Source organism: Paenibacillus psychroresistens, from assembly GCF_009728935.1.
GTDB classification, from domain to species: domain Bacteria; phylum Bacillota; class Bacilli; order Paenibacillales; family NBRC-103111; genus Paenibacillus_AC; species Paenibacillus_AC psychroresistens.
Genome location: NZ_CP034235.1, coordinates 3,206,384 through 3,321,726, shown reverse-complemented (window position 1 = coordinate 3,321,726; position 115,343 = coordinate 3,206,384). Strand labels below are relative to the sequence as shown.

The window sequence follows — 115,343 nt, the reverse complement described above, 5'->3', positions numbered from 1 at the left end:
TTCTGTGTAACTGCGATATAATTCCTCCAACTCTTCATGGTGAGTAGCATAATAGCCGCTTACAAATTCGTTTAAATGCTTATTTACGTCTATAGAGCCCGCATTCCATAATTCCCGAATAATGTCAAGGAAATAGACATGTGGTCTAATATTTCCGCAGTTAATCAACAAATAATCATCAGCCCCGGCAGCGAATGCCGCCTCGATCTCCTGTTTCAGAAATTCCGATGAACCTGGGTACATCGTCAAATGATTAGAGGCTTGCAAATCATGGAACGTCACGTGATAATACAGACCATCTTTGCCACTATCATCGGCTGAAGGAAGCGACATTACGCGAAGATTCTGATTATTATGTCTTCGAGAAACCATTTTTCCATAACCGTTATCGGCCCATATTTTGATCACATCTTCTGGCAACTCCACATAGCCGCCTTTGTACAATTCAGCAATCTCACCATATAAAGCTACGCAATAAACTGGATTCTGGACAGCACTTCCAATCATGTCGTACTGCTTTTGGATGACCTTACTAATGATCGCACCACGCTTTTCTGACGTGTCGAACGAAGGATCGTTATACCAAAAAGGCGCGTCTCCTTGGCCTCTGAAGGAAAGTACCCATAGTACCTTCATATCCTTTTGCTCTTCAATTGCTTCCGCCCACAAACTTTCAAACAGCTCTGGAACCTCCTGGTAGCTGGCGTTCCTACCTGGGAATGCACGTAGAAACATTTCTGCGCCTAATGGCTCGGCATGATGATGCGTCACCCATAGCCCCATTTCTGCGGCAAGCTTATAGTGGATGCCATCTCTCGGCAAGTCTGTACCTGGAATGACCATATTGCCACCGCAGCGCAGCAGCGCTTCAAAAACTGGCTCCCAAACCTCCCTAGAAGGTGGATAGGATTCTTTCCATCCTATTAGGCACACTTCGTCGTTAACAAACCAGCCACGGTAAAGAACCTTCGGTATTTGGGAATCATAATTTTGCAATGGAATTACGATTTCGGAGTGCTTTGCAATGGCTTGATCTGCCCAAAACCAGAATGGTTGAACGCCTAATAATTTCTTGCTAAATTCTAAAATTCCATAAACAAGCCCCAAGTCATCATGACCTATGATCTCCATACGTGGAACCTTTCCGATCTCGTGGAAACGAAAGCCAAACGCTTCAGATCGTTTCGGAATGTCGTCCTTTTCTACTGCAATTCGCAAGCATAGATCCACTTCTTCATCCGTTCTTGTTACTAGTTTTGGCTTAGCTCCCAATACTGTTTCAAAGTCTCTAACCAGAATCCTCAAAGCATGTTCAACGGACGAAAACTGTATTTCAGGTATTTGTATGTATACCTGCCCTTTTAGAACCAGTTGTTCATTTGCATGAATCTTCATTCTCTTGTCAACAACCTTTCACTTAGTGCTATTATTTCCCCTCAACATATAGACACCCCCATAAACAGCATGGGGGTTACTCAAACCATATATTTCTTCTTCATATCCTTGTAAGCAGCTCTGTGTTCATCATTTACAGTTGACCGCGAATCTTTAAATATTCTTGAACGCCTGCATCATATATTTCACTGAAATCTTCCGGCTTAGCTATAATATCCTTCAAGATGCCATGAGTGAAGCTTTCCACTTAAACATATCTCATAGAAGAGATTCACTAATCCTAATCGGTTGCATAAGTCCGTATGGGACAAGCCGATAATCCGCTGTAGCATCAGCTGTAGGCGGGTGGAATGACCACCAATCTAACCAGTTTTGTTCCACATTCTTCTGATGGAGTGGACCTAGCATATTACGAGGGCTTCCAACAACCTCAATATCTAATCGATTATCGCCCTTAACTAGCCATGGACTGAGATCGACATGGCCTGCAGCTCGCCATGGTATTGCCTTTGCTTGAATACCATTTACCTTAAGATTAATCGTAACTGCTTTATATTCACCCATCTCTAGCTTATACTTCTTATTCTCCATATCTTCAATTGGAATTTCAAAATGATAGATCATGCTTCCGCAATAATGAGGATAACCTTGTACACCCCAATCACCATAATGTAATCCATTCGGTTCTTCGATTAACTGTCGTTCCGAATTTATAGCAAAATCACCAATTAAGAAGCCATCTTCAATCTCCATATCATGTGTATAGGCACAAGAAACGATGAGTTCATTATTGCCAATTCTCACCCCTGGAAGCTCCACCGTTCCCATCGAACGATCGAGAAACCAGCCTTGTGGACTTGCTTGAACTAACTCACCATTCAAATGAATTTCAAAACGTTCAACTTGTTCGAATACAAAGCGGATAAGCTCCTTTGGAATTGCAGCAACCTCAAAGCTAAATCGTAGTTTTACAGCTGTGCCATTGTTTTTATGAGGCTCATTCACCCAAAAATAACGCTGCAAAATCCCGTTTGCGTATACTTGACGCATATCGAGCAAGGATCGGAATTGTGCCTGCGCTTGCCAGACTTCCATATCATCGGACCATTGATCCTCATCAATGGCATATTGGCATCGGTCCAATACAAGTACATTAGGTGCATTGCGGGTATAGGAATGAATGAATTCCATTTCAGTTACACAAATCGGTGCTTCCGTTTCAGCTTTACTTGTAATGGAATCATTAGCTCCAAGAACTAGTGGATGACGCGAGTGGTCAATTACATATAATTTAGAATCGGTTGGGCCATAACTCTCCACGAATGAAAGATGTCCTTCTTCAACAGTTACGGTCAATTCTTCCACTTTACCCGATAATAAATCCCAAGCTTCAACGCTCCCATAGCCAGTAAGTCGAATATCGACATCATGCAGCTGGTCACGGTCATTATTTACGATGAAAACAACGGAACTGTCTGTGAGCTCCCGACGCATATAAAGGAAACGTTGATCTTCTTTGTTACTCACATTTGTTATACTTACTTGCCGTGGAATGATAGTTTCCAATAGTTCAACCAGCTGGCTACAATCTTCAACTCTATATAATTGTGAATAGTCCGTCAATTTCTCCCACTCATCAGACACCTTGCCATCTATATGTGTGGGTATCTCACCTACAGCGATTATATAACCACCGCTTTCAAGATAAGCAGTTAGCAAGCTAAGAGTTGATCCAAGAAGATTGTAGAGCATCGGTAAGACCACAACCTTGTACTTGGCCTTATTGACAATAAAATGACTGCCCTCTACTCCACCACTTTCTTCTATAATAAGCTCATCGCCTAAATCAAAATCATAGTGTTCTCCAAGGAGAGTATTAATAAATCGATTAAATGCGTCATCATATTCATTGAGTTCTTTAGATTCACTAGCTTTGCTGGACCCTAGCTTACTCTTTACGTCTTCACCCATTCTTGCCCATATTGAGGTTGTAGGATGAACGACCAGAACTTCTCGAACGACTGCGCCTTCACTTAAGACAGCTCCAAGTCTAGCATAGTAGTCTTCTAATACATGATTATGTTCCCACCAATTAACGTTATAATTAAAGGATGGTGGATAATCACGTTTGCGACAGCCACTAATTGTATATAACGCAAGATGATGTGTTAGGAGGTTAACTCCAAGTACGAATTGCCAATCGCCAAGCCACCTGCGGCCTTCGAAAGTGAAATCCCAGCCCGTTACACCATATGTTTCGGAAATGACTCTCTTCAGCCCATATTGATTAGCAACACTAGACACTTGTTTTACAGTTAAGCTTTCATTTGTTTGCTCACATAACGTATCTATACCTGGAATATCCATATAACGGTAATGCGGCATTACTGCACCTGTCCTTTTAACCGAACCTGCTAAATGACCCTCTGAATGAAAATGCCCCGTAAATTGCAAATGACTATCCTGACACCATTCCCAAATTTGTTTTGTGTATGCTTCACTGAATAACTCCGTTATCGTATGCCAATAGTCATGACGGAAATGTGCAGAATGCTCGCCGTTAAAGAAAAAATAAGGCAGCAAACTCCAAATTTCATAGCCTCTTTTCTCCCTAAAAACAGTTGGCAAACGATCTGTCCATGAAATCCATGTAATTTCGCTATCATCAAGCTGCTCTGAGAAACCACGAATTGAAGGTTCATCAGTGAAAATCCCAGGTACCGTTTGGCCAAACTCCGCCCCAATTGCTTGTTTATAAACTTCGTATGTTGTTTCTAGGAATATTTCAGTTGATCTCGGGTTAAGGATATCTATATAAGTATCTCCATGACACCAGTCACTTTTCCGGGAAATCTCTCTGCGAAAAACAAGGTAGACATGGTCAATAGGTAATTGGTGTTTGCCTATTTCCGTTTCTTCTAATAGTCGATAGGTAACTAAATCCTCACCAACAATTTTTGCTTCGTATACCGCAAGGATTAGGTCATCCACCTCAAAGCTCTCGCATACTAGCAGGGTCAATGCTTTCGCTCTAACATCATCTCCACCAATATGGGGAACCTTTCCCCCTGCCATTCCAGAGGAATAGCGGTCTTCATCGTAAAGCCATGCATACATGCCTGCTGATTTGGCTTTATTCACTGTCTCCTTAATTCTATCGATAAACTCTTCACCCAGATAAGGTGTTTCCAAGCCTTCACGCACATGCATCATAAAGCCACCCATGCCTTGAGCCTTAAATCCATCTACTTGCCTATCCAGTTCATCCTGCTCAAGCTTAGAATTCCATGACCAGAACGGTACTGAACGATATTCAACTGGAGGGTTATTAAATTGATTTATTAATTGGGACTTCTTCATAAATCCTCCTATGAGTAATGCTTCCGACATCACTAAATGTATTATTGTTAACCTTTAATGCTACCAAGTGTCAATCCCGTTACAAAATATTTTTGTAAAAATGGGTATACGCAAAAGATAGGAACCATGGAAATAAACATTTGTGCCGCCATAATGGTCCGATCTGAAATAGAACTCATTAGTGTTAAATCACTTGTATTTAAGTTTTCAATGCTTTTGGAAACAATCACCGTTTGTAAATAGGTTTGAAGTGGATAGTTGCTAAGTGAGTTCATGTAAATCAATCCATCAAACCACGCATTCCAATGAAAAATAATAGTAAATAACAGAATCGTAGCCAATGAAGGCTTGGAAATAGGTAAATAGATACTCCAAAGTGTTCTCCAGTTGCCGGCACCATCCATCTGTGCAGATTCCTCCAATTCCCCTGGCACTGTTCTAAAGAAATTCAACATTAGAACAATATTAAATACATTCACAGCTGAAGGAAGAATTAATGCCCATATTCCATCCATTAATCCAGTTGCTTTAACTACCATAAAAGTAGGAATCAACCCTCCATTAAATATCATTGTAATTACAAAAAACCAAGCATAGATCGATCGGAATCGAAACTTATAATTAGATTTGGAAAGCGGGTACGCAGCCAAGATAATCAAGAACATCCCGATAATAGAACCAAGGAAAACACGTTTAAGTGAATTAACAAATGAATGAGCAAAATTTGCATTTTTCATAATATATTCGTAAGAATTCAACGTAAATTCTCGTGGCCATATACTTACCCAACCTGCTGATACAGCTGCGTTTGAACTAAGCGACATGGCAAGCATATGAATAATTGGAAATAGACAGGTAAGTGATAATAGAACCATCAATGTATAGTTAGCAACTACAAATGCTTTTCTTCCAATTGTGTTTTGAATAATCATAGAAGTAAGGCTCCTTTCAAAATACTCGGTAATTTGCAATTTTATAGGCCATATAATACGAAACTGAAATAAAGATGAAAGAAACCACCGATTTGATTAGCCCTACTGCAGTCGCAACCCCATATTGCATTTGTTGTAGACCTAATCTATAGACAAATGTATCTAGAATATCCGAGCTAGTATAAACTTGAGGACTATATAAATTGAAAATCTGATCAAATCCGGCATTTAAAATGTTCCCCATACTAAGGACAGATAATAATACTATGATTGGGATCATACCTGGCAAAGTGATATGCCATACCTGTTTCATGTGTCCTGCTCCATCTAATGCAGAAGCTTCATAAAGCGATTTATCAATACTTAGAATAGCTGCTAAATATATAATGGTATCAAAACCAATTTCTTTCCATAGGTGAGATACGATAAGTATGGCTCTAAACCAGGCATCATTTCCGAGAAAATAAATCGGTTGAATATGGAAGAATACCAATACTTCGTTAACAAAACCGCCTGAAGGTGATAGCAAATCAATCAAAATTCCTGATAAAATAACCCATGAAAGAAAATAAGGTAAATACACAATCGTTTGCACGGTTCGTTTAAATACAACTTTCTTTATTTCATTTAATAAAATCGCTAAACCCACAGGAAAAACTATGCCAACTACCATTTTCATTAAAGCGATAAGCACAGTATTCTTCAAAACTTGCTTAATATCCGGCATATCTAATAAAAAGCGAAAGTTGTCCAATCCTATCCATTCCGACCCAAACCAACCATTGGATGGTACAAAATCTTGAAAGGCAATAATGATCCCAACAATGGGACCATAGCTATAAATTAAAACAAGGATAACTGCTGGAAGTAACATGATATGAAAGGCAGATTGTGAAAATCCGCGTTTTTTTTTAGTTGATATCATTTTTACAAGCCTCCATTTCTTTTATTTTTCATAACAAAAGGGAGTCAGTGACTCCCTTTTGTTATGAAAGTATAGGCTAGCTCTTTACTTATTTCTTAGAAGCATCCCACTCGTTAACTTCTGTAGTAATATCAGTCAATCCTAATTTGTTAATATTTGCTACAAAAGCATCAAAATTATCGATTGATTCTGCACCCATAATAACCTTTGTGTAGAATTCCATTTCTTTCTTCTTAATTGTATCCAACCGACTTTTCATTGTTGTTGTTGGAGCCCCATAGAACTGATCTAGGGCAAATAAATTATTCTTATCATAATCTTCCATAGCTGTAAAAGATCCAGTCTCACCAAATACTTTTTCGTATTGAGCATTCTTATTCTCTCCGCCTTTAAAGCTAAGAATATTATCATAATATCCTTTTTCTTCTGTATTAAGCTTGGAAGGATCCTTTGAATTTACTGCTGCTACAACATTTGTATGTGCCAATAGATTCTTCTTGGCAGGCCATTCTTGGAAATTAGTATTATGCTGTGAAGGGCCATCAGGTCCTAAAAATGAATTATATACTTCTGGAGTTGAACCGCGATAAATTTGTGACCAAAAATTAAGCAATTTTATTAATGCTTCCGGATGCTCATAATTTTTATTTACAACATAATAATTGCGGATATTTAACTTAATTTGTGGATTTGCCGGTTTATCATCGCTAGAAATAATTTTATGTGCTAACCAATCTGAAGCTGGATTGTTATCTTTTGTTTGTTGAAGTGGATACATGGCATTCCACATTGCCCCATACTGAACACCTACCCTACCGCTAGCAGCTAACTCGGATGCTTTAGCAGAATCCTTAGCACCAAAATCCTTCTCCAACAAGCCATCTTTATATAATTTGTTTAAATAAGTCAGTGCCGTTTTCATCTCAGGCTGTACACTTCCATAAGCAAGCTTCCCTGCTGCATCACGAACCCAAGTTTGCGGGTAAGCATGAAAACCATTAAACACCCCAATTGCTTCGCCAAGACCAGGAGATAAGAAATCCTTATTCAGCATTAAACCAAAAGTATCGGCTTTACCATTTCCGTCCGGATCTTTTTCCTTAAAAGCTTTCATTACAGTATAAAGCTCGTCTGTATTCTTTGGCATTTGTAAATTTAACTTAGTAAGCCAATCTTGTCTTACCCATAAAAATGTAGCTGTATCTATGGAAGAATCCACGGACGGGATAGCCAATACTTTACCGCCAAAGGTTGCTGAATCCCAAGGTGCTTGTCCAGCTTCCGCCATAATATCCTTGGTTAGCTTAGTTGCATATTTATCATAGGCTTCTTTTAAATCCGTACGGATTGATGTAGATTTGGACAATGTTGCCAATTGTTCAATACTTACTGACATAATGTCTGGGATACTTCCCGAAGCTATAGCAATACTCTTCTTCTGGTTACATAAATCTGTCCCTTTACAAAACCAAGCTGCATTTAAATTAATCCCTAATTGCTCACGATAGGATTTATTCCATAAGTTATTCGGCCAGTCTGCTTCCTTAAATTTATCTGCAAGTGCATCATTAATTTGAAAATCAATTGAGGCATTAATTTGTGGACTATAGCTGGCCATTGGATCGAATGATGGTTCTGCAGTTGGTTCTGCTGCTGTTGCTGTTGCCACTACTTCCGTAGCTGTTGCTGAAACTGCAGGTGAGCTTGATTCACCACTTTTACTGCTACATGCCGCAAGCATCATCGTTATGACTAGAATAATGCTTACTGTTATCACTTTCTTCTTGCCTACCATTCTAATTCCCCCTAAAATAATATAGTTGTTCGCTGTCTACTTAGTTATTTTAGTTGATCTTTCTATTGGAAGCGATTTCAAATAACCGACTTTACTTGCACTTTCTTGACTTATTTAGTACGGAATTCTTGTGGAGTCAGATCCGTCTCTTTTTTAAAAAACCGCGTGAAATAACCTGCTGTCGAAAACCCCATACTTTTTGCAATATCTTGAATATACAATTCAGGCTGACTTAATAACTCTTTCGCTTTCCTAATCTTTAGCTCCGTTATATACTCCGTGATCGTCATTCCTTCAGATTGTTTAAATAACCTGGATAAATATTCAGGGTTTAGATAAACCTGATCAGCCAGATTCGTCAAAGAAAGATCATCTGCGAGATGTTCAGCAATATATAATTTAATTTTCCCGACAACATCACCTTTTATTTTAAAAGCTTTGTCAGATTGTACTTCAAAGAACCCTCTAACCATCTCACGCAAAAACTTTATAGCTGAATCCCAAGAACTATGAACATTAGATTGGGTCAAATAACGTATATTTTCTTTATAGTACATGCTATCCTGCAAACGATATTTATTTAAATTTACTAGTAAACGAAACGATACTGAATAATATAATTCTATGGATTGTGAATCATTCATCTCACAATGCTTAATAATAGCCTCCAACTCTGTAAAAAGTCGGAATATCTCGTCTTTCTTACCCGTTTCTAAATATATATCCAGCCTTTCAGCCTTTTTATGAAAGACAGCTGTTATTGATTTCATATGTGTATCCTGAAACGTTTTTAACATGTCTATGTCGTTTTTTTCCGTAATGATGATCTGTTTCTCATTATTGTATTGGAATAATAATGCTTTGAGTAAGGAGCTATCTTTAGCAATCAAATCCCATTCCGTCGGGTGATTCATCATGGCAAAGGAAATCGGCAATCCTAAAGTTTGATTGGCAGTACGCTGGATAGTTTCCAGTGACCCATGCACGAAGGTATTAAGTCGCTCCCATGACATATGAGAGGATTCCAAGGCCTGGATGAATAAAAACAAGTAGGTTCGGTTATCGACAAAATCAACAAATCTGATTAAGGGAGCAAAATAGCGATCGCAAATTGAAGTTAAACTTGAGAAAATACGATCTCGCTCATAGCCCTTCATTCTAGCTCCATCATTATCAATTCGCGCAGCGACTAACAACAAAGGATTATGAACGTCTAAAGGAATCTCTAATTCATCAAATGAATGCTTTCTAAATTGTTCAGATGAGATAACCTCTTCCATTAAATCCGCAAAAAATAAAGAGCGATGATAGGCACTTTGCTGACGTCGGAGTAAGATTGCTTTTTTCAATAATGATTCCATTTTCAAGCTTGCTTCCAATTCATCAACGGTTTCCTGCACTGCCGCAAAAATCTTAGCATCACCTTCGGTTTTTAGAACATATTTGACCTGTCCCTGTTGGATCGCTTGATAAATATAATCAAATTCATGATAGCCTGTTAAGAAAATAACTCTGCATTCAGGCCAGCGCCCTTTTAACTGTTCTACGAGCTCTAAACCAGACATTTTTGGCATTCGAATATCTGTAAGCAGTATATCAATTTTTTTCTGTTCAAAAATAGTTAGAGCTTCAATAGCAGATGATGCCTTAAAGATGGTTAAATTCAATAGTTCATCTTCCATAAATAAATCTGTTAACCCGTCCAATATCAGCTTTTCGTCATCAACGATTAGTAATTTATACATTATTCTCGTCCTCTTTCTGGATGTTCATATTTACCTTTATACCGCCAAGCTTACTCATAGTAACTGTTAAACCGCTAATTTCTCCATATTTATATTGGAGCCGTCTGTGTACATTAAGGATAGCAGTAACTTCTTGATCTGGTTGTTTATCACTGAGTAGTACATTCATTTTTTCTAAATGCTCGGCTCCTTCTTCTCCATTATCTTCAACTGTTATAGAAATCATGTCTGCATTTAGTTCGAAAAATACCCGAAGTACACCTGAATGTAACTTATCCTCCAAGCCATGAATAAATGCATTTTCAATAAGCGGTTGTAGAATAAGACGAGGTACTTTAAAGTTTTTAATCTCGTCTGGCACTTCGCTGAAATCAATTGAAATACGGTCAGAGAACCGGGCTAATTGCAAGACAGCATAATTACGAGCATGGATTACTTCGTTTTCTAAAGTAACCATATCCTGTGAGTTTTTAGTGATGAATTGAAAATATTGTGCTAGTTGCTCCGCAAATTGTATGGCTTGTTCACTTTTGTCCATTTTAATCATCCGCGTGATGCTGAATAAACAATTGTAGAGGAAATGTGGGTTTATTTGTGATTGCAGTTGTTTAAGCTCTGCATTTTGTAAAAATATTTTTTGCTTATAGACTTGTTCAATTAAAGAATGAATGTTTAACAGCATGGAATTAAAGCGATCATAGAGATATTGAAATTCATCATTTTTCTCATGTCTAATATTTAACTCTAAATTACCTTCTTCTACACGTTTGAAAGCGCGCATTATCTTAACGAACGGTCTATGAATCGTCCGATTGATAAATGTTAAGTAAAGTCCAATAACACCAAAAGTGATTATGAAAAACAACCAAAACCATTGAATATTTTTGTTCACTTTCTTGAAAATTTGATCTTTAAGGATATAATGATCCAAAGTGATGCTGTACGCCTGTGCTTTCGAATGAATAATCAAGAAGCTCTCACCATTCATCTTCATTTCCTCTGGTATATCAGAATGCTTATTAACCAATTGACGCTGATCGATCCACTCTTGCTGTACGGGTTTAATTATTTCTCCTAGCTGTAATTGATTAGAAATATTAAGCACAATCGCCCCACTATAATTGCGTTTTATAGAGTCAACTAGTTCCTTATTCAAGGCTTCTTGCGAAATTTCAATTTCAACTATCATCTCCGGTGATTCTGTGCTTGATTGATCTAATGGATAGGCAACCATGAGTAATTTTTGTTGATAATAGATTAACTGAAAAGGTGACTTAAGCTTATCGGAAACTACTTTATCTAATGCTAAGCTACCATAACCACTTAAAGCCGATATTTCAATATTTAGCCTCGGCATAAAGATACGGACATCCTTAATCAGTCCACTGCTATTTTTAATTGAAAACAGACGTGCACGAATATTTAGGATCAGTTCAATTTGCCTGTAAGCTTCAATTGTCTCTGTAGTGTTGATAAGCTCTACAAGAAAAGTATCGCTAAACATTTCATATTGCATTAAAGAAAACCGTTTAAGAGAATCTTCTAGAGCAAGGATATAATTGGATGATTGTGACTGGGCAGACTCTGTTATATCTTGTTTAACTACAGTCGTTCCCCAGCTATATAGAAAGCCGGCAAGTGCATAAATAGGCAATGTTGCGATAATAAATGCAATGATTAATTTCACAAATATTGAAGTTCGCCAAATTCTTAAATTCCCCAATTTAATTTCCCCTTATTATTTTTTAAAGGTAAACAGCATTATCACTATATCAAGATAATTGGGGATCAACAAATATTTAATAAAAGAGTTCTTACCAGATATTTAGCAGATTCGAAATCATGAAATTGGCAAAAGAACCTATATAGCTAATAAAAGCTAAATAGGCTCCTTTAAAATCATAATAAATCTAATCAGTTTTTAATCAAAGTAAAATCATCTACTCGAACCCAATTATTAGCATTGGCAACGGAAAACACCCCAAGCTGAACACTTCCATTAGTCACAACAATATTGGAAATAGTCATTTGTGTCCAACTGCTCATTGCTGTATTAATAGCAGCGACTTTCTCTGTCCCACCATAATTCTTAACATATAACTGTGCTGTAGTTTGACCACCGCTGCTTTTAACCCAAGCCTTCAATGTATAGGTTCCATTGGGTACTGTAATATTCTGATACATACTCGCGTTATAAGCTGTTGTGTAACTTTGTGTCATGGTGAATCTACCCGTATGTCCCCCTGTAACATTTTTATTTGGGCTTACACCTATTAAATTAGTCCAATTGGTCCAGCCTGCTAGAGAATCCTGAACTACACGATCTGCTTCAAAGCTTGGGTTAAGCACATAATTATTACCTGCTCCGACAGACCAAACCCCAGTAGCTGCATCAAGGTTATACTGGCTTAATGACTGAAGTGAAGGTGTAGTGCCACTAAACGAAAGTGGAACCCACTGATTATATCCAATGCCATTACCAGCAAAATCGCTCCAGCGATCACCAGCAAACAAAATGGTTGTTCCCGAACTGCCTTGAACAGGTATAAAAAAGCCAGTTTGAGAAACATGAGAGAAGTCCTTAGCCGTACCTCCTATAACCGCTTCGGTAGAATAAGGGCCTAGAATATTAGTTGCCTTAATATAGTAGGCTTGAGAAGCATTCCAGCCATGTAAATCAGAGGAACAGAAGTAATAGTAACCATTATATTTAAACATGGCATTTCCTTCGCGCCCCCCCAGTGAACTGTTAAATATATTGGTTGCTGGTTCGATATTCAAATAGTCAGAACTTCTAAGGGGAGCAACATAGAGATGAGAACGTCCACTTGAATTACTAAATATCAAGTAAGGTTTTCCATCATCATCAATAAATATAGTTTGATCCCCTGTACCTGGTGTTACAACATTGGTAATCTGGGCTTGAACATGATCATAGGTAAATGTGCCAGTTGGCGAACTGCTTGTTGCAAAAAGAACACCTGATCCAGATGGACCACCATATTGAGTAATCAGCACATATTTATTTGTAGTGCTATTATAAACAACCCCCATTCTCCCTACCCAAGAGGTAGGATCAAATGTTGTTCCCGTAGCGCCAGCCGTTATTACATTACCTACAAATGTCCAATGGGCAAGATCAGTTGAAGAATAAAGAGTAATTGCATTAAAGCTAGTGTCTGAATTCTTCGAAGTTGGGTTGTTCGCATAGGTTACAGCTCCGTTATACTTAACTCCATACCAGTAATAAGTACTGCCTACCTTGAGAATCCCCCCACCTTGAGAGTAAATATTGTTACCTGCTGTATCTTTCCAAAAAACATCATTCTGGATAACTTGACTTGATGCAGAAACCGGTGTGGCATTGAAAATAAAGGCAAGAGTCAACATTAATGTAAAACACTTTGTTAAGAAATTTTTATTGATAGTTTTGATCATTTTTAACTTCCTCCTGTTTTGGTTTTGATTAATTCTTTCTCGTAATTGAAAAACTCCTTTCTATTCTTTGGCATTTTTAACCCTTATAAGTCTGTAATTTACTTAGTTAGTTTAGTTGAAATCACAAATGAAAGCGATTTCAAATTTCCGACTTTCCTTGCACTTTCTTGACATATTTTCATGTTTACTATTTAGGACAGAAAAACAGACATAGACTGAAAAATGAACCTAATTGGGGTCGATTAGAACCAAGAAAACGATTGAATCTTGATTTACAGTTCTGAGTAACAAAGATTAAATAAAGCCCTATCATTTCATAGTATTTAATATACAAAAAAAGCCGCTACAGTCTGCTCACAATTAGATGTAATTAAATTTCCATATAAAAAAAGGCATGAGAAATTAATCTCGATGCCGAAGGGGGACTATTTGTTTCTTTTTATTACATTAAAGAACTCTATTTACCAGTAAAGAAGATAAAGCTTCCACCAGACCAAACAGCAGTATTCAATGCTGCGAGACAGCCCTTATACTCTCCCCTCCTTCAAAAATCGATCCGGGGTCAGTACGGCAGCCTTGGTGGGAATCACGCTGTTGTTACTGCGTTAGTTAACAGAGTTCGTTTATCAAATATTCATTCATATCAAAACAACACTAACCGTTTATTTGAATTCATCACCATTGAAAGCAACAAGCGAAAGAATGAATAGCGTGAAAAGAATCACAAATATCGTCATACAAAAATAATAAGAGACTTTTTGTGCACGTGGAGAAATTGTAATGCCCCAGCTGATCAGGAAAGCCCAGAATCCGTTACTGAAATGGAATACAGCTGACAATACACCTATAACGTAAATCACGAAGAACGTAGGATTCGTAACAATTTGATGCATTGTCGAGCCAAGTTCTTCATGCGTTACATTGCCCATGTAAACTTGAAATCGAGTGTTAAAAAAATGCCAGAAAACGAAGATAAAAGTAAAAACTCCAGTAACGCGTTGCAGAGTGAACGCCCAGTTACGGCCGAATGTGTATTGTCCCGAGTTTAGTTTGGACTGATAGGCCATGTACAGACCATAAATGCCGTGAAATAAAATTGGAAGGTATATTCCAAATATCTCAAGCAACGGCAGAATGGGGAGGCTGTTGATTAACTGCACGCCTTTAGCGAACCCTTCCGGTCCACGCTCAAACGCTTGAAAGTTAATCAAAACATGCACAAGAATAAACCCCCCGAGCGGTATCACCCCCAACAGAGAGTGCAGCCTGCGCCAGTAATATGAATTTCCAGTCATTTCAGAATCCTCCTTTCTTCGATCTTCCATATCGTTTAACGAAAAATTCATCTGACTAGACTTGACTGTAACAAACAAATAAAGTATCAGACGTGTGTTGCATTTTTGAATATTAATCTGGCACTGAATTGAGAGACAGATTACATCGTCAATTGTCAGAGGAAACAACAGTGAATTAAAATATTGATAGTATTTCTACCTCTGTTATATTTGAATATAACTACTTACTATTCACTTTGTTCGGAAAAATATATGACCGCCAAAACAATATTAGCGGTCATAGTTCCTATAATATCTTTTTAAAAGAGTAACAAAATTTTTCATAACCCATTTGCATTTGATAAAACTTATGTGCGTTAATATTACTAAAAGCTGACTCTAAGGCCACGACTTTACAATCTTGTTCCTTTGACAATTGGTGTACGTAGTTAAGCAATTTTGTTCCGTATCCTTTTGAACGTACTGATGATGTTGTTACCAAATCATAAACAAACACATGCTTACCATAATAGAAGTTGGTCCGGAAAATAATTCCTGAAAGTCCTACAATTTCGTTATTTTCATAAATTGCAAACAATTTATAGCCTTCATTTGTCATTTGATTAACCGTTTCAATGAAACTTTGCAAGGTTAAATGCATTCTCAGCTCTTTCATTACGGGAAATGCTAATGTCCATTCTTCTTCTGAGACTAGTTGTTTGATCGTCATTGTTTTCTCCTTCTCTTGGTCCACGTATGCATGACCTTGCGCGCAAATCGCGACCGATACACATCCACAAGCTTAAGCCTTGTTCCATTCTTACAAGTCAAGCGTATTTCGAAAGCCTTCACGCCATGAGTGGTATTTAGGCACCCACCCCTGACCGACAGCTTTGCTGTTCAGAGAGCCTCGTTCCCAAACATCTCCACTGCCAGAGGCAACCGGTTCCGGCGCACCAAGCGCAGCTGCATAGACTGGCAACCAATCCGTTTCAGCAGCCGGTTCGTCGTCTACAATATTGTAGGGTCCAGTAGGCCAGTCCAGCGCTAGCAGTGCGGCGCGGGCAGCGTCCTCGGCAAGAACGAAGGAACTGACTCCTTTCGAAGCAACAAGCTTGCCTTGTCGCACTTTATCTGCCATCATGCCATTACCAGCGTAAAAGGTCCCCGGGCCATACAACAGTCCGTAACGCAGAATAACATGCTCTGGCATTTCCTTAGCTGCCGCTTCCAAGGTATAGATGCTGTCGACAAATAATTTACGATTCTGTGAGCTGTCTGAATCAAGAGGGCAATCTTCATCAGCCGGTCCCTCCCCCGGTGTATAAGCCCAGGATACGCTTTGCGTTATCATTTTTCGAACATTGTTTTCCACGGATGCTTCTACTAGATTACGCGTCCCTTCCAATCGAAGCCTCGTAGTTTCGGCAAAATCCATGTTGCGTAGAGATGTAAGCTGGTTAATGACGACGGCTGGTTTGACTTCACGGAATATCCCAAAGAGGACTTCACGGTCAAATACATCTGCTACAAATACTCTAGCACCTGATTCGCTAACATTAGCTGCATGTTCTACATTCCGAATAAGTCCAAACACTTCATGCCCGGCCTTGACGAGCATTGGAACAAGCGATCTGCCAATGACTCCACTTGCACCTGCTACAATAATTCTCATAACTAATACACCTCAAACTTTCGTTTTTTTATTTTGTCCAAATATGAACTCAGAATACACTTCCGAAGATAAACAATGCGCCGTTCGCATTGTGATGTTAGACAGAATCGAATGATTTCCATTTAATAAACACCAAAAATTGGAGTCCCTTCTGTAGAGCTCATCGCAAAGCACATCTGTATGGTGGTATAATTGTTTTCTGCTTCATATCACTTTTACAACAATAAAATAATTTCTTTCACAGACGGCCGTCTATGAATCAAGCATAAGGGACGGACACCCGTCATTCAATCTTATTTTAAGTCAACTGTATCGGTACAATTTTGTAGAAGGAGATATGGAATGAACAAATATATCGAGCTGATGAATGAGATCGAGATGCAAATTGCGAGTGGATCCATACGCGGGGGCCAGCGTCTCCCCTCCATCCGTGAGTTGTCCGCGCGACATCAGTGCAGTTCAAGTACGGTTATCCGGGCATATGCCGAGCTGGAAAAGCGCCATCTTGTATATACCATTCCACAAAGCGGCTATTACGCGGTATTAAAGAAAGCGGAGTCAAGGCAGCAATCCGTCGGGACGGAAGCTGTTCTCGATTTTTCCTCGGCGTCTCCCGATCCGGAGCTGTTCCCGTATCTTGATTTCCAGCATTGCCTCAATAAAGCGATTGACATATATAGAAATCGACTATTTGTTTACGGAACTCCACAGGGACTTCCGTCGTTGCTTCCCGTGCTGAGCCGTCATCTGGCTGACACACAGGTATTTGCCAAGCCAGAGGAGATTGTGATAACCTCTGGCGTCCAGCAGGCATTAGCGATTCTGACCGCGATGCCATTCCCCACCAACAGAAGTACCGTCCTAGTGGAGCAGCCCACCTATCATATGATGATCCGATTGCTGGAAACGATGAATATACAGGCTTCAGGCATCACAAGAACGGAGAATGGTATCGATCTAGATGAGCTTGAGAAGCTGTTTCGGGTCGGGGACATCAAGCTATTCTACACAATTCCCCGTTTTCACAATCCACTCGGAACATCCTACGACGAAAACACCAAAAAGGCGATTGCTTCCCTGGCACGCAAATACGACGTCTATATTGTGGAGGATGACTACTTAGTAGATCTAGAGACTGGCACCAAGTCCGACCCAATCCATGCTTACAGTTCTTCCCATGTCATCTATTTAAAAAGCTATTCCAAAATATTGTTTCCTGGCTTACGAATAGGGGTGGCTGTCTTGCCGCAAGAGCTAATGGATATGTTCTGCCGGTATAAGAATTTGTCTGATATCGACAGTTCCATGGTGTCGCAAGCAGCTCTAGAAATTTATATTCAGAATGGCTTGTTTAGTCGGAGAAAGCATAAAATCGCCAATACCTATCACAACCGGCTACTGCGTCTGAACGCTGCACTTGACCAATATAACAACTCTGCCTATGTCTGGCATGCAAGGGTTTCATCTGGAGTGCATACCCATCTCAGGCTGCGGGAGTCCGCTGCTATTCCTGATCTACTGAATCGGCTGTCTAAGCAGAAAATTATATTGAAGACAAGCAATGACGGCTTTTTGACGGGGTTTACAAAACAGCCTATTATCAAACTGAGCGTTACAAGAACGGAAGAAGCACTGATTGAGGAAGGGATCCAGACTATTTTCGCAGAGATCAGAAAAACCCGCTTCTAAAGTAAGCTGTTTTATACAAGAAACCGATAATTATGAAAATTTGTTGTCTGATGATAAAGTTATATAAAAAAATAATGCTAAAGTCAGAAAACCCACCTCTCTATTGGGGGGCGCTAAAATTGTTTGACATTTACCCGCATATCGGGATCGCTACTTATAAGGCTGCAATTGGTTTATTTCCCCCATAAATAATGTTCAATTACCCCTTTATTTACATTTTCATTCCCTTGATTTTATGCATTATTGGCAGCATACAACAGCGACGTAAAGTGTTCCGTATGCTGAAATGCAGTACAGTTTGGAAGGAGCACCCGCTTATTGATGTAAAAAGCAATGCTCATAAGGATGGCAAGATTCTGGCCCATCTAGACTTGCGATATAAGTTATCATATTTACAATAAATCACTATATTAAAAACTTTGTTTGAAGATGGTATCCCAAAGATATAAGAGTTTACTCCAATCTTGATTTTTTTATCTTTAATAATATCTTCACCAAAGAACAATTCAATACTAACCGCCGAACCATTAATGTTTGAATTATGCCTCCCAGTTGGTCCAATTGTAGGGTATGACATACAAAAATCAAGTATTGGCAACTTCATTATTTTAATACTATCAAGTATAGGTACAGTAGATAAACTCTGTATTTCTAATTCAACTGCAGTATCATTGTCAAATATTGCAATAATTCGATTTTTAATTTTGGCTGCTGAAAAAGATTTAAGCAATTTTGCTAAGTATGCTGTCCCACCGTCCGCTCTGAAGTTATGGAAATCAAAAAATGTAAACAAATGATTATATTCAGGATATAGTATTTCCAAACTTTTAGATTAGTCTTGTTTCACTACATCCAAGAATTTCTAACCTATATTTGTCATCATCAGGGGTCAAATGGAATTCAGCGCCATTTATTCGTGCTGAATTTTTTCTGCATTTGTATTTTAATGCATAAATATTCATTTCTTGGAATTAAGAAAATCCCGTCTCAACAATTCTGAAAACTTTCTCAATAATTATGACACCACACAATAATTGTGTGGTGTCATAATTAATGAGAAATAGCTGGCCAAAAATGCTGGTATAGCAATAGGCATTTTCATAATTAGTGAGAACCTATCTCTGTACAGTGTTCCAAATATACCGAATGTCATAATTAATGAGACTATCCGCATATAGTAAATTTATAATTATTCATTTTAATGCATAGTATAATCCTATCCGTGGTAGACTTTTTAAGGCATTTTACAAAAAAATAACACGATCCCAAACTGGGTTCGTGTTTTTCAATTATTATTATTCAATTTTAATATCTATTTTCCACGACTGTGTGAGCAAGGTGACATACAACTTGCAACTAAAGTCTAATTGGTTGTGGCATACTTATCTTTAAAATACTTTCAAAACATATAGATAACAAAATTTTTATGGGAATTAATCCCCGTATTTTCTCGAAAAACATGAAAATTACGAATTATTCTAAACAATGCATTTGTACATTATGAATTGTTTATACTTTTTAGATGAATAAAAAAATAATTAGTAAATATAATAATTTTTAGTATATCCAAGTTTTTTATAATTATTCAGATGAAACATAAAATTAATTTATTTTAGTGGATTCAAGTCTTCTTAAAGTTTTTTCTTTTTCAACTACTGTCTGAACATATCTTGCAATCTTATCATCCAGGCGTTCCAACGTTTTCTTCATATCTTCCATTCTTGTTGCGAGTAGCTTACGCTGCTCGAATACGATTCGTTCCGAACGGATGAGACCTATGTAAAAGTCAAAGGACAATGGAAATATCTTTACAGAGCCGTGGATTCAAGCGGCGTCACGATTGATTTCATGCTATCTGAAAATCGAGACATTCACGTCTCTAAACGATTTTTCAAGAAAGCAATGACATCACCGCACAATCAATCGCCTCGCGTAATCACCGTTGATAAAAATCCCGCGTACCCTACCGCAGTCCAGCAAATCAAGGACGAAAAAGCTATGAAACAAGAAACATTGCTGCGACAACAGAAGTATTTTAACAATATCATTGAACAAGATCACCGATTCATAAAAAAAACCATAAAAACCGATGTTGGGATTCAAGTCTTTCAAGACTGCAGAGAAAACCATCGCGGGAATCGAAGTCATGCACATGATAAAGAAAGGGCAGGTCGAATATAAACATTCGTCTGCTCTCTCTGATGTTAAATTAATCAAAAAATTGTTTGGTTTGATAGCATAATCAAACCACAAATAAGTGGTATCTTTGATCAATTGCAATTGTTGCACCAAAATCTTCGCATCGACATCGTAACCACAATGCAGAAAAAGAATATAATAAATAGCTTCATGCCTACCGATTTCATCGGATTCTCAAACCGTATTCCTTTTAGATCAGGAAGCTTAAAGGACAATGCTTTCAAAGATATCACCACCCTAGCTTCACTTTTTAAATTCATATACTTCATCAAGGGTTGGTATTGCAGAAATTGCTCCTACCTTCGTACAAACAATTGCACCCACTTTATTACTAATAGCGATTATTTTTCTCAAGTATTCAAAATCCTCTATAGCTTTTCTAGGTTCAGCTTCTTTAGCTAATTGAAAAAGCATCGCGCCTACGAATGCATCACCAGCACCAGTAGAATCAATCGCTTCAACCTTAATACTAGCAATGGTTTCATTTCTAAATCCATTTGAGATCCATGTTCCTTCTTTACCTAATGTAACAGCCACTACTTTAGCTCCCATTCGATGGAGAGACTCTACTCCCTTTGACACATCATTCATTCCAGTTATTATTGCCAATTCCTCATGACTAATTTTCACAAAATCAGCTAGAGCAATCCCCATTATAGCTAGTTCAATAAAAATGGATTCCCTTTCTTTCCAAAGGTCCTTTCTGAAATTCGGATCAAATGAGATAAACTGAGATTCAGCTTTAGCAGACTTCATTGCTTTTAAGTATGTGGCTTGAAACGGATTTTCCAGCAACGCCGTAGCTGAACCAAAATGAACAATTTTGAATTGCTTTATTCTTTCTTCATCTAGATCTTCTTCTCCAAAATTAGCATCCGCCCCACGATTAAAAACAAAATCCCTTTCCCCGTTTGCCTTTAATGATACAAAAGCTAACGTTGTTGGGTATTCATCACTTAGCATGAGCATCGATGTATCCACCTTTAGTGCATCTAGCTGCCTCTTCAAAAAATGCCCAAATGGATCATTTCCAACTTTACCGCCAAACAGAGCGCTGCCGCCCAATTTGACAATTGTCGCACACACATTAGCAGGCGCCCCACCTGCTTGTTTCATGAAATTCTGACCTTCAACTAAATCTATGTCCACATCTGTACAAAAGAAATCAATCAACAATTCTCCTAAGCAAAAAACCGCTGCAGTTGAACCCATTTATGCACCATCACCTTTTCTAAATCCACTTTTTTTATATGAGATAATTTCAGTAATCTAGTATTTCACCTAAACGCAAGATCTCTACCCAACCTTACCCAGTATCAAAAACACAGAGATATTGGGATCGGTCAAAGTAGAGATGGCTTACGTATTCGGTATAGCACGTGTTTCAAACGTTAAATCCAAATAGAATCAAGCTCGGTCAATTTCAATGATGCCAGCCGGGTAGTACCCTCGTCTGAAAACAAAACAATTTTTTGGCAAGGCTCACTTGGAAATATTAAACACGTAAAAACAACTTTGCCATCGTTTGCGAATACTTCTACAGACGAAGAATCCAAGAATATTTGAAGCTTTATTCTTCCGGCAAGCATTTTCATTGGAGCTTCCTGGATAGTCGAAAATGAGGGAGAAAAGCCACTCTCTCCAGCATTGGTTCGATCAACGAATAATTTCTCCAATTGAGAGTCATAACTAATGATTGTTTTTTCTGAATCAGAATGCTGCAAGGTAATCCCAAAATTACTTGAACTTACTCTTTCAAGCTCCACATTTATTTCTATTAAACTATGACTCAAGCTGAACGAAACAGGAGTATTTGATTCAATAGTTTGTTCTTGATATATACTTATATCTTTTTGTATAGTACTCAACTCTAGTACGGGCTTTTGGATCAAGGAAACTCCAAAGTCGCTAGAAATTAAAGATAATTCCCTTGGAAGCGTCATAGCTCCTCGCCATTTTTCAGTTGGGATTTGGTTTGCATACCGCCAGTTGCTCATCCAGCCAAGATAGATCCTTCGACCATCTCGATTCGGTATGTCAGACCAGCTTACACCTGCATAATTATCTCTGCCAAAATCTAACCATAAAACTGTTTCATCAGGGTTGTCATTGACAAAGGTTGTTCCATCAAAATGACCGATAAAATATTGTGTTCTGGATCCTTCTTTTGAGTCCGGATTATCCCCGATACTTACTATCATTACCCATTTTTGATTGTTTTCATCATGATCGACTGGTAATTTGAATAGGTCAGGACATTCCCAAAAGCTATCATGTGAACCCGCTTTTTTTCCAAATCCACTTGCGAATTCCCAATCTTTCAGGTTTGGAGATGTATAAAGAGTTACTAAATGTCCAGTAGCTAACACCATAACCCATTTATTCGTATCAGCATGCCAAAAAACTTTAGGATCACGATAATCGGTAATGTTCTCATCGGAAAGCACTGGATTCCCTTCATATTTAGTCCACGATCTTCCATCATCCTTGCTGTATGCGATGCTTTGTCGTTGACGAGGTCGGTTCGTTTCAGGATAAGTATCATGACTCGTATAAATGGCAACTAACCCAGCTGCATCATCGAACAATCCCGATGTATTATCCCAATCGACAACAGCACTACCTGAAAATATAGCTCCATTTTCATCTGGGTATAAGGCTGCAGGAAGTTCTTCCCAATGGATAAGATCTTTACTCACCGCATGCCCCCAATGCATCTTATCGAAATCAGGTAAAGTCGAAAAAGGAGTATGCTGGTAAAACAAATGGTATTCTCCTTTATAATAAACCATGCCATTTGGGTCATTCATCCAATTTTTCTCCGGTGAAAAATGAAATTGTGGACGATACTTTTCTTTATAGTTTTCAGTCATTTTTGGTTTCTCCCTTTTTAGGCATAGACTAAGGCTGTACTATGCCAAAGCATTGCACAGCCTTAGTCTATTTAATATGAATCATTATTTTGTGTTTGCGTCATAGCCTGCTTGTTTAATTTTCAACCAATCTTGTAAACCTAAACGATCTAATTCTTTCAAATAACCAGCCCATTGCGCATCTACTTTTCCGTTAGCTATCCATTCCGAGCGCATTCTCATTACATAGGCGAACAAATCAGTTTCAATCTTTGTAAGCTCCTTTGAATCCTCAGCTGAGAAAAAGACTTTAGGGTAATTATTTTTCGCTTTCATATCAGGCACCATGAATTTCTTCAATATGTCCAATCTCCAAGCAGCATCATCTGGTTTTGTAGTTACAGTACCGTAATAGCTATCTAAGATTGCCAACGGTCCACTAACTGATGTTTTTTGTCTTAATTCAACTGGAGCTGTTCCGTCTAACGGCAAATGCTTCAACATTCCTTTAGCTTCATCCAACTCAAAAATGTTTTGTTGGGACTTATCACCATACGTCCCCCAATTGTTTTGAACCGATTGCAGCGGATCATAAAGCTGATCTGCCCATACTGCTGTTGCTTCTAGGTTTTTGTTGGCATTTGTAATAACCATACGTCCTCTATCTAAGCCAATCCCGTTTGTTCTTGTTACATTCTTTAGACCACTTGGTCCTGTTAATGCTGGCATGATATCATACTTATCATTCATGCCTGTAATATTTCCTTTGTCCCATGTGAAATACAAGCCGTAACGATTGTCTTTACCTTTTGCAAGATAAGTATTCCAATCCTGAGTAGACGCTTCAATATCTAATAATCCATTTTTAAATAAATCGTTGAGATATTTAATTCCATCTTTATATCCATTATCTGATGCAGTGAATAACACTTTACCCTCATCACTTACAACGGTATGATCAAAGTTTTCACCGAGACCAAATGAGCCGAACAAGAAGGCTAAGTCTTCACCACCCGGTTTACCAATATAAGATAATGGGATTTCATCTGGTTTACCATTGCCATTCGGATCCTTTGTTTTGAAAGCGATCAATACTTGCTTCAATTCTTCTGTTGTTGTAGGCATTTTTAAACCTAATTTATTAAGCCATTCCACGTTGATCCAAGGCAAATCATCCACAGCTTGGATCGCCTCTTTACCTGAACCTAGCTCTTCTATCCACGGAAATGAATATATATGTCCATCTGGTGCTGTAATCATTGCTTTATATTGCGGAGCTTGCTCTAATACCTTCTTGAAATTAGGCATATGCTTTTCGATCAAATCTTCAAGCGGAACAATAGTGCCGTCTTTAGCAAGCTTCAGCAAATCATTATCCGAATAGCCCGCATCGAAAATCGCGTCTGGAAACTCACCGCTCGCAATCGCTAAATTTCTTTTCTCAGCAAATGTATCGCCTGTGTAGTTCTTCCATTCGATATGGGTATTCGTTTTTGCTTCCATCCGTTGAAAAACCAGCTTTTCATTCGGATCAGCAGGAGCTAATGGCGAGCTTTGTGTAATAAATTTCAAGGTAACTTTCTTTTGCGTTGCTGGCGTTGTGGCGGATGAACTCGTTTCTGTTGTTGAAGCTGCGCCGGAAGATACAGGATCTTTTGGACCTTTGCTGCTGCACCCTGAAATTATAACAATTGCTGCTAGAGACATGAAAAGTGCTTTTTTTGTGTTAACCATACAATGACCTCCTGAAAATAATTTATAAGAATTTATTAATTTAGAAACTTTCTTGCAACCACCCCATAATTAAATTCACCATATTTCTATTTTCACCCAATCACCCCCTTAAATATTTTGTTAGCAATTCCATTCCTCTATTCAATTGGCCCATTATTTCAACGAACCTACCAGAACACCTTTTTCAAAATATTTTTGGAAAAAAGGATACATGACCATTAAGGGAAGGCTAGAAATGACAATAGATGAATATTTAATCATTTCGGAAAGCCTTTTTATCTCAGCAAGCGCTAATCGATCGCCAATCGTACCTGGAGGTAGTTGATTTTGAATCAAAATCGATCTTAAAACCAGCTGCAGCGGATGTAATTTAGGATTATCCAGATAAACCAACGCATCGAAAAAAGAATTCCATTGACCAACAAAAGCATATAATGCCAATACAAAAATGATAGGCTTGGATAGCGGTAGAAGAATCCTAAAAAAGACAACTAAATGTGTAGCTCCATCAACCTTTGCCGCTTCATTCAATTCTTTGGGAATTCCTTTAAAAAAGGTTCTAGCCAGAATAATATTGTAAACATTCACTGCCGACGGAATCAGAATCGCCCAAACCGTATCTAACATTCCCAAGTCTTTTATTAATAAATAGGTTGGAATTAACCCACCGCCAAAGAAAATCGTAATGATAAAAAGTGTCATTATGAAGTTTTTCCCAACAAAACCTTCAACAGATAATGGATAGGCCGCAAATATACAAACAATAACGGTGATAACAGAAAACCCTGTCGAGTAAAAAACGGCATTTAAAAACCCTCGAACCATCGCATCATTAGATAAAATTTTCTGATAACCATCAACAGTCCAATCCGCTAGATCGAAAGAAATTCCTTTATTTAATAGCTGTGTTGGATCCATAAATGAAGCAACCACTACATAAACCAAGGGAACTATCACAATTAAAGCAGCTAAAGCTAAGAATAAATTGTTAAAAGCTAACATTATTCGATCAAAACGTGTGTGCTTGAAATTCATACTACGTCCCCTTTACTGTTAATAAAGGCCTTCACCTTCATTTAATTTTTTTACAACGAAATCAACAAAAATTAGTAAAATAACATTGATTACTGAATTAAAAAGCCCAACAGCTGCCGAATATGCATAGTCACCTGCCTGCAAGCCTATTTTGTAGACATAAGTTGGCAGAATTTCAGAGGTGGTTACATTCAATGTGGTTTGCATTAGAAACGCTTTTTCAAATCCAATCGACATGATTCCACCTGCACCTAAGATAAAAATAATCGCCATCACGGGCTTTATTGTTGGAAGATCAATATGTCTGATTCTTTGTAGAATACTGGCTCCATCAATGGTTGCAGCATTATGCAATTCAGGATCCACACCTGCTAATGCCGCCACAAAAATAATCGATGCAAAACCTGCACCCTGCCAAATTCCAGATAAGATATAAATGGAGCGGAAATAGTCCGGATCTGACATAAACATAACTGGGCTTCCAGTAATGGAAGTGATGATAGCATTCATAGGTCCGGTTGGGGATAAGAAAACGAATGTCATTCCTACAATGACTACAACGGATATAAAATTGGGCGCATATAATATAAGCTGAATATTCTTTTTGATAGCAACACCGCGCAATTGATTTAACATTAGGGCTAATATAATAGGAACCGGGAAACCTAATATCAGACCATACAAGCTTAGTTTGAGGGTATTCATGAAGATAACCTCAAAGTTAGGTGATGTTAGAAAATCTCTAAAGTGCTCAAATCCAACCCAATCACTATGCAATATTCCTTTTGAGGGACTGAAATCTTTAAAAGCTATAATTGCCCCGTACATGGGTACATACTTAAAAATGATAGTCAAAATAAAAGCAGGTGCTACCAACAAATAAAGAAAACGGTTAGTCCAAATGTATTTCAATTTAACTTGCAACTCATAACCCCCTAACTAAATAATCAAAAATAGAAACTAATTTTTCGACTGAATAAAATTTGTTTATGATTCAATAAACATTTGCCTCCTTGAAAGGGTTTACATTTCGTATTTCTATATCAATTTAACAAATATTTTACACGTAGTCAATACGTTTATTTGAAAAATTCATTATTTTTGTAATCTAATTAAATTACACAATATTATTTTTTTTGTTCATTTGTTTATTAATATAGGAAATTATGTATAATATGTGAGTAAAACCATCGTATTTTATCAAATACCAGTTTTAAATATGAATTAATTCCATAATTATGAATTTTATTATAATTACATTTGTTTATTTATTTTGAATTAAATAATTAATTTTATTTATCTACTTTTTGCCCAGTTGTTCAATTTATATTAAATTACATTGTTCATTTGTAATTTTATATTGATATTAAGCTCGTATTATTATACATTTACAATAGTATTGTCTAAGGAAGTGGTTTTCTTTCCTATATTCAATAATAAGTCGTTTAAATTAGTAAAGGAGAGTTTCCAAAGATGAATAAAGTAAAAGTTACTGTACAATATATTGCAGATTCATTAGGACTATCCAGGAATACTGTATCTAAATCTTTAAACGGCAGTGAAAGCATCCCTAAAGTAACCCGAGATAAAGTATTAAAAAAAGCGATTGAATTGAAATATAAACAGTTTACTCTTGTGGAATCTGAAAGCTTAAACACCAAATATCCTGGCAATATCGCTCTCTTGACATCTAATATGCCCAATAAATCTCATTTCGGTTCTTTACTGCTAAGTGGCCTGGAGAAAAAAGTTAGTGCAGAAGGCTATAACCTATCCATTCACTTTCTCCGCGAAACTGAAATTAACAGCTTAGTACTTCCTAATAATTTTGAAATAAATAATGTAGACGGAATTATTTGTATAGAGCTATTCGACAAAAAATATACCCAATTAATTAATAATCTAGGAATTCCGACAATTTTTATAGATTGCGTGGCGGATATCTTTTATCCCGAGCTAAACGCAGATATACTTTTAATGGAAAATGAACACAGTACTTATTTACTCACCAAGAGACTCATAGAAAATGGTTATATTAAAATTGGCTTTATTGGTGATTATAATCACTGTAAAAGCTTTAATGAAAGATGGGTTGGATTTAACAGAGCGCTGCTCGACTCCAAGCTACAGCTCGATTTATCGTTTTGTATAGTAGAAGATGATCGATATTTTTCTGAAGGAGGCACCCTCTGGATTGAAAAGCAAGTGGATAATATGAAAATAATGCCTTCTGCATTTATTTGTGCAAATGACTTTATTGCAATTAATTTAATGAAGGTTTTGAAGAATAAGAATATACAAATTCCCGAGGATATAGTGATATGTGGATTTGATGATTCAATTGAGTCGAAGATTGTAGAACCGCACTTGACAACAGTCCATATATTTAACAATGAAATGGGAATTCTAGCTGCCGAAATGCTTTTAGCAAGACTAAAGAATCCATTAAAGCCTTTTCAAATTACTCACGCTAAAACTGAACCCATATTTAGAGAATCGACAGGTAAGATTAAAGGGTATTCGGAATAGGGTTTTGGTGCAACAAGTACAACCAATCAAAGATACCCTTATTTTTGAGATCTGATTATGCAATTAAACCCAATAATTTGTTGATTAACTTAACATCTGAAAGGGCAGACGAATGTTTATATTCGACCTGCCCTTTCCTTATCATATGCATGGCTTCGATTCCCTTCAACGTCGACTCTGCAGTGAAAAACGATTTGAATCCAAGCATCGGCTTTGTGATTTTCTTAATGAACCGGTGATCTTGCTCTACTATGTTGTTTAGATACTTTGTCTGTCTAATCAAAGTTTCTTTGGGTAGCAATTTCTCATTTATTAATTCTTGTATCGCGGGAGGATAGGCTGGATTTTTATCCAAGGTGATTACACGTGGGATTTGATTATGTGGAGAGGACAAAGCTTTTGTAAAGAAACGCTTAGCTGCCTGCATATCCCGATTTTCAGATAACATGAAATCAATGGTGTTCCCCATCGAATCAACTGCCCGATATAAATACTTCCACTGACCTTTAACTTTGATATAGGTTTCGTCCGTCCGCCAAGAATCATTTCTCGGTTTCAAATAGAGGCGAATTCGCTTGTCGATTTCGGATCCAAATTCATGGACCCATCTCATAATCGTCGTATGAGAAATCCTTAATCCTCGCTCACTCATCATTTCTGCTATATCTCGATAGCTTAAACTATATTTCAAATACCATCTCACAGTTAGTAAAATAATCTCCGATTCATATTGCTTCCATTTAAATAAATCCTTTTTCGTTTCCAAAATAAGCTGCTCCATCCCATGAATTCATTATCCATTACGTTATCATGAATTAGAGCTTTGCACCACAACCAATAAACGAATTAAAAACATATTTCTACTCCTCTCTCTTTGGTATTTTCCCCCATGGTCTCCAATTACAAATATATATATACCGAAGAAAAGCAAATATTTACAATTCAAGAATAAATTAATAACTTTCCTTCAATCGCGATCAATTTATTATCCATTTCGAAAACGCCTCTATATTGCAGGCGGAGTCTATATTTTTAGCAGGAGTCAAAAAATTGTAGCTTTAATACGTTTTTCAAGTATAGCCACTTCATAAAAAAAGACCAGTGGATTATCACTCTGCTACATCGAGTACCGCTCCCACTAGTCCCAATCCATAGTCCACTTACCATCTAGGGCACAAATCGATGTATAGCGATGCATAAATATGCATTTCTCATTAATTATGAATATTTATTCTCACAAATATGAAAAACTTTCTCAATAATTATGACACCACACAATAATAGATTTGTATTGACAGCATTAATCTCAATAGGTATTATAATGGTATTAAATTGGTTCTACACTAATGAAAGGACTGGACTATGGAAGGTACACCTTTAGTAAAGCAACGCATCACTGAATTGCTGAGAAATCAAATCAAACCGCTGCAGACCAATACTTATGTCAAAATTGCCTCAGAGCGAGAATTAACAGAGCTGCTTAACGTAAGTCGAATTAGTATTCGATCTGCGATTAAACAGCTGGTTCAAGAAGGCTTGCTTTCCCAAGAACAAGGACGAGGGACTTTTATTACTCCGAAAATGGTCGTACATTCCTTGCACATTCTTTGTTCACCTGACATCAAGAGCAATGACCCCTTCTATACCAAGTTCCTTGTAGAAATTACCCACACGGCGGCCAAGCTTTCGATCAGCTTACATATGATCAATCCTGATCAATTGAATCCTCCACTGGAGCAAGCTCCACTCATCTTGATTGGCTTATTGGAGCAAAAGATTTTCGATAGGCTTGCCACCATGTATACCACCATCATCACATTTCAAGAAGAATTCACTTCCAATGAAGCTACTTTGTTATATTTTGACGATTATCTGATTGGACAGCACGCTGCCAAAATGCTAGTTGAATTCAAACACGAGCATTTGATTCTTTTGACAGGACCATCGAAGTATCCCTCTGCTTTTAATCGTAAAAAAGGCTTTGTTGATGCTTTAAAAGATACGCAGATTAAGCTCCAAGTTCATACCGATAAAATGAACTGGTCCGGAGGTTATCAAGCCGGCGATGCGATTATGGAATGGCTCCAAGCGGATTCCCCGCCAACCGCTATTTTTGCAGCTAATGATTGGATGGCCATCGGCTTGATTCAGAAATTAAGAGAACGTGGGATCAGCATTCCCAAGAACCTATCTGTCATTGGTTGTGATGATATCCCGCTTGCAGCAGAATTCTCACCAACATTAACCACTTTCAATTTGGATATGAAGCTGCTGATTTCAGAGCTGCTGTCCGTGTTAAACCAAGGCACTCAAGGCAACAAGAAAATTCTGCTTCCTGCAACGTTTGTTCCAAGAGAATCCCTAATCCCGTTTCGCAAAAAGAGAGGAGTTTAATTAATGGTAAACATGATCATTCAAGCTGACGTTACTAGAGGTAAAATCAACAAAAATATATACGGGCATTTTTCCGAGCATTTGGGCAGATGTATTTATGAAGGTATCTGGGTAGGCGAAGATTCCCCTATTCCGAATACGGACGGTATGCGCAACGATGTTCTAGCCGCGCTGAAGGAGCTGCAAATTCCTGTATTGAGATGGCCTGGCGGATGCTTTGCTGATGAATATCATTGGATGGACGGCATTGGACCTAAGGAAAATCGCCCGAGGATGATTAACACGCATTGGGGTGGGGTGGTCGAGAACAATCATTTTGGAACTCACGAATTTTTCAGACTTTGCGAGCTGATTGGTACAGAACCTTACATTAATGGTAATCTTGGCAGTGGAACTGTGCACGAAATGCAGCAATGGGTAGAATATATGACCTTTGACGGTGAATCGCCAATGGCTAATTTACGCAGAGCGAATGGTCAGGATAAGCCTTGGAAGCTGACTTATTTTGGCGTGGGGAATGAGAATTGGGGCTGCGGCGGTAATATGCGTCCTGAATATTATGCAGATGAGTATCGTCGTTATGCTACTTATGTCAGAAATTTTGGCGATAATAAAATTCATAAAATTGCTTGCGGGGCAAGTGACAGTGACTATCACTGGACGGAAACTCTAATGAAGCAAGCTGCTAAATATATGGACTCTTTAACCTTGCATTATTATACTATACCTACTGGTTCATGGAGTGATAAAGGCTCAGCTACGGAGTTTGAAGCTCAGGAATGGTTTTCTACGCTTAAGAAAACATTGTTCATGGAAGAGCTGCTGCAGAAGCATTCTGCCATTATGGATGTCTATGATCCGGATAAAAGAGTTGGGCTTCTAGTCGATGAATGGGGCACTTGGTATAATGTAGAGCCTGGAACTAACCCAGGGTTTCTCTATCAGCAGAATACTTTAAGAGATGCGCTGGTCACAGGCATTAATCTTAATTTGTTCCATAATCACTGTGATCGTGTGCAAATGGCGAATATTGCTCAAGTGGTGAATGTGCTTCAGGCTGTAGTTCTCACAGAGGGTGAGCATATGATCCTGACCCCAACTTATCACGTTTTCAACATGTTCAAGGTTCATCAGGATGCTCAGCTGCTTGATGTAGATTTTACGAATATAGATTATACTTATGGAGACGAAAAAATTCCGCAGCTCAGTGTTTCTGCTTCTGTCGATGCCAATGGTAAAATACACCTGTCTCTCTGTAATTTAAATCATCAAGAGAGCACGGAGATTCAATGCCAGCTACCAGGAACGAATAAAACATCCGTAATCGGAACCATCCTGAGTGATACGGTACTTAGTGTGCACAATTCTTTCGATGAGCCTGAAGCGATTCAACCGCTAGCATTTAACGGAGTGTCCCTACTTGATGGCTTGCTCAGCTTAACTTTACCTCCTGCTTCTGTAATTGTGCTAACATTGAATTAGAATCTCGAGGTGATCTCAGCTATGAATGAAGATACAGGATCTGATCAAAATTGTAAGGGCTGCTCTGCAAATGTAAGAATCTCACCTGAAGAAATAGCAGCCCTCTTCAATCCAAATTTGCGAATAAAAGCCGTAAAGGTCGTAACGGAAGCGGAATATGCAGATCGCATCGATGCTTGTCTAGCATGTCCTGCGCTCCAGTACGGAACAACCTGTATGCATTGCGGTTGTTTGGTACATCTGAAAGCCAAGCTAAGAGTCTCTAAATGCCCCTTCCCTTATGCACCTAGATGGGAGAAGCTTGCTTCTCTTTCCGTTTAAACCTTTCTTTTTTTAGGCAGAATCAATAGGGCAATACCCCATTGTAACAATGGAGATATTGCCCTATTTCTGTAACAGTATTATTTATCGCTTCAGCAGCGAAAATAATTGTGCCTGCCTTTATAGCGCTACATTTTATCGTTACAGTCCGCCACCACTCTCAAGCATCCAGCATAATGTCGCTCTAAGCATATTTAATATCGCTACAGCATGATCTGACATGCTCATAGTCTGGGTTACGATAAAAACTATCGTTACAGATCATTCTAATAAAGCTTGACCAGTCTAGATCCGTGAGGTGGGATTTCTGGACCCCACTCATTCTGAATAGTGCCTACCTCTTCCCCGGACCATAAATCTTTTACTTTCAAAATGCCGCTTAATCCAAGCTGCTCCATGGTAATTCGCACGGTATCCATTTCCTCGCCGATATTGAATAAAGCCGCATAAGTTTCATTATTATTATTCTTGGCTGTCCAGACAATTCGATTGCCCTCGCTGTATACTAGTTTATTGCTATGACTATTCTGCTGAACTTCGAGAATCTCTTTATTGGTAAGCAGCGCCAGTGTCCAGACATCATTGTCGCGAAGCTCGCCCCCGAAGAAGAGTGGTGAGCGGAAAATCGACCACAATGTCATCATAGTCACCTGCTCATCCTTGGTGAAACGAGTCCAACGATCGCTGCCCCCACCATCTACAGAACGAATACCAAGATGCCCTAATGGCAGCATGTCGCAATCGGGCCAATGTCCCTCCCCAACATGGGGATACCATTTCTCACAACGTTCGAACATCCCGTGCAGCAACTGCCATAGATCCCAGTAATCGTCTGTCATCCGCCACATATTCGCATTCGCTTTCAAATGCTCCGCGTATTCAAGCGGTGCTGGGCCAGGGGAAAGGCTCAAGACGATATCTCTCCCGCAATTATCGATTGCCTTGCGGATAAGGGTAATTTCATCCAGGTGGATATGGTAAAGTCTTGATGCGGCTATATCATCGACTTTGATGAAATCCACGCCCCATTCCGCGTAAAGCTGGAATAAGGAGTCGTAGTACGCTTGCGCACCTTCTTTAGTCGGATCGACACCATACATATCCGTGTTCCAAGGGCAGATTGAGTTGGTATGTGCGATATCTCTTGCTGTGAAATTTGTTCCGAGAATAGGGGTATTCGCATGAACCGCTTGGCGTGGGATCCCTCGCATAATATGAATGCCAAACTTTAATCCCAGACTGTGCACATACGCTCCCAAATCTTTAAAGCCATTACCATCTGCGGATGAGGGGAAGCGGTTCACAGCAGGAATTAAACGCGAGTACGCATCCACTTCTAAGGAAACAAAAGGTCGATACGTGGAAGAATTCGCTCCAGGCTCGTACCATTGAATATCCACAATGATATATTCCCAACCCGAAGACTTTAAATACGCAGCCATATAGTCCGCATTTCCTCTTACCTCAGCTTCGGTCACACTAGCCCCGTAGCAATCCCAGCTATTCCAGCCTAAAGGCGGCTTACTAGCAAATTTATGATGTTTCATATTTGTTAGCTCCATTCTATTATTACTTATTTGGTCATATTCCGACTAAGCGCATTTCAATCTTGACAGTCTTCCCTGCTGTAAAGCTCAACGTATTACCCAAGATAGAACGCTCCTTTTCCTTGCCATTTACGATCAGATCCATAAGTCCATGCCGATATTTGATCAATATTTCTTGATCTACTAGTGATACGATTTCTGCTTCTATCCAACCTTCATTTAGATTCCAAGCTAACTTCTTCATTACAGCAAAAGTAAAACAGCGGACACCGCTCAGACTTCCTTTTGGCATCTCACGGGGTAATGCAGGTAAAAGCTCGATTAAGCCGGGCTGGGAATAAATCAGCATTTCGATAAAACAAGCAGGTAGAGCTCCAATTAAATCTGGAAAATAGACTCGATAAGGAAAATGGTTCGTCATCAGGCTTGTATTGATAAAGCCATGCTCCAGCAACTGTTTTAGATTTGCATATACATCAGTAGAATCCTTCAAGCGCGCAGCCGTCAAGGCTCGGTGTATGATACCATGGGCTGAGTCATCCTGCTGGCCACGCTTGCGGTTGGACAGGAGCACCGCTCTAGCCAGCTCCGGGGTATTCTCCCATGTAATTGCATTTCCAGGCCAGACATCATAATGATGCGATACATGCCGGTGGTTATAACGCTCTTCAAGTCCCGGCCACGCCCATTCCTTCAATGCCCCTTCTTCATCCAGCAAGTAAGGAGGCAGCTTATTCAATATGGCTTCATAGATCGGAATCTTTTCGTCCTCCGTACCGAGTATTCGCAAACCGTCTAACAGATTATCCAATACCTCCCGACATACCATAATATCCATGACCGCGTTGATAGAGATCATGCAGCCCGTATTCTCTGGCCAGCTTTCTGGTGAATAGGAAGGATAGAAGATATGATAGCCGTCTTCATCAAAATCCGTTAAGAAGTCTTCATAGAATAGGGCAATTTCCTTCAAGCCCGGAATAATGCGCTCCTCGAGAAATTTCTTATCTCCTGTGATCAGGTAATGACCCCAGAATTCGTTGTATAGCCAGCCGGCTGCGGATATCCAATAATGATGCGGCCAATTGAAATCATAATGATTCAGATAGCCATTCTCCGCATCCGGATGGACATCTGCTACAATCCCTCTCGTTCCGAATATATGGTTAGCGTTCTCGCGGAATTGCTCCAGCATGCCCTCAACCCAGGAAAAAAACACTTCCATGCTTTCTGAAAGATCAGCCAGATTACCAGAGCAAACTTGCAGGTTGACATTGATATTCGTATGCCCCACAACCGGAGGGATTTCACCAGAGTCGGTCAGAAGAAAATAACGCCCCATATCGAAAAGCTTCTCCACTAAAGCAGACGACAGGTCACTATCCGAATGCTGCTGGGCTAAAAGTTCCTCAACCGATAATAAGTAATCCTCCCCACTCGAGAGCTTCAATTCACAACGCTGCATAATAGGTGTATGAAAATCTGCATGCCTAGCCAGCAGCTTGTCATAATCCCCTTCCAGCTTCTTCAGACTTTCAACCATCTGGGAGTCACTGTCTTCCTCAAGATGTGCATACCGCTCAACCTTGGTTAACAATAAAACGGAATCCGCTGCAGAAACAACCAGTTCCTCTCCCTCAATCAAAGAACTACCGCCATTGACGATCACGCGAGTTGCAACCACATAGCCAATACTGCCAAATTCTGCGTCGTATTGTCCTTTCAGTACAAGCCGTTCAGGCAAATAATCTCGGGATATCTGTAAATTTTCAGGCAATTGGCCCATTTCCCAGCTATCCGTTTGCACCGCTTGATCAGTAACCAAGCGAAGCCTTAAATCCAGCGTACTAGCCTGGTGTGCGGTTATTAGCTGTACAGCGACCTGATCCGGTTTGGAAACAAACGCACGGCGAATATAATGCCCCCGCTCATCCTCCAGCGAACTCCAACTTCACCAGTCAGGAAATCAAGCAAGCCGACGCACTTCCGGTAGAATTTTGGCGATTTGGGGAGGTTTTGGACCTTTCCCTACCTTCCACCTTGGAATAATCAAACGTTCATGATTGAAAATAATACGTTCATTTAGTGGATCTCCGAATACTTGCAGGGTCAATGTTCCGTTAGCGCTTATCAAGGCGTCCTGGAACCTGTTCGCAGGTAGAATACTGCACATCCCACGTTTAGATACAACGCCTGCTCTGCTGTCTTGCTTCAAATAATCGAAGGTTGCTGGATGAGGTTTAAGCTTGAAATCTCGCTTCATGATTATTAGCTCCCTGTAATGAATGCAACAAACGCGCCACGATCAAGATGAGGGCACGTTTGTTGAAAACCATTTATTAATTTGCGTTACTTGCTACCTATTAACCTTTAACCGCCCCGCCAACAGTCAGCGCTTTCTCAACTGACTCACTAAGGAACAGGTAGAGAATAATCATTGGGATACTTGAAATAACCAACGCTGCACCTGTGGCACCCCAATCTGTAGCATATTGGCCCGTGAAAGAAAGCAAACCTGTAGGCAATGTCTTAAGTTCATTTTTAGTAATCATAATCAGTGCCAAAGGATATTCATTCCAGACATTGAGGAAAGCGAAGATTGTTACAGTCGCGATAGCAGGTGTAACTAGCGGAAGCATAATTTGGACGAACGTCCGATAAATACTGGCGCCATCCATAAATGCGGATTCTTCGATTTCCATGGGAATGGTCCGAAAGAAACCAAAGAAGATCAAGCTAGAAAAGGCTAAGTTAAAAGCGACATAAGGGATAATCAAGGCAAGATACGTATTAGAAATCCCAAAGTCCCGTATTAACACCGCGAGCGGAATCAGAATCACTTGCGTTGGAATGAATAAGCCAAGGATTAAGTAACCATAAGCAGTCCCCTTGAATCTCCACTCCATGCGAGCCGTTGCATAAGAGAACATCAAGGCGAAGAGCAGAATGAATATAAGCGAAGCACCTGAGACAACAATACTATTTCTGAAGTACTTCAAAATATCGAATTGCGTGACAGCTTCCACATAATTATGGAAGCGCAAATTCCACGGAAGCCCCATTGGATTTGTATAGAAAATTTCTTCGTTGTTCTTCAATGAGAAGAACACCATGTATATCAACGGATACAAGGATATTATAAAATAAATCCATAAGAACGATTGAAAGATCGCTGTCTTACCTAACTTTAACATTTTCATGTTGTTCCACCTTTAATAAGTGATTCGTTCGCGAGCCATGTACTTGTTGACAATATAGGTAATTAGCAGGCACTGCAAAACGAGAACGACAGCAACTGCGCAGCCATATCCGAATTCATCCAGCTTGAACGCTGATCTATACATCATATAAGTCATGGAATAGGTTGCCGTCCCCGGCCCTCCCTTGGTCATAATCTGCATATGTGCAAATGCATTTAAGCCGCCGTTGATACAAAAGATCAAGCATATTTTATAAGTTTCCGCCATCAGAGGAATCGTTATTTTCATATGGGTTTGAAAGGTCGACGCACCATCAATTTTTGCTGCCTCGTAGTAGGAATCAGGAATTGATTTGGCACCTGCATAAATTAATGCTAGCTGATAGCCCATGTACTGCCATGAGGCAACAAACGTGACTGCAACAATTGAAGAAACGCCTAAACTCGATAGCCAATCCTGTCTATATTGCAATCCTAAAGCTTCAAACATTCTATTGAAGAAACCGAACTCCGGATTGTACAAGAACAGCCACAATTGACAAACTACGGTTACCGATAAAACGACGGGTATAAAAAAACCTCTACGTAATGTATTCCTGCCAAATGTCTTGTTGTTCATCAAAGTTAAGGCGAGAAACGTGCCTAGTCCTAATTGAAAGACAGTTAAGATAATCGCGAAAATAAACCCGTTTCTTAGAGAAACATAGAATAATTCGTCTTTGAATAAACGGATAAAGTTATCAAATCCGATAAACGTTCCGGGTAGAAGACCATCCCAATCATAAAAGCTCATAAACAACGTTCTCACAAGTGGGTATGTGATGACGATAGAGAACGTGAGCAGAGCTGGCAGAATGAATACGCTTGTCGCGACCGGATTAGATCTTAAACTCTTCATAAAGCATCACACCTCAAGTTTCAGTCTTATTTCTTAGATAAAGCGCGCTCCGAACCAATCGGAGCGCGCTTCGATTAAGATGAATTGATTTACATGCTGATTAGACTATTTCGAGCTTTCTTGTAATGCATCTACTGCTTTAATGAAATCTGCTGCACTTTGACCCGCTACTAGCTTTTGAAGCAATTCGCCGAAACCAGTAGCAAATTTTTTGTTAGGAAGTGAGTGCGCTACTGTGCTTAAAACTTTGTATTGCGGGTGGTTTTCTTTTAATTTCTTAGTCATTTCTTGCATTGGCAATTCTGAAGTCAAACCATCCAAGCTGAACGTTGAATCAATACGTCCTGCTTTCACATATCCTGATTGAGCAAGCTTCTCAGCAAATGCGATAGCTACTTTTTGAGCAAATTCAGGATCTTTTACTTTAGATGATACTGCAACGCCACCTAATTCAGCACCGCCTGGTTTGTATTCTTTGTTCGTGTCTTCTTTACCTGCATCCGTAGTTGGATACACATCCAAAAAGTCGACATCAGCCATGTTCATACCGTCTTTAACCATATCCGCGATATCCCACTCACCGTTAACTAGCATTGCTGCTTTACCAGTATGGAATATAGATCGTGCTGTGTCATAATCGGCTGAAGTCGCGCCTTTTTGGAAAACACCTGCTTTGATGATTTCAGCCATTTTGTTGATAGCATCTGCCATCGCAGGATCAGAAGCTTTAATATCGCCATCATTAAGAGCCATCATACCTTTTGGATTCGCACGCATTGCGAACATATCGAAGAACGCGCCAATCGGCCATGCTTCTTTAGCAAAAATTGGAATCGTTACAATACCTTTAGCATTAAATGCTTTAACAGCTGCTAAGAATTCCGGATAGTTCGTCGGAACTTTTACACCATTGTCTGCAAATACTTTTTTGTTGTAATAAAGTGGATTAATACCTGCGCCAGCACCTTGAATCGCCCAAATTTTACCATCTTTATATTTTAATTGAGTATCAATTGCATTTTGTTGCATTCTAGATTGAGCACCAGATGCATTCCATGCAGCAGTCAAATCCAAGATAGAACCTGTTTGGATCGCAGCGTCAAGATGTGATGGTGAAATCAAGAATATATCAGGCAAGTCGCCAGTAGCAATACGAGCCTTTAAAGATTCTCCATTATCATTTAATTGAGGACTAACATCAAAAGAAACATTTGGAAATTGCTTTTTCACTTCTGCAATTGCCCAGTCGGCTGGATCTTTTTCATCATCTGTCGAATAGTGAATATTCAGGGTATACTTGACTGGATCTGCTTTCGGTGCATCGGTTGGTGCAACTGTTGCATTATCTGCTGGCGCTGCTGTTGTTGCTGTTGTAGTTGCTGCTGTTGTTGCAGAATCTGAAGCCGTTGGTTCATCTTTTCCGTTTCCGCAAGCTGCTACTACAAATACGAGTATAACGGAGAGTAAGAGTAAAACCGATCTTCTAAAAGACTTGGACATTGAGTAATTTCCCCCTCTGATTATGTTAGCTTAAGTATTAGTTCCTCCTAAGCTACTTCTTATTCTATTAAAATAAGGTCTATACAGGAATGGAACAAAATCAGTGAAAGTTGTAATATTATCTGTTTTTTATGGTATGGATATATTTGCTGGGAGCTTGTCCAAAAAACTTTTTGAAGCATTTGCTGAAATAACCTTGATCCGAATAGCCTACTTTAAGAGAAACTTCAAGAATATAATGATTGCCTTTATCCATAAGCTCTTTAGCTTTGTTAATTCTAAACTCAGTTAGGAAATCATTAATTGTCTTCCCCGTTTCCTTCTTAAATAAATAGCTGAGATGCCCATAGTTGATGAATAAGCTTTGGGAGATTTCCGTGATCATCAAATTCTCATTTCCATAGTTCTCTTCAATGTATTTTTTGACTGATTGGACAATTTTCTGCGACTTATTGCTTCTATTGACAGCAACTGTATGCATGGTTGAATCAAACAGCTCTTTGATCCATTTTTCCATCTCATCCAACGACTTCTGAGCCTGTAAATCTTCAATTAAATTCATTTTCTCACGGAAGAACTGCGGATAATTTTGACCCGTTTCTGTAAGCAGCTCAAAGCAAGTCGATGCCATCTCTATACAAATAACAAAAAGCATATTTAAACTAATGCTGCTCATTCGGAACTCTTTAAAAATCAGAGCTATCCGAACATCTAACTCTTCTGCGTTGCCTAACCGCATATTCATTAACATCTCGGCTCTGCGCTCCATGGGATAAAAGTTGCTCATAATCTGCATTTCTTTCACACTGGAAAAAGCGATCACATTATTATCACCAAGCGTAAGTTTATTCCTTACCGCAAAAAACGACTCTTTATAGGATACCGAAACGTTCTTAATACTTGCATACATATGGCCTAAGCCAATCGTCACCGTGAGCTTAAGATGCTTATGGACGATTTGCTTAATTTGCTCACAAACATAGATGAGATTAGCTAAGTCATTGACATAAAAAACTTCTTCAATACCCAGCAGCATACAGACATGCTCGTTAATATCCTGCTGAAACACAAAGATCCTGTTCTGAGTAAGGATTTCTTTTGCAATATTGGCGACTGCAAATCTCCATAGCTGCTTATCTTCCTCGCTCCATTTGTCCTGTACATCCAATTCCAGGATCATCGCCCCATAATAAGAGGAAACCAGATCGATCTTATAATACTGCAGCTTTTGGAGAATTTCGTCATCCATCAGGATCGTATTCCCTTTAATTAATTCATATACAAACCTATCCTTGAGAATAGTCATGCTCTCTTTAATCTGAGCTTTTAAACCATCGACCTCGAGCTTGAAGCTGGACTCCTTCTCAATCGATTCCTTAATAGACAATAAAGTTAGCTTCAATTCTTCTACATTCACAGGCTTGAGTAAATAATATTGGACACCTAACTGCATAGCTTGCTGAGCAAAGGAAAACTCGCTATATCCTGTGAGGAATACTATCGTCGTCATGAGTCCTCTACTTCTAATAGCCTCCGCTAATTCCAATCCATCCATCATAGGCATATTGATATCAAGAAAAACAATATCCGGCTTAAGCTCGATGATTAGTTGAAGGGCCTCTTCGCCATTTTTCGCCTCTCCACAGATCTCAAAGCCAAGCTCATCAAAGGGCAATAAAACTTTAAAGCCCTTTCTAAAATAGAATTCATCATCGACGATCAGAATTTTCAGCATCATTCATCCACCTTCATTTCCTTGATTTCCAGAAAGATTGTAATTTTCGTGAAATCTCCTTGAACACTTTCAATTTTCAACCCAGAATTATCACCATAGAATAATTTAATGCGGTCACTGACGCTGCTCACGCCAAAATTAATCTTATCATTCGATTCACTCGACTGCTCCAATATTTCATTAATTTTCGAAGCTGACATACCGACCCCATTATCATGAACCTCAATAATAATAAAATTATTGGACCTGTAGCCCCTTATAGCCAAAGACCCTTTGCTATTTTTAATTTTGAGACCATGATAAATCGCATTCTCTACAAGTGGCTGCAAGGTAAGCTTAGGGATATCATACTCCAGAATCTCCTCATCGATATCGATTGTATAGTCCATATAATCGACATAGCGGAATGCTTGGATCGAGAGATAGCTTTCAATTAAGCGGATTTCCTCCTTTATTCGGATAATATTATTTCCTTTACTTAAGGATATCCTATAGAAGCTTACAAGTGCTTCTGTTGTTTTTAACGCATTCTCCTTCATATCCAATCTAATAAACATATTGATGGTTTCGATCGTATTGTAGAGAAAATGCGGTTGGATTTGGGATTGAATCAAATTAAATTCATATTCTCTTTTTTTCTTCTGCTCTGATTTAATGGTTCGCAGCAATTCTCTAACCTTCTCGATCATTGCATCAAAAACGGAGGCAAGAATACCAACCTCGTCACTCGCTTCCGATTTGAAGGTAACGTCCAAATTACCACGTTTGACCTCTTTAGCTAATCTAGTCAGCTTAATGATCGGATTAGCAATAAGCTTGGATAAGAAGAATACGCTTAGAAAAGCTATCCCGATACAAATAACGCCAACACCTACTATAACCAATGTGTTTACATACGTATCATGTGTCAGTTCACTGACTTGAATTTGGTTAATCAGCTTCCAGTCAAAGCCCTCGATGGTATTTTGGGTAAGTAAATTCAATTCCCCCTTAATTTCAACCTCTTTATGAACGGTATCACCATCATGCATCCATTGAATTAATTCATTGTCACCTGCGGGCTTCAAAACGTCCTCATTATGACTAGAAGAAACGACTATACCCTGCTGATCGACTATGAAATACCCTTTACTGCTCGAAGATATCGCAGGGAAAATAGACGAAATGGTATCCTCATTAATATTAACAATAAGAAACCCCAGAGTTTGTCCCGTTTCTGTTGATACCACTCGTTTGCCTAACGTAATAATAGGCCTATTGCTATCGTTTACTAAATAATCACGTTTTTGCATAGCGAACCATACATTTGATGTCGTTTTATTCTTCTGAAGCGTCTTCATGATATCCTTGTTAAAAAGACCAATGAAATCACCGCTGCTAGCAGCTGGACTGATAACTCGTGAATTGATATCAATAAAAGCAGCATAATCAATTTCTTGAAATAGCTGGGTATGGTAAGCAATTGCATTATGAATTTGATTGCTTGATTTGACTAGTTCAACAGGATCATTGCTTGTTATATTATTCTCTTCATAAATATTATTAATTTCAATCGTCAAGATGTTAATGTAAATGTTCGCGTTGGACAAAATGCCTGCAATTCTTGTCGTAATTAGTTTGGATTCATCGTGGATATTTTTCTGGGTTTTGCCAAAGATGGAACTCGTTAGAATATGGTTGCTTGTATAAATCACAATAAAAAGCGGTAATAGAATTAGCGGAATATAGATAATAAAAATCTTGTTCCTAATTCTCATATTCTGAAGTTTCCCTAATAATTTCATCGGTTAACCCCCTTGAGACTTTTGCTCTATTATAGCTCACTTACGATATGGTTACACGGGATTTTGGCTTTAAACTAGTTGATCTCAATCTTGAATTTAGCTATAGCTTGTCCTAAATTGTCAGCTAATTGCTGCAAATCTGTCGCCAATTCTGTCAAGGTTTCGGATTCCGCGATCTGCTCTTGAATGGATGCGGCTACTTCTTCTGTTGTAGCAGCCGTTTCTTCAGCAACAGCTGCTATATTCTCGATGGTCCCAGTTGCTGCTTCACGTGAAGTAACCATTCTTTCAATCGAATCACTCATTCCCTCAATACCATCGGAAACTACACTCATGGTATTCAAGATTGTCTTGAATGAATCCTCCGTTTCCCTTACCGCATCCATCTGCTCTGTAAGGATCGAGCTTGCGCTATTCGCATCCTTCACCGTTGATTCCATCTTGCTTTTAATGCGAGTAATGATTGCGTTGATTAATTTAGATGATTCTGTAGACTGAGTTGCCAGCTTCTTGACCTCATTGGCAACAACAGCAAAACCTCTTCCAGCTTGTCCAGCCCTTGCCGCTTCAATGGAAGCATTTAAGGAAAGAATCGTCGTCTGGCTCGAAAGTCCAGATAGCATTTCAGTAATCTTCTGAATCTCGTTGATATCCTTACTTAAATTATTAATATCGCTAATGATTTTCACAGATACGGAATTGGTTTGAACAGCTTTATCTTTTAACGACTTCACGGAAACAAGTGCATTCTCACTGACTTGCTTAGTACTAGAGACGATCTTAATTACATCTTCGTTGCCTTCTTCCACTCGGTTAATATGTTCTGAAAGAGTGAATAAGGCATTAACTCCTTCAGCGATATCTTCAGCCTGTTGAGAAGACCCCACAGCAATTTGCTCAATAGTCGCTCCTACTTGAACAGATGTAGAATGCGATCGTTTTGCCGAGATTGTAATTTCTTCTGCACTCTTTAAGACATTAGTAGTGGAGGAGTTCACTTGCATAATCAGCAAGCTAATATTACGCACCATGTCATTGAAATTAGAGATTACAGCAGAAATTTCATCTTTGCCGATGTCTTTAATCGAATAAGCTAGGTTTCCTCCCTTTGCTTCACTCATCATATTAACGAGTCGATTTAATGGTAAGGCAATGCCATTGGTAATCACGTAAGCAAGCAGCAATGCGCTAATAAAACAAAGGATAGCTACAATCACAATGATATTTCGAAGACTATTAGATTCCGAGTTTAGATACGAATAAGGAATAGCAGCGACAAGCTTATAATCGGTACCCTCAATTATTGTAGAGGCAACAAGCTGCTCCACACCATCAACGGAAGCCGAGAAAATTGGCTCCGAGCCGCCAAGATCTTTAATCAGCTCAGGCTCTTTATAAACCTCGCCTAATTTAAATTGCCCATCTTTACTTGCTATTATCTTCCCTTGTAAGTCAAGAATAACAATCGTTGAACCATCACCGAAATTAACATCCTTAATATAGTCCGTAAATAGCGATGGTTTAATGAACATCTCAACTCGGCCCAAATATTCACCGGTTGTCGTGGAGTTGACATTCCTAGCTGCAACCAATTGATTTGAGCCATCAGCAACTTTAAGCAACCGGACGGCAAGCTGGTTCGGATGGGACTTCATCTGTGTGGCTAGAAGCTCATTACTTTCCTTCGTGATGACTTCGTTCTGCAATTGCACACTGCCAATTGGCTTCTCTTTACCCGTTTCTATGATTATATTAGTTATATAGGGACTCGTTGATATTTTGCTTTTAAACAATTCATCGAATTTACGGGTCATCTCTAAATGACTAAGTTCATCTAAGCTATCCAAGCTTGGAATCCCCTCTTGTACAAACTGCGAGATTTGAATTTCCTTAGCTGAGGTATCCATTTTCTGCAGCTGGGCATTGAGATTTCGACTCATTTGTTTGACTAACTCCATGGAATACGATGTAATTTTGGATTCCATGGCACTACTCGATTTCTGATAAGCAATATAACCAATAATAGACAACGGAATCAAGGATATGACGATAAAAGCAACAATTAATCGGGTACGAATTTTAACTCTGCGAGGTAATTGACTAAAAACTTCGATGAATGCAAACATGTTGAACACTCCCCCAGATTAATTAGCTAAGTACAATTAGATACTCCTATTGATCATAGTCGAATTTTGTTATTAACGAATATGGAGTATTGTATGTAGATGTGGTAATAAAAAATGATTTTAATGGTTATTTGCTTATATGTACGAAAAGACCTGCCCGATAATCGGACAGGCCTCACCTCTATAAGATTATTTAATTAGCTAGGCAGAACTACAATTTGGTAAGCCGACGAAGCGTTAAGGCTATTCACCGTGATCGTAATCGCTCCCCCACTTACCGTATACAACGCATTGGATAATTGATAGGTTCCTGCTGAGGTTCCCCCATTTGAATTGTTTACACCCCATACTTGAATTCTCGTTTTACCACTTGTCTGCATGATTGTTGGAATATTAGTCAATTTGATATCAAGACTACCGCTGCCTCCGCCGAAGATAGTGGCCGATAGCTTTCTGCTGCTATCATAGAAACCAGTTCCTTGCATGGCGCCATTCTGGCTTGGTGGTGTGACTTGAATCGTGTTTCCTGTAAAACCACCATACCATTGATACATATACCAGGAACCGGCTTTCTGGTAGCTGGCCGTCAATAGCTCATCCAATCTTCCTTCTGGGAACCAGAATGACATACCGCCATGTACCTTGGTACTTTCAAAGCGGGCCATATACTGAATCATTTTTCCGGGAACGCCTAGTTCTGCCACTTTACCATACTCATTAATGGATATAGGACGATCTGAAATGCCAAGATCATTTTCGATATCCCTATAATCGTTGTAGCTATTGTAATAGGTGCTGGTCGTATCATCTAGCTCATGCCAAGATGTGTAGTCAGGCAGTACGTTGTTCGCTTTCGCAAATGTGTAGAAATCTCGGTATGCCGCACTGTTGTAGTGTTCAAAATTCGGACCGACGATTTTTGCAGTAGAGTCAATGGAGCGAATTTTCTGGTAAACCGTTTTCCAATCATTTTTAAAATTAGTCAGCTTGGTTCCAGATGTGCCATACCAGATCCAATCCGGTTCGTTAAAAGGTACATAGAGAAACTTACTGCGATTTGCATTATTCTTGACTTGATTGGCAATTGTCGTAACTTTACTTAAATAGTCTGTAAAATTAACCGGATAAGGCCATTGCGCATAAATATCCTGCATGTAGATTTGAATGAATTTTCCACCTGTTCTGAACCATTGATTAGCCACATTAAAGGCATCGCCCCCTGCATGCTGTAGACCGCCAGGCGCCATTTGCCCTGTCATGTCAAGGCTGTTCAAGCCAGTCAATGTTGAGTCAGGCAGCGTAGTGCTGTCCTTCAGACCATAGAGAAAGCCTGTTGCTCCATGAAGTGGCGCACCTGTGCTCGCCCCCATATTGACAGTCATTACTGGATTTGCCGCAGAGCCTATTGCAGGGAACAACAGTATTAAGGCTGTGACAAGTGAAAGTACTTTTGATGATTTTTTCTTCATTTGATTACCTCCGTTTATAATAGTATCGTGCCGCCATCCACTATCACTTTCAGTGAGAACCTCTCACGCTCTCAAGTATCGCCTCCTCTCGAATATTTTTTATTGTGGATTCATTTGAATAATTAAGCCAGAAAGCTCTTTGGCAATGAAGTCTGTATAAGCAGCCTGTACTCTCTCGTTCATTAAAGCCTCCATCGATTCTTCGTACGTTTGGGTAGATCGCTTATCGACTCGTATGATGTAATAGCCGCTTTCAGCAGGCAGCGGTTGACTGATTTGACGAAGCGGTAAATCAAGAATGGCTTGTTTAATATCCGAGTCTAGTCCATAAATCGGGGTGTTGAGATATTGACCTCCGTTTGTTTGAAGACTGGGATCATCCGAATATTGCTGAGTGAGCATGGAAAAGTCCTCATCTGCCTTCAACTTAGCAATCACTTCTTTAGCCCGCTTCAGCGCCTCCTCACTTGTTCTCGGCTTAAGTCCATCCGGTTTAAACGAAATCTGGATTTGGCTGACATCGAACATGTCGTAATTATGCAACGAAGCATTCAGCTTATAATCATTTTCCAGTGCTTTCTGATCCAGGGTACTTTTTAAATACAAGCTTCCGTAGATTTGTCCCTCGATATATCCCGTCAGAACGGCCTCACTAAGATGCAGCTTGCTCAACCTTTGCTGCAAGCTTTCGCCGTTAAAGCTAAAGCTTATCTCGTATTGTTTTTTAAAAGTGTCCCATTGTGCTTTTGCTACGGTAGTTTGGCTTTGTTGGGTGATTGATCTGCCTCGTTCCTCCATAACTTTGTAGGCGATGTGCTCCATGAGCAGCTTTTTCATATATTCAGATTCGGTTAATTGTTGGCTAACCCCAGGGGTAAAGAACTGCATAATATTCTGATACTCCACATGCTCCTGCTCACCAATTGTCCCTCCCTTATATTCAGCGATTATGTGGGGATCCTTAGTTCCATTACCTGCAAGAAACGAAACTAGCCATATCACCACTACACATAAACTGAAGGCTACTATCGAGACCTTAAGCTTCATTGCGCTCACTCCTTTCACATGTGAATCCGCTTTCATGTTGGTATTATACACTTAGAATTTTCCACTTTGATATGTAAAATAAGAGGATTCATTTGCATTTTCTCAGCAATTTTGCGATAAAGCACTTATTGATAGCTAAAAAACACACCCTATACCGATTTATTGGCGTAGGATGTGTGATATTGAATACAATCCAGCAGCTGCAGTCCATTCATTTCCGGCATTTTAATATCCGACAGCACAATATCGAATTTAAATTGGTCCAGCCAAGCAAGCGCTTGGTTAGCAGAGTATGCTTTATAGACTTCAACCTCTTCTCGCATCATATCCATAAACGATTCCACCAGCATGTCCACTACGATCGGCTCATCGTCCACTATCAAAAGCTTGTACATATTCTAGGCTCCTTTCATTTCAATACGAATAATTACCTTTAAGCCGCCAGCTCTTTACCACTATTCAAATTATGTCTCGTGCTAACAAGCTCAAGTTCCTGCTTCGCTTTAAACCTCATATTTTTTACATTAAAATCCAGTATGCTCCTATTATAAAATCAAGATTTTTTTAACAATAGGTAATTTCTAAGTTTTTATTGGTATTTCTAAGCAATTTTTAGTAATTTTCAAGCCTTTTTGGAGAATATTTGGTACATCACCTTTTTAATAACGGAAAATCGGCTATAATTAACTGCAAACTCTATTTGTCTAAGGGGGAGCCTATGCATAGAAAATGGGCGAGCTTCTCGCCAGTTTATCAAAGATTCCTAATTTCCTATTTAATTGTTTTGATCATTCCGCTCATCGCTGGTTACGCAGCATATCGGTCATCTATTGACGTTGCGGAATCCAGCTCCATCGAGAACAGTATAATGAACCTGAATCTCAGCAAGCAAATATTGGAACAGAGGCTCATGGAGGTGCGAGGATTCACCAAACAGCTAGCTATCAACGAGGAGTTAAATCAACTGATCGTAGATCCAAAGCCATTCGACCCCAATAACGTTTATGGTGTAAGACGCATGCAGCGTAATCTGGCCAACTATAGCAATACGAACGATTATCTATCCAATTTCTTTATCTATATAAAGAATTACAACTTAATTATCACGCCGAGCTCCGTTTTTGTTCGTCCTGAACACTTTTATGAGCTGAACCAATTCGCCGACATGTCATTTTCTAACTGGAAAACTAACTTGTTAAATAAAACCCATTTCAATGAAATTATTCCGCTGCGTACTTATACACGGAATGATGGCAATACCGCACCTCGCAAATCCTCGTCCATTACATTCTTGCAATCACTTCCTATAAACAGCTTCAGCAATCCACAGGCAATGGTTTCCGTTGTGATCAATGAGGCAAAAATTGGGGAAACACTCAACAAAATTGTCCAGCAATACGGCGGTTGGGCAAGGATTACCGATAATAATGGAGAAACGATTTACTCCAATGGATTTGAAGAAACAGGATTAAACCCAACCTCTGAGATTCCCACTGGTTTAGCTGGAGATACCAGCCGTTTTGTTAATGGCAAGCTGTTGATTTCTATACGCTCTGATCTCAATGGATGGCTTTATACAGCGGGATTACCTAAAGAGGCATTTATGGATAAGGCGAGAATGATCAAGCGGGTGACAAGCACTCTTCTGATTACAGCCTCCATACTAGGTTTATTAATCGGGCTGCTTCTGGCATATAGGAGTAGTAAGCCAATCCATCGGCTGCTGACTGTATTTCGCGAGCAGGACTACCCTAACTCTAGTAACTCTAGTAACTCTAATAATGAATATGATTTTCTTGCGGGCAACATCACGAATTTGATCGTCAACAATAAATTGCTAGAGAAAGAGCTGAATGATCAGCTGCCGCTGCTGCGTGACGCCTTTATAAAGCGGCTTCTAGTTGGTGAATTCTATTCATTACGTGAAATCGAAGCGGTCTCTTCGCAAATCGACATCGTTGTCCGAGGAGATCAAGGCTACGTAGCACTTCTGAAAATCAACGGATACGGTGGCATGGATAGCGAAGATATTCTTCAAGAGCTAAGTGTGGCGCGTTTAATAATAAAGCAGGCACTTCTGGAAATGGATTCTGATCTACTCGTCACTGATCTGGGTTCCGATAAGATTGCTGTCGTGTTTCCCCAGGTTAATGAAGCTTCTATTGATATAATCCATTCAAGTGAAGCGGGTCTACTTAAACTGCTGAATTCGATCTATACGCAATATCTTCTATCCATCAGCATTGGCATGGGTTCGAAGTACAGCGTGTTGTACGACATGAGCCGCTCTTTCAATGAGGCACAGAATGCTCTGGAATATGGGCTATATATTGGTGCAGATGGCATTACTCATTATCAGGATACTATTCATGAAACAGCTATGTATTACTATCCCATTGAATACGAACAGCGACTGTTAAATACGCTTAAAGCCGGGGAATATGAGGAAGGGCGGCGTATTATGGCGCTGCTGTTCTCACGAAATTTTGAAGAGCGAGACCTGAGCTATGAGATGACCCAGCAGTTCATCATCGAGTTGAAAGGGACATTGCTGAAATCAATCGAGCAGAGAATATTTCATAATGAAGCTTTGGCTGAAAAAATTAAAAACCACGTCGTGCATGTCCATCCAATGGAAGGTGTCGCACAACACAGGCTTATATTCGAAACGTTTATCCGGGAAATTTGCGATGATATCGTCAAGAAAGAGTCCGATATTCGTAACGAGACTGTATACGCCGTTTTCCGGCACATCAAAGAACATTATCCGGATCCAGAGCTGACACTGTATCGAATCGCTGAGATGGTTGGCAAACCAGAAAAATATATCTCGCAATTGTTTAAGGAGCAAACTGGTGAGCATCTGTCCGAATATCTGGAGCTTGTCCGAATTAAAAAAGCGGCAGAATTATTGCTTGAAAACCAATTAACGATTGATGAGATTTCATTAAATGTCGGTTATAACAGTGCACACTCATTTAGGAGAGCCTTCAAACGAATCAAAGGTATTTCCCCAAGCTCCTTTCGGCAAACATTAGATTGATAGGGCAGCCCATCTTATGATGGGCTTTTAACTTGTTAATAAGCTTAAAACGTTGCTGCATAAACGTTTTTGAACGTTATGCTTAAAGTGTACGGTGGATTTTTGAAGTGTACCTTTACGGTAATTATTTCAAAGGCATAAGATAAAACCACGAAGAAAACGTTTCCATTTCGTATTTCACACTAGCCGGGTTAGGGGGAGTTACTCTGAGTAATGCCATTTCAAATGTTAAAACAGCTACAACTAACAGAAAGATAGCTGCCTTACGGGCAGCAGCAATTAGAAGTTTAAAAAGACACTGGCAATTATACTTGCTAGTTCTCCCACCGATTGCTTATTTCATTATTTTTAAGTATTTACCGATGGCCAACGCGGTGCTGGCATTTAAAAACTACAATGTGATAAAAGGAATTTGGGGAAGCCCCTGGGTCGGTACCAAGTACTTCGATCTGTTTTTTAGCAACCCCGCTTTTAAGACATTAATCAAGAATACCTTGTATATTTCCTTTTATCAGCTCGCTGTTGGGTTTCCGATTCCTATATTGTTAGCGCTTGCATTGAATGAAGTTAAGAATATTAGATTTAAAAAAGTGGTACAGCTTGTAACTTACGCCCCCTATTTTATTTCCACTGTTGTTATGGTTTCCGTAGTCATGCTGTTCCTCTCCCCAAGATTGGGTATCGTAAACTTAATCGCCAATTCATTTGGATTTGAATCCATCAACTATTTGGGAGAAGCGGGAATGTTCAGATCGATATATGTCTTCTCGGATGTTTGGCAAACCATGGGATACTCGGCAGTCATCTATCTGGCCGCCTTGGCTGGCATCGATCCATCTTTATACGAGGCAGCAAAGGTAGACGGGGCTTCTCGATTCAAGAAAATTCTCAATGTAGATTTACCAGGTATTATGCCTGCAGCCGTTATCATCCTGATCCTGAGTGTGGGCAGCATCATGGCTGTTGGGTTTGAGAAAATGTATCTGCTCCAGAATCCACTTAATCTATCCACATCAGAGATTATATCCACCTATGTTTACAAAATAGGTTTGTTGAACGCCAACTATAGTTTTGCAACGGCAGTCGGCTTATTCAACTCGGTAATCAATCTGCTTCTTTTATTGGTAGTCAATTCAACCGCAAAGCGTATTTCCAGCAGCAGTTTATGGTAATTCCTAATTAAGGGAGGAAATGCAATGATTACCGCCAAGCCAAATAAGGATAAAAATACTGCAATTCCAAGGAATATCAAAATTAAGGAATCATTCGGAGACCGAGTGTTCCTAACCATAACCTATACTATTCTAACTGTGATCCTGATCACTGTTCTGTATCCTCTTGTATTTATTATAAGCTCGTCCTTAAGCAGCCCTGCCGCAGTATCCTCAGGGAAAGTATGGCTATGGCCAGTCAATCCTACCTTTGACGGCTATTGGGCAGTCATTAATAACAATCAAGTCCTTAGTGGTTATGCAAATTCCTTTTTCTACACGATATGCGGAACGCTGATTAGCGTTTCTCTTACCATCATGATCGCTTACCCACTGTCCAAAAGGACCTTTTTCGGGCGCAGTGTTTTGATGATCTTCATTACCATAACCATGCTGTTTTCAGGTGGTCTGATCCCGACTTATCTTGTTGTGAAATCGGTGGGGATAATCGACACCCGCTGGGCACTACTGATCCCCAATGCCATCTGGGTATGGCAAGTCATTATAGCTAGGACATTCTTCCAGATGTCCATACCCGAAGAATTATCGGAAGCAGCTGAAATTGACGGCTGCAGTGACATTGGGTTCATATTCAGAATCATTATACCGCTAGCCAAACCAATTATCGCTGTACTCGCATTGATGTACGCAGTCGGCCAATGGAATGCCTATTTCGACGCTCTTATCTTTTTGAAGACGCAACGGCTTTATCCACTTCAGCTCATTCTCCGGAGTATTCTTATCCTCAATAACGGAACAACCAGCAACTTGGATGCGAGTGATATGGTAAAGCGTCAGCAAATGGTGAATCTGATGAAATACGCTTTAATTGTGGTGGCAAGCTTGCCTGTGCTTGTTATTTATCCGTTCGTTCAGCGGTATTTTGTACAAGGTATGCTGATCGGATCTGTAAAAGGCTGATCTTTAATGCAATAGCCAGACTGAAGTGAATTCTATTAAGGGGGGATGACTATGTAGTTCTTAGTAGAACTGAATGGAGCTTCACAATTGAAAAAAGATGAAAAAGGAGAGGTTATTTTGAAAAAACCATTAATTGTCGTTCTCTCAAGTATCTTCATGCTCAGCATTGTATTAGCAGGATGTACTTCCTCTAAAAATGAGGACACGAAAGCAGTCAGCACAGAAGCTGCCAGCAGCACTACTAAAGCACCAGCAGTAACGGTCGCACCCGCTGGAAAACCTGTATCCATCAAAGTATTCGCTCAACAAGACAAAGATACCGACCTGAAAACGAACAAATTCACCAAAATCATTGAAAATAAATTCAACATCCATTTTGACTGGACAACGGTACCTTTTGATGGAGCAGCTGAGAAAAGACAAATCTCGCTTGCATCAGGTGATTATCCGGATCTGTATTTGCTCATTCCATGGGTAGATCGCTTCTCACAGACGGATCTCTTAAAGTTTGGCGAACAAGGCGTCATCCTTCCACTGAATGATTTAATCGATCAATATGGACCGAATATCAAAAAAGCCCTCGATGGCAACAAATATTATAAAGCCATGAATACCGCTCCAGATGGCAAAATTTATGGCTTAACAGGCTTGAATGAGTGCTACCACTGTTCCTATCCAAACAAAATGTGGCTGAACAGCAATTGGATGGAAAAGCTCAAGCTGCCTGAGCCTAAGACAATTGAAGATTTCAAAAAAGTCTTGGAAGCATTCAAAACGAAAGATCCAAACGGCAACGGTAAAGCGGATGAAGTTCCATTAAGTGGTTCCACCGAGGCATACGGCGTGCACGTCATTCCTTATTTCATGAATGGATTTATCTATGATGACGATAGAACATACCTCCTCTTAAAAGATGGAAAAGTCGACACAGCTGCCAATAAGGCAGAATGGAAAGAAGGCTTGGCTTTTATTAAATCCATGTACAGCGAAGGACTAATTGATCCAGGTGCATTCAGCCAAAATGCGGAGGCATTCAAAAAAATTGGTGACAATGCTGATGTCCAGATTCTCGGTGCTGGCGCAGGTATGCATCCTTGGATCTTCGTTGAATCAGCGGCTACTGCTCCATACGTTAAGGATTACAATCCGGTTGCACCTTTACAAGGCCCTCATACCGACTATGCAACCTACAACTACCCTATCGATCCTGGAGCAACCTTCGTTTTGACTAACAAGGCTAGCAGTGAAGTACAAATTGCTGCCATTAAGATGCTGGATTATCTATATACGGATGAGGGATCCATTGATGGCATCTTTGGCGAAGAGGGAAAAAGCTGGCGCAAACCAAATGCTAGTGAAATTGCATTAAACGATCAAATTCAGGCACAATATGCAACAATAGCTTTAGAAAAGGGCGAATCGCCACGAAATGATATGTGGGGCCCTATGGCTCAATACAACCAATATAAAGCCATGCGTGACGCCCAAGTTCAAGGCACTGACATATATGGCGCAGATGGTTATGAACGCCGTTTGTTCCAAGCTACAAAATTATACGACGGTAAAGAAGCGAAGGAAGTCTTCCCTCATTGGGCTCTGTGGGTTGATCCCACCCATGCAGACGAAGTAAACATGATGCAGACCAATATTAAGGACTACATCGATCAGAACGCCCTGCAGTTCGTAACAGGCGCGAAGAATCTGGATAAGGATTGGGATGCTTATGTGAAGGGCTTAGATGCGCTGAACATAAAACGATACATTGAGCTTATGCAGGCATCTTTGGACTCTTCAACCATTAATAAGTAATTTAAATATCCTATAAAAAATAGTTCAAGGCGTTTCTATCTTCGATAGAGACGCCTTGAACTATGAGAATGATCATCCGTTTTATTTCTAAAGCCCCATTCGGCTCAAAACACCTTCAAAGGAAAAATCTACACGATCATCTCCACATAGAAATCGATAAAATTTGGCCGCTGCAATTTGGTTCACTCTTGAATCATTGCCTGCCCAAGCATGCATGCTTCTAAAGATCTTAGCTACTTCTGGTCCGTTGTATTCATCTGTATTGAACAAGCTGCGCTGCTCTTGGCCTGGACGCAAGCGTAATTTAAATACATAGCGGGTTTCATCTGTATAGTTTGGCTGGGCGCAATGCCAGATGTTCTGATGGAGAAATCCGATGGTTCCGGCTTTGGATTCCAGCTTCCGCTGTCCAATAATGTTCTTATAGCGTCCGATGCTGGAAGTATTGACTTTATTGTGCAGATGTGAGCCTGGAAGGATCAACGTTGGCCCCATTATGGCCGGTGTATCATGTGAGAAATAGAAGGCTTGGATGTCAAAACCAAACTGACGGGTATCGATTACGGAATCAGCATGGTATTCTTGTGCTTTATGATGCTGGGGACGAACGATATGCAGGGCAGAATGATCATATACAGGAGCTTGGCCTACCAAGCTTTGCAACACACCCTTTACCTGTGGCAATTCAAAGATCTCACGAATAACCGAAGATTCCTGCCAGTAGTGGCCGCGCCCCGCCCATTTTATTTGATCAGCATGAGCAGCATCGTTCATTTCTTTTGGCACCAGATCTGCCAATTGGATATAACCATTCACAGCGAAACTCGCCATCTGCTCGGCAGTTAAAAGATGTGATTTCTCTACATTACTCACCAATACTCACTTTCCTTTCCAAAGTATATTCATACGGTAAATGTCCCAGATCATGTTCATTGCCCGACTGGTAATTGGGCAGATTAGGAAGCTGCAGAACATTCCACCCCTCACGCATGGCATCCAATACGGATTCATACGGTGGTGTCTCTGCATCACCTGTATTCATTTGCAGCTCGCCTTTTGCTTTCGCACCATCATACAATGCCCATGCTACAACATTAGATTCCAAGCTGGGATTCGCAAGATGGAGAATTAATATTTGTTGTCTTTGCCTGCTCATATTATCGCCTGCCTCTTCCATTGATTTCTAATCCAGATTACTATAGATAGAGGGAATTAGGGATATATAATCGTAAGAGAAATTTGCGTAATAGTAAGATTAAATTAGAGGTGACGAATATGGAAGCTATCCACGTACAAATGCTGCGCAATTATTTAAATACAGCACAGTTGCAGCTTTATGTGGCACATCAGGGGAAAGTGGGACCCGATTGGAATTATCATATCGGCAAGCCCAAAATCAATCGGCTGTATTATTTTCAAGAGGGAACTGGAACTATCCGCATTCGTAACCGCGAGTATTCACCTCAGCCAGGCCAATTGTTTTTATTGCCTGCAGATGTGGAAATAACCTTATCCACAGATAAGGCCAATACGTTTCGCAAATTTTATTGCCATTTTACATTAACTGTCGGTGAAGTCCACTTGTTTCAGATGTTTCAGGTTCCTCACTTCGTAGATGTCATTGACCGGGCTTGGTTGAATGAACGATTCCTCAAGCTAATCTCCCTATCTGAGAGCCATTCGCTGACATCTCCATTGCAAATTAAATCCGTATTATATGATATTCTCACCCTGTTTCTCGAACGAGCCCAGCTACAAGGAATCGATGAAGACTGGAGAATTGATGCCGTAACTCCAGCAATATCTAGAATCAATACCGTTTTAAGCTACATCGATGAGCATTTAGCTGACCGCATGAAAATTGATGAACTCGCAGATCAGCTTCACTTTCATCCCAAATATTTTATACAGCTGTTTAAATCAAGTATTGGAGTCTCTCCTATCGTCTACATTACAAAAAAACGCATGGAGAAAGCTCAGCAGTTGCTTATGCAAGGCGAAATATCCATTACAGACATAGCAAGCCAGGTGGGGATGGATTTGTATTATTTCTCCCACACCTTTCGCAAGTTTATGGGACTTTCGCCCACTGAATACCGCCAATATTGGAAGAATCATAAATGATAGGCTCAATCGATTGCGGCTAAGCTTTAATAGCGCCAGCTGCAATATTGGAAATGAACTGTTTGCTAAAGATCAAAAAGATCACAATTAGTGGAATTGTCGCTAACAAAGTACCTGCCAAAACCATCGAATAATCGCTGCCATAGATACTTTTTAATTGAGAGAGTGAGATTTGCAGGGTGTACTTTTTCGGATTGTTCATAATAATCAGCGGCCATAAATAATCATTCCATGTACCAATAAAAGAGAATAAGCCTAAGAAAGCCATCGCGGGACGCAACAAGGGTAGTCCTATATTCCAATAAAGCCGAAAATCATGACAACCATCCATTCTACCCGAATCTAGCAATTCGTCATGGATGGTATCTTTAGCATATTGGCGCATCCAGAAGGTTCCAAAAGCAAATGAGGAGACCAAACCTGGTATTATCACTGCTTTAAAGGTCGAGATCCAGCCAAATTTGGAAATGATAATAAAGGATGGAATCAACGATAATTGACTGGGGATCATTAGAGATACCAATAGAACATTAAACAATATCAGACTTCCAGGAAAACGATATTTGGCGAAAAAGAATCCGGCCAACGTACTGAAAAAAAGCACTAGCACCATGGCACTAGTCGATACAAAAGCTGTATTCGTAAAGGCAGTACCGAAATTGATATTCTCAAATACATGCTTTAAATTAAGGAACAGCTTATTGCCGAACATTAATTTAGGCGGATAACGAAATACATCACTTGATTTGTTGGTGGCTATAACAGACATCCAATAAAACGGAAATAACGAGACAAGCCCACCTGTAATAAGCAGAATATGTAATCCTAAGTTTTTAAAACCATTTTGTAAGCTCAAGCTCCATTCTCTCCCCTCTATTATTTCTCGGTTAATTTTACAATTCTCCAATTTACATACGAAAATATTAAAATAATGATAAACATGCCCCAAGCTATTGCCGAACCATAGCCGAATATATGATTAAAGAACGACTGTTGGTATAAATAAAGCACCATTGTCATGGCACTATGTCCCACACCGCCTAAATTACCTTCTCCAGTCAAAATTTGTGATTCTGTGAAGATTTGCATGCCACCGGTTATTGACATAATCGTTGTGAACAGAATAACGGGGCGAAGCATCGGTATCGTAATGCGGAAAAAGGACTGGGATGTGCTAGCACCATCTATCCGTGCTGCTTCATAAAGATCGTTTGGAATACTTTGCAGCCCTGCCAGATAGATAATCGCGTTATATCCCGTCCACCGCCAAATCACCATGGAAGCAATCGCCACTTTAATCCAGAATGGAGAGCTGATCCAGCTAACCTCGTCCAGCTTGAAGCTATTGAGAATAAAGTTTAAAAAACCATAGCTTTCAGCGAAAACGGTGCCGAATACTATCGCTACAGCGACAATAGAGGTAATGTTCGGCAAAAAGTAAAGAATCCGATAACCGGTGCGAAAACGTAAAGAAGCTGAATTGAGTAAAAAAGCAATAATTAAGGCTAGGAATAACATAGGAATCGTCGATAGCAGCCAAATAAAAATCGTATTGGTGATTGAATGCCAAAATTCATAGTCGGTTAGCAAAAATGTATAATTATCCAAGCCGATATATTTCATATTCCCAATACCATCCCATTGCTGAAACGATACAAAAAGCGAAAATAGAATGGGAAATAGCCCAAATATCGCAAATAAAATAAAAAAGGGCGAGATGCACAAATAAACAACTTTATTCCTCTTGATTTCCTTCCAGGTTCGATTGCCTTTTTTCATCCCAACCGTTGTTGATGTATTCATACTCGTATTCATGCAAGTCACTCCCAAAGCGGATTGTATTTCGGATCTTTCTAATTCAAATGCTAAGAGAGTACAAGAACTTGCCCCCATTTAGGCAAGCCCTTGCTCTATATTGCCTGCTAATTGTTGTTAATATTTAATAATTTGAAATTGTTGATTAGTGCCGCCGTTATCGACCCATTGTATGGCAGATGCACCTTGCGCTACGTTGCCACCGCTATCTAACGCCATACCGTTTTGCGCATTAACCAGCTTATAGTACCCGCCGCCTAGATCGGTAATCTGATACTGCTGGTTGCTGTCACCGTTCATAGTCCATTGGATGGTAGCCGCACCTTGTGCTACATTGCCCCCACTGTCAATTGCCATGCTATTCTGGCGGTTAACCAATTTGTACTTACCGCTGCCTGCAGCCGTAATTTGATATTGTTGGTTGGTGCCGCCGTTTGCTGCCCATTGAATGGTAGCTGAGCCTTGTGCAACATTTCCGCCGCTATCCAACGCCATTCCATTCTGTCGATTGATAATTTTGTAGTAAGCGTTTGGATCAAACCCCGTTGATCCCCCGCCACTGCCAGGCTTCAAGACAAGCTGGTAAGCAGAGTTTGCATTCAAGCCATTCACTGTAAGCTGAATTGCACCACTCGCAACCGTGTAACTCGTGCTTGAAAGCAGGTAAGTGCCTGATGAAGTATTCTTGTTCGAATTATCGACACCCCACACCTCAACTGTTGTTTTGCCGCTTGATTGCAGGTTGGTCGGGATTCCTGTAAGACGAATATCCAAATTACCACTGCTGCCTCCGAATATCACACCGGCAAGTTTTCGGCCGCTGTCATAGTAGCCAATTCCTTGCATAGCTCCATTCTGAGAAGGTGGAGTGACACTTATGGTATTACCACTAAAGGCGCCATACCATTGGTACAAATACCAAGCTCCAGACCTTTGATGTGAAGGGGTCAGCAATTCGTCGAGCTGGCCTTCCATAAACCAGAAGGACATGCCGCCATGAACCTTGCTGTTCTCAAACCGTGCCATATAGGGTAGCATTTTACCTGGGATACCTAGCTCTGTGCTTTTTCCATACTCGTTAATCGTAATTGGACGAGGTGAAATCCCAAGGGAGCTCTCGATACTTCTATAATCGTTGTAGCTGTTATACCAAGAGCTAGTCGTATCATCTAGCTCATGCAAGATGTATAGTCTGGCAGTACATTGTTAGCTTTGGCGAATGTGTAGAAATCACGATAAGCTGCGCTATTGTAATGCTCAAAGTTCGGACCGATGATTTTAGCAGTCGAATCGATCGAACGAATCTTCTGGAAGACCGTTTTCCAATCGTTTTTAAAATTAGTCAGCTTCGTACCTGAGGTACCATACCAAATCCAGTCAGGTTCATTAAAAGGTACATAGAGAAATTTGCTGCGATTGGGGTTGTTCTTGACTTGATTTGCCATTGTGGTAACCTTCGCCAAATAGTCTGTAAAATTAACCGGATACGGCCATTGCGCGTAAATGTCCTGCATGTAAATCTGAATATATTTCCCGCCCGTTCTGAGCCATTTATCCGCTACCTTAAAGGCATCTCCTCCACCATGCTGCAAACCGCCAGGTGCCATTTGACCTGTCATATCAAGGCTATTTAGCCCTGTCAGTGTAGAATCATCCGGTGTAGTACCATCATACAATCCATAAAGAAAGCCTGTTGCCCCATGCAGAGGAGCGCCTGTTGAAGCCCCTACATTCACATTCATCACTGGATTGGCAGCAAACCCAACCGTTGGAATAACTAGCATTAAGGCTGTGAACAAAGCAACAATCTGCACTAATAATCTTTTCTTCATAAAAACCCTCCGCTTCCTAATTTTATTGGCAGAAAATTAATCGAGATCAGAAAGAAAACTCCACAATAGATGGTTGGAAATGAGATCCGACAGGTCGAATCTCATTTCTTGTTTTCGAGTGTTCAGCTAGTTTATGGAGCAACTTGGGTTAATTTTTTCTTGGTATTTTCAATAGCATCAGCCAATGCTTTAGCAGGATCCTTGCCGCTTTTCTCCATGTTCGTCAGCTCATCATTAAAGGCGTTGGTTGCGATGTTCTGATTTAAACCCAGATACTTAGGTTTAACCTTCTGGGCAGAATCTGCAAAGACTTCACCTATTTTCTGGCCTCCGTAGAACTCATCCGCTTGTGTCATTTGCGGATCCTCATAGCTCGCTAATGTGGATGGGAATAAACCTTTTGAAGCGTAGCTATTGGCTTGATTTTGTGCATTCTCCAGCCATTTCATCACCTCAAATGCTTCTTTCGGATGCTTGGATTGTTTAGGAATAGCTAGGAAAGAACCTCCGTTATTACCCGCAGCTCCTGGAGCAGCAGCAACACGCCATTTGCCTTTAGTATCGGGAGCTCCTGCAATTAGCGTAGAAGTCATCCATGAAGCTCCAACAAATGAGGCAAATTTACCGTTATTAGCAGCCGCATTCCATTCTGGAGTCCAATTGGCAACCTTCGCAACAACCTTTTCTTTACTGAATGCAGCAGCAAGGTCAAAGCCAGTTTTAACATGCGGCTGGTCTCCAATGAAGTTGTCTGTATTATCGAAGAAAGCCTTATCCTGTTGAGCAAAATATTGATTGAAAACACTAATGTCATTATCAATCAGGAAAACCTTTCCGTCTGATGTGTCGCGAATTTTCTTACCGGCATTTAAATAGTCATCCCAGGTTTTAATCTGAGCGCTTACTTCAGTTGGCTCGGAAGGGAGTCCGGCATTTTTGAATAAATCCGTCCGATAATACAAGGCAGTTGGACCTGTGTCCATTGGGAAACCTAGCATAAACGTACCGTCGCCCGAAACTCCAGCATTCCATTTCCATTCTAGATAATCGGCTTTAACGGAATCTGCGCCTAAATCGAACAAGTTATAGAATTTATCCTTGTTTCCCATATAGGTTTGAACATCCTCATTTATTCCGGTTATATCTGGTGCACCGTCACCGGCTGAAAGCGCTGCTAAAAGTTTAACGCGGAAATCTCCACCAATTTTTTGTGCATCCAATTCAATATTTGGGAACTGTACACTAACCTTTTTATATAATTCCTCATCTACCGAGCCGTTCCAATACCACAAAGTCAGCTTAACCTTTTCCGTTGGTGCTGTTGTTGGAGCCGTTGTTTCCCCTACTGCTGTTTCAACTGTTGCTTCCGTTGTTGGAGCCTTTGTACCAGATGGTGTGCTATCTGCAGATTTCGAACTGCCACACCCAGTTAAAGCTATGACCAATACAGATGTAAGTAATAAAGATGACCATTTTTGCAATCTCATACCAAACTCTCCCCAGTTAAAATTTATTTAGCAGATTTTGTCTAGCTCTGTCTCAAACACCTCAATTTATGGTAAGCCTCGTACACTCCTCCCTCTACAATGAAGATTTCTTTGGTGTCAGTACCTATTGTAAGCACTTGCAAAATGGAAAGGTATTGACTGAAATAACAAGTTGTATCGCTTTATATTAGTCAACTGTCTGGCTGTAAGAGGCAATTAGGAGTGGATAGATAAACAAGACATAGGAATCTAATTTAAAGACATAGACCCGCTATTGAGTAATTGCAGACTTTGGATTACGATTGGGAGGAATATAAGGAATTGGAGCTGAAGAAGTTGCTTAAAAAAAACATTGTGCTCAGTTTGCTGCTGCTCCTCTTCCTTACTTCTGATAAATCTACCCACTTCATAGGAAGCAAGCTCAATATTTCACCGCAGGAAATTAACGATTTACCCAAAGCAGTTGATCATCCATTTAAAGAGCATTTGGATATTTCTGTAGCTATTTGGGATATTGACAGCGCATTCCAGAATGCGGAAAAGGATGAGCTTCTCCAGCAATTACAAAAAAAATTCAACATTACCTTACATCCAGTTCAGATTAATTGGGCCAATTTTCAGGATAAAATCAAGGTTTGGGCCGCATCGGATAAGCTTCCTGATATCTTTGCAACAAACTTAGCTGATACCGATATCCCTTTGTACCAAGCTTGGGCGAAGCAAGGAATCGTTCGCGCATTACCAACAGATATGAGCAAATTCCCTCATTTGAAGGCATATCTGCAATCCCCTGAAGTTCAATTGCTCCAAATAGAAGGGAAATTTTATGCTTTCCCACGTTACAGCGTCCCTGCCATTGACCAAACCATGACCGCAAAGGCCATACTCGTACGAAAAGATTGGATGGACAAGCTTGAGCTTCGCGATCCGCAAAGCTTTGAGGAGTTCAAGGTTATGCTTAAAAGCTTTGTGGATCGGGATCCAAATGGGAACGGTAAAAAGGATGAAATCGGCCTGGAGGGAAACGGTGCGAATTCCAACTATCTTAATTTTGTGTTCTCCCCCTCTTTACCGTCGAGTATGAACTATTATTATGTACTAGAGAACGGCAAGTGGATTCCTAACTATGTATCCGCTAAATATCCCAAAGTACTTACGCAATGGCGAGAGCTCTATCATCTGAATTTATTGGATCCTGATTTTGCTATTTTTAAAGATAAAGAAGGTGTAGACGCGTTTGCACAAGGAAAAGCAGGAGCTCTCGCTTATTCTGTAAACATTGCGCATATTAAATTAGCAAGTGATTTGTGGGAGCAATATAATCCAGGCAGTTTATTCGCAGATCATGTCAAAATGCTGCCCATCTGGCCAGATGCGAATGGAACTCGGTATCACTATGCGCAAGGCACTTATTGGTCTGAATCCTACTTTAATGCCAATATCAGCGATGCCAAAATGGAGCGGATTATGTACTTATATGACTATCTAATGTCTGAGGAAGGAAGTTTCTTAGTCAAATTTGGAAGAGAAAATATCGATTATAAATTAGAAAATGGCCAATGGGTCAGCCTGCTTAAACAAGGGGAAAAGCTAAATGAAAAATATCCATCGCTTGGAGCGTTGAGTGTCCTTGCCGCATGGGCAGAGGATATAGATGCCATTGATATGCCGATAAACCGCAAGAAATTTGGTGAAGCGAATTTCCAGCTGTTTCTGGACTCCCGTAAGTGGATGCAAGCCAACACCCAAGCTATTCCGTTAAATCTTAAAATCCAGAGCATTTTACAATTACAGCCGATAATTGCTGGTGTTTCTTTTCAGGATGCGTCTGATGATGCGGTGAAAATTGTCCTTGGCAAAGATAATATTACCGAAGCTTGGAAGGCAAAATTAATAGAATATGAAAAATTGGGCATAGCCAATCAGATTGAAGCAGTGAACAAAGAAGCACTGAAACAAGGGATTGAATAGAAAGAGGTTGGTTGCCATGCTATATAAGTTCAAACACTTACGGATCAAGACACAGCTGGCCGTCCTCTCTTTGCTTGTGCTTGTCTTCATCAGCCTGCTAATTGTTTATTCCTATAATAAATTTGCAAAAGTCGTGGAAGAAAAAAATCTGCAAGCGAATCAGAATCTAACGGAACAAATCAAGAAATCAGAGGAGGTTATCTTTGATTTATTCGAAAAAATGCTGATTAACCTCGCATTTAGCAATGAGGTGCAGTCCTTCTTATTGAAGGATGACCCTGTAAAGCATGTAGACAATGCGAGGAATATCAATAACCTAATGAAAGGTTTAATCAGCTTGAAGGATGGAATTGAGGATATCATCCTCATCGGAAATAACGGTGACCAATTAAGCTACACAGGAAACTCCCCTACTATCCGTCAGATCAAAGCTTATTTGGATCGAAATCCTAAGCAATCGAAGCCATACGCTTCCGAGTTAATGGCTTGTCCCGCGGGGGGAATTACCTGTATTCTATTGACGGAACCGATTATCTCGCTCGATAGCTATGGACCTTTTCATCAAGAAATCGGGGTTATAGGACTCCTTGTGCAAGCCAAAACATTAGCTGCTATAGAAGAAGACCAATATCACAATAAAGATGTCATTTTACTTATAACAGATCGTAACGGACAGCTAATTGCCAATAATAATCCTGCTTTTGAGGATACCCAGCCTATACTTGAATCCGTCATGCAGCACCGTACACTATCCTCTCAAACCGAGGTCATTCAGGAAAAGCATTATTCGATTGTTAGGGAAAATATCGTGTTTACTGGAGGGCAGCTAATCAGTATAACTCCACTTGATTTATTGCACAAAGAGCTACGCAGTATTCGCCGCGATGAGATCACCATCCTCATAGTGAGTGGACTTATCTTATCTTTCCTGCTCGGCTATATTGTTAATAATATTGTTAGACCGCTGCGTATTCTAATGCAATTCATGCAGAAAATTAAACGCGATACCGATGCCATGAAGCTGCGAATCGATCTAGATGGTTATGCTGAGATAGGGGTTGTGGCAAACGAATTCAATGGCATGCTGAACAAAATTCAGAGCCTTACCGATGAGAATGGATTGATTAACAGCCGTATGTACCAGATCGAGCTGGAGCGAAAGAATGCCCAATACCATTATCTAAAGAGCCAGATCAATCCTCATTTTCTTTACAATACTTTGGAAACGATCAAGGGTTTAGCTGTCATGAGAGGCGTTAATGAAATTCGCGATATTGCCAAAGCTCTGGGGCAAATGTTCCGCTACGCCGTCAAGGGGAATGATGAGATCCCGCTGTTTAAAGAAATCGATATCATCGATAATTATTTGCAAATCCAACAATATCGGTTCCAGGATAAGATCGTTGCTGAATTAAGACTGGATAAGAATACGATGAGCTATTCCGTCCCGAAGATGATCCTCCAGCCTATTGTTGAAAACGCCATTTATCATGGGCTTGAGCCTAAGCTAGGCAAAGGACGCCTTATCATCGGTTCCAATATTATCAATCACGTGCTCTTTTTAACTGTTGAAGATGATGGTGTGGGAATGTCTAAAGAAAAGCTAGCTTCCCTGCTGCATACGCTCGCCGTCATGGATCCTCCGGATTCTGATGCTGATCAAGGAGTTGGCCTGGTTAATGTACATCGCAGAATTCAATTAAAATACGGCTCACGTTACGGACTAGAGGTTAGAAGTATGGAAGGAATGGGTACAACAATGACGCTAACATTGCCTGTTGGGGATAATGCTAATGTATAAAGTACTTCTCGTAGATGATGAGAGAATTATCCTGGAAAGTCTAAAAGCAAGCTTAGATTGGGAGAGCTTTGGGTTTAGCATTTGTGGTACTGCCGAGAATGGGATTGTTGCCCTTGAACGTATTAAAGAGCTTCGCCCTGATGTTGTGTTCACTGATATTCGAATGCCAGGGATAAGTGGTTTGGAATTTATAAAAAAGGCCAAAGAGATCAGCAATTGCTTGTTTGTTATTATCAGCGGAATTGCCGAATTCAGCTATGCGCAGAAGGCTATAACCTTCGGCATTGAGGGATACTGTTTAAAGCCTTTTGATGAGGATGAGATCATCTCCATTCTGAAGAAACTCGGAGATAAGCTTAGCAAAATGACGGTGGCGCCCAATTATGAGTTTGTATGGAAGCTGACAGAAAAACAAGTGGATAATTCGCAGCTGCTTACTCTGCAGGATAAACTAAATAACTTAGGGTTTGAACCTGGGGATGGCTATGTTGTTTGTATGATTAGAGGGAGCCACCCCAAGCAGTTGAATGGACTGGCTCAGCCTTATATTCATATTGAAACAGGTATTGCTAAGATGGCCATTCTTGTGAACAGCTCGCGATCGGAAGCTCTAAAAGCTTGGATTCAAGCTAAGCTTTCTGAATATCAGGACTGGTCTGTCGGCTGGGATTCATGTAAAACAATCGATACTTTATACCTTGCTTTTGAAAGAGCGGATATTGCCGTTTATCAATATTTCCTTCATTCAGCTAACCGATTACATGAGTTTAAGCTGCCTAACGAAATTCGCATCAATGATTACCAGCGTAAACTTAAAGAAGCGGTAGAAAAGCTAGATCTCGAAGCTTCTCAGCCCTTGATGGATTCAGCCTGGTTAGTCATGCAGGAGCATAATGCCAGCATACAAGCTGTGGTTCGACTCTATTTCACAGTGGTTTCCAGCCTTGATTTAGAGGCTGACAGTAGTTCCTATATTTACGGGTATGAGACTTTAGTTAAACAATTCGCAGATTTTAGCGAGCTTATTGAGTTTCTAAAAAAGCTGCTCAGCTCTTACGCTGGTTCCAATGTGGAGAGTGTCCCTCCAGCAATCGATCATGTTAATCTCAAAAAAATCATCGAGGATGTAGATAACCGTTTCATGGACTCCGCCCTCTCCATACGCGAATTATCCAATCAATATTATATCCATCCCAATTACTTAAGCCAGCTATTCAAAAAACATCTGGGCGAAACATTTACGGATTACGTTATGCAAAAGCGAGTCCACTATGCAAGCCATTTACTGAAGCATACCGATCTGACTATTAAGCTCATAGGAGAAAAATGTGGATATACGGACTATTTCCATTTTGCCAAAATATTCAAAAAAATGACGGGAGTTACTCCGAGCATGTACCGTGGAGGATAGAATTTCATTATCACTCACAAGTTGTTTACCTTCTTATATTCCACTTGCTCTTTTGAGAATTCTCACCCCATATTGGGATAAAGCAAGCTCACCAGACACAGCTTCGTTCGTTTCTATATCCACATAGGGATGATTGTCCAAGCTGATTACGGTTGCTAGTCCAGAAAAATTGAGAATAAAGACATAATCTATCTCGCCATCACTTCGAAGCTGTGCAGTCACTCCATCTGGCAGATCAGCATCTATCACACGCTTTAAACCTGTATCACTAACCAACCTGCTATAAAAGCGCTCATAAAAGTGAGCTTCGCTTACTCTCGCTGCCAGATAATAGGCTTTTCCTTGTCCAAAAGCATTAACTGTCAAAGCTGGACGGCCCGCATAGAAATCATCACTATAAACGGCGAGGACATCCGCACCCTCTGCATGAATCAGCTCACAAATCTCATGGACCTCATAGGTACCCGTAAGCTCAAGCTCGTTTCCTTCCGTAAGCACAATCCCGTTGCGATCATGATCATGCAGCCCTTCGATTTCTTCGGCCCAAATGCCCAGTGTTTTTCGCAAGGGTCCTGGAAAACCCGTTAAATAACATAGGTCATTCTCATTCACAATCCCCGACCAGTAGGTAACGACAATTGTTCCCCCGTTTGCAACAAAACGTTCAATTTTCAATCCCATTTCCTCACGAAGCAGATAGGCCATTGGAATTAAAAGAAGCTTGTACGAAGACAGCTCATCACCAGAACCAATAATATCCGTTGGGACACCTAGCTCCCATAGAGCACGATAATGCTGCATCACCGTTTGCTCATAGTGAATCCCTTTATTCCTTGGACCCTGAGAATCATTTATCGCCCAACGGTTGTCCCAATCGAATAGAATAGCGGTTTCTGCCGGTACAGGTGTACCGATAATTTCAGTCAATCCCGCTAAGGTCTGCCCAAGTGAAGCCACATCATTGAAAACACGAGTATGCTCATGTCCGATATGATCTACAACCGCCCCATGAAATTTTTCACTAGAGCCCCGACTTTTACGCCATTGAAAATACTGCACAGTATCGGATCCATGTGCAACTGCCTGCAAGGATGACAAACGGTGCATCCCAGGACGCTTCAGCTTACTTACGGGCTGCCAATTCGTCAGGCTTGGCGTGCTTTCCATCAGCATGAACGGTTTTCTCTTCAGAGAGCGGAACAGATCATGATTAAACGCAAACCATGAGGCAATATTCCCCTCCGAATCCGCTTCATGCCACGTCGGGTAAGCATCCCATGAAATAACATCGACTACCTCTGCAAGCTTGCGATAATCCAGATCGTAGAATAAATCCATCATATTGGTTGTACAAGGAAGCTCCGGGTTTGCTGATTTGAGAGGTGCTATTTCATGCATATAGAAATCAATAGTTTGGTCTGTAACGAAACGTTTCCAATCCAGATTCATGCCATGCACAGCAGACTCACCGTGTGGTGCAGGTGATTCTACCTGTGACCAGTCTGTATAGGTATGGCTCCAGAACGTCGTCCACCAAGCCTGATTAAGTGCTTCCAAAGTTATATATTTTTGTTTAACCCATTGGCGAAACGCAGCCTGACAATAATCACAATGGCATTCACCACCGAACTCATTGGAAATATGCCAACCAAGCAAGGCAGGATGTGAGGTGTAACGCTCCGCAAGCTTGCTGTTCATGATCGTCACTTTCTCACGATAAACAGGCGACGTATAGCAATGATTATGACGTTGGCCGAACAGATTACGCTGCCGATTCGCTCCAACTCGCAGCACCTCAGGATATTGCTGCGACATCCATGCCGGGCGAGCTCCGCTTGGTGTTGCTAGCCAAGCATAAATTCCATTCTCTGCAAAGGTGTCAAGCACATGATCCAACCACACAAAGTGGAAGCTTCCTTCCTCCGGTTCAATGGATGCCCATGAGAAAATGCCTACGGCCATAACATTGCAATGCGCTAGCTTCATTAAGCGAATATCTTCTGCGAATATGTTCGGATCATGCAGCCATTGGTCTGGGTTATAGTCGGCCCCATGCATAAAAACAGGCAGCTTGCTGCTGATCGGCGCTAATTTCTGCTTCATTTTCAACACTCCTTTATTTCATAAAAAAGAAGATGCGATTAGCCATCTCCTTTCTTACGAATTCCCTATAATTGTACTATTTTTTTGCTAGAAATGCGTCGATTTGAGTTTGGATTTCCTTTTGGATTTTTTCTACACCAGCAGCTTTTAATTGTTTATTTAAATCTGTCAAGCCTTTATCAATATCTTTGATCACACCGTATTCTAATGGAATTGCATATCGAAGCATCACATTACTAACGTTAGCTACCTCTGTTTTTACATTAGCATTGTTGAATACGAATGTTTCAAGTGGGTAGTGATAGACTTTCCCTGCCCAAAGCTTTGTTAAATCAACGCCTTCTTGTGGGAATGATTCATTGTCACGGTTTAACGGTGAGTTAAAGCTCCAATTTGAAAAGCCAGTATAATTAACATCTTTACCTGTTGATTTAAACTTATCGTCACCTACAGGCTCGTAATGAGTACCTGCAATACCATTCATCATCAAGCCATGAAGCTCTTTATCATTCTGCATAAGATCAATCAGCATCAAAGCGCGTTCTGGATTTTTGGAGGTTGCATGGATCGACGTTCCGTTTTGTGTAGAAACCGCTTCTGATTTCTTAGCATCTGGAGTGATGTCAGCTAATGCTACTTCAAATTCTGGTTTGTCTCTGCGCATTTCAGCCATCTTAGCTCCAAGTGAGCCTAAATTGTGTGTTACTGAAGCCGTTTTGCCTTCTTTAAAATCCTGCAAATGATCATTTTTACTGTTTAAGACGTTTTTCGACCATGCATTATTATCAGCTAAATCTTTGTAATAAGCCAATAATTCCTTAAATTCTGGAGTCTCATAAACATTAAAGATTTGTCCTTTTTCATCCGTTAATTTAAAGCCAAATGGCAAATCGAAATCCAGCATATTCCAATCACTTTTTTGCTTTAATAAAACACGATCCAAGTTGTGGAATTTCCAATCTCCTGTTTCTGGAGTGAAAGGAATAATCCCTTTTTCATTTTTAGCAATTGCCTTTAAATAGTTTGCATAGGCTTCAGGACTAGTAATGGCAGGAAGATCATATTTCTTGCGTAAATCTTCGCGATACATGATCAGCTTTTCAACCGATTCACCCTTATTCTGCGGCACCATGTATAGTTTACCGTTTACTTTGGCTTGATCCCAGCTAACCTTCGACATCTTTTCCCAGGTTGCAGGCATATTAGTCGCTAACAGCTCATCCGTCAATTCTAGGAATCCACCTTTTAAAGCTTGATCGCTGTAACCCGCCCAGTTAGCCGAGTAGATCAAGTCGAAATCTTCATTGGCAGCTAGCTTCAATGGATATTTTTGAGCCCAATCGGACCAATCCAGGAATTCGCCTTCGATTGTCGCATTTATTTTTTCTTTAAGCTTTTTGTTAATTTCAGCAAAAACCAGCTCATAATCAACCGGTTTAGGTCCTACAAATACCATTTTCAGCTTAACTTCTTTAGAAGTATCCAATTTCCCGTCGCCTTCTACTACAGGAGCTGCACTATCTGCTGGTTTCGCGCTTTCAGCCGGTTTAACACTTTCGGATGGTTTTGCGCTTTCTGTCGTGGTCTTATTACCGCTTCCGCAAGCACTTAGAATCATAACCATTGATAAGATTAAGGCCAATAAAACTAATTTACTCTTCTTTTGCATGGCTAATATTCCCCCTAATAATAGTATTATATATTGATAAACTAGGATTCCCTAGAATCATCCTTTTACCGCGCCAATCGTTAAGCCTTGCACAAAATATTTCTGAATGAACGGGTAAGCTATGAGAATCGGACCGCTTGCGACGATCGTCATTGCCATCTTTAAACCTTCTGTAGGCAAGCTTGATGTAATAACGGCTCCAGACCCCATCATTGCCTTTCGCATGCCATCCATATTCCCAAGCATTTTATAGAGATAATATTGCAGTGGCATCAATTTCTCATCCGAGACGAATAGCAGTGCATTGTACCAATCATTCCAATAACCAAGTGCAATAAACAATCCGATAGTCGCTAATGCGGGCTTGGAAAGCGGGATGATTAACCGTCTAAAGATCAGAAAGTCGCCTGCTCCATCTATTTTTGCTGATTCCGTAATCGCTTCGGGTATGTTGCTCATAAAAGACTTCATCACAATGATATAGAAGACATTTAGCACTAACGGAATAATTAAGACCAGCAAGGTATCTTTCATATGCAGATAGTTGACTAGCAATAAGTACCAAGGAACCAGTCCGCCATTAAACAAAGTAGTGAAGAAAAAGAAGAACGAGAATTGATTACGCCATTTAAAATCTCGTCTAGACAGACAATAAGCCGTCATGGATGTGAGGAATAAACCGGAAAGCGTTCCAAGCGCGGTCACTGTTAGTGTTACCGAATAAGCTCTGATCATTTGATCGGGATATTTGAAGAGAATGCTGTAAGCTTCTGTTGAGAAATGGCTGGGAAATAGCTTAAAGCCTTCTGTGATAATTACGCTCTCCTCCGTCAAGGAGGATGAAACGATTAGAATAAACGGAAATATACAAAGAATGGCGAGAATAGCTAATGAAAAATATCCGATAACGGCAAATAGTTGTCTGTCTAGCTGTTTGCCCGCTGCTTTAGCTTTTTTCTGTACAAAATTATTCTCATGTGAATTCATTTCATGGCCTCCTTTCTTAGAATAAAGCACGATCTTTATCGTGTTTACGTACGGCATAATTGACTAGCATGATAGTCACGAATCCAAGCACAGATTGATATACCCCTGCCGCTGCTGACATCCCAATTTCATTCGTCGTTATAAGCGATCTGAATACGTAAGTATCAATTACATCCGTTGATGAGAATAACACACCGTTGTTGCCCACCATGTTATAGAACATCCCGAAGTCACCTCGGAAAATATTGCCCACTGCAAGCAGCATTAGAATGATAACAGTCGGATAAAGATTGGGAATGGTAACCTTCATGACACGTTGAAAAATGTTAGCTCCGTCGATCTCTGCCGCTTCATACATTTCAGTATCAATACTAGTAATTGCTGCAAGGTACATCACCGTACCATAGCCAAGCAATTTCCAAGCTGAGACGATCACAAGAATATAAGGCCAATACGAAGGTGTGTTATAAATATCAATAGGTTCCATGCCGATTGCTTTGATGAATACGTTGACAGTTCCAATATCATAATTCAACAAATTATAAGCAATCGAGCCTACTACAACCCAAGAAATGAAATAAGGCAAGAACAGAATGGATTGGGTTATTTTGCGGAACCATTTGCCTCCAACCTCAAACAGCATAATGGCTGCAAAAATTTGCAAACCATTGTTTACAATAATGAATGCGATATTATATAACGCCGTATTCCTTGTAACCCTCCAAGCATCGCCAGATTCAAAGAAAAACCGAATGTTATCCAGCCCATTCCACGGACTGCCAAAGATGCCGCCTGCATAATCATAATGCTTAAAGGCAAGTATTATCCCCACCATCGGCACATAAGCAAAAAGTAAATAGAATAAGACAGCGGGTGCGAGCATCAGCAGTATGACTCTGTATTTAACTACATCTGCCCAAAATCCATGTCGGTTCATGTGGTGTCTCCTCCTCTTATATGCTCTCTCTATATTGTCAATTATAAAGATGATTGAACCGCGATATCAGTAAGTGGAACAACTAAAACCAATACTAATTCAACGTTTTGGAAAATATGGCAACAAAAAAGGCAAGGATCATTAGCAATCCCAGCCTCGTGATTCATCAATATCTTATTAGACTTTATGTTTTTTACGATAATCACCCGGTGACATTCCCAGCGATTGTTTAAATTGCCTGTTGAAATAAATCAAGTTCTTATACCCAACACGATCAGCAATTTCATATATTTTGAGCGTTCGATCCATTAACAGCTCACAAACGCGCTTCATTCGCAGTTCAATGAGAAAGTCACTAAATAGAATATTAGTTTCCGCTTTAAACAGATGACCGAGATAATTGGGCGTAAAGTCAAAATGTGCGGCAACCTCGTTTAAGGTTAGCTTCTGATCCAGCTTATTCTCGACATATTGCGTAATTTCATTAATTAGCTTGCGTTTTTGACCCTGTTTTTTCATATACAATAGCTCAGATAATTCAAAAAACCTTCTTCTGATCCAAGAGAGAATATCATGCACCGTTTCAAATTGAAACAGAATATTAGGCTGATGGGAGTCCCACTTCAGAATTTCATATAAATTTTCGTTCATTTTCTGTAAATCGGCATGGAGTTTTGAAGTAATCCGGATGATGAGATCATAAACGTCATTTTTCTGAGCTAAAGGCACGTCCCCGTTAAAGAGCTTAAGCAAGCAATCATCAATCGCCACCAAGTCATATACCAGCATCGCCTGCAGCATTTGTTCAACGTTTTTTTCAAGATTAGTAGCCATTGTTGCTTTGGGAGACCATTCAGAAGCATCGCGAATCAAGCGATTTTTACCGAGAATCCATTTGATGCTTAGCGCAGCCTGTGCTTGCCGATAAGAATCGTGCAGCTTATAAACTTCATTCGTATACATCCCAACTCCAATCGTTATCGTAAAAGGAAACGCCTTGCCAAAGCTTTCAATCATTTCTTCGAGCAACGCCGCAAAATATTCTTCCTGTACAGAGGATAACAGCACAAACCGATAATCATAGCTTGTCATCACACTGCCTAAATTCTTCTGCACAGCGAAATTGCGGATAAAATCCGTGATAGAAACCGTAAGCAAACGTCGTTCTTCGTCACTTATTTTCTTCAGCTTCCACGTCCAATCATCAATCTCGATAATCGCAACAGCGGAACCCCCTTGTAATAAAGGTGTTAGCACTTTATGAATATGGGCCTCAACCTGACCCGGAGTGCTTTCATTAAACCAACGGAGCAGCAGCTCCTGATTCACAAGTGTTAGTGTTTCGATTAAAGACAGGTCCGTCTCGCGTTCTTGCTTAATCTTGTAATAGAGCTGGTTCAGCATTTCATTCAGCTCGTCGTCGTCGACAGGCTTTAACAAGTAACCAGAGGCATTCAGTTGAATAGCTTCCTTTGCATAACTGAAATCTTGATGGCCACTAATAAATACAATTTGCACCAATGAATTAATTGCCTTTGCTCTGCGTGCAAATTCCATTCCAGACATGATTGGCATGCGAATATCCGAGAAAATGATATCAATTCGTTCCTGCTCCATAATCTCCAAAGCCGTAAATCCATTCTTAGCCGTCCCAATAACCTGTAAGCCTTCAAGCTCACTGCTAGTTACTCTACGTCGGAGCCATTCTAAATCAATCGCTTCATCATCCACCAGCAATATATTAATCGTCATATCTGTTCCTCCTTATCGATAGGAAGGATTATTTGGACTGTCGTACCCCCACCGTAAATGCTTGCAATATGAATTCCAAAATCATTACCATACCTAAGCTTGATCCGCTCTTCGACATTTTTCAGGCCATAACCATCCGAGTGAATAATATTAGCTAACATATTCTTTAAGGTTTCCGGTTTCATTCCAATCCCATTATCAATAATTTTTAATTCAATTCCACTCTCTAATCGTTTCGCAGTTATTCGAATCGCAATCGTTTCTCCAAACCAAGCATGCTTAAAAATATTTTCAACAAAAGGCTGTAAAATTAATTTGATCACTAATGTATCTTTAATCAGCGGATCCACATCCATGTAAACGGTGAAGTTATCTGCATATTTAACTCGCTGGATTTCTAGATAGGTTTCCACCTGCTCCAATTCTTTTTCAAGCGAAATATAGACGTTCCCTTCATTTAAAGTCAGTCGATAAAACTTGGCTAACCCCTTGACCATTTCGGTAACCTTCTGAGTTTCGCCTAAGTTTGCCAGACTCCCAATGGTTGATAACGTGTTATATAAGAAATGCGGGTTAATCTGGGCTTGAAGCGCATCGAGCTCAGCCTGCTTTTTGAGAATGCCCTGTACGTATACATTTTTAATCAGCTCTTGAATACTCGTAGCCATCATATTGAAAGAATCAGCAATATGCACAAATTCATCATTTCCGGAAAAGGCAATTCGTTTGTGAAAATTACCTTCTTGGAACATTTTAACCAACCAGACAATCCGTTTCATTTTCTTACCGGAAAGCCGCGCCACAATAACCCCTATACAAGCCATAACCAAAAAGCTAATTAAACAGACCGCTCCGATTATCCTTTGCATTCGATTAACATCTTTATTTAAATAAGCGTGAGGCACTAAGGTCTCAATCTGATAGTTTGTACCTGGAATGGCTTCTTGAATCCTGAGAAATGATCCTGAATTTAAAGGCTCATCCGCAGTCCCAAGCTGGTACAGGATTGCACCTGAAGACGTATCCATCAAACGTAAGCTAATTCCTTCTTCAATGGGAAAGGTATCAAAGTTGCCCAGCAGATCCTCAAATCGAGCAGTAGCGCGAACATAACCAATAGAGGAATAACCGCTAGATGAAACTAATTTTCGAAAATGTGAAATATTATTTAATTGGCGATCAGAGTCAACCTGAAGCCATAGGTTATCTTTGTTTAACAATTTTAGCGACTTGAACCATTCACTATTCTCGATACTATGAGCAGAAAATACATAATAATCTCTTCTTAGAATTGGTGTCGCCATATCATCACCTGGAATCTCATACATCTCTTCATTTACGGTGTACAGTACAAGTCGGATATTATTCCCAAAGAGCAGCAGCGGAGCTTTCATCTGGGGCACAATTTCATCCCTCATCTTCAGCATCACTTCTAACGGTTCACCCTTTTTCTGAAGCGCATCCTGAAATGAAATACTGCTAAATAAAGTATCGGACATCCGTTGAATTTCATCCATTTGGTATTTAATATTGTTTCTTGTTTGTTTAAGCGCCGTTCGAATATTGGTTTCTGCCATTTCTGTTCTCGATTGGATTAGCATCGTATAGGAGATATATCCGATCAACACATCCGTCAAAAAAACCAGAATTAGGTAAGGAATCATCATCTTATAGGTAAAAGGGACATATAGCTTTCTAGACATTACTTTATCCATAATCTCACCTTATCTCTGCCATTCTTGATCAAGCCGTTATTTGCACCATACTACAACAAACTTACTCTAAATCATAGAGGAGATTTTTGAGTCAGCCTAAACTTACTTCATTTTGTTATTCATCGAAACTAATGTTAAAATTATTATTTGTTAGAGATAAATATGAAAATGGTGATTAAGGTGATTTTTTTATTATGTTTTCTATTGTTGCTAGTCGGATCTGTTTTTAGTATTGGTGTCATATTGTTGATGAACAAAAAGCGAAAGCTTGGTATTCTTTTAGCCGTCGTAGCTTTCATAGGTTTATTCGTTATTTTCTATATTTTTAATCATTACGAGCTCATAGATTCTGTTAATCTTCCTGAATTTTAATTCTTATTCTTCCATTCGTCCAAGCGTTTCTATATCGACAATCATAACTTATTATTATCTTGAAAAAAGGTGGTGATAGGTTTTGGCAAATGTAGACGCTAGACTCGCTATATTCACAGGCTCTGACTTTAATGGACGCCGTGTCCAATTCAGACGCGGAGGGGTTGCTATTCGGGATATGGAAGCGATCCGCTTCAATAACGATCTTTCTAGCTTTCGGCTGGAAAATGTATCAGATTCCAGTCGAATAACACTGATATTATTCGCGAGTCCGGAATTCAGAGGGAAATTCCTCGTGTTCAGGGGCTCTCAAAACGTAGGGAATTTAGGAAACCGCGATTTTAACAACGATACTTCTTCGTTAATTCTAGTAGGTCGCAGACTTACAGATAATCAAATTGATCAAATTCGTCGGACGGGTACTCCACCAAATGACGTAGTAGTTATTAGACGATAATCCGTTATATCCAATGCTGTCTGACTTTCGATAAACTCTCGAAAGTCAGACTTATATCTTTAATAGGGAGTAGATACGTATGGCATTAGATATTATAGACTTGTATTTAAGCGCCACTAGCGTTGTTAGTGGCGGAGTTACAACAGCCTCGACTACAGTTAGTACACCTACAGTAAAACGGTTTGCTTCGACCGTCATCATAGGCAATATTTCTGGCGGTGTCACGACCATATTAGCGACTGCTTTTAGGAATGATAGTGGAACCCTGCTTCCAGCAGGAGGTCTGACAGTGCCAACTTCTAGTGGATACTATAATTTGTTTGTTAATGGCATATTACAATTGGGAGGCATGAGTACACTAACTAATACAAGCTTAGTCGTCAATTCTGCTTTAATTCTTGGGGTAAGTGTTGTCATTGAAGTTGTTAATTTAACGGCAGCAACCACTTCAACATCAACACATAATTTAACGGTGGCTACAACTATTCATTCTTAATTGTTTTTATTAAACTAGCTTTAAAGGAAGTGTTGTTCGATTGAAGCTGACTATTTATTTTCATCGGGATTTTGATGGCACTGCCGCTGATTGACAGTAAAGAGAAATACATATTAATATACAAACTGATTAGTTTTTATGAACTCATAGTTAGGCTATAATACAGTCAGCCTTTCAGGGCACAGCATATATTAACCCAGATCGATAAAGGAGCTGATTAATATATGCCCAACCAACAAATTCCAAATTGTCCGCCCGTAGATCCGATTATGACTAGTCCGCAAAGAATTGTTAGAGATCATTATCATCATCAAGTCGTGCAAGTTATTCATCCCGTAGAGATCATTAATAGGCATCACTGTATTCCAATTTATCAACATAAAATTTGTTATACCGAACGAGATGAAATGGCCTAATTTTACTCAATAGCAGCAATAATAAATGCCCACTCTCCTAGATCAGGAAGCTGGGCATTTATTAAATACTCTAGCTGCATCAATTGACATCATGTTCCCGGATGTATACCGTTTCAAGCCCCAATAAAAGAGACAGGTCCCCCCTACACTAAGCCCCAAAGCTACTCCTAAAGCTGCAAAAAAATACGGCAATTCCACCTCTCTCAGCAATCCAATAGGCAAATAGCTGATAAATCCAGCGGGCACCACGGTAAAGAGGATCAAGCGTCCCGCCCCTTTAAAGATATCTGTCGGATAGGTTGAAAAAGCGAGGATGCTGTTAAAAAGCTGAAAGCTTAGTCCCTCCGCATTTCCGATGAAGAAGGCCAAGCAATTGACTGCAACGATAAAAAACAGAAAAATCAAGGTGGAAATCAGTAAGGCTAGTATGAATTTGAGTATACCTTCTGGAGATTTGTTACCAAACCAGCCAAATATCAATAAGGAAAACAGAACATCGCCGATTGCTGCGACAGACATCCGACTGATTAACACATGTAATAAAACAGGCTTCGGCTGCGACAGGTATGTATCTAGCTGTCCGGTTGCTATCATGTTCGCCAATCTATTGGCATTTCCGAAAAAGGTAGCCATGATTCCAAAGCCACCCGCGCTCACTGCCCACATCATCATAATATCCTGAAGATGCCAGCCATTCACGATTGAAAAACGTTGAAAATATACCCCCCAGAAAAAGATCCAAACGAGATTATTAAGTACCATCATTCCGGCAGAGAGGAAAAAGCTAAGCCGAAACTCTAAGGCTCCTGCGAGATTTAGCTTCCAGCACGTGCCAATAAACAAGATTAATTTAGCCACCGTTGACATTGAGCTTTTTCACCCCTCTGCTATAAATAAACACGACCACTAGCCCCATAATCACCAGCCAGATGCATTGGATACCTAACATAGTTAACAGCTTGCTGCCGTCATAATGAACCGCAGTTTTTGCCGGAAAATAAAGCACGGTCTGAAATGGCAGCCAATGGCAGATACGCTGCATGGTCTCGGGGAAAATTTCTAGAGGCATCAGCATGCCGCCAATCGTAAACAGCAGCTTGTTATAAACAAACTCCAGTCCTCGTGTTTCCTCCACCCAAAAGGCAGATAACGCCAGTGCCATATTCAGCATGAAATTGATCGTAAAACCAAAAGCCGCCACTAGGAAAAACGCCAACCAGCCATAACCGAAATCCGGAAGTCCGAGAACAAGGATACCAAGCACGGTTCCAATCGTTAAATTGATCGAGAAACGAACGGCAACCTCGCTCATAAAGGCCATATAATGAAATCCAATATAACTAACAGGACGCGTTAAACGATAAGCCACATCTCCACTTTTAACTTCCTCTTCTACCTTGTTACATACACTAGGACAGGCAAGTGTCATCGATTCCGTAAAAATCAGATACCAAATCATTTGCTTAAAGCTATACCCCGCAATTAAGCTAGAGCCTTCCCCTTGAAAAGTAACCTGCCACAATTGCATAAAAATATAAAGAATAATCAGCAGAAAAATCGAACGCACTAGAAAATCAACCACATACGCAAAATGATTACGAAGCGTAATCTGTCCAACCGAGGTATACTTTGCACCCTTTAAGAGCAATGACATTCAATTCACCCCCATACTCGCAGAAGTGTTTTTCTGGGCATAAATATGCGTGATGATTTCTTCCATTGGCGGATCTTCGATCGTCACATCATGAATCCGGCATTGATGAATCAGCTGCTCCAGCACCGATTCGATCGGAACTAAGGAAGTATCGACAGAAAGTGTATACTGCAAGCCATCTCTGGCAATTACAGTTGCTCCGTTGATTGCAAAGCTATGTGGTTCCTCAGCTAACAGCAAGCGAATTTTTTTATGGGTTAGTAATTCTTTTTTAAGCTTAGTGACTTTATCATCGAGAATAATCTTCCCATGGTTAATGACTATCGCTCGCTCGCATAGCTGTTCCACGTCGCCTGCATCATGCGAGGTCAGGAAGATGGTCGTCCCCTCTTCCCGATTCATCTCACGGATCAGCTCACGAATTCTTAGCTTGACCACGACATCCAGACCTATCGTAGGCTCATCCAAGAAGACCACCTTCGGTCGATGGAGCAGTGCCACAGCTATTTCACAGCGCATTCTTTCGCCTAGCGACATTTTACGAACTGGGATATGGAAATAAGGCTCCAGCTCAAAGCTGCGAACTAAATGATCTCTCCGCTCCAGATAGTCACTCCGGCGAATCTCATAAATCCGACTCATCAGTTCAAACGTATCGGATGGCGGCAGATGGTACCATAATTGCGACTTCTGGCCGAAAACAGAGCCAATGTGAAACGCAAGCTTTTTTCGTTGATTCCAAGGCGAATAGCCCAGCACTTCTGCTGAGCCTGATGAAGGATGAAGGATACCTGTAAGCATTTTAATAGTCGTAGATTTCCCGGCACCATTGGGTCCAAGAAAGGCAAGCAGCTCGCCCTGCTCAACCGTAAAATTAATATTATTAACGGCTAGTTTTTCCTCGTATTTCGGGTTAAAGAGGCCTTTAAGGCTTGCCCCTAAACCGGCTTGCTTCTTTTTCACTTGGAATGACTTGTTCAAAGACTCAATTCGAATGGTCGGCATCTCTTTTCCCACTTGCCAAATATTTACAACATATTAGCATGGGAGCTGCCTATTCGACAAGAGAAATATTTAATTCGTTGCCAGGATGCGAATATCTCCACCTTCAATTTTCACAGCCTGTCCATCTACACTGACCCAAACGGGTTGTGCACTTGGATTTCTCACTAAGCTTTCGTCAACTGAAAATTGCAATTGTTTGAGCGCATCCAAGTAATCAATAATCTCCATATTGGTCGCATACCAAATCATGTCATTTCCTGAGATGCTGCGGCAAAAGATTTCTATATCCTCCCAATTGTTATCATTCTCGAATTCATAGCTGTGTCCCCAAACATAGAATAGCTCCATCCGTACTGCCCATTGTTTTTCAGCAGGATTAAGAAAAGCCTCCACATGCTGTTGCATCGTTTTATGATGACAGGTTGGATTCCAAAGCAATGGATTCTCCGGTATTGCAAAAGTGCCATGACTGTTCACTGTTCTCGCATAACGTATACCCAAGGCTGGCAGGGTATCTACAACACTCTGGTTATAGGTGCCGAATGGATAAGACATTCCTCGCACGGGGTACCCTACAATTTGCTCAAGCGAGCGCCTATCTTCCATTATTTCCATGACGATACGCTCTTTGGGAATTAGCTCGAGAAATGGATGTGTCACCGAATGCGCCGAGACTTCATGACCCGTATATAATGCTTTTACTTCTTCTCGCGTGATATACCCCGGATTCCCAAATGAGCCTGAGTTTAAATGAAAGGTACCGCGAACCCCATATTGGTTTAGAATATCCACCAACCGCCGATCATGAGTAACCCCATCATCATAGCTCAGTGTTAATGCTTTGGTACGTCCACCTGGAAATCTATCAAATTGTACGCGCATAGCTATACCCTCCACCCTTTACTATAATTATGTACTAACATGCTATGGCAAAAGCGTGATCTGTATAATCACAGATCACGCTTTTATCCTTAATAAATCTTATAATTAATCCGTTACCGCACCTAGTGAAGCTGAAGATACCTGTCTTGCATATTTAGCAAGAACACCACGGTTATATTTTAGTGGACGCTCTACCCAATCTTGACGTCTTCTAGCTAATTCTTCATCCGAAACATTCATCGATAGCTCCTGAGTTTCACTGTCGATTGTAACCATGTCTCCTTCTTGAAGGAAAGCGATAGGTCCACCATTTTGTGCTTCTGGAGATATATGTCCAACCACAAAACCGTGTGTACCTCCGGAGAATCGACCGTCCGTAATTAAAGAAACATCGCCGCCTAAGCCTTTACCGATAACAATGGCACTGATGGATAACATTTCTGGCATCCCAGGTCCACCTCTTGGTCCGCAATAACGAATAACAATTACATCGCCTTTGCCTACTTTATCCGCTAATAGTGCTTCTGTTGCTTCTTCCTCTGAGTCATATACTCGAGCAGGTCCAGTCATTTTCTTGACTTTAAGACCAGACATTTTACAAACTGCACCTTCTGGAGCCAGATTCCCTTTTAATACAACTAAAGGACCTGTTGGTTTAAGCGGGTTGTTGAATGCACGAATGACATCCTGTCCTTCTTTCAAAGGCTCAAGCTCAGCTAGGTTCTCAGCAATAGTCTTACCTGTAACGGTAATGCAATCGCCATGCAGCAAGCCTTGCTCCAACAACAGCTTCATTACAGCTGGAACGCCGCCTACATCACATAAATCTTGCATAACGTATCTACCGCTCGGCTTCAAATCAGCCAAATGTGGGACACGTAAACGAATCGCTTCAAAATCCTCTAGCTTCAAATCAACCTCTACCGCATGTGCCATAGCTATTAAGTGAAGGAAAGCATTGGTTGAACCGCCAAGCGCCATTACTACGGTAATTGCATTCTCGAATGCTTGTATAGTCATGATATCTCTTGGATAAATCCCTAGGCGAAGGAGTTCAACAACAGCTACACCTGCATCCACACACTCGTCTGATTTAGACCTTGCAATAGCTGGATTGGATGAGCTGCCCGGTAATGACATTCCCATTGCTTCAATTGCTGATGCCATAGTATTCGCTGTATACATCCCGCCGCATGAGCCAGCTCCAGGACAAGCATGACATTCAATATGATGAAGCTCTTCGCGGTTGATTTCGCCCGTATTGTATTTACCTACAGCTTCGAATGCAGAAACGATATCGAGATCCTTGCCCGTATTAGATTTACCAGGTTGGATAGTACCCCCATATACGAAAACAGCGGGTAAATTCAAACGTCCAATAGCGATCATACAGGCAGGCATATTCTTATCGCAGCCACCGATAGTTACAACGCCATCCAATCTCTCAGCTCCAACTACAACCTCAATGGAGTCAGCGATGACTTCGCGGCTAGGCAACGAATACTTCATCCCCTCATGGCCCATCGAAATTCCGTCTGATACAGTTATCGTGTTGAAAATTAGTGGAGCGCCTCCACCTTTTTTTACGCCTTCTTTAGCAGCAATCGCTAACTTATCTATATGCATATTACATGGTGTAACCTCGCTCCAAGTACTAGCGACACCAATCATCGGTTTTTTGAAATCCTCATCTGTAAAACCGACGGCACGAAGCATAGCACGGTTAGGTGCGCGGTTCGCTCCTTCGCTAATCACAATACTGCGTATTCTTAATTCTTTTTCGTCCAAGTTAGACATGTCCATGTTCCTTTCGTTATTAGATAGGCCCGTTTTAGGGCGTTATATACAAGATATCCTTTATCACACTAAAAGGTCAAATTTTTTAGCAAAATTATTCGGATTATGCAAACGTTATCTCTCTAAATTTTTCCTTCCAAGGGGAAATCAAGGGAAGCTCTGTAAAAATTTCCTCTGCTCTCTGTCTATAAAGGGATTGAATGATCCTCGAGTATTCCAAACAGCCGGAGTCCTGAACATATTGAATACATGCCAGCTTACTTTCGAGAAAAACCTCATCTGTAATTTCACCTGCATAATATTGAGCTAGAGCTGGAAACTCTTCCCGACTATCCTCCAATAGATAAATAATCGGCAGCGTCCGTTTCTTTTGCAGCAAATCATTCTTCAAATCAAAACTCAAGATATCACGCATATCATTTCCTATTTGAGCAATAACACCGATACATAAGGCTAAGTCGTTCATTTGCTCCCTAATTTCCTCACTTAACTCTAACCAAGCATAACCTAAGTAACAAGCAAATTGTAAAGGTACGCCTGCTCTCTTTTCAATCATTTGCATATAATCCTGCTCTGTATGTACGGAATGGTTAAGATCAACTTGCTGCCCTATAATCGCACTTGCTAACAAATAACTTACTTTACTTATAAAAGCTGATCTTATCCGCGAATTATCGACTTCTAGTTCCCCTATTTCACCGATAAAAGCAATTGGAAAAGCAAGCATGGCATTCAATGTATGCTCTGGAGGACAAGTCATCCATGGCTTGCTGAAATTATCGCGATCCTGAAGATCATCCGTGATATCAAACCATAACATCACCCACTCGGTCAAACAGGCTAATCGATCAATCTGAAGCGAATTCCCACCTAGCATTAAATGCGAATATCTTGTAATTTCAAACCATCTCGAGCCCTCCTCTGCTTTATCTGCAATAAACAGCTTTATAAGACCATTCAAGACCGTATCTGGAAAGTATTGATTTACAATACGATTCAGCTCCTGCTGTACAGTAAGCTCCAAGCTATACCCCTCCTTGCGAATCTGTGTAATAATGACTTTTGATGAATTTCTCGATCGCTTCCGCTCTTGTTTCGACACCGAGCTTTTCATAAATTTTCCTTTGGTAATTGTCGACCGATCGTTTACTAATATGAATGCGTTCGCCTATTTGATCCAAGGTTGCCCCTTTAACGACCATCGACATAATAATAACTTCATCTTGTGATAAGAGAGGGTCCTGGGTGTAATCGGTAAGTCTGATTTTGTTTAAAGCCGAGCGTGGCAATACAATGTGATCTTCGAGAATCACGCCAATCATGTTCTTAATTGCTGTACGGCTGGTACCTTTAGAAATCACTCCGCTCACCTGCAAGGCCAGAAAATTATTGATCATGTCGGACACATCCACACCTGTAAAAATGATAATATGGATCGCCGGATATTTGGTTTTGATTTCTTTAGCTACATCCGTACCTACCTTATCCGGAAGCTGATAATCCAGAAAAACCATATCCGGCTTATGAAGATCAATTAATTCCAAGCCCTTTTTTCCACTGCTGGCAATATCTATAACTTGAATACCTTCAATCTGTTCTAATAAATGCTTGGTTGCTTCTGCCATAAGTGGATGATCATCAACAATGATAACTTTAAGTGGTTTACTCATCCTAGTTTCCCTTCCTTCAGCGGGATTTGAGCTTTAAACTTTAAGCCCTTTCCTTTGCTTGTTTCAAGCTCAAACTGTCCCATTAGCGATAAAACCCGACTTTTCATTTGTTCCATCCCAATACCAGATGAACCAATTTCGATAACTCCCAATGTAACATTCGCTTCAAAACCAATTCCATCATCCTCATATTCAAACAAAATGCTCTCATTCACAGCCGTCAATCGAATATTAATACTGGAGGCTAGTGAATGTTTTTTTGCATTATTAAGTAACTCCTGGACCATGCGGAAAATGTGGCGTTTGCTTTCCAAATCCCTAGCTTCAATTATTGAGGTCCTTGTAGCATGAAAATGGATCGTAAATGAACTAACTGCTCGCTCAAATTTAACTAACTTCTCAATCGTTTGCACCAAACCAATTTCTTTCAATAAATAAGGATGAAGCTCAAAGCAGCTCTGTCGTAAATTAGCATTAATCACATCTATATATTCGATAATACTGACCATTTGTTCTTTATCCTCGGGTAGAAAGGCATACTTCTCAAGCATTGTATGCAGTCGATCTTTAAGAAAAAAGAGGTCCTGCATGGTTGTATCATGGAGATCTGTTGCAATACGGACACGTTCATTCTCCTGCAGCTCAAGCATTAATTTGCGAAACCAGAGGAAATCCCCAGCTACCTTCTCATCTGGAACCTGCGCTGCCAGCTGCTGCAGCTTAACTGTCAGCTTGCGAATTAAATGGACGTTCTCTAAGCTAACCGATAAGTAAGTAATAATTAAGCTCAGCCATTGCTTTTCTTCTAAGCCTAATAAGGTCTTAGTTTTTTTCTGTGTCATAATCAAGTAGCTCGTGAATTCCTCATGCCGATTAATTTCGAATACAGAATAATAGGGATGATCCCAATTTTCCGTAATGACCAGCTCTTCTATTTCTTCCTCATCAATCTGGCCTTCTCTTATGATTTCAATATTTTCTAAGTTTTTAAAAACAATCGCTCCACCAAATACATTCAACGAGTTAACAATATCAATTAGGAAAATTTCCTTCAATTCACGGTAGCTAGAAACCGATCCTAAATTTTTAGCCAATTTTTTGAGCACGACCTGCAATTGATACTTACGCGGGAACATAAACGGTTCTAGCTTAGTCATAAAATACTCTAGAGAATATAAGATGCAGGTCAAGACGATAACAAAGATAACATATTCAATTATAATTTGACTCCACGTAAGATCGTTAGCTGTTATCATTCCGCTAATAGCAACCAGAATTGCACTTGGAACAAGCGAAATTAGAGTTGTATAGAGAATTCTACGTAAAATCATATCAATATCGTATAATCGTTTAGATACTATCAGATAGGCAAAAGTTATAGGGAAAAATAAAACAAACCAGCCCATGTTCAATGAATCAAGCCAAACCTTCCCGAAAATCAGCAAGGGAACAAAGGAAAAAGCAATAATCGGAAAGAAAGAAAGAAATAAAGAACCCCAAACTGTTTTAATTAATGTGGCTGCATATGTCTTTTCTTTGCGATATTTCCAGTAAATGATAGTTAAGAAATAGAAATTAAGTAATAACCCAATAATAAAAACCAATACTGTAATAAGCGTCATAATCATATGAATCGAATAACTGAAAGGAGTTGTAATAAAGAAACTCAACATAATCACAAATATAGACGCCACAATCTTATAAGATAAATTCAAAAATCGTAATGGAAGCTTAATATTACTTTTTTCATTAAAGAAAATTTTCAGAAAATGTAAAAAGATAATGGGCAGCAGCATTAGCAAGGTATTAATTAGAACTTTCCCTAAAGCATCCCCTCGAATTGAACCCCCAAGACTCATGAAAATTAAGCCAATAGTAATAAATACCAAGGTTAAAAATTTAGCAGATCGAGAGACTCTAATCTTCATATAAAGGATCGCTGCAAACAAGAAGCTAATCACTTCACCCAATATCGGAAAAACATCATATTGAATTGCATAAGGTGTGTCCTTTGTAGAAACTTCAAATTCTTTGCCATTCCGATTTACAAGGATAGATTCAGATTGATCCAGTGTTCTCCATTTAACAATACTTGAAAAGCTATCCACATCCTGATTGTTAATTCTTTTAATAATATCTCCTGTTTTTAAACCAAGCTGCGAACCAATAATAGTTGTATCAAATTTTTTGATATACCAGTTACTCTCACTGTCTTGCTCAACAGCAATCCCATTTACAGGGTATGTAAAAGTTACATATAACATCCAATACTGCACTCCTAAAAAAAGCACTATAATGCTTAAAAATAAATATTTTCTTTTCATACATTCACCCTCTTTTAATCTATCATTATTTGTCATATTATAGTCTTCAACATCATGTTTTAAAGTCGAAATGAGGTGATAAAATGCAAACTTTAACTTGGTCACCTAACCTTCGCTATATGGTTAAAAAACTAAAATCTACCCTATCTCATAACCCTGAAGGCTTGTTAGCAGATAAGGATTTTACGAGCTCATTATCTCCCTCAGAAGAAATACTCATGGTAGCTACATTCAAAACGGTCAACAGAGAAGATCCTGATGGTATTTGGTCTTAATTTACTATTCCTATTTCACCAAAAAATAAGAGATTGTGTATTATGTGTTCATTCACTAATAGGCAATCTCTTCTATTTATTTTATCGAGAGTTGCAAGGTATTGCAACAAATAACTACAACCGAATGAACCAATTATGTGCTGATAAAACCGTTATTTTTCTTTATTATTAAAGTATATAATTGGAAATTGTAGGTAGACATTGGAATGGAGCAGTTATCTTCAAAAAATCTAGTAAGCGAACACCGCCAAATATATCAGTCGTGAGGAAGAGATCACCTAGTGAAACTACTTAGTAACGAAGCGTTACAAAAAGCGTATTCCGATGCAGTAAGCATGCAGCTTGATATAGCATTTATCAAATTGCTTTTTAATGAAATCTTAGAAAGAAAAATGATCTGCGATACACTTATTAGCGATACCACGAATTTAAATAGTAAAGATCGCATCCACTAACCCTTCTGGTTTAGCAGATGCGATCTTTTTTCACCATCCTAGCTATGAAATCATAAGCTAATAACTAGGAGGGATCATATGCCAGCTTATCGAATTATTATTGATTTAGAAACGCGCATGCTGCACCTATTGGATCAGGATATCGTTATCCACACCTATCCGATTGCTATTGGCCGTATTGCCTTGCAAACACCTAACGGCGAATTCGTCATTATTAATAAAGTCCCTTTTCCTGGAGGACCGTTTGGTGCTTTTTGGATGGGACTCTCCATCCCCCATTATGGGATACATGGGACCAACGATCCTTCGTCGATCGGCAAAATGGTTTCACACGGCTGCATTCGCATGTACAACGATGATGTTCTTGCACTTTCTAAATATGTATCTATTGGGACTCGCGTGACGATTCGTTAATTTACGATTTACTCAAGTATACCTTTGCGTAGCTAAGCCGAGGATTTCTGCTCTTATTATCGCTTCATCTGAGAATTTATTGCGTTTGTATTTCTTCTCCATATCTTCCTTAGTTAAAGGGATCCACGGGAAATCTTTATTCTGATAAATCCACGTCTTCACTCCCCAATCGACATGAATCGTCCGATTAGTCACTTTAGTCACCTTGCCAATTTCTGTAACAACCTGCGATGCCCCCACTGTCTTCACACAAAACTTATCAACTGCTGATTGATTCGATTGATTCATAGAATCTCCTTCTCTGACTCCTCATAATTAAATCTATAAGAAAGTACTGCGTTTTTTATATTCCGATGGTGTAAAACCGGTAACTTCTTTAAAATGCCTGCTAAAATAATGCACACTGGAGTAACCGAGCTTATCCGCCGTAGCTTCAATAGTATCCAACTCCAGAAGCAAGGTTTTCGCTAATCTAATCCGTTCCAAAATTAAAAAGTGCTTGGGAGCGTGACCAACCGCTTCTTTAAATATAGCTGCAAAATACGTCGGATGATAACCACCTATTCGAGCCAATTGCTTGGTTGTCCAGCTGCGATTCGGCTCATTTTGCATGGCTTCCAGCACCACAGCTATTTTTTTGCTTTGTTCTGAACCCACAATGCGGTTAGACATAAGTCCGCGTATAATCTCCATAAGCAGCAGATAGAGTTGGCCTCGCATCATAAAAGAGTAGCCCGCTTCTGCCATTACATATTCGTGCACAATAGGTGCCATTAAATTCTCGATTTTCGGAATGCTGAAAAAATGCGGAATGATGACTTGCCCGTATCCATCCATTGTAACACTATAAACAGGCCCTTGCTTCTCTAAATCATCAGAACTGCACATCCACTCCGCTGAGGGCAAGACATTATGAGGATGAACCGGAACAGCCGATACCTGGTCCCAGGAGAAATGAAAACTATAAAACGTACAAGGCTGATCTGGGGAAACCAGAATTTGGTGTGGTGTGTCCTTGCCATAGAATACAGTATCCCCGGAAACGATTATTCTACGAGCTCCACTTACCGTGACTTCTGCAGATCCAGAAACAACATGAATGATCTGACAATCTGGAATAATCCGCGGCCCCCATCTCATTCCGGCAGCGAATGTAGTAAGGTTAGCGAAGTTGATTACCGGCCGTATGCCTGTTAGATCACCAACTTCAATTAATGATACCAACTGGCTTTCCTCCTTTAGGTCATCTTATCCATAATTGAACCATAACATCTGTGTAAAGTGCAAATTATTATGTAAAACCTCTATTTGATTCTTTGCATAAATAAGGTATTTTTAAGTTATTCCCATAATCATAAAGCTTTTAAAAAATGAAAGAGGTGCACAGACGATGCTGACTGCCGATCAATTAGAACAATTTGAAATCAACGGATTTTTAAAAGGTGATGTGATGTTAAATGATGCTGAGGTTGAGCGTTTACGTGAAGAGTTAGATTTAGTATTAGATGGTAAAACCAAAAACAAGCCTGTATCTGCAAGGAATTTACTTGATGATAAGGATTACGGAATGTCAATGTCCAAATCAGAGACAGTCGTTCAGGTGGTGAATATCTGGATGGCAAGTGAAGCTTTCTATCAGCATGCTTGCCATAAACAAATCTGTGAAGAAATTGCTCAAATGAGCAAAACGGATACTCTACGAATTTGGCATGATCAAATTCAATACAAGCCGCCAATCACAGGTGGACCAACGCACTGGCATCAGGATCATCCGTTATGGCCTATCATTCAGCCCGCTGATCTTATCAGTGCATGGGTAGCCTTAGATGATGCTATTATCGAAAATGGTTGCATGTGGATGGTTCCAGGCAGCCATAAATGGGGCAATCACCAAAAGTATTTAGCCGCTGATGAAAATTTCATGCCTTTCCATAAGCAACCCGACTTATTGCCAGCGGGAGTCAATACCAAAGCAGTGCCTTTTGAAATTAAAAAAGGACAAGTTGGCTACCATCATTGCTTAACCTGGCACGGAAGTCCCCATAACCGCTCTGAGCTGAAACGTCGAGCCATTGCTGTGCATTATATGCCAGGCTACACGAAGTACGTTCCCAGTGGAAATCATCCAATGAGTAAACATATCCATGTCAATCCAGGTGAAATTCTCGCAGGTGATGGATTCCCGGTCGTTTACGGCCTTCAAGCTTAGACTGGCAGAATATCAGCGCTACTTTTCATATAATAAACCTAGAGAATGCATGCAGGATTAGTTATATTGTTTATAGTTATCTAGAAATCCCCGGTGAGTTGCACTTGACAACCACTGGGTTTTTCTATTCAATGAAGAAGGGAGAGATTATAAATTGAAATGAAGTGATAGCTTGACTCACATGAAAAATGAGCAATTTTGGGTGGATACTCGTTTCCCTTTTTACACTAATATCGTCCCCCTACAGGCTGATGCAGAGGTTGCTCCGCATTCACATGAATTCATTGAATTGGCTTATGTCGCAGAAGGAAGCGGTGAGCATCAATATAATAATGGGGACTATCATCCCATCAAGCCAGGTGATGTATTCATCATTGAACCGGATATTGAACACGCTTACCGTGTAAACTCTCAAGGAAAAGCAATCATTTATAATCTGCTGTTTACTCCTTCCTTATTTCAAGCAGAATTGGAAACTATGTCAGCGTTGACTTCATTCGTTGATTTTTTCTATGTTGAACCCTTACTGCGTAATGATCTACGGTTCAATACTCGTTTAACGCTGAAGGCTAAGCAACAAATCCAGATGAGAGCTTATCTGGATGGATTAATTCTCGAGCAGCAGAATAAAAACCTGGGCTATGAGATCATGGTGAAGACCGAAATGATTCAGTTGTTTGTGTTCTTAAGCCGTTGTTATCAACAGATGGATTTGCCCATTAAGAATCCAGGTTCCGATGAGCAAATCATCCATCATATCCGCGAATTTATTCATCGGCATTTCAAGCAGCCCTTAACCTTGGAGCAAATCAGCCACATAAGCGGAATGAGTCCATCTGTTTTCTCAGTGAAGTTTAAGCAGCAAACCGGTCAAACCCTGATTGAATACCGCAATGAAATCCGTTTAAATTATGCCCAGGAAGCTTTAATGAATACCGATAATAAGATACTAAGTATCGCGCAAGAGGTTGGCTTCGAAGATTTAAGCTTCTTTAATAAGCAATTCAAGAAAAAACTGGGTTTATCACCTGGTGAATTTCGCAAAAGCAAAACCTAATCATCCATTATAAAATGAAAAGAGGAATTTTATTATGACTACAGCAAATGTTCCCCAATTAGGAAATGCAGCTCGCAGCTATGAGCTTGTTCAAGGATGGGCAAAGACTCCAGCTGATTTACAGCTAGGTTATACCCATGGTATTGTAGTTGATCAGTTTGATAACGTCTATGTATTTCACACAGGCAAGCCTTCTATTGTTAAATTTGATAAGACTGGGCAATTCATTACTGCTTGGGGAGAAGAGTTCGAAGGCGGCGCGCATGGATTCTATCTACATAAGGAACAGAACGAAGAATTCCTCTATATCACTGACACGGCACGTTGCAACGTGGTGAAAATGGATTTAAAAGGGAACCACCTATTGACCTTGGGCACACCTGATCTTCCGGATGTGTATAGCGCCGAGAACAAATATGTCCCAACCGATGTGGCTGTTTCAGCAAATGGGGATATCTATGTTTCCGATGGTTACGGACAAAGCTGGATTCATCAATATAATGCTACGGGTGAGTACATCCGTTCATGGGGTGGCAAAGGAACAGAGTTAGGGCAATTAAATTGTCCACATGGTATCTCGATTGATACAAGAAGTGGCGAGGAAGAGGTTTATGTCGCGGATAGAGGCAATCATCGGATTCAAGTTTTCACGCTGGATGGTGCTTTCAAGCGTGCTATTGTCGATGATATGGATATGCCCTGCAGCTTTTATTATCATGGAGATGACGTCTACTTTCCTGATTTAAACAGCCGAATTACAATTTTTGATAAAAATGATCGTTTGATCTGCCATCTAGGCGAAGATCAACAGGCTTATAAACAAACAGGCTGGCCGAATTTGCCTAAGCCTTACTACCGTGCTAATAAGTTCAGCTCGCCTCATGGCATTTGCGTAGATTCACAAGGCGCTGTATATGTTGCTGAATGGATATTCGATGGCCGAGTAACTAAGCTGGCTTTGGTATAATTATTAGTGAATAGAGCCTGCTTTAGCCTTGGTTAGTTATCTCCGAGGCAGAGCAGGCTTTTTGTTGAAATGAGGCACCAGCTCATACTCATACATTTGCGAATATTGTGGCAGCTTCTGACTGTTTGTAATAATAGCTCCAGCTAATTAACATAAGAAAAAAGCAAGGAATGAATCCCTGCTTTTCGTTATTTGTAAATTTGTATTAAGCTACTTCGACAACTTCAACTGTCTCCATAACGTCTCTGCCTTTAAATTGGTCAATAAAGTCCATGCCTTCTAGTACTTGGCCAAACACGGTATGCTGACCATCCAAATGCGGCTGTGGATTGTAGCAAATATAGAATTGGCTGCCTCCAGTATTACGTCCAGCATGTGCCATCGCCAATGTTCCACGTTGATGCTTGTTTGGGTTGATTTCGCAATCAATCTTGTAACCAGGACCGCCTGTACCTGAACCAGTTGGACAGCCGCCTTGTGCCATAAAGCCTGGAATTACACGGTGGAAAACCAATCCGTTATAAAAGCCTTCGTTTGCTAGTTTTTCGAAGTTTGCTACTGTATTCGGTGCATCCTTTTCGAAAAGCTCAATCTTGATTTCTCCACCGTTAGCTAATTTAATATTTGCTTGTTTCATGGGTAATCCTCCTATTATTTCTGGTTTATTTGGACTATGCTTTCAAAGCTTGTTTTTGCATTCTAGCTGGTATAACATCATTGCCGATAATATTATCGAATGATTCACGTTTGACTACTAAATCCGCTTGTCCGTCCTTAACGAACACAACAGCAGGCTTACGAATTCGATTATAATTACTGGCCATCGCATAATTATAAGCTCCCGTGCAAGAAATAGCCAATAGATCACCTTGGTTAACCTTAGGCAGCTCAATATCCTTGATCAGCATGTCTCCGCTCTCGCAGCATTTACCCGCTACAGAAACAAGCTCCTCTGTCGCTTCGCCCGCCCGATTAGCCAAGACCGCTTCATAACGTGAACCATATAAAGCAAAACGCGGATTATCCGTCATCCCGCCATCTACAGCTACATATTTACGTACTCCTGGAATATCTTTAGAAGTTCCTAATGTATAAAGTGTTGTCCCTGCATCCCCAACAATACTGCGACCGGGCTCAACCCAAATTTCTGGAATTGGATAATCATGCTTGCCAAAGAAATCGATGATGCCTTCAGTGATCGCCTTAACATATTCAGCAACAGGCAATGGTGTATCGCCCTCAACATAACGAATCCCAAAGCCTCCACCTAAGTTAACTACTTTAAAAGTAACATTAAGCTCGGAGCGAACTTGAGTAGCAAATCCGATCATTTTTTCCACAGCCATCTTAAAGCCTTCAACTTCAAAAATATTCGAGCCTATGTGCGAATGAATCCCTAATATCTCAAGATTAGCTAGTTTGGACGCCTCATCAATTGCACGGAAAGCTGCTCCATTACCAAGATCAAAGCCAAACTTAGAATCCGTTTGTCCAGTTGAGATAAACTCATGCGTATGCGCTTCTACACCTGGTGTGATGCGAAGTAGGATTTTCACTTTTTGATTCTTCTCTGCGGCAACCGCATTTAACATATGCAACTCTATGAAATTATCAACAACGAAACAGCCAATTTTGGCATCAATCGCCATTTCCATTTCTTGAATAGATTTATTATTGCCATGGAAGTGAATGCGTTCAACGGGAAAGCCAGCTTCAATTGCTGTGTAAAGCTCACCATCTGAAACAACATCTAAAGACATGCCTTCTTCTTCTGCGATTCGACACATGGCCAATACACAAAATGCTTTACTTGCGTAAGCTACTTGAAATTTTAAGCCTGATGCACTAAAAGCATTAACAAACTCACGGCATCTTTGACGTACTAGTGCCTCATCCACGATATAAAGTGGCGTACCGAATTGCTCTGCTAAATCGCTTGTATCACAGCCACCTATTTGCAAGTGACCTTGATCATTAACTTGACTCGTACCATGTAGAAACATTCTGTGATTCCTCTCCCCTATAAAACCTAATATGAATAAGCCATTAATGGCGGTTACCAGTATATATAAAGTAACATATCAACAACAATATGACAATATTCTCGGCCTCCATTCGTCTCAGATTAGCTTAAAATACCAGCCACTCAAACAATGAGCCCAGCACCTTCCCTAATATCATCGCTGACAATAGCCACATCATATAACCATCCATACCTAGTCGCTTAGCCATAATAGGCAGAACATTAATAACCTCGGTAAGTGCCGCAGCCAGCATTCCGACAAAACACCCCGCCATAAGGCCAATGTAAATTGTAGATATAGGAGACAGCTTCAGCTGCCAGTCGAAAAAGTCCAGCGTGCTCCAAACCATCACCCCTGTTACCACCGCTCCTTCGTATAAATGAATTGAATTATACGATTTAGAAAGATGGACCAGCCTTGGAATAATGTCCAATACAACAAGAAAAGCAACAAAACCACCGCCAACCGCAAGTCCGCCAGCAAGTCCAATCAGAATTTCTACAAGAGCAAAAACAACATCAGAAAGGAGATTCGTCATCGTTATCCCTCTTTTTTCGCTTGCGAATTTTTCCATATTCCTGGGTAATCACATAACGATTAGTGCTTTCTTGATACAGAAACATTTCCACTTCAAGCGGACTTGGCTCCTCGCTGAACTTCTTTTTGAATACGTGGTTGAAGAAAAGTACCATGCCCAAACCTATTCCAATCGAATAGGGAATTTGCAGAAAATAAGGATGCTCAAGATGCTTTCCTGTCAGCAGCTGATAGATCCGTTGATGAACCTCCAGCATGCTCACATCAGCATGAAAATTGAGAATAGTTAATCCGGAACCAACGAACAAAAGCAACCATACCAAAGCCAATATTATGAAGTGAGGACGAGCCCGCTCACTCTTGATCTCAATTAAAACATGAGGCTCTCCGAAGCTTTCGATTTTAAGATTTGAATAGATCTCACGAATACTGCGAATGACCATCAGCATATCAACCAGCACCAAATTCCCATCCTGAGGCTGGGGATAGCTAATTACATGAGTTTGAAGCTTCTGTTCGATTTCCGGATCGGATAATATGTCTGCAATATTTCGTAATAAAATAGGCTGGGCTTTATCTAATCTGACACGTTTGCGAAAACGTATATACAGGGTCGCATTCTGTTGATCTACCATGAGTTACCCCTCTTCCAAAAAAGGTACAATCAGGTATAGTATGCAAAAAATAAAAGACCCATAGTCATAATGACGACTGGTCTTTTATTTCCAATTGGCGAATTCCGCCTTAGTTAGCCCGAAATGGATTTCATCATAATATTGCCCATCCGTATAAACCATATTCCGCAAACGGCCTTCTTGAGTGAAACCAAGGGATTGATGCAAGCGTAATGAACGCTCATTAAACGCATAAACATGAGGAGTTACCTTCTGATAACCTAGCTCGTGAAAATAATAGCGCAGCACCAAATGAATCATTTCCTTGGCATAGGCCTGTCCCCAGTATTCTCGAGCAACGGCAATTCCGTACTTAAAGGTGCCATTTCTGCGTTCACAAGCGAACGTATCAATGGTTCCTACGGCTTGTCCATCTGTATTCTCAGCAACCCAACGGAAAGCATCTCCAAAACGCATCTGCATTTCTTTTTCCATCCATGCTCTTGTACGATCCTTGGTTTTCGGTAAATGAATGGCATCGACATTCTTATCAAATTCATAATCCAAGCTCTCGAAAAATTCAATATCCTTCATTTCTATAGTGCGAAGCTTTATTTGTTTTCCCTGCCAATAGTTCAAGCTAACACATCCTATAAAAGTAATCATTTGGTTAAAGAGTCTGTTTAATAATTGAGCTTGGGGTGAGGGTTTTTCCACTTAATCACGCACTATGTAGCATTTATTAAACAGGCTCTTCAATCAGCTTTATTAAGAAGTTTGCTCTTTCACACGTTCTGTTAATGAAAAAAACATATTTCGCTTAATTGTATGAATAGTAACCATTTGTTCGCCAATAATTTCCTTAATAGACATCTGATCTTCTGACAATTCTTTGAGCTTACTTGATGTAACCACTTGAGATTCAGTTAAGCCAGCCGTCTGTTCAAGAATAATATCCACTTTCTGAGTCAAGTTCTTGTAGTCCTTTTGGATAAGTGAAACATTGGATTCCAGGATGGCAACGTTTGACTGTAGTGAAGCTACGTCTGACTGTAGTAAAGCTACGTTTGTCTTCAAAACTACGACATCTGACTTTAATTCTGCTACGTCTGTCTTCAACACTGCAACGTCAGCCTTTAACTCTGCCACGTCTGTCTTCAACACTGCTACATCTGTCTTCAACTCTGCCACGTCTGTCTTCAACACTGCTACATCTGTCTTCAACTCTGCCACGTCTGTCTTCAACTCTGCCACGTCTGCCTTCAACACTGCTACATCAGTCTTCAACTCTGCCACGTCTGCCTTCAACTCTGCCACATCGGTTTCAATATTTGTTACTTTTTGAAGCACCAATTCCAAGATTTCACGATCGTTCATTTCATTATCACAACCTTTCAATAAAATTTGTACTTGCTAATTATAGCATAGGATGGATTGGATAATGTATTGTTTTTCCGGGGAAATAGGAATTGGAAAAAAACCAGATCACTCTATTGAGCGATCTGGTTTTTGATCGATTGCAGAATTTTTTTCTCTAACCTCGAGACTTGAACTTGGGAGATCCCAAGTCGATTAGCTACCTCAGATTGGGTTTGATCACGGTAATACCGTAGGTAAACGATCAATCGCTCACGCTCCGATAAAGTGCCGATTGCCTCATTTAAAGCAAGCTTTTCAAACCACTTTTCCTGAGATTCATCGGCAATCTGATCCATCAATGTTATCGGATCACCATCATTTTCAAAGACTGTTTCATGAATGGAAGATGGTGGTTTACTGGCATCCTGGGCAAAAACAACTTCCTCTGGTGTAATCTGTAAAGCTTCTGCCACTTCATTAATCGTCGGAATACGTCCGTTATTCTTCGATAATTCATCTTTCATTTTTCTTACTTTGTTAGCAAGCTCCTTTAAAGAACGGCTCACTTTTAGGGTTCCGTCATCTCGCAGAAAGCGCTGAATTTCACCGATTATCATTGGCACCGCATAGGTTGAAAATTTCACATCATAAGATAAATCAAATTTATCCACCGATTTCAACAAACCTATACAACCAATTTGAAATAAATCCTCAGCCTCGTAGCCACGGTTCAAAAAACGTTGAACTACGGACCATACTAAGCGTATATTGCAATTGACCAACGTATCTCGAGCTACGTTATCGCCGGATTGACTTAGGGCGATCAATCGTTTAACTTCCGCATCGTCGAGATAGTGATGAGCGGCGTGCTTCAAATGGACATCCATAACATCAGACCCCTAGTTATACAACGCTTTTTTTGATTCAATTCGCTTCGTCATTTTAACGATGGTTCCCTTGCCAACGCCCGAAACAATCTCAATATCATCCATAAAATTTTCCATAATCGTAAATCCCATTCCAGAGCGTTCCAGCTCAGGCTTCGAAGTGTAAAGCGGTTGACGAGCTAAATCTAAATCTGCAATTCCTGCACCTGTATCTTCAACGATTAGTGTAATTTGTTCACCGATAATTTCTGCTGAAATCGAGATTATTTCATTAGACGCATTATCATAACCATGGATAATCGCATTGGTTACAGCTTCAGAAACCACTGTTTTAATATCCGTCAGTTCATTCATCGTTGGATCCAATTGGGCAATAAAAGCAGCTACAGCGACACGGGCAAAACCCTCATTCTCGGAAAGGCTGGCAAATTGCAGTGACATGAAATTACGTGCATCTTTTTTACTCATGAGACGACCTCCAAGCTCGAGATCGCTTGTCGCTCGTTTTTGTGAATAGCTAATATCTTGAATAAACCCGACATTTCAAAAAGCCTATGGATCGACGGACTGATGTCGCAAACAACCATTTTGCCACCTTTAGCCGTAACCTGTTTGTACCTGCCAAGAATAACCCCCAAGCCAGAGCTATCCATGAAATTCAAATCCTTCAAGCTGAGAATAATGTGTGTGATCTGTTCATGCAAGATTGCATGCTCCATCCGAATTTTAACGGCTTCGGCGGTATGATGATCGAGCTCTCCCTTCAGACGAACGATCAACGTTTTGCGATTCGACTCCAATTCAATTTGAAGACTCATATCTGTTCACTCCTCCCCAACTGCAATGCCGATTGTAAGGCTAGCAAGCTACTTCCCATAGTAACTTTAAGCCAAGTAAACAATCCTTATTGTCAGCCTTCATGAACATTGATTTCTACAAGCAAGAACTGATTCCTGCATGGGTGACAAAACTAGAAAAAATCTGCTAAAAGTAGAAGAAAACCGTCATAATTCGCTAAGGTCAAAATACGGATTTCGCGCTTAACCTACAGAAAATAAATGAGATACAGTTCGTTTCATTAGCACCCACCAATTGGCTTTATTCACTTGAACGGGCGATTCCAATGGAAACTCTTTGAGTAATTGATCACCTTTATAAACAACAATTTTGCCAATAGGCTGCCCCATTTTAATAGGTGCTTTTAATTTAGGCTGGAGTTGTAGCTCATGACGGATCCCCTCACTTGCCTCACCTCTTTTTAATAAAATGCTATAAGGATGCTTAGCCGTTAGTGGAACCGTTGCAGACTTGCCTTTACTGACTTTAAAATTACCCAGACTGTCGCCGGTTTTAATCAGCGGATAGCTCATATACTGGGAGAAAGCATAATCGAACAGCTTCGATACTTCAGCATTGCGAGTTTTGGTGTCAGGCTCACCTAGCACAACAGCAATCACTCTTAAGCCGTCTCGTTTAGCTGTAGCTGACAAGCAGAACTTGGCTTCCACAGTAAAGCCTGTTTTCAAACCGTCTGCTCCTGCATAAAAGCGGACCAATTTATTCGTATTAACCAACCAAAAAGGCTTGACTGAATCTTTACGTAAATAATCTTGATAAACCCCTGTATATTGAGTAATCTCGGGATGCTGAAGCAAGGCACGAGACATAATGGCAATATCATGCGCAGTGGAATAATGATTAGCAGCAGGCAGTCCATTACAGTTCACAAAGTGTGTATTATTCATCCCTAGCTGCTTAGCACGTTCATTCATCATTTGGACAAAAACCTCTTCAGAGCCGGCAATTTTCTCTGCCATCGCAACCGACGCATCATTGCCTGAGGCCATTGCAATACCTTTCAGCATTTCCTTAACGGACATCTCTTCACCAGGCTCAAGAAAAATTTGTGAGCCACCCATCGAAGCTGCGTACTCACTAGTCCGAACTTTATCTTCCATCTTGATCTTACCTTGATCAATGGCTTCCATAATAAGAAGCATCGTCATAATTTTAGTAATACTTGCTGGCGGCAGCTTTTCATCGCCATTTTTTTCTTGGATGACTGTACCTGTATCTACATCCAACAATATGGCTGATTTGGCAGAAGGAGTGAGGTCAACCTGATCTATCTTTTTTTCCTCAGCTGATGCGATAGATAAGCCTAATACGACAACCAATTGAAAACATAGTAGACTTATGCCTAGCCTTTTCCATTTCAAATTAAACATAACATGGACCCTCCTTTAATTGACGCTTTTAACAGTGTTGACGAGTTTGCAGAAAAATATTCCATCTAAGTTAGGTTACTAGTTATAATTGAGATAGCCCTAAAGGTTAAGCAAGGAGATGATGGAAACAATGACTGTTCTGCATATCGTAAATGGTGATTCCGTGAAGCATAAATTAGAAGCTCTAGCCCCTGGCGAAAATATTCTTGTTTGGAGAGAGTCTTTACATGAGGGACCGATTCTACTGGATTTAGCAAGCAAAGAAGCTCGCAAAATGAGAGCTGCCTATTTTAAAGAGAAAATGGGATTGCCGGAAGCAAAATTCTTTAAACACAACGGAGATCAATATAAAGTCTTATTGGAGCATGAAGTCTATGATAAAATCATTCTTTGGTTCGAATATGATCTCTTTGATCAAACCATGTTAATCTATTTGTTGGATTGGTTTTCCAAGTTCAAAGCACCTCAAACCAAGCTTGAGCTTTTATGTATTGGAGAATTCCCCGGTATCGAGTTATTTCTCGGTTTAGGCCAGCTTACAACGGCTCAGCTCGCAACTCTTAAAGACAAATGGCAAGAGGTAACATCGGAACAATTGCATTTAGCTTCAAAAGCTTGGCAGGTCTATGCTTCATCCGATCCATTGGAAATCGAGAGATTCATAAAAGATGAGAACCTGTCACATCTTCCATTCCTTCAAGAGGCTTTTACATACCATTTAGAAAGATTTCCTTCTTCACACAATGGATTAAGTCGCTTAGAGCAGAAAACGCTGCAGCTTGTTTCTGAGGGAGTTACACAGCTTATACCTTTGTTTCAGCAGATCAGTAAAACGGAGAAAAACTATGGCTTAGGGGATATGCAGTTTTGGCGATACTTGGAGCGTTTAAAGAGTGGTAAACACCCCTTAATTAGCTGGAAAGGTCCTGATTCTTTGCCTAAAATGGATGGTTCCGCTAACAAAAAACTGAATAAATGGAAACTTGAAATTACCGATATCGGTAAGGATGTTCTAGCTAATAAGGCGGATTGGATTGAGCTTAATGGCACTGATCGTTGGCTAGGTGGAGTTCATATGATTCAAGGAGGTTCTATTTGGCGGTGGGATGCGAGCGAAGGAAAGCTTTATTTGAGATAATATGACAAAAAAGCTGCTGCCCAAGTTTAATGGCAGCAGCCCATTTTGATTATTTCTCCGTATTAAACCACTGGAATGTTTTACTGGCAAATTACTTGCCATAATAATTACACTCCTTATTTTTCATTATATTTTACAGTACTAAAAAATTGCTCAATATCTTTGGGGCTCGTAATTCTCTTAGAATCTTTTTCACCAATAATATTAATATTGTGAGTAAGCCTTTCATTTGTTGTATCGCAAAAATGAATATCTAAGCCCCCAATTCTAAGTTTTTTACTTCGATAAAACTGAATTACTTCAAATACCTTATTAAATTGTTCCTGTTTGTTTTCAATTGTTAGATTTAATTTTAAATAATATGTCAACCTAATGGAGGATTTGTAGGGATAATTATCAACAATTTTCTTATAACTTGGAATTTCAGATGCTTTACTATGAATGATAGATTTATATAGGTTTTGATCTAGATTTATTGCACCCTCAACACGATTTTCTGATGAATCGTCCGAATAAACCTGTTCAGGTAAATATAAATTTAATAATAATAGTTTTAATTCCGTTATTACATCATGCTTCCAATAAAGAATTAGATAAGTATCCATTATTGATTGGAGTTGTTTATTAAAAAACACATCAAATATAACTCCTGGCCTGTCTATTGCAAAAGCTTTCATAATATAATCATTCGTTTCCCAAGAATATTCAATTTGTGACACTTGAAGAGCCATTTGATATTTATTTTTTAGGTATTGTTGTGTTTTTAATTTAATTGATTCAAATTCTTTATTTTCAGTTTTTTTGTTTTCAGTTTGCTGAACCATTTCAGGCTTAGACGGAGCGTTTTCTTTATTTATTACCCAACTTCCCACGACAATCCATAGAGCAAACAACAGCCAAAGTAAGAATTTATTTTTTGTTAGTAATTTCTTTTTAAATTTGATCATTATATATGCAAACAAAATAGTGGAAAATAAAATAAAAATTATAATCACAAACACATTTAGCAGCTTTAAAATAAAGTCTAGACTTTCTGTAATCACTGACATACCTCCCACTCTCAAATATTTTAGGTATAATGGCATGGTTCATTTACCAACTTTTTCTACATCCAACAATAATTATATGTATATAGGGGAATTTTGTATATAAAGCACTAGAAAAAAGGCAAAAGAATCAGGTTTCCCTGATTCTTTTGCCTTAGATGTATATTCTTTTATTTATTCATCTGATGTACAGCAATGCCCAATCCAGCTTCAGCCGCTTCGCCAACCATTTCACCCAATGTAGGGTGCGCATGGATAGTTAAAGCGATATCCTCTAGTGTTGCGCCCATCTCAATCGCTAAACCAAGCTCTGCAATCAACGTAGAAGCGTCATCACCCACGATTTGTGCACCAATCACCATTCCATTGCTCTCATCAGCTATAAGCTTCACAAAGCCTTCTGTTGCTTGAAGCGATAAAGCACGACCATTTGCTCCAAAAGGGAATTTACCGGTTTTTACTTTAAAGCCTTTTTCTTTAGCTTCTGTTTCACTAAAGCCCACACTTGCGATCTCAGGATCGGAGAAGACAACCGCAGGGATCGCTTTGTAATCGATTAAGCTCGCAAGTCCAGCAATAGCTTCAGCAGCAACCTTGGCTTCGTAGAATGCTTTATGTGCTAGTGAAGGTCCAGCCACGATATCACCGATTGCGAATATTGTAGGCACGTTTGTACGGCATTGCCCATCGATTTCAACTAGCCCGCGATCGGATAATTTTACTCCGATTAAATCCAAGCCTAGCTCACCATCTGTATTAGGACGACGTCCGACTGTAACGAGCACATAATCAGCTGTAATTTCTTTTTCTTCGCCATTTACCTTATAGACAACTGTTACATTCTTATTTGTCGCTTTTGCGGATACAGCTTGCGCTTCGGTATTAATCTCCACTTTAAGCTTCTCTAGATTACGATGCACCAGCTTGGTAATATCAGGCTCGAACCCAGGAAGAATACCTGCAGTTCCTTCGATAATCGTAACCTTCGTGCCGAACTTGGCATACATTTGACCAAGCTCAATCCCAATGTAACCACCACCAATAACCACAAGGCTTTCTGGTACAGCTTCAAGATTTAAAGCTTCTGTAGACGAAAGAATCCGGCCGCCAAAAGGAAATGCTTTAAGCTCAATAGGTCTCGAACCTGTAGCCACAATGCAATTCTTGAATTTATAACGTGGAGCTTCGTTGTCATTGAACACTCTAGCTTCATGCTCATTAATGAACATCACTTCGCCTTGAAAGAATTGGATTTTATTTCCCTTGAATAGTGAACTTACTCCACCAGTCAGCTTCTTAACAATCGAACCCTTCCACTCCTGGACCTTCTTGAAATCAACCTTTACTCCAGTTGTCTCAATTCCAATCGCCGAAGCTTTACCAATGGCTTCATATTGATGTGCCGCTGATATTAAGGCTTTTGAGGGAATACAGCCACGATTGAGGCATACTCCACCAACTTCGCTTTTATCAACAACTAGAACGCTTTGTCCAAGCTGTGCAGCACGAATTGCAGCTACATAACCACCCGGACCTGCTCCGATTACCAACAAATCAATATCCAATGAAGCATCTCCTACAACCATAACCTACACCTCCATTAAAAATTGTTCTGGATCGGCTAATAGCCGTTTGATTTCGTTTAAGAATTTCTGTGCAACCGCACCATCGATGATACGATGATCAAAGCTTAGTGATAATGCCATCATGTGTGCAGCGATAATTTGACCATCGCTCACAATAGCTTTCTCAGTTATACGCCCTGTGCCCAGAATTGCAACCTCTGGAAAATTAATCACAGGTGTGAAGAACATTCCGCCAGCTGAGCCAATATTCGTAATGCTTATAGTACTGCCTTTAAGCTCGGGTAATGAAAGCTTTCCAGCTCTCCCACGCTCTGCAAGATCTTTAATTGATGACGCAAGACTCCAAAGGTTTTTGCGGTCTGCTTCAACAATAACCGGAACGATCAAGCCGTTATCCGTATCCGTTGCAATACCTATGTTGTAATATTTTTTGTAGATGATTTCGCTTGATGCTTCGTCTAATTCTGCATTCATAATTGGGTAATGACGAGCAGCGGCAATCAAAGCTTTAATAATAAACGGCAAATAGGTAAGCTTGACTCCATTTTTCTCAGCCGAAGGCTTCATGCGCTCGCGAAATGCAACCAACGCAGAAACGTTGATTTCATCCATCAAGGTTACATGAGGAATCGTATAAACGGATTTAACCATTGCATTAGCAACAATTTTACGGATTCCCTTGAATGGTACGCGTTCCACTTGACCAGCGGATGTTACTTGAGCAACAGCTGTATTCTTAACTGCAGTCGGCTCACTATCCTTAGATACGGCAGAGACTGGTTCAACAGCAGCTGCAACAGCCTGAACTGGAACCTCCTCAGCTTTAGCTTCTCCAGATGGTCCTGCAATTACATCTTCACGAGTGATGCGACCATTCTTGCCGCTCGCTGTAACTTCGGCTAAAGCGATCCCTTTTTCACGTGCTAATTTACGCACACTTGGAGTAGCTAAGATGCCTTTTGTTGATTTTTCTGTTGTTGCTTCAAGCGTTTCAGCAGCAACAGGTGCTTTAACCGCTGCAGGTGCTTCAACTGGCGTTTCAACAGCTGGAGCTGGCGTGGATTCAGGCGCTTTAGCAGCTTCAACCGGCTTTTCACTAGCTGGGGAACCCTCGCCTGCGACTTCAATCGTAGCAATTACTTGACCAACGTGACAAATCTGGCCTTCCTTGACTTTCACTTCAATCACTTTTCCATCAACAGGTGAAGCGACCTCAACGATTGCTTTATCGTTCTGTACATCCATAAATAATGACTCATCTGTGACATCATCGCCTGCTTTAACATGCAATTTGACGATTTCACCTTCATGAATCCCTTCGCCTAGCTCAGGAAATTTGTATTCGAATATCGCCACTGTGCTATCCTCCTTAGAAGTTCAAAACTTGATTTAATCCATCGATAATCCGAGACACATTAGGCAACCAATCATCTTCAATCATCCCAAAAGGGTATACGGTATCAGGTCCTGCTACACGAATCACAGGCGCCTCTAAATGTAAAATAGCTTTTTCATTGATTTGAGCAATAAGCTCAGGTGCTGCACCTGCCATACGTTGTGCTTCTTGCACAACAATTACGCGATTGGTTTTTTTGATCGAAGCAACTATAGTTTCCATATCCAATGGCTGCAAGGTACGCAAATCAATAACTTCTACCTTTGTGCCTTTCTGCTTTTCGATCTCTTCAGCAGCTTTAAGCGAGGTATGGACCATGGCTCCATAAGTTAGAATCGTTACATCTGAACCTTCACGAACTACATTAGCTTTTCCAAGTGGAACGGTGTATTCACCTTCTGGTACTTCACCACGGAAAGAACGATATAAATTCATATGCTCCATAAATAATACCGGATCGTTATCACGAATAGCTGAAATCAATAAACCTTTAGCATCATATGGGTTAGAAGGGACAACAACCTTAATCCCTGGTGTTTGCATGAATAGACCTTCCAAAGAATCTGTATGAAGCTCAGCTGCCTTTACTCCGCCGCCAAATGGTGTACGAATTGTAATAGGTGCATTGTATTTGCCACCTGAACGATATCTTAAGCGTGCCGCTTGAACACAAATTTGATCCATAGCTTCATAAACAAAACCAACGAATTGGATTTCCATAATTGGGCGATAGCCTTGAATGCTCAAGCCAACAGCTAAACCAGCGATAGCAGATTCAGCTAAAGGTGTGTCGAATACACGTTCCTCACCAAATTCCGCCTGCAAGCCTTCTGTCGAACGGAATACACCGCCAACATGTCCTACATCCTCGCCAAAAAGCAATATCTCAGGATCGCGGGCTAGTTCCACACGCATTGCATCCTGTATCGCTTGAATCATTGTCATTTGTGCCATGATTTTTGTTCCTCCATATGGGAAGGCGTATGCTCAAACATGCTGTCGATCAAACCTGCAACCGTCATTTTTGGCGTATCCTCAGCTTTTTTAATATGCTCAATAACAGTCGCTTTAGCTTCTTCTTTAACTCGAGTTTCATCCGCTTCTGTCCATAAACCTTTTTTCGTTAAAAAATTGCGGAAACGTGTGATCGGATCCTTGGTTTGCCACTCGGTTTCTTCTTCTTTAGTCCGATATTTGCTCGGATCATCAGCCATGGAATGAGGCTTAAACCGATAGGTTAGAGCTTCAATCAAGGTTGCTCCTCCACCATTACGCGCAATTTCAGCAGCTTCGGAAACAGCTTGATAAACGGCAAGCACGTCCATTCCATCCACCTGCACACCACGAATCCCGGCAGCAACAGCTTTATGGGCGACGGAAAGCGAACCCGTTTGCTTACTATATGGTGTAGAAATAGCATACCCATTATTTTGTACAAAATAAATCACCGGCAGCTTAAAAGCTCCAGCAAAATTCATTCCCTCATAGAAATCACCTTCAGATGATCCACCGTCACCTGTGTAGGTAATAGTAACGTTTTTCTTGCCGCGTTTCTTCATGCCCATTGCTACACCTGTTGCGTGTAAAATTTGAGCACCAATAATAATTTGCGGCATTAGTACATGTACATCATCGGGAACCTGACCGCCATGCTGATGACCACGTGAATATAGAAAAGCTTGGTATAAGGGCAGGCCGTGCCAAACAATTTGCGGGATATCACGGTAACCCGGGCATATGAAATCCTCCCGCTGCAAAGCAAATTCACTACCAATCATGCTGGCTTCTTGGCCGGAAACCGGTGCATAAAAGCCCAATCTTCCTTGTCTTCCAAGATTAACCGCTCGCTCATCCCAAACTCGGGTGAACACCATGCGGCGCATCAACTCAACAAGCTTCTCATCACTTAATTTCGGCATCAATTGCTTAGCAATTAAATCGCCTTCCTCCGAAAGAATTCGAAAGGGCACTACTGGAGCAGTCTTAACTACACCGTCAGAAAACGTTGAAGCTGCTGCTTTTTCTGTTTTGGTTTCCACTTCTACCTTTGACATCCTTTACACCTCATCTGTGAGATTGAATAAAAAAAAACAATAATCTACATCTATATTACCTTTTGTAACCGCAAAAAACAAAAGTTTATTGAAAATGTTTCTCATTTAGACACACTTTAGCTTTATTTTACCCTCTTTCTCACGAAATGAATCAAAAAAAAACCTTATGCCAGTTGGCATAAGGTCACTTTTTGACTATTTGATTAATTATTTCAAATCAGCTGCTAATTCAATCGTTAGAGCTTGTGTAGGTACATCAGTAAGAACCAACTTGCCATCCACATAGCTCACATCGTAGTCATTATCATTGACAACAACAATTTGACGTTTTCCAACGACAGTCATGCCTTCTAATTTTTCATATTTATAGCCAAGCTTGGCCATATCGACCACTAAGGTCTTTTCTGCTGAATTGATTTTCTTCTCTTTCATAGCATCCATCGTTAAAGATTCTAAAGTATCACTTACTTCAGTTCCTAGAAGATTAGTTGCATTTGTAAAATCTGCACGATAAATCCGTTTGATTTGTGCCTCTGCACCTGCAAGCTTATCACGCTCATCCACCAGAACTACCTGATTAGACAAGGCACTAAGCTCACTGATAACTAGGTCCTTTTGAGCTACTTTTGGATATTGGGTAGCATCTTCAGCTGTATACGCATATTCACCAACAACTGCTTGAGTGTTTAAATCCATTTTTAGAATACGCAATTGACGTGATGTATCACCAGCTTTTTTATCTGGAACCGCCATTGGACTTTGAATGGCAACAAACAGGGACGAACCGTCAGGAGATATGGAAACTCCTTCAAATCCACGGTTAGAAACGTGCTTGTAATAAATAGCTGGAAGTGTATCAAAAATAGGTGTCTGTGCATTAACTAACTTCTCTTTAACACCTTTTGGTACATAACGAGCAATAATTGTTCCATCACGCTTCACATGTACCAAGGAAGGACTGTATTCTTCAGACATCCAGAAAGTATCATCCTTCGGATTGTAAGAAATCCCTTCCAAATCAAGACCATCCGGATCATAAGTGGAAAGTGGAGTGCCATCTTCGTTGAAAGCTACTTCGTCACCCTTGATATTAGGCAAGCCTGTAATCGTAGATTTTTTTGTAACTGCATCAATTTTGCCATCAGGCAATTGAAGCTTAATGGTTTCAAGAATTTTGATATCGCCTGCTACTAGCTCAATTTTAAAGAATCTAACTTCAAAATCAGGAAGAGGAAACGCTTTTCCTGCTTTACCATCTACAGTTAAATCTCCATTTGGTCCGCGATCAGCTAATGCGTAGAAAACATTATCAGGATCAGATGGAAGGTGAAGCAAGGATGAGAATCCGCCTTCTTTATATACTTTACCGATGGATTCTGGATTCTTAAGTGTAAATTCATTTGAGATTGCGGGGAATGAGCTTAAAGAAATCGTTTTGGAAGCATCGTCCCATTTAACGTATTGACCAAGCGCATCACTTAAAGCTCTAACAGGAAGATATGTACTTCCATCAATAACAACAGGGTCTTTATCAAGCTTGACTTCTTTACCACTTACAAAGATTTTAAATTGAACTGAAACCGCCTTCAACGTAGCTTCTGCTGCTTGTGCAGCCTGCGATCCAACTAATAGGACTGCCAAACCACCAACTAATAATAACTTTTTCTTTGTAAAAAATGCCATACTCTTTCCTCCTTAAGATTGGTAACCTTAAGTTAGAATAAGTGATAAACATTATCGCTAGATCAAAATAATATGAATCTTGTGTAAATGACTATATTGGAACTTATTGGATTCTAGGTTCGACTGCATATCGTCTTTTTAATTGCTTAATAACTTCAAATATCTGATTCACTGGAAATATAACGTTATTCAAAGCCTCTTTTGCAGCTTGCGTTTCGGATACTATAACTGATTTATGATATTTCAAGCTTTCCATAAAAGCCTTGACTGAAGGTACACCTGCTAATTCCTCTAGACTGCTCGTTCGCTCAGGCTCAACTAGAGGAAATGTAATATCAGATTTCCCATTTGAAGCAATATCATAAAAAGTCCGTACCCTGCTGGCTCTATCTGAGTCCGTTCCTTCAACATTAACAAAAGCTGAAACAACAAATCCATGGGCTTGACGTCGCTGTGCTATCCCACAAAATTTGCGACCGTTGATGCTTAAGTCATAATCTCCAGGGCAATACCCGCCTTTAATTTCTCCAGTTTGAATGGTAGAAGTCCACGGGGCAAGTATTTCACGCAAAAGCTGAATCATTGTTTCAAAATCGTCACGAAAGTTTATAGTATTAGTAGATTTAGGAATCACAAGTGATATATTCACCACACCTGTATCCAAAGGTACAGCAGCTCCTCCAGAATTACGTACCGCTACTACATAGCCTTGATTTTCTAACCAAGATATGGCCTGGTCAATTCCTGGTAGCTGACGATCTCTTAAACCAAGCACGATTGCTTTGGGATGCTGCCAAACATGTATATAGCTCGGGCTATCACTGGTTAATTGGCGACACATCCATTCATCCCAAGCATAAGGAAAAAGAATATCGTCAGAAAGCTCTAAATCCGTTGAATCCGCGTAAAAATAGCTTTTTGTACGTTGAACCACTTGTTTCACCTACTTACTATATATTTAAATTTAACAAGTCTGACATACTTTCTTAAGGTTCAGTTAATGTTTGTCAAGTATACTAATTTTGGTAACCTGCAACTTTTTGTTTAGTAATACGTTTTAAGTATAAATGAAAATATGGTAAATTATACAGGAGGTTGCGCAATATGAAAGTGATTATCGCTTTTCGCGGCAACGAGATTCCAGTCTACTTAGAAAAAGCCCAGCATAAAAAAGCTGTCCATAAACTAGCCGAAATACTACAACAAAAGCTGCTACATAGCAAGCGATTGGTGCGGAAATTTCTTGATTCCTTGGACAGTATTGAAATTATCGGCGGCGATGCTATTCTGTATTCCAAGAATGGCGTAGACACTCTAGCTTTATCTCTCTATTAATCATGCAGAAATACAAGTCACTGCCATAACATCGTAGGTGCCTCCCTCTCTAGGGTACACTTTATTATGTTATGGTTTTTTTGTATGCTGTCAGGGCTTTCTTTTAAACCAATTTTTGGGATTAAATAAGCTTCTGTACTTATTCACCACTTCTTTACCTAGAATTAAACCACCACTCCAAAATGAAATTTCTCCAATTACAACTAAAGTTGTGGTTAGAATCGTTTTTGTCTTGAGCGTGACGGAGAGTAGTGGAATCAATAGGATAAGTCCATAAAATACGAAAGAGAGTACGATGAGGAGAATTCCGATTTTTTTAAGCAAGTCTGTCACTTCCAGTCTCATATAATCCAAAGTATTTAATAAATGTAACTCAGTAAGCAAGTAATGGCAATATTTATTAGCTATAAGCAAATTAAAAAGACCCCCTCCAGCCGATTGTTAGCAGCTAGAAGTGGTCATCATGTTTATAATCAATTATTTTAGTTAACAGGCTCTTTAGAAATATTAATTATGGCTACGTGTCCTTGATCAAGCTTCCGTTCCAAATGTGCGGCTTCCTCTTCAGAAACACCAAGCGATATAAACTTAGACCTCAGCTCATCTCCTCGGGATTTGAATACATTAGCCAGAGATTGATATATGCCCTCTTCGGCAACACCAATTTCCTTCGTGTTAGCGATTGCTGCGATCTTATGCGTGACGTCAGCTTGGTGGGCAAGCACATAAACATCATCCATCTCAAAGCCCTTTTGATACAAATCCTTAATTTCTTCTAATGCTTTTTCTGCGTTTTCAACTATTTTTATCGTGGGTATCATTTAAATTCCTCCTTCATTCATTAGTCTTATTTAACCGAATTGAATGGAAGTGAAACAGAATTAACAAATGATGGGCTCTTTACCGTTACCCTTTTACAAGAAAACGAATATATTAAGATCTCTTAAGTTCATTCGACTGGAGGCTTATTCATGACCGAAAGAACCTTATATTTATTCGATACCATTGATAAAAACACTGTAAAAGCGGTTATTGAAAACATTATTAGAATAAACAAACACGATGATGACATAGATAAAAGAGAAAAGGACTTCAAACGCCTTCCCATTGAAATCATCATTAATAGCAGAGGCGGCAGCATCTATGATGGACTTGGTTTGATTGGTGTGATTGAAAAAAGTAAAACAGCTATTCATACCCACGTTTACGGACTTGCCGCCAGTATGGGCTTACTTGTTGCTGTAAGTGGCCACAAAAGATACTCAAGCAGACTTAGTACATTTATGTACCATTCCGTTTCAAGCACCATGGGTGGGAAGCTGGATCATTTAATAAACCGGCTGGATGAAATCCAAAGGCTGCAAGGTATCTATGACGAATATTTATTATCAAAAACTAATCTAGATGTCGAGCAGTTAAAAATCTCCCGAGAGCAACAGCGTGATTGGTTTATTGGCCCTGAGGAAGCATTGAATTTAGGTTTGATTGACGAGATTATTTAGTAAACCATTTAAGATTCAACCGAATAGCCACTAAGATGCTCAAGGATATAAACGGAAGGCATTGTTTGCGACTTATCAAATATTTGTTGCAGCTCTTTCATACTAAAGACGTAGCCCTGAGCTGCTTTTTCTAAATCTGCTGCTTTTTCCGGTTCAAATGCCTTCCATTCAGCAGCCGATTCAATATTTTGTTTTAGTTTAGCAAGCTGCGTTTCATACCCATTAGCATCTATATCCTCACTTTGATCAGACATAGACAACCAGCCATAATGAAAAATATAGAATTTAATCACGCCATAACTTCGTGATGCATTATGCATCCACATAGTTCCGCCACCACTTATAGCATCTTCAATAACCCATTTATCCGATATTATTTTTTCAGCTATGGATCTAATTTTAGTGATTTTGGACTTTAACTGTGGATACTCTAAGATCATTTTATCAGTTGCCGTGTTAAAACAATTGCCAATGTCTGAATATAATTGATCATAATCATGCTCTGAGATCAGTTTAGTTGTACGTTCTGTGAACTCTGTAAATGAAGCAACCACTTCATCCAGATCATAAATATATAACAATTCATCTGTGCAAGGATAACTGGCATCTTCCACTATCTCATCTGAAGAGGGGGCGGAATCTGATGAATTATTAAAATCTGCAAGCTTAGTTAATTGTTGCTTTTCCTTTTTGCCTCTTTTACTTTCGATTAAAACGCCTTTTTTATTGCTTTGTTTTTCAATAAAATCACCCGTTAATAAATTCACATCTAGTTCTATAGCAGATGTTAAATCTGTCGTTCTAGACTGACCTGAGGTCTCTCCGATCAAATACCAATCGTTATCTCTATATTGAAAACGGTACTTATAATACCAGCGATCTGTTGATCCACCATATAAGCTTAATAAAACAGAGCCATTTGAGAACGTTAGATTATCCAGTGGGTCGCCGAATACACCTCCACAATCTACACACATAATAGCTTCCTTGGCGTAAATCGATTGCACATAGGAGCCCTCTGTTGTTCCAAAAGCAATAACTAAATCTCTTTCTTTAGACGCATCTGCATTATCTTCTACGATTAACGCAATATCGGATATGCCATCCTTATTCATATCTCCCTTTATTAAAGCATCCTTCCCACTAGCTAAATTGGAAATGACCCTCCCTTTGGGAATTAGTGTTGAGACAACATCCACTGTAACTGCCTGGGTAGCTTTTGGAGTTTCTTTGACAGCTGTAGGGGCAATAGTCGTTTCAGCTTTAACCTCTGCGCTTGGAGTTGGATTTATTGACTCTAGTGGTGTGTTTTTTACCATTTCTGTTGGTAAAATTGTTTTAGCTTCTTGGCAACCAGCTATGACCAAACTTATGATTATTAATAGAGCAGCGAGCTTTTTCATTGTTTGATTCCTCGTTTCATATGTAGGCAATAAATTTTCTAATAACTAATCTTCTAATTGATGCGACAAACGATTATCTCCATCTCAGTATCACTGAAAATATCAAGTATGATCTCCTTAACTTTGGACCATTGCAGTTTATCTAGTCCACAACCTATTTCAGGCATGGCTATTTTATTTATTCCTTCTGATAAACATACCTGCTTCATAGACACAATTGCGTTAGTGAGTGAATCATACGTAGGTTTATTCCAATAATTCTTTTTAGTAATTAGGTTCAAGATTTTATCAACTCTTCTACATGTGCCAATCTCTAGCTCATTTTGTTTCGCTAATTTAATCAATATCGACAAATTGAATTTTTTCTTAAAAAGAACTGCAATGCCTGCACCCATCGCTGCATCAGAAGAAATACAGTGCGCTAAGTGATATTCCTCTGGCATGTCAAACAAATCCTTTTTTATTTCAGTTAACTTCATTTAAATTCCACCTAATGGTTTGATCATTTCCTTTACATTAATTATCTTATTCTTTATAACTTTTATCGTTATCTCATCCTTTTCTTTATAACTCATTTCAAGTATATTTTAAACGGATTTCCTAGATTATTATCAAAATACAACTCGTTTTTATCAGTTAGATAATTATAAGAAATATCATCGACCTGGGTATACTTGTATTATTGCATCGATCAACAATTCAAATTTTCTTTAAAAATCCTTTTGCTACATGGCTAAATCCTTGTCTTTCAAGAACTCATGGGCTGCAAGCCTTTTTACATTACTCATTAATAATATCTCTCTACACCCTATTTTTTTACAATAGTCTTCAACATGATTAAACAATTCTTTTCCGACACCCATACCTCTGCAATCTGGATCAACAATGACATACTCCACAACCGCATAAGGTCTGTTGCCATACATAACATCAAGACAAATAGTTAATAAAACTGTCCCCTCTACTCTTCCTTCAATTTCATTCACATACAAAAAATTATGCGGATCTTGCTTTACTTGATCTATTCGTTCTTTTTTAACTATGATTTCATTATCATCAGGAATTAGTATCTTATACAATTCCTCAATTCTATCTCTATCCCGCTGTTCCGCTTCCCTAATCATGATGTCCTCCTTATTTATCACCCTACTTATGGATTCCATTCGACAATAACTTCCATAACAATAACTATACCATATATTGGATTATTGGTCTTTTAAGATAAAATGCTCGCTGATAAATAGTCATTGCCCTACTCGAGACCAGTATTCAAAACAGTTTTGAAAACAAAATAAAAGACTACAACACGAAAATTATTAAACCATTTATATCCTTCCCAAAACTCATTATATCCCTTAAAGTGAGCATAAAACTTTAACAAAGAGTCTCTAGAATATAAACTCAAATCCATATGTCCATGTAGAATTTTTGATA

General features: G+C 39.9%; 100 protein-coding genes and 1 pseudogene (1 of these 101 cut by a window edge). 26 read left to right on the top strand and 75 right to left on the bottom strand.

Annotated features, from left to right (window positions below; translation table 11 throughout):
* The 11 genes from EHS13_RS14980 to EHS13_RS14930 all read right to left on the bottom strand — a co-directional run.
* A protein-coding gene (locus EHS13_RS14980; RefSeq protein WP_155701114.1) for a glycosyl hydrolase 115 family protein crosses the window boundary here: on the bottom strand, positions 1-1,395 show its 5' portion. It extends 711 nt beyond the left edge of the window; only the first 1,395 of its 2,106 coding nucleotides appear in the window; its start codon is at positions 1,393-1,395; its stop codon lies off the left edge, out of view.
* Between the two features lie 258 nt (positions 1,396-1,653).
* Positions 1,654-4,755 (bottom strand): glycosyl hydrolase, encoded by a 3,102-nt coding sequence (locus tag EHS13_RS14975; protein WP_162463122.1) that lies wholly within the window; start codon positions 4,753-4,755, stop codon positions 1,654-1,656.
* A 47-nt stretch (positions 4,756-4,802) separates the two neighbouring features.
* Positions 4,803-5,687, bottom strand: a complete 885-nt coding sequence (locus tag EHS13_RS14970; RefSeq protein ID WP_155701112.1) for a carbohydrate ABC transporter permease — start codon at positions 5,685-5,687, stop codon at positions 4,803-4,805.
* 16 nt (positions 5,688-5,703) lie between these two features.
* Positions 5,704-6,612 carry an ABC transporter permease gene (locus EHS13_RS14965; RefSeq protein ID WP_155701111.1) on the bottom strand — a complete coding sequence of 303 codons (909 nt, stop codon included), beginning with the start codon at positions 6,610-6,612 and terminating at the stop codon, positions 5,704-5,706.
* An 88-nt stretch (positions 6,613-6,700) separates the two neighbouring features.
* Positions 6,701-8,407, bottom strand: coding sequence for an extracellular solute-binding protein (locus EHS13_RS14960; protein ID WP_155701110.1), 1,707 nt, complete (start codon positions 8,405-8,407; stop codon positions 6,701-6,703).
* 110 nt (positions 8,408-8,517) lie between these two features.
* Entirely contained in the window at positions 8,518-10,152 is a 1,635-nt protein-coding gene (locus tag EHS13_RS14955; RefSeq protein WP_155701109.1) for a response regulator transcription factor, read from the bottom strand.
* The gene (locus EHS13_RS14950; RefSeq protein WP_162463121.1) at positions 10,145-11,875 is read right to left on the bottom strand and encodes a sensor histidine kinase; all 1,731 of its coding nucleotides are present in this window, start codon (positions 11,873-11,875) and stop codon (positions 10,145-10,147) included. Before EHS13_RS14950 ends, EHS13_RS14955 begins: the two co-directional genes overlap by 8 nt.
* Positions 11,876-12,066: 191 nt before the next feature.
* The gene (locus tag EHS13_RS14945) at positions 12,067-13,590 is read right to left on the bottom strand and encodes a family 43 glycosylhydrolase (protein ID WP_155701107.1); all 1,524 of its coding nucleotides are present in this window, start codon (positions 13,588-13,590) and stop codon (positions 12,067-12,069) included.
* Between the two features lie 662 nt (positions 13,591-14,252).
* Positions 14,253-14,885: a succinate dehydrogenase cytochrome b558 subunit gene (locus tag EHS13_RS14940; protein WP_155701106.1), complete on the bottom strand. Its 633-nt coding sequence runs from the start codon at positions 14,883-14,885 to the stop codon at positions 14,253-14,255.
* A gap of 286 nt (positions 14,886-15,171) precedes the next feature.
* Complete coding sequence (locus tag EHS13_RS14935; RefSeq protein ID WP_155701105.1) at positions 15,172-15,594, bottom strand: GNAT family N-acetyltransferase; 423 nt, start codon at positions 15,592-15,594, stop codon at positions 15,172-15,174.
* 90 nt (positions 15,595-15,684) lie between these two features.
* Positions 15,685-16,539 carry an NAD-dependent epimerase/dehydratase family protein gene (locus EHS13_RS14930; RefSeq protein WP_155701104.1) on the bottom strand — a complete coding sequence of 285 codons (855 nt, stop codon included), beginning with the start codon at positions 16,537-16,539 and terminating at the stop codon, positions 15,685-15,687.
* A gap of 342 nt (positions 16,540-16,881) precedes the next feature.
* On the opposite strand from EHS13_RS14930, the gene EHS13_RS14925 reads away from it, so the two are divergent.
* Complete coding sequence (locus tag EHS13_RS14925; RefSeq protein WP_155701103.1) at positions 16,882-18,228, top strand: aminotransferase-like domain-containing protein; 1,347 nt, start codon at positions 16,882-16,884, stop codon at positions 18,226-18,228.
* Between the two features lie 337 nt (positions 18,229-18,565).
* Here EHS13_RS14925 and EHS13_RS14920 read toward each other — a convergent pair whose 3' ends face one another.
* The gene (locus tag EHS13_RS14920; protein WP_227013942.1) at positions 18,566-19,051 is read right to left on the bottom strand and encodes a hypothetical protein; all 486 of its coding nucleotides are present in this window, start codon (positions 19,049-19,051) and stop codon (positions 18,566-18,568) included.
* Between the two features lie 929 nt (positions 19,052-19,980).
* Between EHS13_RS14920 and EHS13_RS14910 the strand changes: the two are divergent.
* Positions 19,981-20,470: pseudogene (locus EHS13_RS14910) on the top strand (IS6 family transposase); the annotation flags it as partial.
* Positions 20,471-20,670: 200 nt separating this feature from the next.
* On the opposite strand, the gene EHS13_RS14905 reads toward EHS13_RS14910, so the two are convergent.
* The 5 genes from EHS13_RS14905 to EHS13_RS14885 form a co-directional block, all read right to left on the bottom strand.
* On the bottom strand, positions 20,671-21,639 hold the full coding sequence (locus EHS13_RS14905) for a carbohydrate kinase family protein (RefSeq protein ID WP_155701100.1): 969 nt from the start codon (positions 21,637-21,639) through the stop codon (positions 20,671-20,673).
* A gap of 179 nt (positions 21,640-21,818) precedes the next feature.
* Complete coding sequence (locus tag EHS13_RS14900) at positions 21,819-23,300, bottom strand: glycoside hydrolase family 32 protein (protein ID WP_155701099.1); 1,482 nt, start codon at positions 23,298-23,300, stop codon at positions 21,819-21,821.
* An 84-nt stretch (positions 23,301-23,384) separates the two neighbouring features.
* A complete protein-coding gene (locus tag EHS13_RS14895) occupies positions 23,385-25,013 on the bottom strand; it encodes an ABC transporter substrate-binding protein (RefSeq protein WP_155701098.1) in 1,629 nt (542 codons plus the stop codon).
* A 153-nt stretch (positions 25,014-25,166) separates the two neighbouring features.
* Positions 25,167-26,048: a carbohydrate ABC transporter permease gene (locus EHS13_RS14890; protein ID WP_155701097.1), complete on the bottom strand. Its 882-nt coding sequence runs from the start codon at positions 26,046-26,048 to the stop codon at positions 25,167-25,169.
* A gap of 18 nt (positions 26,049-26,066) precedes the next feature.
* The gene (locus EHS13_RS14885; RefSeq protein ID WP_155701096.1) at positions 26,067-26,972 is read right to left on the bottom strand and encodes an ABC transporter permease; all 906 of its coding nucleotides are present in this window, start codon (positions 26,970-26,972) and stop codon (positions 26,067-26,069) included.
* Positions 26,973-27,521: 549 nt separating this feature from the next.
* On the opposite strand from EHS13_RS14885, the gene EHS13_RS14880 reads away from it, so the two are divergent.
* Positions 27,522-28,577 carry a LacI family DNA-binding transcriptional regulator gene (locus EHS13_RS14880; RefSeq protein ID WP_155701095.1) on the top strand — a complete coding sequence of 352 codons (1,056 nt, stop codon included), beginning with the start codon at positions 27,522-27,524 and terminating at the stop codon, positions 28,575-28,577.
* A 55-nt stretch (positions 28,578-28,632) separates the two neighbouring features.
* Here EHS13_RS14880 and EHS13_RS14875 read toward each other — a convergent pair whose 3' ends face one another.
* Positions 28,633-29,358 (bottom strand): IS6 family transposase, encoded by a 726-nt coding sequence (locus EHS13_RS14875; protein ID WP_155701094.1) that lies wholly within the window; start codon positions 29,356-29,358, stop codon positions 28,633-28,635.
* A 581-nt stretch (positions 29,359-29,939) separates the two neighbouring features.
* Between EHS13_RS14875 and EHS13_RS14870 the strand changes: the two genes are divergently transcribed.
* Genes EHS13_RS14870 through EHS13_RS14860 form a run of 3 tightly spaced genes read left to right on the top strand, consistent with a single transcriptional unit; the run spans position 29,940 to position 32,774 of the window.
* Positions 29,940-30,971: a substrate-binding domain-containing protein gene (locus tag EHS13_RS14870; RefSeq protein ID WP_155701093.1), complete on the top strand. Its 1,032-nt coding sequence runs from the start codon at positions 29,940-29,942 to the stop codon at positions 30,969-30,971.
* A gap of 3 nt (positions 30,972-30,974) precedes the next feature.
* Positions 30,975-32,453, top strand: a complete 1,479-nt coding sequence (locus EHS13_RS14865) for an alpha-N-arabinofuranosidase (protein ID WP_155701092.1) — start codon at positions 30,975-30,977, stop codon at positions 32,451-32,453.
* A gap of 21 nt (positions 32,454-32,474) precedes the next feature.
* Positions 32,475-32,774 (top strand): hypothetical protein, encoded by a 300-nt coding sequence (locus EHS13_RS14860; RefSeq protein WP_155701091.1) that lies wholly within the window; start codon positions 32,475-32,477, stop codon positions 32,772-32,774.
* Between the two features lie 266 nt (positions 32,775-33,040).
* Here EHS13_RS14860 and EHS13_RS14855 read toward each other — a convergent pair whose 3' ends face one another.
* From EHS13_RS14855 to EHS13_RS14800, 12 genes are all read right to left on the bottom strand, one after another.
* The gene (locus tag EHS13_RS14855) at positions 33,041-34,321 is read right to left on the bottom strand and encodes a glycoside hydrolase family 27 protein (RefSeq protein WP_155701090.1); all 1,281 of its coding nucleotides are present in this window, start codon (positions 34,319-34,321) and stop codon (positions 33,041-33,043) included.
* Positions 34,322-34,355: 34 nt separating this feature from the next.
* Positions 34,356-36,236, bottom strand: coding sequence for a glycosyl hydrolase family 95 catalytic domain-containing protein (locus tag EHS13_RS14850; protein WP_227014029.1), 1,881 nt, complete (start codon positions 36,234-36,236; stop codon positions 34,356-34,358).
* Between the two features lie 51 nt (positions 36,237-36,287).
* A complete protein-coding gene (locus EHS13_RS14845) occupies positions 36,288-36,584 on the bottom strand; it encodes a glycoside hydrolase family 95 protein (RefSeq protein WP_155701088.1) in 297 nt (98 codons plus the stop codon).
* 100 nt (positions 36,585-36,684) lie between these two features.
* Entirely contained in the window at positions 36,685-37,521 is an 837-nt protein-coding gene (locus EHS13_RS14840; protein WP_227013941.1) for a carbohydrate ABC transporter permease, read from the bottom strand.
* A 12-nt stretch (positions 37,522-37,533) separates the two neighbouring features.
* Entirely contained in the window at positions 37,534-38,418 is an 885-nt protein-coding gene (locus EHS13_RS14835; RefSeq protein ID WP_155701087.1) for a carbohydrate ABC transporter permease, read from the bottom strand.
* Positions 38,419-38,523: 105 nt separating this feature from the next.
* The gene (locus EHS13_RS14830; RefSeq protein ID WP_155701086.1) at positions 38,524-39,918 is read right to left on the bottom strand and encodes an ABC transporter substrate-binding protein; all 1,395 of its coding nucleotides are present in this window, start codon (positions 39,916-39,918) and stop codon (positions 38,524-38,526) included.
* A 118-nt stretch (positions 39,919-40,036) separates the two neighbouring features.
* Entirely contained in the window at positions 40,037-41,656 is a 1,620-nt protein-coding gene (locus EHS13_RS14825) for a response regulator (protein ID WP_155701085.1), read from the bottom strand.
* Positions 41,653-43,437: a sensor histidine kinase gene (locus EHS13_RS14820; protein WP_155701084.1), complete on the bottom strand. Its 1,785-nt coding sequence runs from the start codon at positions 43,435-43,437 to the stop codon at positions 41,653-41,655. Before EHS13_RS14820 ends, EHS13_RS14825 begins: the two co-directional genes overlap by 4 nt.
* Positions 43,438-43,511: 74 nt before the next feature.
* Positions 43,512-45,563, bottom strand: coding sequence for a methyl-accepting chemotaxis protein (locus EHS13_RS14815; protein ID WP_155701083.1), 2,052 nt, complete (start codon positions 45,561-45,563; stop codon positions 43,512-43,514).
* 197 nt (positions 45,564-45,760) lie between these two features.
* Positions 45,761-47,032, bottom strand: a complete 1,272-nt coding sequence (locus tag EHS13_RS14810) for a hypothetical protein (RefSeq protein WP_155701082.1) — start codon at positions 47,030-47,032, stop codon at positions 45,761-45,763.
* Positions 47,033-47,131: 99 nt separating this feature from the next.
* The gene (locus tag EHS13_RS14805) at positions 47,132-48,079 is read right to left on the bottom strand and encodes a peptidylprolyl isomerase (RefSeq protein WP_162463120.1); all 948 of its coding nucleotides are present in this window, start codon (positions 48,077-48,079) and stop codon (positions 47,132-47,134) included.
* A gap of 149 nt (positions 48,080-48,228) precedes the next feature.
* Positions 48,229-48,474, bottom strand: a complete 246-nt coding sequence (locus EHS13_RS14800) for a response regulator (protein ID WP_155701080.1) — start codon at positions 48,472-48,474, stop codon at positions 48,229-48,231.
* A 323-nt stretch (positions 48,475-48,797) separates the two neighbouring features.
* On the opposite strand from EHS13_RS14800, the gene EHS13_RS14795 reads away from it, so the two are divergent.
* From EHS13_RS14795 to EHS13_RS14780, 4 genes are all read left to right on the top strand, one after another.
* Positions 48,798-51,122, top strand: a complete 2,325-nt coding sequence (locus EHS13_RS14795) for a helix-turn-helix domain-containing protein (protein WP_155701079.1) — start codon at positions 48,798-48,800, stop codon at positions 51,120-51,122.
* A gap of 362 nt (positions 51,123-51,484) precedes the next feature.
* The gene (locus EHS13_RS14790) at positions 51,485-52,294 is read left to right on the top strand and encodes an ABC transporter permease (RefSeq protein ID WP_155701078.1); all 810 of its coding nucleotides are present in this window, start codon (positions 51,485-51,487) and stop codon (positions 52,292-52,294) included.
* A 24-nt stretch (positions 52,295-52,318) separates the two neighbouring features.
* On the top strand, positions 52,319-53,254 hold the full coding sequence (locus tag EHS13_RS14785) for a carbohydrate ABC transporter permease (RefSeq protein ID WP_155701077.1): 936 nt from the start codon (positions 52,319-52,321) through the stop codon (positions 53,252-53,254).
* A 117-nt stretch (positions 53,255-53,371) separates the two neighbouring features.
* Positions 53,372-55,063, top strand: a complete 1,692-nt coding sequence (locus EHS13_RS14780; RefSeq protein WP_193571503.1) for a type 2 periplasmic-binding domain-containing protein — start codon at positions 53,372-53,374, stop codon at positions 55,061-55,063.
* A gap of 87 nt (positions 55,064-55,150) precedes the next feature.
* Here EHS13_RS14780 and EHS13_RS14775 read toward each other — a convergent pair whose 3' ends face one another.
* A complete protein-coding gene (locus tag EHS13_RS14775; protein ID WP_155701076.1) occupies positions 55,151-55,936 on the bottom strand; it encodes a phytanoyl-CoA dioxygenase family protein in 786 nt (261 codons plus the stop codon).
* Positions 55,929-56,219, bottom strand: coding sequence for a hypothetical protein (locus EHS13_RS14770; RefSeq protein WP_155701075.1), 291 nt, complete (start codon positions 56,217-56,219; stop codon positions 55,929-55,931). The genes EHS13_RS14775 and EHS13_RS14770 overlap by 8 nt, the downstream gene beginning before the upstream one ends.
* A gap of 119 nt (positions 56,220-56,338) precedes the next feature.
* Here EHS13_RS14770 and EHS13_RS14765 point away from each other — a divergent pair, with 119 nt between their 5' ends.
* Positions 56,339-57,187, top strand: a complete 849-nt coding sequence (locus tag EHS13_RS14765) for a helix-turn-helix domain-containing protein (RefSeq protein WP_155701074.1) — start codon at positions 56,339-56,341, stop codon at positions 57,185-57,187.
* 19 nt (positions 57,188-57,206) lie between these two features.
* On the opposite strand, the gene EHS13_RS14760 is transcribed toward EHS13_RS14765, so the two are convergent.
* The 5 genes from EHS13_RS14760 to EHS13_RS14740 all read right to left on the bottom strand — a co-directional run bounded on the left by EHS13_RS14760 (position 57,207) and on the right by EHS13_RS14740 (position 62,321).
* Entirely contained in the window at positions 57,207-58,043 is an 837-nt protein-coding gene (locus EHS13_RS14760; protein WP_227013940.1) for a carbohydrate ABC transporter permease, read from the bottom strand.
* A gap of 20 nt (positions 58,044-58,063) precedes the next feature.
* Positions 58,064-58,966 carry a carbohydrate ABC transporter permease gene (locus EHS13_RS14755; protein ID WP_227014027.1) on the bottom strand — a complete coding sequence of 301 codons (903 nt, stop codon included), beginning with the start codon at positions 58,964-58,966 and terminating at the stop codon, positions 58,064-58,066.
* Between the two features lie 153 nt (positions 58,967-59,119).
* Positions 59,120-60,184 (bottom strand): RICIN domain-containing protein, encoded by a 1,065-nt coding sequence (locus tag EHS13_RS14750; protein ID WP_155701072.1) that lies wholly within the window; start codon positions 60,182-60,184, stop codon positions 59,120-59,122.
* Entirely contained in the window at positions 60,172-60,834 is a 663-nt protein-coding gene (locus EHS13_RS14745) for a hypothetical protein (protein ID WP_155701071.1), read from the bottom strand. The genes EHS13_RS14750 and EHS13_RS14745 overlap by 13 nt, the downstream gene beginning before the upstream one ends.
* A gap of 131 nt (positions 60,835-60,965) precedes the next feature.
* Positions 60,966-62,321, bottom strand: coding sequence for an extracellular solute-binding protein (locus tag EHS13_RS14740; protein WP_155701070.1), 1,356 nt, complete (start codon positions 62,319-62,321; stop codon positions 60,966-60,968).
* Between the two features lie 321 nt (positions 62,322-62,642).
* On the opposite strand from EHS13_RS14740, the gene EHS13_RS14735 reads away from it, so the two are divergent.
* The 3 genes from EHS13_RS14735 to EHS13_RS14725 are packed head-to-tail and all read left to right on the top strand — an operon-like array spanning position 62,643 to position 67,504.
* A complete protein-coding gene (locus EHS13_RS14735; protein ID WP_162463119.1) occupies positions 62,643-64,292 on the top strand; it encodes an extracellular solute-binding protein in 1,650 nt (549 codons plus the stop codon).
* A gap of 16 nt (positions 64,293-64,308) precedes the next feature.
* Entirely contained in the window at positions 64,309-66,093 is a 1,785-nt protein-coding gene (locus tag EHS13_RS14730) for a cache domain-containing sensor histidine kinase (protein ID WP_155701068.1), read from the top strand.
* The gene (locus EHS13_RS14725; RefSeq protein WP_162463118.1) at positions 66,086-67,504 is read left to right on the top strand and encodes a response regulator transcription factor; all 1,419 of its coding nucleotides are present in this window, start codon (positions 66,086-66,088) and stop codon (positions 67,502-67,504) included. The genes EHS13_RS14730 and EHS13_RS14725 overlap by 8 nt, the downstream gene beginning before the upstream one ends.
* A 33-nt stretch (positions 67,505-67,537) precedes the next feature.
* Here EHS13_RS14725 and EHS13_RS14720 read toward each other — a convergent pair whose 3' ends face one another.
* The 6 genes from EHS13_RS14720 to EHS13_RS14695 form a co-directional block, all read right to left on the bottom strand.
* Positions 67,538-69,607, bottom strand: a complete 2,070-nt coding sequence (locus tag EHS13_RS14720) for a beta-galactosidase (RefSeq protein WP_155701066.1) — start codon at positions 69,605-69,607, stop codon at positions 67,538-67,540.
* 76 nt (positions 69,608-69,683) lie between these two features.
* Positions 69,684-71,276 (bottom strand): ABC transporter substrate-binding protein, encoded by a 1,593-nt coding sequence (locus EHS13_RS14715; RefSeq protein WP_155701065.1) that lies wholly within the window; start codon positions 71,274-71,276, stop codon positions 69,684-69,686.
* Between the two features lie 57 nt (positions 71,277-71,333).
* Positions 71,334-72,263: a carbohydrate ABC transporter permease gene (locus EHS13_RS14710; RefSeq protein ID WP_155701064.1), complete on the bottom strand. Its 930-nt coding sequence runs from the start codon at positions 72,261-72,263 to the stop codon at positions 71,334-71,336.
* 16 nt (positions 72,264-72,279) lie between these two features.
* Positions 72,280-73,200 carry an ABC transporter permease gene (locus tag EHS13_RS14705; protein WP_155701063.1) on the bottom strand — a complete coding sequence of 307 codons (921 nt, stop codon included), beginning with the start codon at positions 73,198-73,200 and terminating at the stop codon, positions 72,280-72,282.
* Between the two features lie 177 nt (positions 73,201-73,377).
* The gene (locus EHS13_RS14700; protein ID WP_155701062.1) at positions 73,378-74,952 is read right to left on the bottom strand and encodes a response regulator; all 1,575 of its coding nucleotides are present in this window, start codon (positions 74,950-74,952) and stop codon (positions 73,378-73,380) included.
* On the bottom strand, positions 74,949-76,667 hold the full coding sequence (locus tag EHS13_RS14695; protein ID WP_155701061.1) for a sensor histidine kinase: 1,719 nt from the start codon (positions 76,665-76,667) through the stop codon (positions 74,949-74,951). Before EHS13_RS14695 ends, EHS13_RS14700 begins: the two co-directional genes overlap by 4 nt.
* A gap of 454 nt (positions 76,668-77,121) precedes the next feature.
* Here EHS13_RS14695 and EHS13_RS14690 point away from each other — a divergent pair, with 454 nt between their 5' ends.
* The 3 genes from EHS13_RS14690 (at position 77,122) to EHS13_RS14680 (ending at position 78,408) form a co-directional block, all read left to right on the top strand.
* Positions 77,122-77,496 (top strand): hypothetical protein, encoded by a 375-nt coding sequence (locus tag EHS13_RS14690; protein ID WP_155701060.1) that lies wholly within the window; start codon positions 77,122-77,124, stop codon positions 77,494-77,496.
* A 79-nt stretch (positions 77,497-77,575) separates the two neighbouring features.
* Positions 77,576-77,992 carry a DUF4183 domain-containing protein gene (locus EHS13_RS14685; RefSeq protein ID WP_155701059.1) on the top strand — a complete coding sequence of 139 codons (417 nt, stop codon included), beginning with the start codon at positions 77,576-77,578 and terminating at the stop codon, positions 77,990-77,992.
* A gap of 224 nt (positions 77,993-78,216) precedes the next feature.
* Positions 78,217-78,408 carry a hypothetical protein gene (locus EHS13_RS14680; protein ID WP_155701058.1) on the top strand — a complete coding sequence of 64 codons (192 nt, stop codon included), beginning with the start codon at positions 78,217-78,219 and terminating at the stop codon, positions 78,406-78,408.
* Between the two features lie 42 nt (positions 78,409-78,450).
* Here the strand turns inward: EHS13_RS14680 and EHS13_RS14675 are convergent, their stop codons facing one another.
* The 8 genes from EHS13_RS14675 to EHS13_RS14640 form a co-directional block, all read right to left on the bottom strand.
* On the bottom strand, positions 78,451-79,275 hold the full coding sequence (locus tag EHS13_RS14675) for an ABC transporter permease (RefSeq protein WP_155701057.1): 825 nt from the start codon (positions 79,273-79,275) through the stop codon (positions 78,451-78,453).
* Positions 79,259-80,062, bottom strand: a complete 804-nt coding sequence (locus EHS13_RS14670) for an ABC transporter permease (protein ID WP_155701056.1) — start codon at positions 80,060-80,062, stop codon at positions 79,259-79,261. The genes EHS13_RS14675 and EHS13_RS14670 overlap by 17 nt, the downstream gene beginning before the upstream one ends.
* On the bottom strand, positions 80,063-81,079 hold the full coding sequence (locus EHS13_RS14665) for an ABC transporter ATP-binding protein (RefSeq protein WP_227013939.1): 1,017 nt from the start codon (positions 81,077-81,079) through the stop codon (positions 80,063-80,065).
* A 57-nt stretch (positions 81,080-81,136) separates the two neighbouring features.
* On the bottom strand, positions 81,137-81,949 hold the full coding sequence (locus EHS13_RS14660) for a polysaccharide deacetylase family protein (RefSeq protein WP_155701055.1): 813 nt from the start codon (positions 81,947-81,949) through the stop codon (positions 81,137-81,139).
* Positions 81,950-82,054: 105 nt separating this feature from the next.
* Complete coding sequence (gene ilvD, locus EHS13_RS14655) at positions 82,055-83,746, bottom strand: dihydroxy-acid dehydratase (protein WP_155701054.1); 1,692 nt, start codon at positions 83,744-83,746, stop codon at positions 82,055-82,057.
* 103 nt (positions 83,747-83,849) lie between these two features.
* Positions 83,850-84,770 carry a polyprenyl synthetase family protein gene (locus EHS13_RS14650; RefSeq protein ID WP_162463117.1) on the bottom strand — a complete coding sequence of 307 codons (921 nt, stop codon included), beginning with the start codon at positions 84,768-84,770 and terminating at the stop codon, positions 83,850-83,852.
* A gap of 1 nt (position 84,771) precedes the next feature.
* The gene (locus EHS13_RS14645) at positions 84,772-85,416 is read right to left on the bottom strand and encodes a response regulator transcription factor (RefSeq protein ID WP_155701052.1); all 645 of its coding nucleotides are present in this window, start codon (positions 85,414-85,416) and stop codon (positions 84,772-84,774) included.
* Positions 85,413-87,680, bottom strand: a complete 2,268-nt coding sequence (locus EHS13_RS14640; RefSeq protein WP_162463116.1) for an ATP-binding protein — start codon at positions 87,678-87,680, stop codon at positions 85,413-85,415. The genes EHS13_RS14645 and EHS13_RS14640 overlap by 4 nt, the downstream gene beginning before the upstream one ends.
* Positions 87,681-87,823: 143 nt before the next feature.
* On the opposite strand from EHS13_RS14640, the gene EHS13_RS14635 reads away from it, so the two are divergent.
* The 3 genes from EHS13_RS14635 (at position 87,824) to EHS13_RS14625 (ending at position 88,884) form a co-directional block, all read left to right on the top strand.
* Positions 87,824-88,015 carry a hypothetical protein gene (locus tag EHS13_RS14635; protein WP_155701050.1) on the top strand — a complete coding sequence of 64 codons (192 nt, stop codon included), beginning with the start codon at positions 87,824-87,826 and terminating at the stop codon, positions 88,013-88,015.
* A 281-nt stretch (positions 88,016-88,296) separates the two neighbouring features.
* Positions 88,297-88,470, top strand: coding sequence for a sporulation histidine kinase inhibitor Sda (gene sda / locus EHS13_RS37530; protein WP_155701049.1), 174 nt, complete (start codon positions 88,297-88,299; stop codon positions 88,468-88,470).
* A gap of 78 nt (positions 88,471-88,548) precedes the next feature.
* On the top strand, positions 88,549-88,884 hold the full coding sequence (locus EHS13_RS14625; protein WP_155701048.1) for a L,D-transpeptidase: 336 nt from the start codon (positions 88,549-88,551) through the stop codon (positions 88,882-88,884).
* Between the two features lie 12 nt (positions 88,885-88,896).
* Here EHS13_RS14625 and EHS13_RS14620 read toward each other — a convergent pair whose 3' ends face one another.
* Positions 88,897-89,172, bottom strand: a complete 276-nt coding sequence (locus EHS13_RS14620; RefSeq protein WP_155701047.1) for a hypothetical protein — start codon at positions 89,170-89,172, stop codon at positions 88,897-88,899.
* A gap of 33 nt (positions 89,173-89,205) precedes the next feature.
* On the bottom strand, positions 89,206-90,108 hold the full coding sequence (locus tag EHS13_RS14615; protein ID WP_155701046.1) for a helix-turn-helix domain-containing protein: 903 nt from the start codon (positions 90,106-90,108) through the stop codon (positions 89,206-89,208).
* A 166-nt stretch (positions 90,109-90,274) separates the two neighbouring features.
* Here EHS13_RS14615 and EHS13_RS14610 point away from each other — a divergent pair, with 166 nt between their 5' ends.
* From EHS13_RS14610 to EHS13_RS14600, 3 genes are all read left to right on the top strand, one after another.
* On the top strand, positions 90,275-91,093 hold the full coding sequence (locus tag EHS13_RS14610) for a phytanoyl-CoA dioxygenase family protein (RefSeq protein WP_155701045.1): 819 nt from the start codon (positions 90,275-90,277) through the stop codon (positions 91,091-91,093).
* Positions 91,094-91,274: 181 nt separating this feature from the next.
* Positions 91,275-92,150 carry an AraC family transcriptional regulator gene (locus EHS13_RS14605; protein ID WP_155701044.1) on the top strand — a complete coding sequence of 292 codons (876 nt, stop codon included), beginning with the start codon at positions 91,275-91,277 and terminating at the stop codon, positions 92,148-92,150.
* Between the two features lie 34 nt (positions 92,151-92,184).
* Positions 92,185-93,117, top strand: a complete 933-nt coding sequence (locus EHS13_RS14600) for an NHL repeat-containing protein (protein WP_155705364.1) — start codon at positions 92,185-92,187, stop codon at positions 93,115-93,117.
* 205 nt (positions 93,118-93,322) lie between these two features.
* On the opposite strand, the gene EHS13_RS14595 is transcribed toward EHS13_RS14600, so the two are convergent.
* The 10 genes from EHS13_RS14595 to EHS13_RS14550 all read right to left on the bottom strand — a co-directional run bounded on the left by EHS13_RS14595 (position 93,323) and on the right by EHS13_RS14550 (position 100,757).
* Complete coding sequence (locus tag EHS13_RS14595) at positions 93,323-93,754, bottom strand: peptidylprolyl isomerase (RefSeq protein ID WP_155701043.1); 432 nt, start codon at positions 93,752-93,754, stop codon at positions 93,323-93,325.
* Between the two features lie 34 nt (positions 93,755-93,788).
* A complete protein-coding gene (gene lysA / locus EHS13_RS14590; protein WP_155701042.1) occupies positions 93,789-95,120 on the bottom strand; it encodes a diaminopimelate decarboxylase in 1,332 nt (443 codons plus the stop codon).
* Positions 95,121-95,247: 127 nt separating this feature from the next.
* Positions 95,248-95,679, bottom strand: coding sequence for a stage V sporulation protein AB (locus EHS13_RS14585; RefSeq protein WP_155701041.1), 432 nt, complete (start codon positions 95,677-95,679; stop codon positions 95,248-95,250).
* Positions 95,660-96,313: a stage V sporulation protein AA gene (locus EHS13_RS14580; RefSeq protein WP_155701040.1), complete on the bottom strand. Its 654-nt coding sequence runs from the start codon at positions 96,311-96,313 to the stop codon at positions 95,660-95,662. The genes EHS13_RS14585 and EHS13_RS14580 overlap by 20 nt, the downstream gene beginning before the upstream one ends.
* 84 nt (positions 96,314-96,397) lie before the next feature.
* Complete coding sequence (locus EHS13_RS14575; RefSeq protein ID WP_162463114.1) at positions 96,398-96,931, bottom strand: GNAT family N-acetyltransferase; 534 nt, start codon at positions 96,929-96,931, stop codon at positions 96,398-96,400.
* Between the two features lie 129 nt (positions 96,932-97,060).
* Complete coding sequence (locus EHS13_RS14570) at positions 97,061-97,669, bottom strand: coiled-coil domain-containing protein (protein WP_155701038.1); 609 nt, start codon at positions 97,667-97,669, stop codon at positions 97,061-97,063.
* 113 nt (positions 97,670-97,782) lie between these two features.
* On the bottom strand, positions 97,783-98,538 hold the full coding sequence (sigF, locus tag EHS13_RS14565) for an RNA polymerase sporulation sigma factor SigF (protein WP_155701037.1): 756 nt from the start codon (positions 98,536-98,538) through the stop codon (positions 97,783-97,785).
* Between the two features lie 12 nt (positions 98,539-98,550).
* The gene (spoIIAB, locus tag EHS13_RS14560; protein ID WP_155701036.1) at positions 98,551-99,006 is read right to left on the bottom strand and encodes an anti-sigma F factor; all 456 of its coding nucleotides are present in this window, start codon (positions 99,004-99,006) and stop codon (positions 98,551-98,553) included.
* Complete coding sequence (gene spoIIAA, locus EHS13_RS14555) at positions 99,003-99,356, bottom strand: anti-sigma F factor antagonist (protein ID WP_155701035.1); 354 nt, start codon at positions 99,354-99,356, stop codon at positions 99,003-99,005. The genes spoIIAB and spoIIAA overlap by 4 nt, the downstream gene beginning before the upstream one ends.
* A gap of 222 nt (positions 99,357-99,578) precedes the next feature.
* The gene (locus tag EHS13_RS14550) at positions 99,579-100,757 is read right to left on the bottom strand and encodes a D-alanyl-D-alanine carboxypeptidase family protein (protein WP_405083582.1); all 1,179 of its coding nucleotides are present in this window, start codon (positions 100,755-100,757) and stop codon (positions 99,579-99,581) included.
* A gap of 139 nt (positions 100,758-100,896) precedes the next feature.
* Here EHS13_RS14550 and EHS13_RS14545 point away from each other — a divergent pair, with 139 nt between their 5' ends.
* Positions 100,897-101,904: a DUF1835 domain-containing protein gene (locus EHS13_RS14545; protein ID WP_162463113.1), complete on the top strand. Its 1,008-nt coding sequence runs from the start codon at positions 100,897-100,899 to the stop codon at positions 101,902-101,904.
* 116 nt (positions 101,905-102,020) lie between these two features.
* Here EHS13_RS14545 and EHS13_RS14540 read toward each other — a convergent pair whose 3' ends face one another.
* The 7 genes from EHS13_RS14540 to EHS13_RS14510 form a co-directional block, all read right to left on the bottom strand.
* Positions 102,021-102,947, bottom strand: a complete 927-nt coding sequence (locus EHS13_RS14540; protein ID WP_155701032.1) for a hypothetical protein — start codon at positions 102,945-102,947, stop codon at positions 102,021-102,023.
* 173 nt (positions 102,948-103,120) lie between these two features.
* Positions 103,121-104,536, bottom strand: a complete 1,416-nt coding sequence (gene lpdA / locus EHS13_RS14535; protein WP_155701031.1) for a dihydrolipoyl dehydrogenase — start codon at positions 104,534-104,536, stop codon at positions 103,121-103,123.
* Between the two features lie 3 nt (positions 104,537-104,539).
* Positions 104,540-105,892, bottom strand: a complete 1,353-nt coding sequence (locus tag EHS13_RS14530) for a dihydrolipoamide acetyltransferase family protein (protein ID WP_155701030.1) — start codon at positions 105,890-105,892, stop codon at positions 104,540-104,542.
* 13 nt (positions 105,893-105,905) lie between these two features.
* A complete protein-coding gene (locus tag EHS13_RS14525) occupies positions 105,906-106,886 on the bottom strand; it encodes an alpha-ketoacid dehydrogenase subunit beta (RefSeq protein WP_155701029.1) in 981 nt (326 codons plus the stop codon).
* Positions 106,874-107,986, bottom strand: coding sequence for a pyruvate dehydrogenase (acetyl-transferring) E1 component subunit alpha (pdhA, locus tag EHS13_RS14520; protein WP_155701028.1), 1,113 nt, complete (start codon positions 107,984-107,986; stop codon positions 106,874-106,876). Before pdhA ends, EHS13_RS14525 begins: the two co-directional genes overlap by 13 nt.
* Before the next feature lie 207 nt (positions 107,987-108,193).
* Positions 108,194-109,669 carry an esterase-like activity of phytase family protein gene (locus tag EHS13_RS14515; RefSeq protein ID WP_155701027.1) on the bottom strand — a complete coding sequence of 492 codons (1,476 nt, stop codon included), beginning with the start codon at positions 109,667-109,669 and terminating at the stop codon, positions 108,194-108,196.
* Positions 109,670-109,772: 103 nt separating this feature from the next.
* Positions 109,773-110,603 carry a lipoate--protein ligase family protein gene (locus EHS13_RS14510; RefSeq protein ID WP_155701026.1) on the bottom strand — a complete coding sequence of 277 codons (831 nt, stop codon included), beginning with the start codon at positions 110,601-110,603 and terminating at the stop codon, positions 109,773-109,775.
* A 170-nt stretch (positions 110,604-110,773) separates the two neighbouring features.
* Here EHS13_RS14510 and EHS13_RS14505 point away from each other — a divergent pair, with 170 nt between their 5' ends.
* Complete coding sequence (locus EHS13_RS14505; RefSeq protein ID WP_155701025.1) at positions 110,774-111,004, top strand: hypothetical protein; 231 nt, start codon at positions 110,774-110,776, stop codon at positions 111,002-111,004.
* 90 nt (positions 111,005-111,094) lie between these two features.
* Here EHS13_RS14505 and EHS13_RS14500 read toward each other — a convergent pair whose 3' ends face one another.
* Together EHS13_RS14500 and EHS13_RS14495 are read right to left on the bottom strand one after the other, a co-directional pair.
* Positions 111,095-111,418, bottom strand: a complete 324-nt coding sequence (locus EHS13_RS14500; protein ID WP_155701024.1) for a transporter suffix domain-containing protein — start codon at positions 111,416-111,418, stop codon at positions 111,095-111,097.
* 68 nt (positions 111,419-111,486) lie between these two features.
* Complete coding sequence (locus tag EHS13_RS14495) at positions 111,487-111,825, bottom strand: YflT domain-containing protein (RefSeq protein WP_155701023.1); 339 nt, start codon at positions 111,823-111,825, stop codon at positions 111,487-111,489.
* A gap of 150 nt (positions 111,826-111,975) precedes the next feature.
* On the opposite strand from EHS13_RS14495, the gene EHS13_RS14490 reads away from it, so the two are divergent.
* Positions 111,976-112,506 carry an ATP-dependent Clp protease proteolytic subunit gene (locus EHS13_RS14490; RefSeq protein ID WP_155701022.1) on the top strand — a complete coding sequence of 177 codons (531 nt, stop codon included), beginning with the start codon at positions 111,976-111,978 and terminating at the stop codon, positions 112,504-112,506.
* Between the two features lie 8 nt (positions 112,507-112,514).
* Here EHS13_RS14490 and EHS13_RS14485 read toward each other — a convergent pair whose 3' ends face one another.
* The 3 genes from EHS13_RS14485 to EHS13_RS14475 form a co-directional block, all read right to left on the bottom strand.
* Positions 112,515-113,909, bottom strand: coding sequence for a hypothetical protein (locus tag EHS13_RS14485; protein ID WP_155701021.1), 1,395 nt, complete (start codon positions 113,907-113,909; stop codon positions 112,515-112,517).
* Positions 113,910-113,962: 53 nt separating this feature from the next.
* The gene (locus EHS13_RS14480) at positions 113,963-114,388 is read right to left on the bottom strand and encodes a macro domain-containing protein (RefSeq protein ID WP_155701020.1); all 426 of its coding nucleotides are present in this window, start codon (positions 114,386-114,388) and stop codon (positions 113,963-113,965) included.
* A gap of 246 nt (positions 114,389-114,634) precedes the next feature.
* Entirely contained in the window at positions 114,635-115,033 is a 399-nt protein-coding gene (locus EHS13_RS14475) for a GNAT family N-acetyltransferase (RefSeq protein ID WP_162463112.1), read from the bottom strand.
* Between the last annotated feature and the right edge of the window lie 310 nt (positions 115,034-115,343).

Coding starts and splice junctions, on each gene's coding strand:
- EHS13_RS14610 (WP_155701045.1), top strand. CDS start 90,275: ATGCTGACTGCCGATCAATTAGAACAATTTGAAATCAACGGATTTTTA.
- EHS13_RS14815 (WP_155701083.1), bottom strand. CDS start 45,563: ATGTTTGCATTCATCGAAGTTTTTAGTCAATTACCTCGCAGAGTTAAA.
- EHS13_RS14605 (WP_155701044.1), top strand. CDS start 91,275: ATGAAAAATGAGCAATTTTGGGTGGATACTCGTTTCCCTTTTTACACT.
- EHS13_RS14680 (WP_155701058.1), top strand. CDS start 78,217: ATGCCCAACCAACAAATTCCAAATTGTCCGCCCGTAGATCCGATTATG.
- EHS13_RS14480 (WP_155701020.1), bottom strand. CDS start 114,388: ATGAAGTTAACTGAAATAAAAAAGGATTTGTTTGACATGCCAGAGGAA.
- EHS13_RS14895 (WP_155701098.1), bottom strand. CDS start 25,013: ATGGTTAACACAAAAAAAGCACTTTTCATGTCTCTAGCAGCAATTGTT.
- EHS13_RS14660 (WP_155701055.1), bottom strand. CDS start 81,949: ATGCGCGTACAATTTGATAGATTTCCAGGTGGACGTACCAAAGCATTA.
- EHS13_RS14505 (WP_155701025.1), top strand. CDS start 110,774: ATGAAAGTGATTATCGCTTTTCGCGGCAACGAGATTCCAGTCTACTTA.
- EHS13_RS14975 (WP_162463122.1), bottom strand. CDS start 4,755: ATGAAGAAGTCCCAATTAATAAATCAATTTAATAACCCTCCAGTTGAA.
- EHS13_RS14675 (WP_155701057.1), bottom strand. CDS start 79,275: ATGTCAACGGTGGCTAAATTAATCTTGTTTATTGGCACGTGCTGGAAG.
- EHS13_RS14925 (WP_155701103.1), top strand. CDS start 16,882: ATGAACAAATATATCGAGCTGATGAATGAGATCGAGATGCAAATTGCG.
- EHS13_RS14935 (WP_155701105.1), bottom strand. CDS start 15,594: ATGACGATCAAACAACTAGTCTCAGAAGAAGAATGGACATTAGCATTT.
- EHS13_RS14790 (WP_155701078.1), top strand. CDS start 51,485: ATGGCCAACGCGGTGCTGGCATTTAAAAACTACAATGTGATAAAAGGA.
- EHS13_RS14930 (WP_155701104.1), bottom strand. CDS start 16,539: ATGAGAATTATTGTAGCAGGTGCAAGTGGAGTCATTGGCAGATCGCTT.
- EHS13_RS14820 (WP_155701084.1), bottom strand. CDS start 43,437: ATGAAATTATTAGGGAAACTTCAGAATATGAGAATTAGGAACAAGATT.
- EHS13_RS14715 (WP_155701065.1), bottom strand. CDS start 71,276: ATGCAAAAGAAGAGTAAATTAGTTTTATTGGCCTTAATCTTATCAATG.
- EHS13_RS14600 (WP_155705364.1), top strand. CDS start 92,185: ATGACTACAGCAAATGTTCCCCAATTAGGAAATGCAGCTCGCAGCTAT.
- EHS13_RS14875 (WP_155701094.1), bottom strand. CDS start 29,358: ATGGAGCAGCTTATTTTGGAAACGAAAAAGGATTTATTTAAATGGAAG.
- EHS13_RS14490 (WP_155701022.1), top strand. CDS start 111,976: ATGACCGAAAGAACCTTATATTTATTCGATACCATTGATAAAAACACT.
- EHS13_RS14940 (WP_155701106.1), bottom strand. CDS start 14,885: ATGACTGGAAATTCATATTACTGGCGCAGGCTGCACTCTCTGTTGGGG.
- ilvD (WP_155701054.1), bottom strand. CDS start 83,746: ATGTCTAACTTGGACGAAAAAGAATTAAGAATACGCAGTATTGTGATT.
- EHS13_RS14625 (WP_155701048.1), top strand. CDS start 88,549: ATGCCAGCTTATCGAATTATTATTGATTTAGAAACGCGCATGCTGCAC.
- EHS13_RS14785 (WP_155701077.1), top strand. CDS start 52,319: ATGATTACCGCCAAGCCAAATAAGGATAAAAATACTGCAATTCCAAGG.
- EHS13_RS14955 (WP_155701109.1), bottom strand. CDS start 10,152: ATGTATAAATTACTAATCGTTGATGACGAAAAGCTGATATTGGACGGG.
- EHS13_RS14840 (WP_227013941.1), bottom strand. CDS start 37,521: ATGAAAATGTTAAAGTTAGGTAAGACAGCGATCTTTCAATCGTTCTTA.
- EHS13_RS14770 (WP_155701075.1), bottom strand. CDS start 56,219: ATGAGCAGGCAAAGACAACAAATATTAATTCTCCATCTTGCGAATCCC.
- EHS13_RS14545 (WP_162463113.1), top strand. CDS start 100,897: ATGACTGTTCTGCATATCGTAAATGGTGATTCCGTGAAGCATAAATTA.
- EHS13_RS14620 (WP_155701047.1), bottom strand. CDS start 89,172: ATGAATCAATCGAATCAATCAGCAGTTGATAAGTTTTGTGTGAAGACA.
- pdhA (WP_155701028.1), bottom strand. CDS start 107,986: ATGTCAAAGGTAGAAGTGGAAACCAAAACAGAAAAAGCAGCAGCTTCA.
- EHS13_RS14835 (WP_155701087.1), bottom strand. CDS start 38,418: ATGAAGAGTTTAAGATCTAATCCGGTCGCGACAAGCGTATTCATTCTG.
- EHS13_RS14700 (WP_155701062.1), bottom strand. CDS start 74,952: ATGACGATTAATATATTGCTGGTGGATGATGAAGCGATTGATTTAGAA.
- EHS13_RS14970 (WP_155701112.1), bottom strand. CDS start 5,687: ATGATTATTCAAAACACAATTGGAAGAAAAGCATTTGTAGTTGCTAAC.
- EHS13_RS14720 (WP_155701066.1), bottom strand. CDS start 69,607: ATGAAGCAGAAATTAGCGCCGATCAGCAGCAAGCTGCCTGTTTTTATG.
- EHS13_RS14900 (WP_155701099.1), bottom strand. CDS start 23,300: ATGACTGAAAACTATAAAGAAAAGTATCGTCCACAATTTCATTTTTCA.
- EHS13_RS14710 (WP_155701064.1), bottom strand. CDS start 72,263: ATGAATTCACATGAGAATAATTTTGTACAGAAAAAAGCTAAAGCAGCG.
- EHS13_RS14855 (WP_155701090.1), bottom strand. CDS start 34,321: ATGAAACATCATAAATTTGCTAGTAAGCCGCCTTTAGGCTGGAATAGC.
- EHS13_RS14645 (WP_155701052.1), bottom strand. CDS start 85,416: ATGAGTAAACCACTTAAAGTTATCATTGTTGATGATCATCCACTTATG.
- sigF (WP_155701037.1), bottom strand. CDS start 98,538: ATGGATGTCCATTTGAAGCACGCCGCTCATCACTATCTCGACGATGCG.
- spoIIAA (WP_155701035.1), bottom strand. CDS start 99,356: ATGAGTCTTCAAATTGAATTGGAGTCGAATCGCAAAACGTTGATCGTT.
- EHS13_RS14805 (WP_162463120.1), bottom strand. CDS start 48,079: ATGAAGCTTAAGGTCTCGATAGTAGCCTTCAGTTTATGTGTAGTGGTG.
- EHS13_RS14635 (WP_155701050.1), top strand. CDS start 87,824: ATGCAAACTTTAACTTGGTCACCTAACCTTCGCTATATGGTTAAAAAA.
- EHS13_RS14810 (WP_155701082.1), bottom strand. CDS start 47,032: ATGAAGAAAAAATCATCAAAAGTACTTTCACTTGTCACAGCCTTAATA.
- EHS13_RS14730 (WP_155701068.1), top strand. CDS start 64,309: ATGCTATATAAGTTCAAACACTTACGGATCAAGACACAGCTGGCCGTC.
- EHS13_RS14685 (WP_155701059.1), top strand. CDS start 77,576: ATGGCATTAGATATTATAGACTTGTATTTAAGCGCCACTAGCGTTGTT.
- EHS13_RS14725 (WP_162463118.1), top strand. CDS start 66,086: ATGTATAAAGTACTTCTCGTAGATGATGAGAGAATTATCCTGGAAAGT.
- EHS13_RS14595 (WP_155701043.1), bottom strand. CDS start 93,754: ATGAAACAAGCAAATATTAAATTAGCTAACGGTGGAGAAATCAAGATT.
- EHS13_RS14870 (WP_155701093.1), top strand. CDS start 29,940: ATGGAAGGTACACCTTTAGTAAAGCAACGCATCACTGAATTGCTGAGA.
- EHS13_RS14945 (WP_155701107.1), bottom strand. CDS start 13,590: ATGATCAAAACTATCAATAAAAATTTCTTAACAAAGTGTTTTACATTA.
- lpdA (WP_155701031.1), bottom strand. CDS start 104,536: ATGGTTGTAGGAGATGCTTCATTGGATATTGATTTGTTGGTAATCGGA.
- EHS13_RS14905 (WP_155701100.1), bottom strand. CDS start 21,639: ATGGGTTCAACTGCAGCGGTTTTTTGCTTAGGAGAATTGTTGATTGAT.
- EHS13_RS14765 (WP_155701074.1), top strand. CDS start 56,339: ATGGAAGCTATCCACGTACAAATGCTGCGCAATTATTTAAATACAGCA.
- EHS13_RS14745 (WP_155701071.1), bottom strand. CDS start 60,834: ATGAAGAAAAGATTATTAGTGCAGATTGTTGCTTTGTTCACAGCCTTA.
- EHS13_RS14475 (WP_162463112.1), bottom strand. CDS start 115,033: ATGATTAGGGAAGCGGAACAGCGGGATAGAGATAGAATTGAGGAATTG.
- EHS13_RS14525 (WP_155701029.1), bottom strand. CDS start 106,886: ATGGCACAAATGACAATGATTCAAGCGATACAGGATGCAATGCGTGTG.
- EHS13_RS14495 (WP_155701023.1), bottom strand. CDS start 111,825: ATGATACCCACGATAAAAATAGTTGAAAACGCAGAAAAAGCATTAGAA.
- EHS13_RS14585 (WP_155701041.1), bottom strand. CDS start 95,679: ATGACGAATCTCCTTTCTGATGTTGTTTTTGCTCTTGTAGAAATTCTG.
- EHS13_RS14755 (WP_227014027.1), bottom strand. CDS start 58,966: ATGAAAAAAGGCAATCGAACCTGGAAGGAAATCAAGAGGAATAAAGTT.
- EHS13_RS14485 (WP_155701021.1), bottom strand. CDS start 113,909: ATGAAAAAGCTCGCTGCTCTATTAATAATCATAAGTTTGGTCATAGCT.
- EHS13_RS14865 (WP_155701092.1), top strand. CDS start 30,975: ATGGTAAACATGATCATTCAAGCTGACGTTACTAGAGGTAAAATCAAC.
- EHS13_RS14570 (WP_155701038.1), bottom strand. CDS start 97,669: ATGAACGATCGTGAAATCTTGGAATTGGTGCTTCAAAAAGTAACAAAT.
- EHS13_RS14580 (WP_155701040.1), bottom strand. CDS start 96,313: ATGGTAGATCAACAGAATGCGACCCTGTATATACGTTTTCGCAAACGT.
- lysA (WP_155701042.1), bottom strand. CDS start 95,120: ATGTTTCTACATGGTACGAGTCAAGTTAATGATCAAGGTCACTTGCAA.
- EHS13_RS14890 (WP_155701097.1), bottom strand. CDS start 26,048: ATGAATTTCAAGCACACACGTTTTGATCGAATAATGTTAGCTTTTAAC.
- EHS13_RS14705 (WP_155701063.1), bottom strand. CDS start 73,200: ATGAACCGACATGGATTTTGGGCAGATGTAGTTAAATACAGAGTCATA.
- EHS13_RS14860 (WP_155701091.1), top strand. CDS start 32,475: ATGAATGAAGATACAGGATCTGATCAAAATTGTAAGGGCTGCTCTGCA.
- EHS13_RS14515 (WP_155701027.1), bottom strand. CDS start 109,669: ATGGCATTTTTTACAAAGAAAAAGTTATTATTAGTTGGTGGTTTGGCA.
- EHS13_RS14845 (WP_155701088.1), bottom strand. CDS start 36,584: ATGAAGCGAGATTTCAAGCTTAAACCTCATCCAGCAACCTTCGATTAT.
- spoIIAB (WP_155701036.1), bottom strand. CDS start 99,006: ATGAGTAAAAAAGATGCACGTAATTTCATGTCACTGCAATTTGCCAGC.
- EHS13_RS14960 (WP_155701110.1), bottom strand. CDS start 8,407: ATGGTAGGCAAGAAGAAAGTGATAACAGTAAGCATTATTCTAGTCATA.
- EHS13_RS14695 (WP_155701061.1), bottom strand. CDS start 76,667: ATGGATAAAGTAATGTCTAGAAAGCTATATGTCCCTTTTACCTATAAG.
- EHS13_RS14740 (WP_155701070.1), bottom strand. CDS start 62,321: ATGAGATTGCAAAAATGGTCATCTTTATTACTTACATCTGTATTGGTC.
- EHS13_RS14670 (WP_155701056.1), bottom strand. CDS start 80,062: ATGTCATTGCTCTTAAAGGGTGCAAAGTATACCTCGGTTGGACAGATT.
- EHS13_RS14825 (WP_155701085.1), bottom strand. CDS start 41,656: ATGATGCTGAAAATTCTGATCGTCGATGATGAATTCTATTTTAGAAAG.
- EHS13_RS14795 (WP_155701079.1), top strand. CDS start 48,798: ATGCATAGAAAATGGGCGAGCTTCTCGCCAGTTTATCAAAGATTCCTA.
- EHS13_RS14800 (WP_155701080.1), bottom strand. CDS start 48,474: ATGTACAAGCTTTTGATAGTGGACGATGAGCCGATCGTAGTGGACATG.
- EHS13_RS14965 (WP_155701111.1), bottom strand. CDS start 6,612: ATGATATCAACTAAAAAAAAACGCGGATTTTCACAATCTGCCTTTCAT.
- EHS13_RS14640 (WP_162463116.1), bottom strand. CDS start 87,680: ATGTTATATGTAACTTTTACATACCCTGTAAATGGGATTGCTGTTGAG.
- EHS13_RS14880 (WP_155701095.1), top strand. CDS start 27,522: ATGAATAAAGTAAAAGTTACTGTACAATATATTGCAGATTCATTAGGA.
- EHS13_RS14830 (WP_155701086.1), bottom strand. CDS start 39,918: ATGTCCAAGTCTTTTAGAAGATCGGTTTTACTCTTACTCTCCGTTATA.